This is a genomic window from Azospirillum sp. FG154 (assembly GCF_057809575.1).
In genome coordinates this window covers 168,088-270,227 of sequence record NZ_JBMDKF010000006.1, presented here as the reverse complement: position 1 = coordinate 270,227, position 102,140 = coordinate 168,088, and the positions used below count along the sequence as shown (strand labels likewise).

The following is a 102,140-nucleotide window of genomic DNA, read 5'->3' as shown; positions in this document are numbered from 1 at the left end:
CGCCTATGACGCGGTGATCGAACGCTTCGCCGACGACAAAGAACCAGCCATGCGCGCACAGGTCGCCATGGCCATGGTCAACAAGGGGTACACGCTCGGCGCAATGGGCGACCCAGCGGGAGAAATCGCCGCCTATGACGCGGTGATCGAACGCTTCGCCGACGACACCGAACCAGCCATGCGCGAACAGGTCGCCATGGCCATGGTCAACAAGGGGATCACGCTCGGCGAAATGGGCGATCCGGCGGGGGCCACCGCCGCCTATGACGCGCTGATCGAACGCTTCGCCGACGACAAAGAATCAGCCATGCGCGAACGGGTCGCCAAGGCCAATGGCAATCTGGCCTGGTTGCGGCTGCTGACCGGACGGACGGCGGAGGCGGAAGAGCTGCGCGCGGGGCTGGAGGGGATACACCCCTCCGGTCTGGCGCTGCTGGACGCGGCCATCGAACTGGCCCAGGACAATTTCGGGACCGCCACCACCCATCTGACCGCCGCGCTCGACGGCGAGTTGAAGCATGGGGACATGGATTTTTCCGATGACCTGGAACGTCTGCTGCGCTTGGCCGAACAGACCGGCTATGGCGAGCGTTTGCTTGGCTGGTTCGAGGCCAGCGGGGCCGCCGACCGGGTGGCCCCGGTCTACGCCGCCTTCAAGGCCTATGTCCGTGGTGAAGCCATGCTGCTGGACGTCAACCCTGAGGTGGGGCGACCGGCCCGCGTGATCTATGACCGGCTGGACGCGCCGCGCCGCCATCAGCGCGCCGCCGCCCCGCCGTCCAAACCCAAACGCCCGCGCGGGCGTCCGCGCAAAGCCTGACCCGCGCCCCAGAAACGAAAAGGCCCTTCCCCCGCGCAGAGGGAAGGGCCTTGTTCATCGTCAACGCTCCAAGCGGCGACGCGCCGGAAAAGCGCTCAGCGCTTCACGCCGCAGGCCTGGTTGATCGCGTCGTAAGCCTGGGTGACGCCGTCCAGGCTGTAGGTGTCGGTGGTCTTGGTGCCGCGCCCCGAGACGCCCTTGACGACCATCGGCTTGGCCTTGGCGTCGCGCAGGGCGGCGGTCATGGCCTTGTCGGTTTCGGTGTCGCGCGCCCAGGCGGTTTCACCGTCGGTGAACAGCTTGAACGGCTTGCCGCCGACATCGGCCATCATCTCGCTGCCCTTTTTGAGGGGGTAGCCGACGATGACGCTGACCACGTCCAGGCTTTTTTCCGCCGGGCGGTGCGTGACCAGAACATAGACGTCGCCACGCTTGGCCGCCTTTGGTTCCATTTTCTTGGGCTGGCTGGAGATGTAGCAAACCTTCTTGCCGCTCTCCTCGAACGCGAAGGCGCTCCAGTCCTTGAAGGTGCCAAGAAGACGCGGATCGGCGGCGCTGGCCGAGGTCGTGGCGACCGCCGACAGCGACGCGGCGAGAACCAGGACGGCCCCAAGGGGGCGGCGGATGGCGCGGATGGGCAACATCGTGTGCGACTGCTCGTTGGTGTTCGGTGTGTCGGGCGGACACTACCGCAAATCGCCGTGCTTTTCCAAGGGTGGCGGGCGCCGCAAAACGCGCTGATGCGCGATTCCGCCGCGTTGGAGATTTTTTGCGTCCGCCCTATTTGAAAAGTGATCCGCACGCGCATGCGCCGCGTACCAACGGTGAGACTGCGGAAACGGGGTGAGACGCGACGCTGAAACCGGGAAAAGGCCGGTAAATTCTGCGCGAGGCGGCGGATGCTGGCGATCCCCATCTTGTGCGGGCTTGGTTGTTCGCCTTGAATGGGGGGATGCAAGACACGCACACCCCCATGGCCGACCCGGCCCCCAGCCTGGAAGATCTGCTCGTCGCCGTTGGCCGCCAGCAGGATCGTCTGGCGTTCGGGGCGCTGTTCGGCCACTTTGCTCCGCGTCTGAAGACCTATCTGCGCCGGTTGGGATGCGACTCCGGCGCAGCCGAAGAGCTTGTGCAGGAGGTCATGCTGTTGGTCTGGCGCCGCGCTGAAACCTACGACCCGCTTCAGGCGTCGGCCAGCACCTGGATGTTCACCATCGCCCGCAACAAACGGGTCGATTCCCTGCGGCGCGAACAGCGGCCGGAAATCGACCCGAACGATCCGGCCCTGATCCCCGACCCGGTCGAGGCCGCCGATCACCGGGTGGAGGCGCGCGAAGGCAACGCCCGACTGCGCGCCGCCTTGAAGGAGTTGCCGCCTGAACAGGCGGAGTTGCTGCGGATGGCCTATTTCGAGGACAAACCGCACAGCCTGATTTCCGCCGAGCATGGCATCCCGCTTGGCACGGTGAAGTCACGCTTGCGGTTGGCTATGGACCGCCTTCGCCGGGCGCTGCGTGACGACGCGTGAGGGGATGTTGCTTGAGGATCGTCGCATGAGGATTGTTGCATGAGTCTGCCCAGCCATCATCCGGGCGACACCCTGCTGATCGACTATTCCGGCGGCGCCCTGTGCGAAGGGGCGTCTTTGGTCGTCGCCACCCACCTCGCCTTTTGCCCATGCTGCCGTCGTCTGGTCACGGACATGGAGGCCGTCGGCGGCGCTCTGCTGGAGGATCTGGAGCCGGAACCGCTTGATTGCGGCTGCCTGGACGCTTTGCTCGCCCGCATCGACCGCGAGGAAAGCGCCCTCCCCCCCTGCCGCCCCGCCGCGCGCCCAGCCTCAATGACGGCGCCGACGGTGGCGGAACCGGCCAACAGCGCGTGCCGACGGTTGCCCGAACCCCTGCGCGGCTATCTGTGCGGATCGCTCGACCAGCAGCCCTGGCGTTTCCTGCAACCGGGCATGAGCTTCGTCGATCTCGACGCGGGACCGTCGGCGACCACCCGGTTGATCCGCATGAAGGGCGGGATCAGCGTGCCGCGCCACACCCACGGCGGCATTGAATTGACCGTGGTGCTGGAAGGCGGTTTTTCCGATGAATTCGGCGCGTTCCAACCCGGCGACATCGCCGTTGGCGATCCATCCATCGAACACAGCCCCGTGTCCGACCGGGAAGGCTGCCTGTGCGTGACCGCCACCGTCGGCGGCCTGACCCTGACCGGCCCGCTGGGCCGTTTCCTCAACCGCTTCATTCGCTTCTGAGCGCGTTGAACGTCCAAATCGCGGCGGCGCGTGGTTCGCCGCCCGCCGCCGCGACAGGATGATCGTCGCTCAGCCGAACGGCGCCCTAAAAAGCCTCCTCCCAACTCCGGCTGAGGCGCATGGCGGAGTTGATGAGTCCCACCATCGAATAGGTTTGCGGGAAGTTGCCCCAAAGCTCGCCGGTTTGGCTGTCGATGTCCTCCGACAGAAGGCCAAGCGGGTTGCGGCGGGCGAGCATGGCTTCAAACAAACGGCGCGCCTCCTCACGCTGACCAAGCGCCGCCAGCGCGTCGATGTACCAGAACACGCAGATGACGAAGGCCGTCTCCGGTTGGCCGAAATCATCCTCGCCAATGTAACGGTACAGAACATCGCCGTGGCGCAAGGTTCGGCCAATGGCGTCCACCGTGGCGGCGAAGCGCGGGTCGTTGGCCTCCAGAAAATCAAACTCGTGCAAGAGAAGAAGCGTCGCGTCCAGCTCGCTCCCGTCAAACGTGGAAACGAAGGATCCCAACGTCGGATTCCAGGCGCGCGCGGAGATCTCCGCGTGCAGGCGATCCGCTTCCCGGCGCCAATGGACCGAGCGTTCGCTCCGCCCGATCGTCGTGGCGATCTTGGACAGACGGTTGCACGCCGCCCAGCACATCACGGCGGAAAAGGTGTGGATCTGCGCCTTCGTCCGCAATTCCCACGGACCGGCGTCCGGCTGGTCGAAGGCGAGGACCGCCTTGTTCCCCAGCGTTTCAAGCTGCTCGAACAATTCATCATTGCCCGACCGCACCAGACGCGTGTCGAAAAAGGCGTGGGTGGAGGCCAGAACGATGCTGCCATACACGTCGTTCTGGATCTGGTGGTAGGCTTGGTTGCCGATCCGCACCGGGCCGACGCCGCGATAGCCGGAAAGATCGGTCGCGGTGCGCTCCTCGATGTCGGCGCCTCGGGTGATGCCATAGACCGGGTGCAGGTCCCGTTCCGCCGTGTCGTCCACGATGTTGGTGATGAACTTCAGATAATCTTCCATGGTGCGCGTCACGCCCAGCCGGTTCAGGGCGTGGATGACGAAATAGGCGTCGCGCAACCAACAGAAACGGTAATCCCAGGTGCGCTGGGTTTTGGGCGCCTCGGGGATCGAGGTGGTCAGGGCGGCGACGATGGCCCCGGTTTCCTCAAAATTGCAAAGCTTCAGGGTGATCGCGGCGCGGATCACCGCCTCTTGCCATTCAAAGGGAATCGACAGCGAGCGCACCCAGGTCAGCCAGAAATCGAGCGTCCGCTCGTAAAATTCGCGCGCCGTGGATTCAATCCCGCCTTGAATGCGCTCGTCCGACCCAAGAAGGAAACTGATCGGACGATCAACCAGAAATGGCCGCTCCTCCAGAACATAGGCGATCGGGGCGTCGGTCGTCAGCCGCAAGGTCTGCGAACCGGACACATAGCGGATGTGATGGCTCGCCCGCGTGATCTGCGGCGCCTCGCCGCCATGCCCGAAGCGCGGACGGACGCGGACCTGCAAGCGCGGACGCCCGCCCAACGGACGGATGCGGCGGATCAGCATCGGCGGTCGGAACATGCGCTCCAGATTGGTGAAACGCGGAGCGAAGTCGATGATTTCCACCGAACCGCCCAGGACGTCGGTCAGCACCGTCCGCAAGATCGCGGTGTTCGGCAGATACGTCTGTTCCGCCCGAACCTGCTGAACAAGAGTCAGGTCGAACAGCCCTTGATCGCTGAGCTTGGGTTGCGCCTCGCGCCCGCCGTCCAGCAGCGCGCAAAAAACCGGATCGCCGTCGAGGCGCGGCATGCAGAACCAAACGATGGCGCCGCCGCCATCGATCAGAGCGGCGACAGAACCATTGCCGATGACGCCGAGATTGAGCGTGTTCATGGTTGTGTGATCTCCTGGTCGGGAGGTAGGCCCGTCTCCGTCAGACAAAGATCGGAGAGCCAGGCGCGCAGAGCGGCGGGGGTCGGCAGCGAGAAGCGGGCCTCGGTGGCGACGGATTCCCCGATGCGGATGGACAGGCCCCCCGCGCTGTTGACGGCGGCGAAGCCATGCTCGTCGGTCACGTCGTCCCCGACAAAGATGGGGCGACGGCCAAGAAACGGCGGGCAGGCCAGGAAACGCGCGATGGCCGTTCCCTTGTCGGCGGTGGCGGGCGCGACCTCGAAAACATCCTTGCCCGGCAGGATGCGGTAGCCGTCCCCCAACCGCGCCAACGCCGTTTGCGCGAGGTCAAGGGCAAGGCGGCGCCCATTCGGTCGCCCTCGGAAATGAAGGGCCAGCGAGCGGGATTTGCGCTCGATCCATGGGCCGTCGTCGTCGCCGATCCGCCGGTCGAGATCGTCGGCCAATCCTCTGAGTTCGAGGGTGTCGCCGCCCTTCGACCAATTGTCGTTCCCCGAACAGCGAAGCTCGACGCCATGGCTTCCGGCGGCGGGATAACGGCGCGGCGCCATGATGCGGTCGATGTCGGTCAAGTCGCGTCCGCTCACCAACGCCATCGCGCCATCGAGCCGCGACGCGGCCTGATCGAGCAGGGAGAGCAACGCGTCGTCCGCCCGAACGGATTTAGGGTCGTCGACCAAATCCAGCAGGGTGCCGTCAATGTCGAGGAACAAGGCCCACGGGTCGGCGGGAAAACCGTCCGGATGATCGCCCATCAGGGCGGGCGGGCATGGTTTGGGTCCTGCGCCGCTCATGGCGCGTCGTCCTCTGTGGCGACCGCCCCGACCAGATCGGCGATGCGGTTGCGCTTGCGCAGGCGCGCCGCGTCCAGCAGCATCCGCCCGGCCCACCGGAACACATTGTTTTCTCGAACCATGCCGCGCATCAACGCCATGCGCTCGCGCTGGTCTTCAAGCGGCATGTGAAGCGCCTGATTCAGCGCCTGCGCCATTCCCTTGGTGTCGTAAGGGTTGACGATGAGCGCCTCCAGAAGTTCGCGCGACGCCCCCGCGAAGGTGCTGAGAACCAGAACGCCAGCCTCGTCGTCGCGCGAGGCGACGAACTCCTTGGCGACAAGGTTCATGCCGTCGTGCAGGCTGCTGACGACGCAGACGTCGGCGGCGCGGAACAATTCAAAAATCTCGCCCGGCTCATGGTGGCGGGCGATCAGAAGAATGGGCGGTTGCCCGGCCTCGGGGAAGCGGGCGGCGAAGCGAGCGTTGATCGCCTTGGCCATCGCCGTGGTTTCCTCCTGAATGGCCTGATAGGCGGGAAGCTTGCCACGGGACGGCGCCGCCACCTGAAGATAGGTGAAGCGGCCGACCCATTCGGGGTGTTCGTCCAGAAACAGTTCCACGGCGGCGAAACGGTCGGGGATGCCTTTGGTGAAATCCAACCGCTCGACCCCAACCGCCAGCATGGAGTCCGGCTTCAGGCCATGGCGCGCCCGAACGGCGGCCCGGCAATCCGGCGGCGGCGCCTGTCCCTCCAATGGCGTGGGCGGCCATTCGATGGAAATCGGATAGGGCCGGACCAGGGAGGCGTGGCCGCCGACCGATATGGTCGCGTGCTCCCGGTCGATGCGACACTCAAGGAAACGGTCCACGGTTTCGGTGAAGTTGCTGCAATGGAACCGTGTGTGGAACCCGATGATCGAACTGCCGAGAAGCCCGTCAAGCAAAGCTTTCCGCCAGGGAAAAATGCTGAACAGTTCGGCGTTGGGCCAGGGGATGTGCCAAAAGGTGATGATGATCGCGTTGGGCAGCCGTTCACGCACCATGCGCGGCAGCAGCGCCAGATGATAATCCTGGACCAGAACGACCGGGTTGTCGGTTTTCGCTTCGGCGATCACCGTGTCGGCGAATTTGCGGTTGACCGCGACATACTGCGCCCAATCGGCGTCCCGCAGGATTGGCCGGACGAAGGACACATGGCAGAGCGGCCAAAGCCCTTCGTTGGCAAGTCCGTAATAATAGCCATTCTCCTCCTCCTCGCTCAACCAAACGCGGCGCAGCGTGTAGGCTGGCGCGTCGGGCGGCACGGCGATGTGGTCATGTTCGTCCACCGTCTGCCGGTCGGCGCCGCCGCTGCCATGGGCGATCCAGGTGCCGGCGCAGGCCCGGGTGATCGGCTCCAGCGCCGTCACCACGCCGCTGGCCGGGCGCTGCATCGTGATCGCGCCGTCCGGCCCTTGGTTGTGGATGTAAGGTTCGCGGTTCGACACCACGATCACCTCGGCGTCGGGCAGGTCATTGTCGAGAATGCGGCGCAGCGTGTCCGGCGACCAATCGATCCGCACCCCGTCCGCCGTGCTGCGCGACACGTCCAGATCCCGGAGAAGCTGGCGGATCTCGGCGGCGACCGGCGCCATCTCCGGCATTGATCGGGCCGACGGTTCGCCGAGCGCTGGCGGGTGCAGCATCTCCTGGACCGAGCGAACCCAGCGCCGAAGGGTGAAGCGCGCGACCAGCACCGTCACCCCCGCCGCCACCACGCCGACGAAAGCGAGCAGACCGGCCAGGAAAAGCTGAATGTCCGTTCCCCGTCGATCAATGAAGCTGAGGTCATGCAGAATCATGACCGTCGCCGGCGTCTCCACCCCGACGGCGAGCGGAAACGAGGAGAGCAACGCCGCGCCGCCAGGCAATTGATAGCTGTGATAAACCGGCGCCGCCGTCGCCGGGTTTTCCGCGCTGACCGGCTCTCTGGCCGGACAGCCGATCACCGTCGGCCAATTGCCGGAGATCGCCCCCAACTGATCGCCCACGCAGAGGCCCATGGCGAGCACGCGCTCATCCTCCGAGACTCGCCGGAACAGCGCTTCAATCTCCTGACGTTTGCCGTCATGGGCCAAGGCGGCGACCGTCTCGCGAACCGTGTTGAAGATGAGTTGCGAACGCAACTCGACGTCACGCTCGAACCACCGCCCGACAAGATGATCGGCCAAGGGAGAAAGCGCATAGCCGACGACGCCCAGCGCCAGCAGCAGCGGCAGAGTGAACCGGAAGAGCAAAGCCATGACGTCAGCCCCTCTCTCGGCGGCCCACGAGACCAGCGGACGCGCAAGCGCGACGTGGGACGGCGCCGCCCGTCGCCCTCCGATCATCCGCCGAACCGCGTTGAGCGCCGTTCAACGCGGCGGCGATGGCCTGCGACGCCTCCCCGCTTGCATGGTTGGTCAACATTGGCAGCCCCTCTGTCGTTCCGTAATGAACAGTGGTTTGGGTGCAAAGACGCCACACCTCAAATCATTCTCGGCGAAGAATTATGTCAGAATTAAGGTGGACATAATCAGCAATCACCAGAAAGAACAATTCACGATCAATTCGATAGGAATTTCACTCTTTCATTCACGGAAATACAGATTGCAGACAGATGGACGCGACCGATCGCAACGCTCGACTTCAGCAGACATCCGGTAAACTTCAAAATCAGGAAAATTACCTTGAATTCAGAAAAACAGAGGCAAACCCAAAAGCGCCGCTCCCTCATCGCATGGCCGAAGGCTCTCCACTTTTCCAGGGCGACTCCAAACCACCCTACGAAGGCTCGCGAGCCTCTGGCAAATCGGGCGAGGGCGGGCGTGGATCGTATACGCCGCCGCTTTAAGCCACGCGCCTCACTGCGGGAATCATCTTTCGCGATAGTTATTCTCAATAATATGCTGTAAAATTGCAAAATATGCCGCGCGCATTCTTTTGAGGCGTGTGCGTTTGACGCCTGTCTTGGCGGCGCCTTGGTTCCGCCGTTCATTACCTTTCACCCTTTTGGAACCTGGCGTTGCGAGGATCAACCGGCCCATGAGCAGTGATGATGGTTTGGAGGGCGCGCTGTTGGCGCGCGTGGTGGCATGCAATTTCGACAACAGCGTTTTCGACACCAACGACCTCAGCACCATCCGGGGCGGCAGCCTGATTTTGCTGCACTTTCCCGAACAGGTTGAGCAGCGCCTGCAAAAGGAGCGTCCCGACCTTCAGGTCGCCGCCATCGCGACGGGCGCTTCGGAGCTGTTGTTCCGCTTCGCCCCATCGCCAGGGGGGACGAAGGCTGTTGAGGAACTTTTGCAGACCATGCTGCGCGACAGCGCCCCGCGCGCTGAAGAGCCTTGGTCGCTGTTCACCTATGTATGGGCGTTGGAAACGCCGGAGGATCGCAATGGACGCGGGTTTCTCCAGCGCCTGACCCGTCTGGTCGCCCGCTGCAACACGCGGCAGTTTCAGCAACCGACCATCATCACTCCGCCGTTCTACAGCGATAAGACGCGCAAGGACGCTGGTAAAAAATCCGACACGACCAGCGTGGTGTGCGGTCTGGATGGAGTGCGCCCGACTGAGCCTGGGGTGGTGCGGAAAGACAAGCCGGTGTCCCACAGCGTGCGTTGTCGGCGCGACTTTGGGGCGCAGGCCAAACAGAAATTCTACGACCAGGAACTGACAGGCCTCCCACCCCTAGAACTCTGCTTCGCCAGTGATTTTTCCGAACTGGCGCCGACCTCCGATGAACAGCGGACGTATGGCATCCCGGAGGCGTTGACGGGCAAAATGGCCCTGATCTATCTGGACGGAAACAGCTTTGGCAAAAAGCGGGGGGAATTGGGCAAAACGGCGAAGGATCTGAAGATTTTTTCCGAAGAGGTCAAGGCCAAGCGGAAAAACCTGCTGCACAAGGTCCTGACCGATTTGGCTAAACTTCCCGGCATGACCTTTCAGAAGGATGGCGAGACATTCCCGCGCCTGCGTTTTGAAACCCTGCTGTGGGGTGGGGATGAGGTGATGTGGGCGCTTCCCGCCTGGCGCGCCTGGGCGGTGATGGGCGTGATTCAGGCTCATTTGAACGACCGGGACCGCTGGGGTGAGCTGACCCACGCCGCCGGGATGCTGATCGCCCCCTACAAGGCGCCGATCAAGGATTTGACCACGCTGGTCAAGGATTTGGGCGAGACGGCCAAACAGGGCGAGGGCCGGTTGATGAACGGGGTGCAGATCGGCGTCGTCACCGGCTTTGATCTGCCTGGGCTGGATGCCGATGCGCTGCGGCGACCGCTGTTCGATCTTGATGGAAAGGTTGGCGACGTTCCACACGGGGTCTTTCGCTGCGACGGCGCCGAATGGGGCGCCATTAAAGATGCCATGGCGACGATCAAGGATCCGAAAGGCGGTCTGCCGCGCTCCACCCTGCATCGGATCCATTACGAGGCGATGGCGAAGGGCCTGTTCGCCACCGGCCAAGCAGAGCGCGCGCGCGCCCATCTTGACGACCACGTCGAACAGATCGGGCGGATCCATGAGGGCGCGGTCAACCACGAGGCCCTCGACACCCTGCGCAAGGGGTTTCCCGGCGCCGAGGGCGCGGACGACCATCCGCTGATTCCGCTCCACCAGATCCTCAGCCTGTGGAACATCGCCCAATGACCGCCCCCGCCCGCTGGACCCTGTCCATTGATCTGCGCAGCCCCTTCCTCATTCCCGGTCCATCGGTCAACGCCACGCTCGCCGACGCCAAACCGGCGCGCAACGCCGATAACGCCCCGATCATTCCTGGCAGCCTGATCCGGGGGCTGTTCCGCGACGCGCTGAAAACGGCGGGGTTCGACGACGCCCTGAAAGCCTTCGGCGACAAATCCAGGACGGGGGACGCCAAGCCTGAGGACGCGCCCGACACGGCGGAAACCCGCGCCGTGAACAACATCCCGAACCGGCGGACGCTGGACATCCCCGATCTGGTCGCCCCCGATCTGGCGGCCCCCGCTCTGGTGGAAAAGGACAAAGCGCAGAAAGGCGGCGCCGCGCTCTTCACCCGCGTGGCGATCGACAGCGACGGAACCGGCGCCGCCCGCGACGGGCATTTGCAAATCATCGAACTGGCGGCCCCGCCGGGTTGCGTCGTCCGTTTCACCGGCATCGTCACCGGCCCTGCGGATGTTCTGGAGGCCATGAGCAAGGTCCGCCGCCTGATCCGCGCCGTCGGGTCCAACAAATCCTCGGGCTTTGGCGAGGTGGTGGAAATCGCGCTGTCGGACGCCGCCGCTCCCGATGCTGTCGCCGCCCAACCCTGCGCCCATCACATCGACGTCGCCTTTGCCTTCGACCGGCCTTTTGTCGTCGATTCCGAGCGTTCCACCGCCAACCAGTTCAAAAGCGCGGAGATCATTCCCGGCGCGGTGCTGAAGGGCGCGTTGGCGGGTTGGATCGACGAGCTTGGCGTCACCTCCGACCAGTTGGCCTGCACCCACGTCGGCCATGCCTTTCCCTCACCGAAGGGGGGAAAGCCGGTCGCCGTTCCGCCGCTGTCGTTGGCGCTGTGCAAAGATGGGAAGCGGCTGTGCGTGCTCGACCGGCTGCTGGCCGATGATCTCGACAGCCTGCCGCCCGGCGGCTGGGGGCCGCCCTTTTTCGCCACCGATTGGAAGCGGGATGATCGCGCCAAAATCCTGGACGCCCTCAAGCTTGTCGGCCCCGACCTCCGCCGAGACAGCCGCACGCGAACCGCCATCAACGACAAGACCGGCGCCCCCGCCTACGATCACGAGACCGAAACCGGCGCGCTGTTTTCCTACAGCGCCGTGCGTCCCGAAGGGCATCATTGGGTCAGCCGTTGGCTGATCCCGGGCTGTGTGGATCCGGCGACGTTGGCGCGTCTGATCGCGCATCTGGCGCAGGGGCTTCCCGGCATCGGCAAGACCCGCGCCGTCGCCAAGGCGGCCTTGGTCACGCCGGTCGATGCTCCGCCGCCTGAATCCCTGCCGGGCGGTCTGTGGGCCTTGACCCTGCAAACCGACGCGGCGCTCGGCGATGGGGACGTCCTCGACTATCAGGCTTATTGGCGGAGGCTGGGCTTCACCCTGATCCGCCATTTCGCCGATCAACGGCTGGTCGGCGGCTATCAGGCGCTGCGCTACCCGGCGCGCATGGACGGTTACGCGCCCTATGTGCTGACCCGCGCCGGGTCGGTGTTTTTGCTGAAGCATCAGGGCGAGGGGAACGGCGCGGATCGGGTGGCCGACCTGCTGCGCCACGGGCTGCCGCCCGCGCCACCCTTTGACCAGCGCGATTGGACACGCTTCCCCTTCGGACGGGAAAACGGGTTCGGGGCGGTGCGTTTGAACGTCGTCGATCACGCGGCGTTGTTGATCGGCCAGGAACTGACGGACAAGGACGGCGCCCATGCATAAGCATCATGTGGAGTTGACGGGCAGCCTGACCGTCCTGTCGCTCCTGCATCTGGGCAACGGTCAACGCACCCCCCACGACGACTTGACCCGCGTCGAACAGGGGAAGGCGGAGCCGGTCCCGGTCCTGCTGAGCGAGATTCAGCGTGACGGCGCGGGCTTTCCCTATCTTCCCGGCGCCTCGCTGAAGGGCGCGCTCCGCGCCCGGCTGGCGGGTGATTTGGCCAAGGAACTGTTCGGGCGGGTGAACGACAACGACCACGAAGGCGGCGACATGGGCCGCCTGTGGATCTACGGCGCCATCCATCAAGTCACCGGCCCCGCCGCCGGGCCGAAGCACAGCGTCGTCGCCGCCCGCACCCGCATCGACCGGGCCAGCGGAACCGCCGACGACCACAAGCTGTTTCACGCCGACATGATCCCGCCCGGCACGATCTTCGCCTTTCACGCCCGCTGGCTGACCAACGAGACGGGGGCGGCGCTGGACGACGAGCTGCGGAAGGTCGCCACCGCCCTGGCCCCGCTGACCGACGCGGACGGCGTGGCGCTGGGGCGCGGCGGACGACAGGGACAGGGCCGGGTCCACCTGACCGAGGTCAAAGCGACGCTGGTTCCCTGGGATGGAGAGCCGGAGGCGATCACCCTGCCCGCCGTTTCCTGGCAGCCGCCCGGCGAGCGCCGCCGCCTGCGTCTGCGGCTGACCGGCGACGGGCCTTACATGATCCTCGATTCCGCCCGCCGCCCGGCCAAGACCGACGGCGCGGCGGAGGACGCGAATGTTCTGCATCCGCTGCTGGACGGCGCCGGTCATCCGGCGCTTCCCGGCTCCAGCCTGCTGGGGGCGTTGCGGGCGCGGGCGGCGTGGCTGGACGGCGGGGCGGACGACCGCGACCGGGTCCACACACCGCAAGAGGCGTTGACCGCCACCGAACAACTGTTCGGCGTCACCGGCTGGCGCGGGCTGCTGGGGGTGGACTCCATCCGCGTCGTCGATCCCGGCGTGAAGCAAACCTTCACCTCGGTCAAGCTCGACCGTTTTTCCGCCGCCCCCATCGACGGCGGGCTGTTCGCGGTGGAGGCCTTCGTCGATCCGGTGTTCGAGGCGACGCTGAGCCTGACCCCGCGCGGCGACGGAACGATCCCCAAAGACGCGGAAGACCTGTTCGACCGGCTGTTGCGGGACGTGCAGGACATGGGCCTGACGCTGGGCCATGGCGCGGCGCGGGGGTTTGGTTGGTTTGGGGTGACGCTGGCCGACCACCCAACCGCCGCCGTCCAACGGTCGAACCCGCCCGCGCCAACGCCGCAGACCATTGTCTACACCAGCATTCCGGCGCCGGAGCCGTCGGAAAACACCTCCAACCCGCCGCGCAGCGCCCCTTACCGTTTTGTGCCGCTGAATCAGACCGTGGTGGCCAGTGACGTGCCGGTGATTGAGCAATGCCCCGACAAGGGTTTGGCGACGTCCAAATCCCCCTTGTTCGCGCGCGCCGACAACCGGCGCAGCGGTCGGATCACCGTTGATTGGACGGCGGAAACGCCGTTTCTGTTCGGTCAACCGGGCGCGCAGACCTATCGGGCGGACAAACCAGGCGCGCCGACCGAAACCATTCTGGAGCCGGTGCGTCTGGGCGACCGCTACGCGATCCCCGGCGCCAGCCTGCGCGGCGCGTTGCGCTCGCTGGTGGAGATCATCGGTTTTTCCCGGCTGCGCGGCGACACGATCAACGGTCGGCACCGCTTCGCCTTGCGGGATTTCAAGCATCCCGAATTCAAGCCGCTGCTGACACCGGGGACCGTGAAGGCCGGATGGCTGCGGCGGGTCGGCGAAGCTTGGCAGCTTGAGGAGGTGAACTGGTGGCAGGTATCGATCGAGTCCGTTCTGAAACATCTTGAACCGGCTGATGATGAATGGGCCGATGAGCCGACGGAAGCGGCCCGCATCCCAAGTGACGAGGCGTGGCGCGGCTTTGGCGTCGATCAGAAATACACGCATTTCCCCGAAACCCTCCGTAAGGTGAAATTCGCGCCCGTGACCACCACCGAACGGAACGCGCAGGGGCGGTCCTTCAGAAAGACGGTGGCGCAGCTTCTCCCTTCGGGGCAATTGGGCGGCGTCCTGGTGTTTTCCGGCCCGGAAACCGAACAGCGGAAGCGCAATGAATATGTTCTGGAGGATTACCGGAAAAAAATCCGCACCATAGCCTTGACGCCGCCGGAGATCGAAGCGTTCCAGGCCGCCCATTGCAAGCCGGAAGGCGGAAAGAACTGGGAGCCGGTCGGTTCCTGGGCCTATTGGGAACCACAGTTTCGCGACGGAAAGCGGGTGCCGGTCTTTTTCATCGCCGATGACACGGCGCAAGACATTGCCGGCGCCACGCCCCCGGACAGAGTCCGCAAGCCCCTGCGGATCGGCCTGACCCGCCTGTTCAAACTGCCCCACCGCTATGACGTCGCCGACGTGTTGCGCCGGACGGAGGCGCATCGGGACCGCCCGACCGACGCCGATGGCGTGAAGCTCGACATCGCTGAGGCGTTGTTCGGCTTTGTCGATGAGGAGGTCGATGGCGTCGCCGGGCGGGGGTTTAAAAGCCGGGTGTCGGTCGGCTTCGCCCGCAGCGCGCAACCCGCCGCCGCGATCCGTCCCAATCTGGCCCGGCGGGTGACGCTGCTGGCGCCGCGCCCGTCCTTCAGCCCTTATTATCTGACTTGGGCGGACGGCGCGTCGCGTCCCGGCACGCCAATGGATTGGAGCCACAGCGACACAAGGTTGAACGGGCGCAAACGCTATCCCGCGCGCAACGTGGCGGTGGAATCCCTGGACTGCTTCAACGAGACAAAGGGGGAAAAGACCTCGGTCGAAAGCGTCTTGCGCTTTCTTCCGGCGGGCGTCCGCTTCACCGGCGACATCCTTTACCGCAATCTGACGCCGGTGGAGCTTGGCGCGTTGTTGTGGGCGGTCAGCTTCGGCCATCCGGGCGGCGCGTTCCGTCACACGCTGGGGCACGCCCGCAGCTTGGGCTATGGCCAGTTCAAGGCCGACATCGTCAAGGCGGAGGGGGTGGATGTTCCGGCCTGCCTGAAGCACTTTGAAACGCACATGGCGGCGGCGCTGGGGAAACCGTTCGCCGATTGCGACGAAATCCGGGCGCTGTTGCGCATGGCCGATCCGCGTCTGGGGGAAAGCCGCAACCAGTCCCCGCAGCCGATGCTGAAAATTCCCGGCGGGCCAAAGATCTATCAGAAGTTGCGCGCCGACAGCGTTAGGAGCGGGCGGAACATTCTGGATCCATACACCACCGTCGCGCCCCCCGCCCAGCCGTCGCGAGACCCTGTGGAAAACAGGCAACCTTATGATAAAAAAGGAAAAAATAGGCGATGACGAGGTTTTTGCAACCACGGGCTTGACAGAATGCGGCGTTGGCACGCTCACCCTATGGAACAGGGCGGGAATATTGCCGTTGCGGCAAGGGGTTGTGGAGAGTAAGTTTGGGACGGTTCCGCTATGGGAAGCGGATTGAAACCCAACGAGTACAGCCGCTGCACAATTTCGCGTTGTTTGGGACGGTTCCGCTATGGGAAGCGGATTGAAACTCGAATGTTCCAATCAACCAGGTGCATCTAGTTTGGGACGGTTCCGCTATGGGAAGCGGATTGAAACGTCGAAGGTCAGTTCAAAACCGACCTGCTGCGTGCCGAGGTGTTTGGGACGGTTCCGCTATGGGAAGCGGATTGAAACTGTGCGGCGCCCGGGGATCAGTCAGCGGCGACGTTTGGGACGGTTCCGCCATGGAAAGCGGATTGAAACCCAAGGCCTATGGCGACGGCGGGCAGCGAGGTTTGAAACGCCGCCGCTATGGAAACCAAACGGGCGGCGTTGTCGCTTGCCTCATCCCGCTCAGACCGCCAGCGGTTCCAGCGTGTAGCGGCCCAGGCCTTGGGCGGCGTGGCTGCCGGCGTGGGTGATGGCGCCCAGGGTCAGCAGGGGCCACAGGGGGGCGAGGTCGCCGGATAGGGCGATGGGGCCGCGCAGGCCCTCCATGGGGATGGGGGCGTCGCCTTGGCGGGCGGAGTGACGGCGCCACGTCACGGGGCGCAGGGGGGCGGCGTCGATGGTCAGGGCGGCGGCGTGGTCCTTCAGGCCGCGCCAGTCGGCGGCGAGCGTCGAATCCTGCCAGCGGGACAGGCCGGACAGCCGGTTGCCCAGGCTGGCGAACAGAGAAGCCATTTCGCCATGCGTCGTCCCGCCCCGGCGCAGACACAGCGGCGTGACGAAGCGCAGAAGGACGGCGGCGGGCGGCGGGGGTGGGATCAGGCCCTCGTGAATCGTGACGCGGCGGTCCAGCGGCTCCAGCGCCGCGTGCAGGCCGTTGGGCATGCCGACTCCGCCGCGCAGCGCCAGAACCCAGGCGTCGGCGGCGCTTTCCAGCCAATCAGTGGCGAAGCCGAACAGGGTCAGGCGCAGCGCCATTCGGTCGGGGTCGTCGGGCGCGGGATCGGCGGCGATGACATAGGGTTTGGGCGTTTCCAACCCCTTCAGGGCCGGGCGTTCGCGGAACAGCGGGTCATAGGCGCAGGGCGGCGACCAAGGACAGGGGCCGCCCTGCCGCGCCGCCGCCGACGCGGTGGTCAGCAACTGCCGTCCCCACGCCCCGCGCAGCCGTCCGGGAAAGGCGGGGTCGTTGACCAGATCGCCGACGCTCCACCCGCGCGGCGGTCGGCAATGGGCGACGATGTCGGCGTGAAACCACCGTTCCGGCAGATCGTCCAGCCCAACCACCGCCGCCGACGCCGCCAACCGGGCGCTGATCGGATCGCCCCCGTCGATCACCGAGTCGTCCCCTTCCCGCATCCCGCGATCCTCATCCCGCCACCACCCGCGCCCCGCGCATTTCCGCCGACCATGCCACACCCCCGACGCCCCCGACCATGACGAAATCGCCGCGCGGGGCGACGCGAACCCTGTGGAAATCAGTCAATCTATTGATTTTGTTCTGATATTCCTGATAAAGTGAGAGCCTTTCGTCGGACCCCTTGACAAATTTCCGGCGTTGATCGTGCGGCCTGTGGAAATAACCCAAAATCACCATCGTTGCGTCAAGGACTTGCAGAGGGTAAGTTCAGCGCTGTTCCGCTATGGGAAGCGGATTGAAACCACGGCGCTGAACGCCCAGTCGGAAGGGCTGAGTTCAGCGCTGTTCCGCTATGGGAAGCGGATTGAAACTTCTCCTGGTAGGCCTTCATCGCACTGGACAGGTGTTCAGCGCTGTTCCGCTATGGGAAGCGGATTGAAACTGCAGCATCGGTGTCCGTGCCGAAGGCTTCCAGTTCAGCGCTGTTCCGCTATGGGAAGCGGATTGAAACTTTGTAGGGCTTGGCATTGGGATGAAGAGTTTCTTGCGTTCAGCGCTGTTCCGCTATGGGAAGCGGATTGAAACTCCAAAATTTTCCAAGCGTTCTCTTCTCGAGTTCAGCGCTGTTCCGCTATGGGAAGCGGATTGAAACGGTCACGATGACCACCATCAGCGGAGACTTCGTTCAGCGCTGTTCCGCTATGGGAAGCGGATTGAAACCTGTGCATATCCTGGCCGTCCGAGATGATGAAGTTCAGCGCTGTTCCGCTATGGGAAGCGGATTGAAACCGCAGAGCGTCGGGATACTCAAACTTGCGGGTCGGTTCAGCGCTGTTCCGCTATGGGAAGCGGATTGAAACGTGACGGCGGTGACGCCACCGAAGAGGCCGGGCGCGTTCAGCCCTGTTCCGCTATGGGAAGCGGGTTGAATTCATCGGCGAAGGGGTTGGCGCCGCGCGTGACGCTCCTTCCCAACCCCGTTGCGCCCCGGACCGCTACAGCAAATAAAAATCCTGCGCCTCGGCCAACGGGGCGCCGCCGTAGCTGCGGGAGCGGGTTTGGCCGTGGGCGCCGATGGCGTAGACGCGCAGGCTGTCGCCCGGGGCCAGATGGGCGGCCACCGTCGTGGCCAGACGGTTGGCGGCGCGTTCGGTCATGCGGGCTTCAAAGACGCTTTTCTGCACGCGCACGGCGGCGTCCTCCAACGCCTGGGCGACGCGGCGGCGGCGTTTGTCGTCGGTCACGTCGTAACAGAACACCATCAGCATCTCCGCCGTCGGCATGGCCGTTCCCCCCTCCGCGCGCGTTCAATAATCCAGGGTGAAGGGCTGATAGGGCGCCTCGCCCAGCGCGTGGCGGGCGTAGGCGACGACCTGCGCCTGCATCACCCGGCGCCACAGCATCTTTTGCCCCGACGGCCCCTTGACCGCGCGGTCCAGCCAGCCCTCGTACCCCCGGATCAGCCGGTCGCGGCCCGCCGCTTGAATCCGGCAGACGGCGCCGCCCTCGTCGGCCCCCGGCTCCCCAGCCGGGGTGGTCAGGAAATCGGCGCGGGACAGGATGCGGTTGTTGAACAGATACACCGCCAGGCCTTCGACCAGCGGCGCCCGGAACTCCTCGATCAGGTCGGACACGCAGGCTTGCGCGCCGTCGCGCGCGCTGTGCAGGGCGCCAAAACCGGGATGCAGCCCATGACGGACGACGAAGGCGGCCAGATCGCGGTGCAGCATGGCCGACAGATAGGAAATCGCCAGATTGACCGGATCGGGCGGCGGACGGCGGCGGCGACGGTCCAACCGCCAACCCTGTTCCAGGCAACGGCCCAGCGCCGGCCAATAGGCCGCCGCCGCCGCGCCCTCCAGCCCCATCAGGGCCGGAACGTCGCCAGCGGCGGGCAGTTTGCGGATCAGCCGGTTCAGCGCCAGCGCGGCGTCGGTCACGCCGCTGTCGGCCCGTTTGCGGTTCAGCCGCCGCAGCAGGGCGCGTTGGTTGCGCAACCGGCCATCGACGATCCGCCGCGCCAGATCCAGCCGGGCGTCGGGGTCGATGGCCAGCCGGGCCTGGGCCAGATGCAGCCTGGCGCGCGGGCCGATCGGACGTTCCAGCGTTCCCACGCTGTCGCCCCAGCCATCGACCAGCGCCACATCGACGCCATGGGCCAGGGCGTGGCGCAACACGTCGTCGTCGGCCTCGCAGCCCGGCCCCAATTCGATGCGGTCGACGCGGGCGGGGGGAATCGCCAACAGCTCCGCCCCGTCCTCCGTCACCGCGAAGGCCTGGTTGCGGCGGGTCAGGGTCCGGCCCCGGCGGGTGACGTACAGCACGCGCAGGCCGGGGGCGCGATCCTCCGCGTCCGGCTCCGGGGCGGAATCGGCGGCGTCCGGCGCGGCGGCGGCGGGGTGGCGGGCCAGCAGCAGCGCCTCGTCCGGGGTGAGATCGGCGGCGGACTCCTCATCCACCGGGCGGACCACCAGGGAACGGACGAACAGATGCCCCAGAAAGCGAAAGCCCTGCTCGAACGGCACGATGCGGGTCTTGTCGGGGTGCAGGCGCAGCCCGTGGTCGGCCAGCAGCGCCGCCATGCGGTCGCGCGCGCCCTCCGCCGCCGCTTCGCTCCGGCACATCAGCAGGAAATCATCGGCGAAGCGGACCAGCCGGACGCCGCGCGCGGCGATCTGGTCGTCAACGCCGTCCAGATACAGGTTGGCGAGCAGCGGGCTGAGCGGCGCGCCCTGCGGCAGGCCCAACCCCAGTTCGGAAAAGCTTTCCAACCACAGTTCGATCAGGTCGAGCAAAGGCTGATCGTCGATCACGCGGGCCAGGCAGGCCATCATCCGGTCGTGGGGAACCCGTTCAAAATACCGTTCGATGTCGCCGTCCACCACCCAGCCAAAGCCCTGGCGCCGGTGTTCGGCCACCCGCGCCACCGCCATCGCCACCGACCGGCCCGGACGGTAGGCGAAGCTGCCCTCGTGCATCTGCGGGTCGAGCAACGGCGTCAACACCTGGGCGACGGCGGTTTGCGCCACCCGGTCCACCACCGGCGGAATCGCCAGCGGTCGGGTTCCGCCATCCTCCTTGGCCACGTCGATGCGGCGCAGCCGACCAGGGCGGTAGGTTCCGTGCGCCAGCCCCAATTGCAGCCGCACCAGCCGGGTCGGCAGATCGATGGAAAACTCCTCCACCGTCATCCCATCGCCGCCCGCCCCGCCATGGTTGGCCAACACCTTTTCCCACGCCGCTTCCAACCGATCCAACCGGGTGATGTGGGCGAACAAACCAAGTCCGTCGGCGGGGTCGGGCATGGCGGGAACCCTGTGGAAATGCGATTATCCGTTGATTGTAAAGGGGGTGGGATGGATTTCGTGAGTCTTTTCGGCGTGGGCCTTGACAAAATGCGGGGTTGATTTGGGCAGCCTGTGGAAACGGGTGGAAAACATGGCTGTTGCGTCAAGGGGTTGCGGAGGGTAAGTTTGGAGGCGTTCCGCTATTGGAAGCGGATTGAAACGTCGTAGGAGACGCGCAGATGGATCGCGTCATGTTTGGAGGCGTTCCGCTATTGGAAGCGGATTGAAACATAAAAGTGGGATCAGTCTGATTCGGGACGCGGTGTTTGAAGGCGTTCCGCTATTGGAAGCGGATTGAAACTTCGGTCATGGGAGAGCCGTCGAGATCCGTGGTTTGGAGGCGTTCCGCTATTGGAAGCGGATTGAAACTTAAGTGACGATATTTTTCCGTCATCAACACAGTTTGGAGACGCTCCCAGGGCAATCGGGTGAAGGGTTATAAACCTGTATAGAGGATTTTCCGTCATCCCCGCGAAGGCGGGGATCCAGGCTTTTCGGTCAGATTCTCTCTGCGAACTCTGGATCCCCGCCTTCGCGGGGATGACGAATTTCCTAATGAAGGAATTTCAAGCCTTCACCCGATTGCCCTGGAGACGTTCCGCTATTGGAAGCGGATTGAAACACCGATGTGGTCGATGTGCGCCATCACATCGTGTTTGAAGGCGTTCCGCTATTGGAAGCGGATTGAAACAGATCGATGATCCCGTTCTCATGCCCCTGACCGATGTTCAGAGACGTTCCACCGTTGGAAGCAAAATGACCGAGGGCGGGAGGTTTTCGTTCGGCGCGTTTCGCCGCCGTCACGCCGCGCCCAGCCCCTCGGCTGCCGCGCGCAGCAGGGCGGGTTCGTCCGGCAGCGGGGCGGCGTGTCCCCAAAAGCCATAGGCGGGCAAGGCGCCGCCGCGCCAGCCGCCGGGAAAGGCGCGGTCCAGCGCCGCGATCACCGCGCCGGGGCCATAGACGTTGATTTCTCCCGGCGACAGCACGATCAGCGGGCGCTGGTCGTCGGGGTCCAGGCGATCCGTCACCACCGCGCAGACGGCGTGCGGCAGCCGGGCCAGACGGGCGCGGCCATCCAAAACGGATTCCAGCGCGGCGACGGCGCGTTCCCCCGCCGCCTCCATGTCCGCCGTCACGCCTTGGGCGGCGCGGTCGTCGCGGCGGATGGCGGCGATCTCCGCCGCCGTGGCCCCGATGGCGCGCATTTCCCGGATGTGGCCCCGGTCGTTGGCCGCCACCAGCGCCATCCGCCGGGTCCAGGCGGCGGCGGGCAAACCCAGCAGCGCGAAAATCTGATGCAGAGAGGTCGGACGCTCCGCCCCCGCCGCGTCGCCATGGTGATCGACGATCACCGCCCCCGTCGGCAGGGGCATGTCCACCGCCAACTCCACCAGCACCGGACAGCGGCCCGACGCGGCGGCGGTCTGGATCGCGTCAGCGTAATCCGACGCCTTGGCCCCCCAGGCGAGACCCGCGTCAAACAACGGCGCGTCGGGCGCGTGATCGCGGATCAACCGGGCGATCTCCACCATCTCCAGATCGCGACCGCCCAGGAAGAAGGCCAAACTTGTCATCGCCATCGCTGCTCCAACCGCCGCGCCCACTTAAACACCCCGGCCAACAGCCAAGCAAGCGCGGCCAACCCCAGAACCGTTGCAAACGCGGCACCCAACACCTGCCACGCCAAACTCCAGCTTTCCAATGGCCAGTCTTCGAGCTTGCCATCCTTGAACGAAATCAAATTGATGCCGAGAAAGCCGGTGGCCAGCGACGGAACCGCCACCAGCAGCGCGGCGATGGTCAACCGTGTGGTGGCCTCGGCGGCGCGGCGGTTTTCGGTGGCGTCTTGATAATCGGCGGCGGCGCGCGCCTCCTCCCGCACTTGGCGATGCAGCGCCTCGGTGTTGAGGTGGGCGCGCCACAGGGCGTACATCTCGCGCGCCTGAAGCTGATTGGACACATCGACGAACCAGTATTTTTGGGTGAAATCCAGAACGCGCTTCAGCGCCCGTTCCACATCCGCCGCGCCCTCCGCCTCGGCCAACCGCTGGGATTCGGCCAGCAACGCCGCGTGCTCGAACTGGGCCAGCAGGGCCAATTGGAAATAATGGCGGCGGACATGGGTTGGCAGGATGTTTTTGAAAAACCAATTGGACTCGCCGCCAACGGCGACGAAGCCATAGCCGGAAAACAGATAGCGCGACGCGGCGGCGACGTTCAGGCTGCCGTAGCCGTTCTTGATCCAATGGCGGTCGTAACAATGCCGCTGCTCAAAATCGACCAGGAAATCCTCGGCGTAGGGCAGCGGCAGATCCCCGGCCTCGTCGCACATCGCCAGCCGCACCCAGTCGCCGCGCGCGATGGCCGCCGGATCGTCCACGCGCAGATACAGCATTTGCGGAATGCGGTCGTCCACCACCTGGCGAATGCGGATTCCGTCGGGGGACAGCAGCGGTTTCAGCAGCACCGCCCAATGCCCGGCAAGCGGCGGCTCGCCGGTGTTTGCTGTCGGGCCGACCATGTCGACCTGTGACAGAGGCAGGTGTTCGGGGCTGCATTGGCCGTCCTTGCGCCGCCAGCGCACCGACGTCGCCATATACCCGGCCTTTCCAGTCTCGCGATTCCAAAAAGGCGGGTAGGCGCGGCGCAGCCGTTCCTGAATGATCTGGGCGTGTTTCAGCCGCATCGTTTCATGGCGACACGCAACGATGATGTCGCCGCCCTCTGCGCCGCCATTGACGATTTCCAGCGCCAGAACGGCGATGCCCGCGTCGAACAGATACAGATTGGCGCGCTCGACCCGGAATTCGACGGTGAAGCCATCGGCGTCAAGGTCGAACGTCGCGTCCAGCCCGACATAGTCCGAACAACGGAACAGGCGGATTTCTTTGGATTTCCTGTCGGATTTTTCCCTTTTTCCGAACAGGAAATCACGGACGAAGGGGTGGAAATACACATATTCCTGATATTCGGCCTGCCCGCCGTCCGCCGTGTCGAGATGGCGCAGAAGATGGTCGATCTCCGTCCAACCGCTCTGTCGCAACGCCTCGGCGGCCTCATCCCGCAACCCAAGCGGGGTGGCGGCCCGCCCACCCACCAGCCGGAAGGGCCAAACGAGAATCTGGCGGAACTCATGAACGCAAACGCTCTGCGACGGAGTCATAGGGTGGCTCATCCCGGTTGGACGTTCATCCAACTATAGCCCGCCCAACGGCGCTCCACGCAAAAAAGGAGAATGTTGGAGCGATCTTTCCCCAAAATGATGGCCTCCGATTTCTGCGGCGTGAAGCACGGCCTGCTCAGACCTTCCAAAACCCCGCCTGTTGGGTCGCGCCGCTGGGCAAGCGCTGATTCGGTTGTTCCGAAGGCGCCCTCCGTTGCCCCATGATTCCAACAAATGCCCTCACGGACACGTTTTCCCCCAGTGGCTTGACCAAGTGAACACTCCAGACGAAGGAGTGACAGATCTTGCGCCTTTCCACGACAGCAGGACCGTCGGCGTCCAGCCGATGGCCTCCGCCATTTTCGGGGCATGGGCCGATCGTTTTCGTCACCACGGAAAGGGACGATAACGCGCAACCAAGCTTACGTTCAGAGTACGCTCTCACATCCCGGACAATCTGATCACTTTCGTGCAGTGCCCCCAGTTGCATACATGGACCATGGGGTTTCAATCCACGCCCCCCGTGAAGGGGGCGACCGCCGCGCCATGCTGACCGATGCCGGACTCCGGCAGTTTCAATCCACGCCCCCGTGAAGCAGGGCAATCGCTTGAACCATCGAAGACAGAATAAGCCCCTCTCCCCTCGCGGGAGAGGGGTTGGGGTGAGGGGGAAAAGGAACCTTCCCAGCCCCGTTGGGCTGGGCCGCACCCCTCATCCCAACCCTTCTCCCACAAGGGGAGAAGGGCTTTCTTCAATGCACAACCGTTCAAGCGATTGCCCTGCCCCGTGAAGGGGGCGACGTACCAGTTGGCCGTCTTCAGAACCGGGTCCTTGATGTTTCAATCCACGCCCCCGTGAAGGGGGCGACACGCGAAAATAGTCATCCGTGGGCGCGCTGACCTCGTTTCAATCCACGCCCCCGTGAAGGGGGCGACCCTCCATCTCGTAAAGCAGACCCGGTAAGATGACGTTTCAATCCACGCCCCCGTGAAGGGGGCGACCATTGATCTTGCGCCAATCATCAGTGTTCCTGCTGGTTTCAATCCACGCCCCCGTGAAGGGGGCGACCTTATGCCGCTGTTCTGAGGAGCCAGATATGACAGTTTCAATCCACGCCCCCGTGAAGGGGGCGACTTACTCCGACGTTCGGCGGTGTCGGATCGGACGTGTTTCAATCCACGCCCCCGTGAAGGGGGCGACACGCCCGGCCTGGATTAGTCGCTTTTGTATCACAGTTTCAATCCACGCCCCCGTGAAGGGGGCGACAGGTCGTCGCTCATCATCACTCCGCCAAGGCGCTGTTTCAATCCACGCCCCCGTGAAGGGGGCGACACGCAAGGAGGGGCAAGCGCTTCCACGAACCGCTTGTTTCAATCCACGCCCCCGTGAAGGGGGCGACCTTCGTCGTCAAGGAGCGCGGCAATGGATAAGAAGTTTCAATCCACGCCCCCGTGAAGGGGGCGACACTTTCTGTTCTGCTTGGCGGTCAACCACTGGCTGTTTCAATCCACGCCCCCGTGAAGGGGGCGACGCTCCGACCGACGCGCCATTTTGCGGCGCAGGAGGTTTCAATCCACGCCCCCGTGAAGGGGGCGACCGACCCGAACCTCAGCGGCAAGCGTGGGGCAGGGGTTTCAATCCACGCCCCCGTGAAGGGGGCGACGCGGACCACGAGCGATATGCTGAATATTGCACGGCTTTGTTTCAATCCACGCCCCCGTGAAGGGGGCGACTTGGAAAACCTCCAGCGGCACGACGTCAACGCGATGGTTTCAATCCACGCCCCCGTGAAGGGGGCGACGACAGGTTTAGCGCCGCCAGCCAACCCGGCAGGTGGTTTCAATCCACGCCCCCGTGAAGGGGGCGACCGACGCCCGTCTGGACGCCGACCTGCGCCAATTGTTTCAATCCACGCCCCCGTGAAGGGGGCGACAAGAAAATCCGCATTGCGCGGGTTGTTACGGATGTTTCAATCCACGCCCCCGTGAAGGGGGCGACGCTAATCTGCCATACTGCATAGCGAGCAAGGGCAGTTTCAATCCACGCCCCCGTGAAGGGGGCGACCGTTGTAGAGGTTCGTCGCGTCGTCGATCAGGCGGTTTCAATCCACGCCCCCGTGAAGGGGGCGACGCCAACAAAGCCGCGCGTCAATCAAATAAAAAACCGTTTCAATCCACGCCCCCGTGAAGGGGGCGACAGCTCGTACCTTACGGATGCTGTGATACAGCTCACCGTTTCAATCCACGCCCCCGTGAAGGGGGCGACCCAACCGCAACTTGATGGCTTTCGGGATGCTATGGGGTTTCAATCCACGCCCCCGTGAAGGGGGCGACACGCGGATCGCAACGGACTCTTCTGACCGCCATTGGTTTCAATCCACGCCCCCGTGAAGGGGGCGACGCGACGCACAGGATCAACGAGGACGAGTTTGCCCAAGGTTTCAATCCACGCCCCCGTGAAGGGGGCGACTGGACAGGTTATCGCCCTGTTCCCGCGTGATCCCGGTTTCAATCCACGCCCCCGTGAAGGGGGCGACTAAAGGCTGCCAAATGGATAAACTGGACTTGCGCCGGTTTCAATCCACGCCCCCGTGAAGGGGGCGACAAGCGTTGGCTAAGTATCCGCCGCTTGACGGAAGTTTCAATCCACGCCCCCGTGAAGGGGGCGACGGCTGCTGGGGCGGATCGTAAGGCAGGAATTGGGGGTTTCAATCCACGCCCCCGTGAAGGGGGCGACGACAGGGTGGAGCGGAGAACGCCGAAATCAATTGTGTTTCAATCCACGCCCCCGTGAAGGGGGCGACCTTTCGCCATGGTCGAAAAGAATACGGACGCGCCACAGTTTCAATCCACGCCCCCGTGAAGGGGGCGACCCTCCGATCTTCGAGGCGCGATCTTGATGCAGACGTTTCAATCCACGCCCCCGTGAAGGGGGCGACCACCGACGCCGTCGTTCCCGGCGGCACGGCGCCGGAGTTTCAATCCACGCCCCCGTGAAGGGGGCGACTGCCAATCAATATCCACTTGTTTAAGAACCCACAATCCCAGACCGAGCGCGAATCACCCGAACGCACCCATTCTGCCGGGTTTTGGTCGCGCCGCCAACGCCGCCAACCCATTGACTATGTTCCCGCGCGAACCCCCTGGGCATTTTCTGTTCGCTTGGGGTTCGCGCGCGTTCAGAAGACCAGGGTTCCGTCGAGATCCAAGGTCGGCTTCGCGCCGACATGTTCGATGCGGCGGTTGGCGTTGGCGCCAAGACGGTAGAAGCGCAGGCTGTCGGCGGTCGGGTCGATTTCACCGATCAGGCGGGCGCGCAGCGCGGTCCATTGCGCGGGATCAACCTCGCACTCGAACACGGAGCATTGAACACGCTGGCCGAAATCCAGGCAAGCTTTCGCAACCCGGCGCAAACGGCGGCGCCCCGCCGAGTCCTGGGTGCTGACGTCATAGGTAATCAGCATCAGCATGGTTGGTCATTTCCAGATGAATGGCGGATAGCCATCCAGATCGCCGCGCAAATGGCGGGCCAGCAACTGCGCCTGGATGTGGGGAACCAGCCCCAAGCTGAGTTTTTCGTTCAGGAACGGGTGGGTGATCTCGTCCTTTTTGCGCTCCTGGTAGGCCGCCAGAACCGTCTTGCGGGCGTCATCGCGCAGCAGAACGGCGCCGCCCTCCATATGAGTGAAATCCTTCGGTCCGATTTGCTGACGGTTGATGAGGGTGAGGGCGACGCGGTCGGCCAACACCGGGCGGAACTCCTCCATCAGATCAAGCGCCAGACCGGCGCGTCCGGGTCGGTCGCGGTGCAGGAAACCGACCTGCGGATCCAGCCCGACGGACTCCAACGCCGAACGGCAGTCATGGCCGACCATGGCGTACAGAAACGACAGCAAGGCGTTGCAGGCGTCCAACGGCGGGCGGCGGCTGCGGCCACGGAAACGAAACGCGTCGTCGTCGCGGCGGATCAGATGATCGAACACGCCGAAATAGGCGCTCGCGGCATCCCCCTCGTGACCGCGCGCGGCGTCGATGCTGGCCGCCTCCATCACCCGGCGGGCGGCGTCGCCCAGCCGACGCTGCGCATCGTCCAACGCCGCGCGGTTGTCCTCCGCCATCGACGCCCCATGGTCCCGCAACGCGCGCCGCAACACCGCGCGCTGATTCGCCGCCTTCGCCGCCACGATGGCGCGGACGATGGCGAGACCGGCGTCGGGATCGTCCGCCACCCGATATTGGCGCCGACGCAACAGAACATTTCCACGGCACGGTCCTTCCACCCGCGCCAGGAACTTGCCGTGCTCGGTCAGGAAGGACACCGCCACCCCGGCCTCGGCGCAGGCCCCCATCAGCGGCGGCGACATGCCGACCCGACCGAAACAGACGACGCCGCCCATCATGTGCATGGGAACGCGGCCGATCTCCCGCCGTTCCACCTCCACAACGATGTTGGCCCCGTCCTTGACCAGCCACGCGCCTTCGGTCGTGACGAACATCGTGTTCAAATGCTGGCGCATGGGATCAGGAGGCTCCTTCGTTGGCGTTTCCAGGGTCGGCGGGCGGCGTTGGGGCGTCCTCGTCGTCCAACTGCCGGGCGAGCCAGTCGGCCACCGGGGGCGGGCGAGCCAGCCGACGCGGGCGGCAAAGTTCGAGCATCGAACAATTCCGGCATTTGGCCAGCTCGTACACCGGCGGCGGGGTGTCGCCGGATTCGATCATGACGCGGACGGCGGTCGCCGTTCGCTCCGTCAACGCCCGCAATTCATCGTCGAGGGGAATCACGACGCGCCGCCGGTTCTCCCCGTAAAAGAGAGCGCCCTCGGCGATGTCCGTGCGGAACATCTCCTCCAGACACATGGCCTGGGCGCAAAGCTGCACCTCGTCGGCCCGGTGGGCTTTCGGACGACCGCGTTTGTATTCGACCGGGTAAGGCCGCTGGCCGGGGCCGTGCAACTCGACCAGATCGGCGACGCCGGCAAGGCCGAGCCGCCGCGACCGCAACGGCATCGAGCGCACCGTGCGAACGGCTCCCCGCCGATCCCGACCGCCCGCGTCCACAAAATCGTGCAGCAAGCGCCCCTCGACGGTGAAGGCGTTCTCCCGCCATTGCCGCTCGACATGGATCAGGGCGCATTGGCGCGGGCAAAACAGATGATGCTGCAAGGCCGACAGGGGGAGCAGATCGTCATCGTCGTCCATGATCCTCCGCCCCTCCCATGCCGTTTCCGCTGGCGCGCCGCCCAGCCCGATCAGAACCGCTCGATCATCGTCACCCCGGCGGGCACATGGTCCGCGTCCAGGGCGATGCGGTAATCCGAAAAGCGCCGAGCGGGCGGCAGATTGCCGACGCCGGGGCTGTCCAGCTCGTAATCCTCGCCCTGGAAACGCCGGGTCACGGTGACAAGGTCGAACAGGCGATGGGCGGGGGCGTTGCCGAGCGCGCAGTCGTGGCGGAACAGGACCAGCTTGCGGCCCGCCATCTCGCCACGGGCGGCGGAGCGGTCATGGTCGAACATGCCCTCCAGCGCGGTCCACAGCAGATCCAGATCGTCGTCGTCGAAGCCGGTTCCCTCCGCCAGCTTGGCGGAGATGTAGCCATGGCAACGATACAGGCCATACGGGACGATGTGCTTGCGCCCCATGGTGCGGTTGTCGCGGCGCCCATCATCCACCGGGTCGCCGTCCTTGCGCTCCTTCGCCTCCTTTTCCGAGGTGGCGGCCATGCGGGTGATCGAAATCTCCAGCGGCAGGACCGGCTCCACCGAATGGGCGAAGGACAGTTGGACCGGCCCGCGCACCTGCCCGCAATTGATGCTGGTGCTCATCACCGCGCCGAAGCTGCGGACGTCGAAGAAGTTGTCGCACATGAATTGGCGGACGGCCTTTTCCTCCGTCTCCTTGGGCGACAGCTTTTTCGCGCCCTCGACCTCCTTGTCGTCCGGGCGGATGGCGCGGTAGGCGGCCCGGTGCTTTTCGTTCAGGATCGCCCCTTCCTGGACATAGATGCCATAGCGCGGATCGCCGTCGCGGCTGAGCGCGGCGAAGTTGCGGATCTTCCGCTTCAGGCAAACGTCCGTCACCAGCCCCTTGTTGGTTTCCGGGTCCAGGCGCGGCAGGTTGCCCGCGTCGGGGTCGCCGTTCGGGTTGCCGTTGGTGACGTCGAACAGATAGACGAATTCATAGCGGTTCTGAATCACGGGCATGGATCAATCCTCGGACACGGTCTGTTCGGTGGCGGCGGCGGCTTTGCCGGAATAGCGCTGATGGTAGTAGCCGATGGCGAATCGCCCCTGCTCCTCCAGGCGCAGCGAACGCGGGAACCCGCTGTCCAGGCCGCCCAGAATCTGGCCGATTTCCCCCTCGAACCAGCCGCCCAGGCGGGGCTTGTCGCCCTTGCGCAGCACCGCGAGATGATGGTTGCTGTTGCGCAGCAGCATGGGGAAGACGCTGGCCGGGGTGGCCGACGCGGCGCCGAAATAACGGTCGCGGATGCTGGCGTTCACATCCCCCAGGGCCGCCCGCTGGGCGCCCTCCAGCACGGCGAACAGACGGCCCATCCGGTAGGCCGCGTTCGCCTCGTCTCGGTTCAGGCTCACGGGTGTCTCCTCCTTGGTCTTCGCTCCCAGGCGGGAGTCGCGGTTCAGGCAGGCCCGGCAGATCGCGGCCTTGACGCCGTTCACCGGGTCGCCCGCACGCATGCGGGTGATGACCGCCGCCAACAGGCTGCGGGGGTAACGGCCGCCGGTCAGGATGGCGCGCATCACCTCCCCGGCCAGTTGCGGCGCGATGTTTTCGGTCTTGTTCAGCGCGGCGGTTTCGCGCAGCAGCATCCAGACCGCTGGCGCGCTGCGCCAGGGCGACGGCTCGATCCGCAGATCCCGCCAATGGAGGCCGACGCGTTCGGCGATGGCCGCGAAGCTGTCCTCCAGCCAGAAGCGCACCGACAGCCGGGCGATGTTCGGCGACAGGCCCAACACGCAAAACCGCGTCCGCTCGTCCAGTTCCGGCGCGATCTCCCGGACCGGGCGCCCCTCGCTGACCGGAAGCAGGGCGTTGCGGATCGCCTGCGCCTCGTCGGCGTCCTCGGCGGACGGCGGACTGAGCATGTGGTGGAACAGCGACTCCGCCTTGCGGGCGGACGATTCGCCGCCGGAGGCGTCGGCCCAGAACACCGTGGTGGCGTCGCCAATGGTCAGCCGGTTGCCGCTGCCGCGCGCCAGCAGCGCGTTCAGGGCCGCGCCATACCCGAAGGCCGCCGCCTCCGACACCGGCGCGTTCAGCCCCTGCTCCTTGCCGTAGGAGGTGAAGGCGTCGTTGTTGAAGGAGACGATGGAGGCGCCGGAACTCTGGGCGTCCATCACCCCCTTGATCGCCGGGTGCAGGCGGGCGATCGGCTGGCGCGTTCCCGTCACCAGACAAAGCCCCTCCACCCCGGCCCCCTCGGCCACCGCGCGCTCCCAAATCCGCCGGGCGGCGGGACGGTCGTGCAGGAAACGCGGCTGCCCGGCGTCGGTCGTGTCGCCAGCGAGCATGAACATGAAGTTCTGCTCCAGCATCGCGTCGGTGAAGCCGCAGGCGTCGAAGCGGTCCGCCGACCAGACGTCGAGAAAGCGCAGCAGGGCGAGAAGCCCAGCGTCCTCCGTTCCGGCCAGCAGGCGGCGGTGCAGCTCCTGGAACGCCGCGTGGTTGGCGGCATGGGGCACCCGCTGTCGGGTCGCCTTGTCCACCCCAAGGCCAAGCACGAACTTGCCGTTGTCCCACAGGAAGAAGGAGCGCGGCGTGGTCCCCGGACGTTTGAAGGATTGCGGCGCCGCCGTGGGGCGCGGTTCCGGCTTTTTCCCCGACAGGCTTTGCCAGGGCAGGATTTCCTGCGGCTCGCCATCGGGGGCCAGCACGATGACGTGGGCGATCCGTTCGGTCGAATAGCCGAAGGGCGGCGCCTCGCCACGGTCGGCGAGCCGCTCGTAATAGCTGTTCAGCGCGGCGAGGACGGTCATGACCGCACCTCCACCGAATCCCGTGGCGGCGGCGCCATCACGCCGTCGCGCAACGCCGCCCGGAAGAAGAGCGGCGTCATGTCGTTCGCGTGGTCGATGTCGAGCAGCATCCAGCCGAGATCGCGGTCGCGCTGGTCGGCGGGCAAGTCCGACGCTGGCGCGGCGCCGTCCTCCAGCAGGGCGAAATGCGCCGGAAACTCCCGCACCCCAAGACAGGGCTGTTGGAAACACTGGCCAGCCGCCGCGCGGCGGTTGAACATCGACTGATGTTTCGCCTCGTTGTCGCCCGGTCCAGCGCGATCCGTCAGCGCGAAATGCGCGTGGATGACATAGGCGACGTCAATCAGGAATGTCGCCGCGCGCTGCTGCCGGTTCTCCTCCGCCACCATGCGCAACTCCTGAACCGCGTCGGCCTTCATCGCCTTGCGCACGGCGGCGGCGGGCACGCGCGCCCCGACCTCGTTGCGGCGGATCGACTGGAAGCGGATCGGCTTCAGCACCTCGATGGCGTCGATGGTCCAGCGGATCGCCGGTTTCCAATGAATCGCCTCCAGGATGCCGCGCGCCGCCGACGGCGTCATGACGTCGTAAGACACCCGCTCGACCTTCATTTCCGGCCGGGTGAAGCAAGCGCGGTCGCCCCACACGTGAAGTTTCACGCCGTAGGCCATGACTCTCCCTCAAAAAATGTTGGTTTCAAACCGCCGGAAGGTTGGATCCTCCCAATCCAGCCCGACGTCGGGCTGGTAGAGGTCGGTGTTGACCAGGGCGACGAACTGGTCGCCGAACTCGCCGCTGCGGACGCACTCCGCCGCCCCGGCCTTCAGCAGGGTGGCGCGGGCCGAGCGGGGAATCTGGACCAGATAGGGTTGCAGGGCGCGGGCGATGCCCCCGGTCTTCTCCGCTGGCGCATGGCGCAGGGCGTCGAGCAGACGGGGAACAGCGTCCGCTTCTCCGACCGGTCGGTAGGGAACGATCACCGGGACCAGCGGCGATTCGATGATCCGAAAGGCCTTGGCGATGTCGGCGAAGGGGAAGTCGTGCTTGCGTCGATGAAGATGCAGGGCGTTCAGGATGCCACGGATCGCGCCCGCCCCCTCCCCCACCAGGGCGGCGTCCAAATCCTCGTCGCCGCGCAGCCAATACACCCGCTGGAAGTAGGCGCGCAGCGTGTCGAGCGCCAGCGGGTCGTCGTGGGCGCGCAGCACGCTGGCGGCGGTTTGGGCGAACAGGGCCAATTCCGCCGGTGGCCGGTGGCCTTCCTCGTCCGGGCTGTTGAAGACGAAAACGCGGCCCAACTCCGGCAACTCGCCGTTCCGGTTGCAGCGGCCCGCCGCCTGGGCGATGGAATCGAGGCCCGCCATCGCCCGGTAGACGGCGGGAAAGCTGAAATCCACCCCAGCCTCGACCAGGGAGGTCGACACCAGCCGGACGATCTTGCCATCTTTGACGTCCTGACGGATGGCCGCCAGTTCCGCGCGCCGGTGTTTGGCGCACAGGCAGGTGGACAGGTGCCTGGCCTTGTCATCGGCCTCCTTGATTCGCCGGTGCAGATCGCGCGCGTGTCGGCGGCTGTTGACGATGCATAAGACCTGTCGTTCCGCCAGCAGCCGGTCGGCCAGCGCCGCGTCGGACAATGGTTCGGCGATGGCGCTGACCGTCACCCGTTTCAAGCGGCGGTACAAGTCCGGCGGGTTGGGGGCCAGTTCCCGCACCTTGTCCAACCCGTTCTTGAAGCCGGCCTCCACCGTCACCGCCGGTTGGGTCGCCGTGCACAGCACCACCGAACTGCGGTAGCCGCGCGCCAATTCGCGCAGCGTCTCCAGGCAGGGCCGCAGCATCGGCAGCGGCAGGGTTTGCGCCTCGTCCAGGATCACCACCGATCCGGCGATGGCGTGCAGCTTCCGGCAGGCCGACGGGCGGTTGGAGAACAGACTCTCGAAGAACTGCACGGCGGTGGTGACGACCACCGGCCGGTCCCAGTTTTCGGCGGCGAGCCGCAGCTTGCGGGCGCCGTCCAGGCCCTCATCGTCGGGCGCGCCGCCTGTCGCCGCTCCAAAATCAAAACCGCTGTGGTGTTCCAGAACGGCGTCGTCGCTGCCCAACGCCTCGCGGAACACCGCCGCCGTCTGTTCGACGACGGAGGTGAAGGGGATCACATAGATGACCCGGCGCAACCCATGCCGAACCGCGTGATCCAAGGCGAAGGCCAGCGACGACAGGGTCTTGCCGCCGCCGGTCGGGACCGTCAGCGAGAACAGCCCCGGCTCGTCGCCCGCCCTCGCCCGCACCGCCGCCAGCACCTCCGCCCGCAACGCGTCAACCGCCCCGCTTCGCCCGTCGAATTGGCCCAGATGCGCGTTCAGCCGGTCGCGCAGATCGGCGACGGTGAGCGCGCACCCCCGCTCAACCGTCTCGCCGCGTCGTTCGGCGTAGAATTCCTCCGTCGCCAGCCGGTCGGCGTCAATGAGACAGGAAAAAAGCATCCGCATGAGGAAGGGGACGGAAAATTCATGCGTGAACCCGTCGGACAACACCGGCCCGGCTAGGGCGACCGCCAACGGCGCGATGTCGAGGTCGGGCGTCAGACAGCGCGCTGGCAGGGGGTTGGCCGCCCCGGCGGCCAGCCGATCCTTCAGCGACGACAAGCCGCCGCCCGCGACGGCGCCGTTGGCCAACCCGGCGTGATGGCCCGCGATCCCATAGGCCATCATCCGCCCGAACGGCGCCGGGTATCGCCCCACCGCAAGCACGGCCCCGGCGGTGGAATGATCCACGCTCGGCCCCTGCCCACGGATGTAGGCCTGGAACGCCTCCACAGCCTTGCCGATGTCGTGCAACGCGCCCATGGCCCACGCCAACTCCCGCCCGCCGAACGGCTCGGCAAACCCGCCCGCCCGCTCCGCCACGTTTCCCAGGTGAATCGGCAGCGGCTCCCAAACGGTTTCGTCCTGCCCAGGGACAGAGTGCGCGTAGACTGTTGTTTTCGCTGGAACGCTCATCGCCTACCCACGAGGTCTGTCGTCAGAACAAGACGCATCGGAGCCGCCCGTTTCCGAAAATCAAACTCGCCATTATCAATCAGAGATTGATAAAACAGAGCGAAGGCGCCGTCAAGGACGTTGACGCGCAAAGGGCGGGCCTGTGGCAACCGGGAGGCGCGGCGTGTCCGACGCGACCCTCGCGACAGCGGTTTGTTCGCACTTCACGCTTCCACTGATAGCGTCTGCGGTCGTGGTGGAAATTCGCTGAACGCCTCATCATCTATCTGATGCTGGCGGCGGGCACGACGGCCCGTCCGAACGCGCTCCTGAAGCTGACCACCGAGCCGATCGACACGCGCCGCCGCACGATCCGCTTGCAGCCCATCGGGACGCGGCAGGCCAAAAAACGAAACCCAACGCTTCCCCTGTGCGACACGCTGTTGACCACGCTGGACGGGCCGCCACCCGGCCCAGCGGTGAGTTCCTTCGGTCGGCCTGTGCAGGGGGCATCGGGCGCGCCTTCAACCGGGCGCGGGACAAAGCCGGATTGGGCAAGGACGTCACGCCCTACACGATCCGTCACACGACGGCGACGAAGCTTCGCATTCGGGGCGTGCCGGTTTGGGAAGTTGCCGGTTGGCTTGGGCGCAGCAGCGGGTACAGAACAACCGAACAGTGCGCAAAAGAAAACCCGGAGGCGCTGGCGGGCGCGCTCCGGGCTACTGAAACGTACTTCGTGGACTTGGCGGCGCGCGTGACGCTGTTCCCGCCAAATCCTATCATCAACCACGGCGCGCGCTAGCTGCGCGCCACCGGGTCAGCCAAAAGGGGCTACGCGCTAACGTAACCCCTTGAGGATGTTGGTGGAGCCAAGGAGGATCGAACTCCTGACCTCTACAATGCCATCGTTATAAGATTGTAGTTATTTCAATTACTTATGTAGACTTCACAACCTCAAAATGGACAGCCAAACCCAAGGGAATCCTGGGTTTGGATGGGTGTCGCGTATCCCGTGCGTGTCCAAGAGCCACTACCAAGGCGCAGCATTACCGCCGCATCACTAACCGCTCTGGTTGAGACTTGCTGAGTTCCGAGTTTCATAAAGGGAACCTCTCCATTCACTGAGAGGTTCCATGAACACCCCGCTCATCATCGGCCTGAACGGCAAGGCCGGGGCCGGCAAGGACACCGCCGCCAACCATCTCGTCTCCCAATACGGCTTCGTCAAGATCGGGTTCGCCGACCCGCTCCGGCAGGTTTGCAAGACAGTCTTCGGGCTGACCGACGCCGAGATGTCCGACCGGGCGCTGAAGGAAACAATCCTCGACCGCTACCCGCACTTCACCCCGCGCAAGATCATGCAGGTGGTCGGCACCGAGGCGTTCCGCAACAACTTCGATGGCGTCTGGATTGAAGCCTTCCTCCAGCAGGCCCGCAAACACCAACGGGTGGTCGCCTCGGACTGCCGCTTCCCGGACGAAGGCGCCACCGTCCAGGCTCTGGGCGGCAAGCTGGTCCGGGTGGTGGCAATCGACAGCCCGTTCGAGACCCCGGACAGCGGCCACGCCAGCGAGGCGGTGGTCAACACGGTCAACGCCGACCACGAAGTCACCAACGTCTTCAACGACCCCAACGGCGTCCACCTTCTGAAATACCAGATGGACGCCATCATGCTGGGCCTGGGGATTTGCCGCTGCGTCCAGCCGGGGTGTGACCGCGATTACATCCCGCCCGCCATTCGGGACTGACATGGGCGCCCGGTACAACCTCGCCACGCTGAAGATGATGTGGGAGACGGGCGCCCCGGTCGAGGACATCGCGAAGATCTTCGACCGCTCCCCCGCGAACATCCGCACGGCCTGTTGCCGCCACAAATTCCGCCGCCCGGACGCCTTCAAAACCCAGCAGGGGAAGAAGGCCCGCGCCGTCCGCGCCGCCAAGGAACAATCCCAATGAACCTGACCGACTACCGCGCTTCCGCGCTGCGCTTCGAGTGGTCCGAAATCCGCAGCGTCGTGGATGTCCGCCTCCAGCACGGCATCATCGGCCTCGCTTCGGAACTGGGCGAGTTGCTGGAGGTGTCCTTCGCTCCCGAGTTCGACCAGGACCGCTTCCTGGACGAGGCGGGCGACCAGCTTTGGTACATGACCCTGATCGCCGACGCTCTCGGCGACAACCTCGACACCTATATCGTCACCCCGCTTGAGCGCCCGGTCGTGGAGGAGGTGCTGGCCGAGTACGCCTTGCACGTCTCCAGGCTGTCGGACGTGCTGAAGAAGGCGCTGTTCTACCGCGACCGCGCCGTCTGCCCGAGCAAGGTTCGCCTGCATCTGGGCGGCGCGCTGTCGTGCCTGAACACGCTGGTCGTCTCGGTTGGATCGTCCCTCCAGGGGGTTGCCGACCAGAACATCCTCAAGCTGGAAGCCCGCCACAGCGCCAAGGCGGGTGCGTGATGGGCACCCCTGCCGTCTACCTCGCCGGCCCGATGAAGGGCCTGACCTTCGAGGCGTGCAATCGGTGGCGGATTGAGGCCGCCTTCCGCCTCGGCGAACGCGGCATCGCCACCATCAACCCGGTCGAGACCGAACTGATCGCCCACCAGGGCGCGCTGTCCTGCTCGGGCAACGGGGTGATGACCAGCCCGAAAGCCATCGTCGCAAAGGATCGGCATTACGTGCTGAACCGCGCCACGGCGATGCTGGTCAACTTCACCGACGCCCCGGCGGTCAGCATCGGGACCTGTGTGGAGTTCGGCTGGGCCGACGCCGCCCGCATCCCGGTCGTCACGGTCTTGCCCGACGACAACCCGCACCACCACGCCTTCATCCGCGAACTGTCCGGCTGGGTCGTCGCCGACCTGAACGATGCCATCGGCATCCTGGCCGCCCTCCACAAGGAGTGACCCGATGACCTTGAACGATGCCTTCGAGACGCTGGAGACGGTCGCCGCCACCAGCTCGCGCACCGAAAAGCAGACGCTCCTGGCCGTGGCCCTGAAGAACCCGATCTTCCGCGCGGTCTGCATCTACGCCTACGATCCGTTCATCACCTTCGGCATCGCCCCGTCGCTGGAGCGCCAGGGGCAATCCACCTGGGGCGAGCCGGACACCACGCAAATCTTCTCCTATCTGGATCGCCTTGCCCGTCGCGAGTACACCGGCAAGACGGCGGAACGCTGCGTCGAGGAGATGCTGCACCAACTCCCGGTCGGCGCCGGACAGCTTCTGGTCCGCATCCTGAACAAGGATCTTCGGGCCGGCTTCACCGCCACCACCTTGAACAAGGTGGTGAAACGGCTGGTGCCCGAATATGAGCCGATGGCCGCCCACCCTTTCGAGGTCAAGTGCATCAAGGGCTGGCCGGTCGCGGGCGAGCCGAAGCTGGACGGCCTGCGGCTCCAGGTCTGGGTGGATTATGAGAACGGCGAGGCCGAGGCCCGCAGCCGCAACGGCCTGCCGATGCCGGCCCTCAAGCCATTGGCCGAGGCGTTCCTGGCGCTGTCCTGCCCCTACGCCAAGGCCGTGTTCGACGGCGAGGTGGCGACCGGCGCGTTCAACGACAGCGTGGGCCGGACCCGCCGCAAATCCACCCCGGTGGACGCAGCCTCCATGTTCGTCTTCGACCTGCTGACGCAGGAGGAGTTCACCTCCGGCAGCCTGCGCCCGTACCTCACCCGCCGCTCCACCCTGGAGGATGTCCTGGGCGAGCCGGTCGAGGGCACCCTGGCCCTTCGGGTGATGCCGCAGCGCCTGCTGCGCTCGGTCGCCGAAGTCATGGCCTATTACGAGGAGGTCCGGGCCATGACCGTGGGCCAGTTCCTCGACCTGTCCTGCGACAAACCGATGGAGGGCGTCATCGTCAAGACGCTGACCGGCGGCTACGAGAACAAACGGTCGCACCATTGGCTGAAGGTGAAGGCCGAGGAGACCGAAGACCTCCGCGTCATCGGCGCCTATCAGGGCGAACCGGGCACCAAATACGCGGGCAAACTCGGCGGCGTGATCGTGGACCGCAACGGGGTCGAGGTCCGGGTTGGCGGCGGCTTTTCCGACGCGCTGCGGGACGAGCCGCTGGACGGCTTCATCGGTCGCCTGATCGAGGTCGAGTATCACGAGGTGACGCCGGACGGCAGCCTTCGCCACCCGCGCTTCGTGCGTTTCCGCGACGACAAGGACAAGGGGGTCGCGTGATGACGGATGTGGGCGGCATCGCCGCTGATCGGCTGCGAAGCGTCGTTGATCGGATCGAGGCGCTGGCCGCCGAGAAGAAGGGCCTCGCGGAGGACATCAAGGAAGTCTTCGCCGAAGCGAAGGCGACCGGCTTCGAGGCCGACATCATCCGCCAGCTCCTGCGTCTGCGCCGCATGGACAAGGCCGACCGACAGGAACAGGAGGCCCTGCTCGACCTCTACAAGGAGGCCCTGGGCATGGTCGATGACGACGCCCTGGGCATGATCGGCCACAACTCGACCGCCGGAAGTGTGGCCGCCGACCGGCTGAAAGCCTTCGTGGATCGCATCGAGCGGTTGGAGGAGGAGAAGCGCGGCCTCCAGGAGGACATCAAGGACCTGTTCACCGAGGCCAAGGGGGTGGGGTTCGACGGCGCGATCATCCGCATCTGCCTGCGGCTGCGGAAGATGGACAAGGCCGACCGGCAGGAGAAGGAGGCCAAGTTGAAGCTCTACAAAACCGCCATGGGGATGACGGACTGAGCCGCCCGCAAACCCTGGCGCGGAAACTGCGCCAGGGTTTTCTCTTTGAAACGTATAACCTCGGCGACCCATAGCATCCAGAGGTAGGCATGGCAGAGGCGGCTGTAAAACCAAACCTGAGAGAAGCCGTCGCCCTCTTTGAGGCAGGACGACTCAGGGAAGCTGAACGTCTCTGCAAATTATTGCTAAAAGACAATTCAGGAAATGTTGGAGCCAACCATTTATTGGGTGTTTCTCTGTGCAGCCGTGGACAATATAAAGAAGGCGGTATCTTTCTTGAGAATGTTGTTGAACTTCAACCATTGAATTTTAACGCGCTTCGCAGTTTGGGTGACTCGTATCAATGTCAGCGACGGCATGAGGATGCCGTGCGCGTCTACAGACGGTGCCTCGCAGATAAGGGCGATTTGCTTTCAACCTGCATCAAAATATCCATCTGCTTAAATGAGTTGGGCCGGCATGACGCGGCAATCAGAGCATGCAAAGCGGCGATTGCCCTTAGCCCTTCGACTTTTGAAGCTTACTTTGGTCTTGGGAGTTTGCTTCAGGATCAATACGAAACAGACGATGCCCTGATCGCCAACGGTCGCTCGGCTGCACTGGCCCCAGACAGGCCAGAGCCAATAACGAATATAGGGCTTCTTCTTAAAGAAAGCGGGAGCATTGATGCAGCCATTGCTGTTCATCGCCACGCCATCTCGATTTCCCCAAACTACGCCTACGCCCATATCAATTTGGCCGCAGGACTTCTCGCCAGTGGGCAGTGGGATGAGGGTTGGAACGAGTATGAGTGGCGGTGGCAGGCTCAGGATCTCGGGTTCAAGCGCCCCACGTCGGACAAGCCGGAATGGACCGGGCAGGATCTCACCGGCCAGACGCTGCTGATCTGCGAAGAACAGGGCTTCGGCGACACCCTCCAATTCATCCGTCTTGCCGCGCTGGTTCGACCGCTCTGCGCGAGGGTGGTGGTCCAATGCCGGGCGCCGCTCGCCCGGATCATCGCCAGCGCGGCGGGGGTGGACGCGGTGGTGACGGAGTTTCCCGACCGCTCCGGCTATGATTGCTGGGTGTCGCTGATGTCGTTGATGGCGCGTCTGGGCGTCACCCTGGACAGCGTCCCGGCGACCACGCCCTATCTGTTCACCCCCGCCGATGCCCGGCGGTCGTGGACCTCGGTCGTCCCGACCTCCGGGACGCTGAAGGTTGGTCTGGTGTGGGCGGGCGACCCCAAGCTAGGCAACGCGGCGGCCCGCAAGATGGATTCGCGGCGCAGCATGGCTTTGAGCCAGTTCGCCCCGCTGGCCCAAATCCCCCATGTGACCTGGGTCAGCCTGCAAAAAGGGCCTGCGTCCCATCAGACGGACGGCCTCGCCCTCATCGACCCGATGGAGGATGTTCAGGATTACGCGGACACCGCCGCGATCATCGAACAACTCGACCGGTGGATACCTCGGTCATCCATCTGGCCGGGGCGTTGGGCAAGCCGGTGTGGGCGCTGTCCCGTTTTGACGGCTGCTGGCGTTGGCTGTTGGACTGCGACGACAGCCCCTGGTACCCGACGCTACGGCTGTTCCGCCAGGAACGGTCGGGCGATTGGGGGCCGGTGGTTGAACGGGTGAGGCAAGAGCTAACCCTAGTGGTTGAAGGGGAACGACACCATCTTGTGCCGCTTTGATATACGCAATATATGGAAAGTCTTCAGATCAATTTATGGTGTAAAAACTGTATAACCTTTCCTCAATGTGGCACTCGCGCCACTACACGTCCAAGGAACGTCGCTTATCATTAAACCACCATCCGACTATCAACTCTTTTTTCTGCAATTCAGGAGATAGTTTCTCGGCAGTGATAATAATTTGATGCCTTGCCTTAAGGGCACGGCTACGTTCAAATATAATTTTCTGGAAATGGTGTACACGCTCTACCTCCATTCCCTTATCTTCGATTCCATCAAGAAAAAGAATTCTAGGAAACAAAAATCTTTCATCTCTAGCAGATGCTTCCAATATAGCATACATTAGTGCGTTCTTGAGGTAAACAGTGGAACTGGCCGAGAATCGGCTAATCCCATCAACTGAAATTGAATCTTTTGAGAACGAAAAACCAACGTGTCTAGCAGCACGGAAGGTGTCTTGCCGTTCCAAATCTGCATTGAGGATTTGGCGAGCGACATCAGATATCTCTGTGGCTGCCTTGGCCCGTTGCTCGAACATCTGGTTTTTAAACGATTCCCGGCGATCATTTAGAATTGATATTTCCTCACGATATTTTGCTTTTTTGTTAGATAGATCAGTGACTTTTGTAGCAAGCATGAGTTTTCCATTAATGTCTTCTATTGTTCTCTCAATATATCCTCGTCTCTCATAGAGTTTTTTCAGCCGATATTCAGATACATTATCGGTGCTCATGGATATTCGGCTGTATTCTCTTCTATTTTTACTTAAGACTTTCTCCAAAGCCGATAACCTCTCTTCGATGTTACCCAGCTCCACCTCTCGGTCTTTTAGTATCTTGCTTGACTCTGCCAACTGCATTTCCAACTCCCTGCGCATACGCAGGCGGTGGCTCTGTCGGCCACTCTCATCAATAGGATTTTTGCATAGACAACACGAGCCTTTTGGATGCTCCGGTGAAAGCGGGGCAAGACAAGCTGGACAGTATAAAAATGAAATAGACCCAATCTCCTTCAATGTTTCATCGGAACAAATAAGAGAGTCATAGTTAGATTGAATGCTTCCTATAAAACTCTTCATATCATTAACGTCAAATTTAAGAAATTCACGGCGAGACTCTAGCTCAACTCGGATTAATACATCCTTTTCGATAGATTTCTTTAGCTTTTTTCCTTCAGACGCCCTATCATCATTCGCTGGAGTTTGCCGTTCGGAAGATTCTAATCGGATGATTTTTTCAGACAGTGAATTCAGTTCTTCCGAAAATTTCCCAAGCTCATCCTGAACAGATGTTACATTAACACCCTGTTTCACATGTCCTAGAGCGGAAAAAATATTCTTAAGTTCTTCTGACACCTCTTGATAATCAGATTCTAATTTTCGTATGCGCAACTCTGTTCGATAGTTTTCTGGTATAAAGACACCGCACACAATTTCCCCGACAGCTTCCTTCGTGGCGTGTCGATCAAAAGATTCTTGTCTAAATACCACATCTGGTGGCGTCATTTGGTCTGAAAACACCAAACGAAGCAATTGGTGAAACGTCAGATTGCTACCGTCATCAAGTGGAAGGTCTGGAATACCTAGAGCGCGAAAAAGAACTTGTGAATAGCTATCCTTTTCACGTGACCGGCTATAGGGATATAGCTGCCATTTTGACGGATCAGAGCGCTCCGCCTCTTCCAGTGGCCCCCAATATATTGCTATAGGTGGACGCTCCGTGTGCTTCTTAGCGATCACTCTTTTCAGTACAATGGGTTCGCCATTGAGTTCAATAGAACACAAAACCTCATCACATTCCATTGCTTCTGGCTGCCAACTTGGAGTATCGCCGCCTATACCGTAAAACAAAAACTCTAGAACAGTGGACTTTCCACTTGAGTTTTGCCCGTAAAGTATATTAAGACCCGCATGAAATGGCAGGTTTAGAACCGTTTTTCCGCCCTTATATATTTTCAATCGAGATATATACAAACTAGGATCATTCCGCATCGTATTTGTACTCCATCAATTCAGTGCGGCGTTTGAGGCCATCTTTTCCGGCAAGCGGCATGTGAGCTAAGTCACGAATCAAGAATGCAAAAATTCTGTTATGATGATTTACATAGTCAGCGATCCTGATGCTTAAATCTTTAGATAACTTAACTGCGAAAGTTGGACGCACATAACCTTCTAAAAGCCGTTGCCTACTTATTAATCCAAGTCCAACCATATGACGTATTGATACGCGCTGTACAGGTTCTAAGCGGCTGAATAGTGCACGCGAATTTGGTAAATCTTGATAAGGTAGATTGATTTTATGAATATCCATTTGATTTAACCTGTCCCTCAGATCCTTCGTCAATTCAATTGATTTTATAAGAAACGGATTGAGAAGATAAAAATCAATTATTCTGAGCCGATCATCTTCAAAGTCCAACTCTCCAGAAAAATGGAAAAGGCATAAAAGCCTGAAGATGCAGTGATGAGGATCATAAAGTGGGTGGTACGTTAGTCCAATCACTTTTTCCACTCCACAAAGCAGTTTCCAGTCAAAAAATAAAGCATGCCATATATTGTTTCATGCGTTATCAGTGGTTCACTGGCTGGTATCTGCATACTTATTCGCTCCACGACACATTCAAGAATTAATTCGTCAATCTCTTGGTCATTTATTGTGCCAAGCTTGTGATAAACAGACGTATTGAAATATGACTTCGCAAGTCCGAGCAAAAAAACGAATATTAGTTGCGCAGTATGGGAGTGCCTATACCGCTCTATTTTTCTTCTAAATAACTGCTTCTGCCTCTTCGCGCCTTCCAGATAACCCGCTCTATTGCCCTCATTGAGCTTCTCAGATAAATCTCTCAGGGCTTTACGAGTATCATCGTGAACGAAATAATCTGATAGCTCCTCAACTATCCCCCTGGCTTGCTCGATAAGACTAGAGTCTCCCTCATATTTTTTATATAATGAAGCCAAAATCGGGTTGCATTTGTCATTTTGGGAAGAGAAATAATTATTATTTTCAGTTTTGTTATAGTTTCCCCCAATAACATGCCCATCAGCATGAATGTTTTCTTGCGTAACGCCCGATATAAGAGGCATGGTAAAGCACCAGTATAGATTTATCTTGACTTGTTGCCGCCAACCACATCGCCCTTTGTTTTGATATTGCGCTGGTTGACGAAGTTAATTGAACGCGAATTGCTGATGCGACTTACAGTTATCTTTACCACCAATGTCACGACTACACCAACTATGCAGCCAGTTGTAAAGCTTGGCAGATCTAATGTCGTTATGAAACTCATATCCATGCCCAGTCGTTCCCGCACACAGGTTGTACATGTATGATTTCATATACCCAATCCCGCCGGGATGCAATGACACGTGCCACAAGATCATCCTCCGATCCTTAGGTAACTCCACCCCACAAGTATAACCAATATACAGCAGGCCAGCGCCCTGATCCGACGTGGGGGCGAGGGGGGTTTTCCACAGTTCTCCAGTCACGCTGATAGCGACGCCCCAGCCTCCCAGGGCCTCAGCCGCCTCTTGGATCGTGTCCAGGCGGCAGTCGAGGCCAGGGCTTCATCGGCCTGCGCAGGCGCAATCATCCGCGCCACTTCGTCATGGCCGCCGACATCGCGGCGGTCTTCCTCTCGGAGCCATGCGAGGAGCCGAAGAAGTAGCTGACCACCTGATCGGCTTTCGCCGACACATAGCCCACGACCGTGCCGACCAGCACGCCCTGCTCGCCGGTCAGACCGACGCGGCCCGACAGGACGTAGCCGACCGTGGCGAAGAAGCCGACGATCACGATGCCGGCCAGGATGTTGATCGCCGTGCTGCCGACCGCCTTCTCGCGGTCGCGCGCCGAGGCGCGGTCGTCGGCGGCGATCCGTTCCAGGTCCACGTCGAGCTTGGCAAGCGTGGCCTGGAAATCCTGTTCGGCCTGCTTCAGCTTCAGCAGGGTCTCCGGGTCCGCCTTCTGGACGGCGGCCACGATTTCCTTGGCCGGGGTCGTGGCGTCGAGGCCGAGCGCGCCCGTGATGGCGCTGACCGCCGTACCGGCGAGCGGGCCGCCGAGAGCGGTGGCGATGGTCGGGGCCACGGTGGATATCAGGCTGGTCACGCCGGTCCAGATGTCATCGAAGATGCTCGCCATCAGCGGAGTCCCCCTTCCCAGAGGCAGGCTTCTTTCTCACGTCGGTCGCGCAGCCCCGCGACGGTGGGCCATAGGCGCTTCATCTTGCGGAACTGGTCGGGCACCTCGGCCAACTTGCCAGCCCGGATCAGGTCGCGGATCGCGGCCATCTCGGCCCGGCGGTCCCCCTTGAGGGAAGCGCCCCGGTTGTAGACGAGGCTGACCAGGGCGCCGAAGCACAGCGGCGGCAGCGTCTCGCAGCCGGGGAAGGCGCCGACCGTCTGGTCCACATAGCGCGGCAGCGTGGCGGTGCGGAAGCTCTCGCCCGCAGCGGCCCACGGAATGGCGATGTCCCGCAAGGTCGGCAGCGCGGCCTGGGCCTTGGCGCCCGTCAGCCCGGTCACGGTCGTCAACCGGCTGCGGCTGTCCTTGGGCAGCATCGGCCAATCGCGGTCCAGCCCCTCGCCGGTCTCGTAGCCGAGGTCGAACCCGATCCCGATGGTGACGCCGCTGTCGCCCCCCGGCCAAGTGGGGCGGGCGTATTTCTTCTCGTAGACGGCTTGGCTCGTCACCTCGAAAAGGATGATGAGGTCCAGCGCTTCCTGGCAGACGTTCATGGCGAAACCCCCTGCGGAATGAACGGCGGGTGAATGTGGGAGAGCACGCATTCCGCACAAGCGTTGGCCTTCACCTGGGTTTGAACCTGCTCCCAGACGGTGGCCCATTCCTCCATGGCTTGACGGGTCATGTGCAGCTCGACCTGGATCGTGCCCAGCTCCTTCCGGGCCGCCATTTCGGCCTCCTGCTGCCGCCGGAGTTCGGCGTACAGGCCCTGAATCTCTTTCTGGAGCTGGGAAATCGTGGTGGCTTGGTCGGTGATCTGCCGTTTCAGGGCGGCGTAAGCCTTGCTGTGAACGGCGGTGAGGGTCACATCCTCTTCCGTCCGCTGCTTCCGGCTGCGCAGATAAAGGCAGCCGACAATCCCGGCGCCGCCGAGCGCGGCTTTCACCCACCATGGGGCCGCCGTATCGGCGGCAAGGCCGATAAGATTTTGCAGAATGTGATCCACGGCTTCATTCCCCCGCCCACGGCACGGGGACATGAAAGCACCGTGGGAGAAGAAGGGAATCCGTAGCTGTGTTTGGGCTGGATCGCTAACCGCTATGCGGGCGAGGTCAGGCTGTATGTCTTGGCGAAGCCGGTGATCCGGTCCCGCAACACGACCCAGACCGCCGATCCACCGAGCGAACACAGGTCGGCGGCCGTCAGGTCGGCCTCCGGGCCGGGGGTCAGGTCGAGGATGGTTGATTTCAGCAGGACCGGGTTTCCCGTGTGGAGGTTCCTGAAGAAGAAGACGGCGTACTGGAAGCCCTCGGCGGCGTACAAATCCACCAGGATGGCGCTCCGGTTGGTGGAGATCGGGACCATGCGCAACACCCGACCGGACGGCACGCCCGCCAGAACCATCGGGTCCAGGGTCACGGTGAAGCTGCGCCCGTCCGCCGACAGCTTGGTCAGGGCCAGGGCGATCCGTCCGTCCGCCAACTCTCCGGCGATGCCGAAGATCGCCCTGGTCCCGTTGAGCCAGCACCCGCCGCTGGTCATGAACCGGAGCGTCGTGTTGAGGTGATCGTAGGCGACGCGATCCGCCATGTAGTTTTGATCGCTCGACAATTTGGCCGTCATCCAGTGGGTGTTCTGGAAGGTGAGCGGGAGTTCCTTCGGCACGAAACCGGACTGGGCCGCCTTGTAGGTGTAGCTGGTCGTCGTCCGCCCCTGGGTGTTCTCCCCCGGATAGACGTAGCGGGTGGTGGCCGCACGGATGGTGACGAGGGTCTTGCCGGTCAGGGTCTCCCCCTCGACCGGCCATCGGTCCTGGGTCTTCGTGCCGCTGACCGTGGAGACGCGGGCGTAACGGTTCAAATCCTCCCCGTCCTTGAGGTCGCGCCAACCCAGGGCGTAGGTTCCCGACGCCACCCGATAGCTGCCGGTGAAGTAGCCGCGCGGAACGCCGCCCTTGCTCAGGTCCTGGAAACTCCAGCCGCTGCTCCAGATCACATGCTTGCCCTGGCTGGCGTACTGGTCGTTGATCGACGCGATGTAGGCGTGCAGGGTCTTGTTGGCGGTCGCCGCCGCGTCCGGCCCGATGTAGATCCTCGTCAGGTTGATGAGGGACTTCGCCAACTCCGGGGTCGTGTCGCTGATCGTCTGAACCCGGACCTTCGGCACCGTCTCCCGCATCTGATAGACGGCGGCTTCGGACACCCGCTGGGCGACCTGGGCCGGCAGCAGGCCCGTGACCTCATCCGCCGTGGTGGTCGGATCGAAGGAGCTGGAATGGAAATGGCCGAGGCTCATCAATACCGCTCCCCATCGGGTTCATACTCATAGGCGCTGATCGTCTGGGGGTAGAGGTTGCCGTCTTGCTCGGCGCCGTACAGATCGTTCTCGGCGACCGGGTAGAACCCGCCATTGATCTCGGCGTCGGCCAACCCTTCGTAGTCCCCTCCGTACAACTCATGGCTGTAGGTCGTCTCGCCGATTGGATAGAACCCTCCGTCGAAGTCAAAGACGTAATCATCGGCGGCAAGGACCGCGTACCAGCCGCCATCGGCCAGCGCGCTGTCCACCAGATCGGCGCCGTTGTTGAGGAAGGTGGCGGCCAGGGTGATGGGCTTCAGGAGTTCGTCGGTCTTCAGCGTGCCCTTGCCCTCATCGTAGCGGATCACGTAGCTGCCCTGGTCGATGGACATCATCATGGCGCCCGCGTTGACCAGCGCGTAGACCGGCATGGTGAAGCCCTGGAGGCGCAAGGTCCGACGCCAGTCGGTCCCCTCCGTTCCGTCCGGTTGGGCGGTGAGGGTCGCCCCTTCCCACCGCGACCAGAAGGGGGAGACGATTTCGCGCGACGGCAGGGTCTGAAGCTCGGCCGAGGTCTTCGGCAGCCGCCATCCGGCGGGCGGCGTGTTGACCCTGGTGGCGAGCGCCCGCGCCGTGTTCATGGTGGTCTCGACCGCCCAGTGCGCGTCCTGGACCAGTTCCCGCGTCCAGGAGGCGTCATAGCCCCCGGTGTCCGGCAACCACACCGCCGCCGTGGTGGCGACATGCTTGATCGCGCTGGTGCTGGCGGGCGCGGCGTCGGCGTAGACCACCCCGGAATACACCCATTTCCCGGCGGCGCTCAGGGTGTAGCGCACCGCCGATGTACTGACCGGCGTGGCGCAGGACGTGATGGTCTCGACGTAATCCCAGCCCGAGGCCAGGGAAAGGGTCCATTTGTATCCGCTGCCGTCCGCCGGTTGGGTGTCCGTGACCATGGTCTCGGTCGTGGTGGACCAGTAGCCGAGCGAGGACAGCACCCAGCGGGTGGTCGCGGTCTCGGCCGGCTGGATGGCGAAGCGCCCCGTCGTCCCCGTGTTCGTCCAGTACCCATCCTTGGCGCAGGTGTTGACCGTGTACTGGCGGTAGGTGAGCTTCCAATAATTGGTGCTGTATTTCGTGACGCTGACCAGCTCGCGCCGGAACATGTAGGTGGTGCAGGTCTTGTCCGCCGAGTACGGGTCGATGTAAAGGGAGGCGCCGTAGGCCGTCGCCACCGAGACATCGGTCGTCGCCTTGACGAAGTAGAGGGTGTAGGTCCCGGTCAGGGTCTCGGCGTAGGCGGTCGGGGCGACCCAGCTCTGTTCCTTGTAAAGGGCGTCGTACCAGACCTGCTTGACCCAGGTCGCCGGGTGGTAGGTCTCCCGCTTGTAGGTCGCGCAGGCCCAGATGTATTGGAAGTAGCCGACCGGCCGGCGGACGAGATTCCACGCGGGTTCCAGCACCTCGTTTTGAGGCTCGGGCTGGACATACACCTCATAGGACGCGGCGGTGTATGTCTCGTGGTTGTAGAGATCGGGGATCGTCAGGTTGGACGAAACGCCGTAGACATCCGCCCCAAAATTTCCGAGCGACACGGCGGATGCCGAGTAGGTGGAAGACAGCAGCTTTTCCTGCAATTGCTTCTTGGCGCCCGACAGGTAGCCGCCGGAATAGACAGTCCTCCAGGTCGCCAGCTTCACCGATTGATCGGGCTGGGCGAAGACGGTCATGACGCCGTAAAAGCTGTAACCGCTGACCGCCCGGCAATAATCCATGGACGAGATGTCGAAGGCTTTCGCCGTGATCCCGGCGACGTAAAGGGCCTCCTCCTCCTTGAACGGCTTTCCGCTCTCGAAGATGTAGAGCGTGTCGCCGTTGCCCAGCGCGACCATGGGCATCGTGCTGCGCGTGTAGGAGGCCATCCGCACCTTGTCGATGGGAAAGTTGATCTCCTCGACCGGGGTGACGACCTCGAAGTTGGTGACGGTGACGGCGCTGCCGTCGATGTCCAGGCGGCCGACGCCGACCATGCGGTCCACGAGGATGTCGTCGTCCTGGAGCCAGAAGGCCCAGAAGTTGATGGTCATCCGAACCTCGCCCCGCCTTCGGCGCCCAGCCAGCCGACGCTCCCGCCCATGTCGAACAGCAGGTGCATCGCCAGATCGCTGGTGATCGGCGGCAGCTTGGCGTTCCGCCACCGGACGGGGTTGGCGTAGCTCGCCTGATGCTCCCCCTCGGGCCGGGTGAAGATGATGGTCACGGGCTTGCCGTCGCCACATCCGCCCAGCACCGCGATCTCCACATCCCCCACCAAGTTGATGATGAAGGTGTTGCTTTCCTTGATGTTCAGCTCCACCAAGCCGGACTGGCTGCCGAGGTCGAGGATGTGCTCGTTGTATCCTTGGAGGATCGGGTTCTTCAGGGTGGCGCAGTTGTAGGTGATGGTCTGGGTGCTGTCGTAGCTCTCGTCGGTCGCGTCCGGTCGGTTGGTGCCGGTGACGGTGGCCGGGTCGCCCAGGTTTCCGCACTCATCCCGGAAGCGGATCTCAAAGGTGAAGCCTCGGGCGTCCGAAGGGGCGCCGTCCTGGATTTGCATCGCGGCGGTGTAGCGGAAGTACGGCGTCTCGATGTCCGCCGTGTGGTAGGCCGCGCCGGTCTCGATGTCACGGCACACGACCTGATAACTGGCGACGTAAACGCCGCCGGCCGTCCAGTCGATCATGTAGCCGTAGCGGCCACCGTTGCCGTCCCAGGATACGGCGACGTTGACGTCCTGCGGCGTGCCCAGAACCTCGGCGGGCGGGCATTGCGGGACCGCGTAAAGACAAGTGGGCGCGCTGCTGAAGTCCGCCGCCACGCCATAGATGTTGTAGGGAAGAACCTTGAACTCGTAGGCGCCAGCCGGGTGGTTCAGGATCGCGTTGGCCGAGGTGGACCGCTGGGTCCAGGCGTCGGTCGTCCCCTGCAAACGGGAGAAGACCTTGTACTCGCCGTTGTAGCGCGTGTAGGTGTCGTCCAATCCATTGGGTGAGATGAGGATCCGCCGACCGTCGTCGCTCCAGTCGATGGAGAAATCCGGGCAGCTCATCCCCGGCGGGACATCTTCGGTGGTCGGGGTCGTGCCTGGCTTGAACACCCCGTCCAGGATCGGGCCGGGCGTGTAGTCGGCAACCCCCTCCCGGTTCTCCTCGTAATCATCAAAGCACCAGTCGATGACGGCCTCGATCACCACCTTGTCGGGTGAGCCTTCGGATTCCTGGATGTCGAGGACGCGCCACATCTTCTCCTTCGCGGGTTTCTCGGAGATGATGTTGAACGGGAAGTACAGCTCCGGGTAATCGCCTTCCAAGGGGTTCCGCAAGACGATGGTGGTCAGGTCGGCGCCCGTGCTGGCAATCGCGAACGCCTTGGACCCGCCGCCTGGAACCTGCGGGATGAAGTATGACCCGATCTCGGCGACCACGGTTTCGGTCATCCGGGTGTTCCACAGCTCGGTGGCGGCGGCTGTGAGGATCTTGGCGGCGAAGCTGTAGGGGTTGGTCGAGGGGCTGCTGGTCAGGTTCCCGTTCGCGACCACGAGCTTCAGGGTGTGGGACCCCGCCGTGGCCTCGAACGCCACGTCGGCGTAGCCGATCCCGTTGGCCGTCGTGACGCTCAGGTTGATCTGACCGATCAGCGCATCGTCCAGATAAGCCGTGATGCTGTCGTCCGCCCAGAGACGGATGATGTAGGTCCCCGTCGCCGGCAGGGTGACGGTGTAGCCGACCGACTTTTCGGCGTCGTAATAGAACACGCCGGTAGCGCCATCCTCGCTCATGCGAACACCGATGGCGTTCATCTCGTCGGCGATAGGCCCGGCGCTGTCGAGGGCCTGATAGTCGAAAGGGGCAACCGCGTTGAAGTCGAACCCGGTGGCGGCGGTCACGCTGACCGGCTCGTGCAGGTCGATGGTTTTCAGATCGTCATGCACCCGCTTCACGCGCCCAGACTGCTTGCCGTCCGCGTGCCGGTCGGCGATGCGGATGCGGTCGTAGGGACGGACCCAGCAGCTCTGACGGTTGGTGGTGAACGTCACCATCTTCGTCTGGCCGGTGGCGATCTGGTAGCGGTAGTAACCCCGGCGGATCGCCTCGCTCTCATAGATGCAGGCGATGGCGATGAAGTCGGTGGGCAGTCGGCCATATTTGGCGATGTGATCCGGGTCGAAGATGCGCAGGCGGTCTTCGACCCACAGAAGGTCCGGGTTGACGAAGGAGATGGTCCAGTCGTTGTAGCGGGTGGTCAGGTCGGTCAGGCTGTACTCGAAGACCCCGTTCTCGACATTCTCCTGGTTGAAGATCGCGGTCGGCGGCTGGGCGTCCGGCACGCACAAGCGAATGCTGCCGTCCAGATCGTCATAGAGGACGCCATGGAACGCCCCCGCCATGTAGCGGACCTGTTCCATCGACAGCCGCGCGTCGCTCAGGACGCCGTTGAAGGTGAAGCGCGGCTCCCAAACCTTGTCCTCGGGGTTGGTCTTCTCGCAACGGTCGTTCTTGTAGGTCCACCCCTCGGGACACAGCGGCTCCGTGACCAAGGTCTCGGTCATCCGGCTGTTCCACAGCAGGTTCCCGTCCGGCAGATAGATCGCAGCGGACAGGGCGTAGGGGTTGGTGGAGGGGTCAGCCGCGAAGCTCTGGTTCACCACCAGGAATTTGACGATGTGCGCGGCCGCCGTCATCGGGACGGCCACGTCGGTCTGCCCGCCCGTGGTGTTGGTGATGGGCAGCGAGGTCATGCCGATCTGGACGCCATCGACGGAGACATAGACGGTGTCGTCGGCCCAAAACCGGAACGTGTAAGTCCCATCGGTGGGGAGAGTCACCCGATAGCCAACCGATTTCTCCGCGCCCGCGAAGTAGGAGACGTTGGTCCCATCCTCACTGAACTGCACAAGGTAGCTGACCATCGGGTCCGAGATCAGCCACTGGTACCAGCGGTTGACCCCGGTAACGTTGATCGGAATAACGCTGTAGAAGTCGAACCGGGTGGCGTCCTGGGTGAGGGCCGCCGCCGGGATGTCCACCGGCAGGCCCGCGTCACTCAGCATCTTCGCCGGGACGAACCTGTTGCAGAATTTCGAGGCCCGATAGGCGTCCCATTTGTTCAGGGTGATGGGACCATAGGCGTTCAGACCGTAGCGGTCGTTCATCACCAAGTCGTAGAGGCACCACGCCGGGTCGTCGGTCCAGGCCGTCACGAAGGACCCGTCCCAGATGCCGGTGTAGGTGCGGGTCGTCGGGTTGAAGTTCGACGGGACCCGGACCCGCATGCATTTGTAGACGCCGCTGATTTCGGGCAGCGCTGAAATCTGATTGGTCGCCTTGCACCAGAAATGCAGGACTGCGGTGTTCTCGAAGCCCCGCTCGGGATAGCGCTGGACCTCCTGAAAGCTTTCCCAGGTGGCCTGGGCCACGAAGTTCCCCGACGACTGGGTGAGGAGCGTCACCCGGATGTCGTAGCGGTTGTTCGTCGTCTCATCGGGAGAGACGGGGATGCGCACTTCGCGAACGAAGGAGCTGGAGGTGGTTTTGCCGGTGACGGTGACGGTTTTGGATGTCCACCGGGTCAGCGCCGTCAGCTTCCACTCGATCTTGAACGAGCAGGAAAGGCTGCCCTCCCAATAGCTGTCGTTGTCGTAGAGGGCGTTGATGACCAGCCGGACATCCAGGAAATTGATGTCGGTTCCGCCCATGGAGGTGCGGGTGACGGGCACCGCGTAGGCCAGACTGACCCCGACCGAACGGCTGCGGGCCAATCCGCCGAGGGCCGGCTGGATCGGCCCCTGGTCCGCCGTCCCGTTGTAGAGGTGGACGGTGCTGTCATCGAAGTTCAAGCTGCCGTCGAGATTGCGGAACGAGGTGTCGTTCAGCATCAAGCTGTCGAGGCCGTCGTACCCGTCCGTGGCGCTGTAGAACCCCTCGATCTCGCCCTCGCAAAGGCCGAGGACACATTCCATCTGGTCTTCGGAGCGGAGGTTGTCCGGCGCGGCCTTCTTTGCCCCACCCTTGCCATGCACCTCATAGTCCATGCTCATTCCCCAGCGACAGGGACGCCGATCACATTCACATCGTAGGAGAGGAACTGGCCGTACAGCCGGTTGACGCCATAGGCGATGATGATGCGCGTGCCCATTGCCACGGTGTTCTTCGGCGCCCCCAGATATTTCGAGGCGTCGGGGTTGCCGTCCTTGTTCGGTGACGGCGCCAGCAGTTGGAGGATGCCGCCCATGATGAGGGCGACGCCCGCGTTGATGAGGAAGGCGTTGCCAGTGTAGGCGCCGACCGCGACCAGGATGGCGCCGATCCCGATCTGTATCCACGAGCCGGCTTTGCCGGCCACCGTGTAGTCGGGCATGACGTGGATTTCCTCCACGTCGCTGCGCCGCATCAGGGCCTGGGGGGTGCGGAACCCGACGACCCGACACGGATAGCCTTGGCCGCCACGGACGATTTGCAGAGCGGGGATCTGGGATACCAGCGCGGTTAGCGCCTCATACGGGCTGTCCACCTTCATGTCGTGGACGACGGGGCACAGCTTCTGAAGATGACCGTGGAAGATCACGCGCATCGGATCACCTCGCCGCGATCCACCACATATTCGGCGATCCCGTCCTGGCCCACGATGTAATGGGTGTGATCGGGGAAGGCTTTGAAGGACCGCATGTCCTGGACGGTGAGGTTCGACGGCTTGCCAGGGTGGGTGTGCCAAAGGCCGGAGGAATGGGGCAGCCATTCCAACAGGTCTTCCGGCGCGATGCTGGCCCCTTCCAGGGGGTTCTCGTAGACGTTCACCACTTCGGCGATGGTTCCGTCCTTAAAGACGAACCCAATGCGCTCGGGTCCCTCGTCGGCGTAAAACTCGGTCAGGCGCTCGGGCACAGCAGCCTCCGTTTGATGAAGTCCGGGGCGCGTTCAATCAAATTGACCGGCTCGCCCAAGTCTTCCTTTACCACCACGTCGCCATGCCTCAAGCAAGCGCACAGGGTGTTACGGATGAGGCCCTTAACGGGATCGACCGAGGGGCGCCCCCGCCGGGCGGGTTGCCGCTCACTCGGAGGGAGGTGGTGAACCACCCGGCCATCCCCCAGATAGACCGCCGCGTGGGCTGGGACCTTGGTCATGATGGCGCACACGAACACGTCGCCCGGCTGCATCCCGAAGGGGTCGTAGTCCACGATCTTGAACCCCTCCCGTTCCTGGAACTGGATGTAGAGGTTGAAGCCGTGCTCCCAGAACGCGGTGGGGCGGGCGTAGTTGGTGATGGCGATGCCGAAGCTGTCCCGATAGATGTCCCGCACCAGCGTCAGGCAATCGGTCTTGCCGAAGACGAACTCGCGGTCCATCAGGTGTTGATACCGCAGGGTCATTGCAGGCTCACCATCGGGAAATCCGGGAGAAGATACATGCGGGCCGGGATGTTGGCGTTGAACCGATCACTGTAGCCGCGCAGCTCGAAGGTCACGCTGCGCTTCGTCAGCGAGGTCGCCCGCGCGATGAAGTATTTCTCCTCGTAGGGGGAGCCGGTGTCGCCGTCCAACTCGGTGCGGAGAAGTTGACGGCGCACGACCTTGCCGAAGTCGAACAGCTCGTCCAGGACGTACTGGCTCAGAACCCCTTCCGGGTTCACCAGCGTCAGCGACGGACGCGGTGTTTCCTCCTTCGAGGTGCGCCGGGAACCCCCGAACTGAAGGGCGACCCCCTCATAGGTGACGCTGTTGTACGTCACCGTGTCGTTGTTCTTCAGGAAGAAGGTCATGCCATCCAGGCAGACGATCTCGAAGAGATCGACCTTTCCGTCGCCCGTCAGCTTCACGGCGTCCCATTGATGGTCGGTCGGTGGCAGGCTCATCGTACCTCCTGGAGAACAACCTCAAAGTTTTCGGTCCAGCCGTAGCCGTCCACAATGCCGTCGGGTATTTCGAGGGGTTCTTTGAAGCGGCAGTGAATATAGCCGTAGCCGGGTGTGGCGATCTTGAACGTCTTGTGTCGGAGGTGCCGGGTATAGAACGCTTCCAACAGCCACATGTTGGTTGCCGGACTCCTCTCCTTGTTGGGAACGAGGTATTCCCCGGCGGCGTCCCAGTCCGAATAGTAGCAAAGGCTCTCATACTGGAGGGTGAGCTGCTTCAGCGCCGGGGCTTCCGGGGCCGCCACGAACTCCCAGTTCATCCCGAATTGCATGCTCGGGTTCACGTCGCCGTATTTCACGGAGCATCGGAAGGCGCTCCAGATGTACTCTTCGATGTCGGCCATCACATCCTCCCGGCGACAACGGACTTGATGAGCTGCTTGACGGAACCGCCGGTCGCGATGTCGTTGCTGATTGTGGCGACCACATCGCTCGGCCCCATCTGCGGGGCGCGATCCGGCGACACGACGTAGACGTTCGTCTTGACCGGGGCCGGTTGGGTGGGCTTCGGCATGGTCGGCATCTGGCTCGGCAGAGCCGCCGCGCCGCGTGCGTTCAAGTCGGCCAGGAAATCCTCCCCCACCGCGTCGGTCGCCGACTTGTTCATGACGAACTCGCCGGGACGCAGGATCGCGTCCACGCTGTCGCGCCCGACATCCACCCCCGACACACTGCCGGTGGAAAGGCGCAGCCGGGTGCCGCTGGCGTTGCGCACCGGGCCGCCCGTGTAGAACAGGGAGCTGACCCAGCTCCCCAGCGAGGAGATGATGCCGCTGGACGCGCCGCTGGCGGCCCCGCTGGTCCCTGAATTGCCGGTGGCCGCGTTGCCGAACAGCGCCCCCATGACGGACGCGGCGGCCTGCTGCGACGCCATGTTCAGGAGAGCCGTGGCGAAGGACCGGGCCATGTCGCGGAAGGCTTCGCCCGCCGTCTTGGCGCCCGACGCGAGATCGGAGATGAAGGTCGAGAGGCCGCTCATCCCCTCGGTGATGGCCGTCTGCCCCAGGGCGATGGTCGCGTCCTGGAAGGTCTTGAACGCCCCCGCCGTCTCCAGCGTCTTCTGGGTGTTGGCCTTCCAGGCTTTCGTCCAGTTGCCGGACAGGTCTTCGTTCTTCGCCCGAACCTTCTCTTGCTGCTCCTCGACCTGACGAAGGGCGTCCTTGTGCGCAATCGTCAAGGAAGTCACTTCGTTCAGGGTGGTTTTGTGCTCGCTGACGGTCTCGTTGTAGTCCTTCTGGGCTTCCTTGCGCGCGTTCAGCCCCCTGGTCGCATCCTCGGACGCGGCCTTCAGTTCCTCCATCTTCCTGATTTCGGCGTCGGAAGCCTCCGTGGCTTTCCGCATCAGTTCGGCGATGTCGTCCGCCCGCCGCTTGTAGAGGCCGACCATGGTCTCTTCGAGCTTGTCCTGGTCGTCGCGCTGGTCCATGTCCAGGGCAACGATGTCGGTTTCGTTCGCGAGACCACGCGAGACCATCTCCTTCTTGGCGTTGATCGTGACCGACCGCATCCGGGTCGGGGTCGCGGCCTCGAAGGTCGATTGCTCCAGCGTCTCCTTGCTCTCCTTGTCCAGCCGCTTCAGGGCGGCCATGGCGCTCTCGGTCTTCAGCGTGAGCGACTTTTCCATGCCGTCATACAGGCGACCGAGACCTTCGACGGAGGCGTCGATCTTTTCCTGGATCGCCATCTTCCGCTCGTTCAGCGCGGCTTCGATCTCCTCCGGGTTGCCGGCCAAATCCTTGTCGCCCTCAAGCTGGGTGCGCAAGGCCGACAGCTCGGCGTCCATCAGCTCGGCGCCGACCGATTTCACCTGGGTGATCCGGCTCTCGACATCGCCCTGGTTCGGGTCCTCGCCCTTGCGGAAGCGGCCAAGCCGGGTGAGCTGGGCTTCGAGCCGCTTGGCCCGCTCCTGCTTCACCCGTTTTTCGGCCTTGTCTAGGCTGTCGGCGATGTCGTCGCCCATGCCTTCGACCACATGCTCGACCTCGTTCATGGTCGAACCCATCAGCTTGTCGAAGACCTTCTGCTGATCCCCCGCCAAACCGCCCCGCGCGGACGTGAGCGCGGACTTCGCCGCCTCCAACTTGGGCTGGTTCTCCTTCAGGACCTTGTCCTTTTCGCGGGCCGAACCGGCGGCATCGACCTGTCGCTTCACGCTGTCGGTGAGCGATTTGTACTCGCGAACCTGCTGCTCCAGCGCGGGGCCGACCGTCTCCATGAACTTGGCGGCGGGAAGCTGGTTGTCCTTGATGTCCTTCTGCTTCTGTTCATCGGCACGGATGTTGACCAGTCCGGTGCTCAACTTCTCCAGGGTGTCCTTCAGCTTCTCAAGCCCGGAGGTGTCCTGGCCCGAGCGCCGGGTCTCGATGATCCGGCGCTCGATGTCCCCAATGCTGCGGTTGACGTCGTTGACGTTGGCGTTCGGGCCTTGCTGAAGGTGGCTGGTGATCTGCTTCCCGAGGTCGGTCTTCAGCGCCGACGTGTTCAGCCCGGTGATGCTGTCGGGCCGGAGCTGGGCCAGGGTCGCCTTGTCGTTGAACAAGGCCGCCATGTCCGCCTTGAACCGCTGAACGGGGTTCGTGACGATGTCCATGACACCCTCGTAGGTGTCGTTGACGAAGTTCCCCGTCCGGGCCTTCTTCGGGACGGCTGTCCGCTCCACGGTCAGGGCGTCGCTCTCGCCGATCCCCGCCAACAGCGGGCCGATCTGGTTCAGGTCGCCAAAGCTTTGAAGTTGGAGCTGGGTGGTCCTGACCTTGTTGCCCAGGGCGTCGAGTTGGGCTTCAAGGTTGCCGGTGAAATCCTCGGCCAGCTTGCCTTGCAGGTTCTGCAAGGCCCGCATCATGGTGTCGAAGGTCGGCTCCAACCCGTCCATGGTGAAACCGAGCTTCCCGAATTTCTGTTCGGCTTCCAGGACGGCCACGCTCAATTCGTCCTGGTGCGACTTCAGGCGCTCCGACCGATCCTGGTAGATGTCCATCTGCTTGGAGACGGACTGCATGGCTTCCTGTTGCTGCTGCACCCGACCGTTCAGCTCATCGACCCTCGCCTTCGCTTGGTCGATGGCCGAGGTGTAGCGATCCGCTTCTCGGGCGCCGGAGATGAAGCTCTCGGCGATCAGAAAGATCGCGGCGGGCACAATGAAACGGGACAGGACGGCGACCAAGCCGGTCATGGCGGTGCTGAAGGCCGCCGTGGCTCCCTGGGCCGTCAGCAGCCCGCCGCGCAAGCTGGCGAGGCTGGCGGTGAACGCCGCCGAGACGCCGCCAGCCGTCTTCACAGCGGTCGCCATGGAGACCGCCGTCGCCGCCGTGGCGGTCATGGCGGCGCCCACGCCGCCGATCAGGGCGCGCACCGGGGTCAGGTTCTTGATGAGGTTCAGCGCCGCCATCGCCATGGCGGTGAAGGCGGCGGCGATGCCGGCGTCCCCGATGGCGCCGATGGCGGACATCCTGGACATGGCCGAAACGACGTCCGAGACGCCGGCCACGAGGTCGCGCAGCGCCAGGAGCGCCCCCCGCCCGATCTGATCGGCGAAGGTTCCGAACACCGACGTGAACTGCTTCCAGGTGTTCTCGAAGGATTTCATCTGGATGTCGTTCGCCTCGACCGCCGCGTTCGACAGGAGGATTTGCCGCTGCATCTCGGCCATGCCGTCCGTGAACTTGGCCGCCGCCGAGTAGGCCGCCGCCGACCGCACCTCCAAGGTCTGGATCGCGTCGGCGGTCGTGAAACCGGAATCCTTCAGGGTCTGGAGCACCCCGATCAACCCCTTCGAGCGCACGTCCACGTCGGCCATGGTCAGGCCAACCTTCGCCAGCCCCGAAATCAGCTTCTCGGTCGGGTTCTGAAGGTCGATCATCAACTGCCGGATGCCGGTGCCCAGCGTCGAACCGTTCTTGATGCCGGCGTTCGACATCGCCCCCATCACCGTGACCAACTCCGTGAAGCTCACGTTGTTGTCCGCCGCGATGTTGCCGGCGTACTGGATGCCGGTCGCCAGCTTCTCCATGGTCAGCTTCGAGAGGTTCAGGGCCGAGGTGACTTGGTTCGCCACCTGTCCCATCTCCTCGGCGCGGACGTTGAACACGCCCACGATGGAGGTCGCCACGTCCACGGACTGGGCAAGGTCGGACCCGGTGGCGGTCGCCAGCAGGGTGACGCCCTTGATGGCGCCCTGGATTTGGTCGGTCGAGAACCCGGCCTGCGACATGGTGGTGGCGGCCTTCGTCACCTCCACCGCCGTGAACTTGGTGTCCTCGGACACGCCGATCAGCGTCTGCCGCAGACCCTGCATGGCGGTGTCCGTGGTGTTGCTGATCGCCTGGAGGTTCCGCATCTCGGCGTCCAGTTCCTTGACGAACTGGGCGCCGAAGCTGAAGGACGACAAGGCGGCGTTGATGGCCTGATAGTTCACCAGCAGGCGGGCCTGCATCTCCAGCAGCTTGGCCCCGCCGCCCGCGTTGACGCGGGCGAACGTCATGTCCCAGGAGGCGTCGGCCTTTTCCTGGGTGGACTTGACCGGCGTTGCCGAGGCCGTTTTCCGGCGCGACAGCTCGGCCGTGATCTGGGTTTCCAGGGTCGCGGTGCGTTCCAGCTCCCGGTTCTTCTGGGCGATGGCCGAGGCGCTGGACTGCTGGGCCTTCAGGCTCTCCAGCTCGCCGCGCGTGGTCTCGCGCACGCGGGCCGCCGCCTTTTCGGCCAGCTTCAGTTGCTGATCCGACAGGTCGCCGATCCCGCCCCGCTTGACCGTGGAGAGGGCGTCCCCCTCATAGGCGCGGGCGCCGAGGGTCTGCTTCTTCCGGTCGGACTGCATCACGACCGAGGCAAGCTCGGCGCCGAGGTCGCGAACCTGCTTGCGCGCGTCGGCAACGGTCGCCGTGATCGGGTCGGCGACCTGCTTCAGTTTGGTCTGGGCCTGGGACAGCGCGCCGCCCAGATTTTCCAGGACGGAGCTGCCCTCCCGCTTCCGGCCGAGATTGTCGTAGAAGCTGTTGTAGAGGGAGGTCAGGTCGCCGATCTGCCGCTTCAGGCCAGCGGTCGAATTCGCCGCCTTGAACTTCCCGCCCAGCACGTCGTTCAGCAGGCCGTCCTGGTTGAGAGACCGGGCGCCCTGGTTCAGCGTGTTCTGGAAGCGGTTCAGCGACGCTTTGGCTTCGAGGCTGGCGGTGTCGCCGAACTTCCGCAGCTCGACCTTCGCCTTGTCGGTCATGCCCTTGATGACGCCCTCGAACGCCGCGTTCGAGCGCGAGGCGTTGACATCCCCCACTTTCAGCAGGGAAAACTCAGTCTTTAGTGCATTGAGAGTGGCTTTTACGTCCTTTATCTTAAGATCTTGTCCGCCGATTGCTTTCAAGGCGGCGTCAAATCGGATGGCTTCCTGAGCGACGCGACGCAGCAGGCCCTCAAGATTCTTGAGAGCTTGCTCGGCTGATGTCGTATTGACCGAGGCGGAAAACTCGTAGTCCGATGTCGCCATGTTCATCCACCCTTTGACGCCCGCATGAGAGCGGACCAAGCCATCTGTGCTTCGCGGGCGTTCTTCACGGGGCGGGCGGCGGCGCCTCCATTCGGGCCGGGCTTGCCGCCGAATATCTTCGAGGCGACGAAGATCAGGGAGACGACGCCTTGGTTGGATTTTGCCTGTTCGTTCCCAAGCTTGAGGCGGACTTGGGTGCGCAAATCATCCCAGGAAATGGACCAATAGAGTTCGCAGAGGCGGCTTGGCAGCGTGTCGAACGCCCAGCAGATCGCCTCGTCGAACGTCAGGCTGCGGTACCATTCGGTGAGGAGGTCAGGGACTTCACCCGTTCCATGTTCGCGACGAAGACCGACTTCACGGCTTCGCCGGACTGAATGAAAAAATCGACCACCCATTCCCCAACCCAGGCGAGGATCTTCGGAACGTCCTGCGGGTCCATGTCGATCTCCGACAGGTCGGCCTCGGTCACGATCTTTCCGGCCTTCGTGCGTTCGGAGAGGACCGCCTTCAGGATGACGGTGCGCAGCTCGTGATTGATCGGCAGTTCGGTCAGCCGGTCCACGTCGCCGAGGAGGGAGGCCAGTTCGTTCAGCAGACCGAACGACATGAAGAGGTCGCGGCTCTTGCCGTTGATCTCAAGGGTCAGGGTGCGGTTGAGGGGGATGGTCATCATGTCCTCGCGGGGGGATGGGGAACCCTTCCGGCCCAAACCGGAGGGGTCATCTCGGTCAGTTGCCGGTCAGCATCATCGCCACGCCCACATCCTTGAAGATGCTGTGGTGGGCGTCGCCGGGAACCGTGTCGAACGGCGTGAACTCGTAGGGCATGTTCGAGTAGTTGTCGGTCGTGAAGGCCAGCGTGAAGCCCTTCTGGATGCGCATCTTCGGGATGATGATCGTGACCGGCTCGTTGCCCTCCGGCAGGATGCCGACGATCTTGGCGCCGAGGAACGGCTGCTCATCCTTCTTGCCGACCGGGACCATGTTCATCTTGCGGATGCGGGCGGCGGCGGTGAAGCCCATGCTGTCGGGGATGTCCGCGCTCTGCTGCCCGGCGAACACGAGGTCGCGCCCCTCGGTGTTTTCCTGACAGACGTACCAGCCGGTGGCGGTCGGGAAGACGGTCGGCACCGTGCCGGTGGTCGAGGCCGCCGTGGTGTCCAGGCCGGTGCCGTCGAGGCCCAGGCCGTACATCAGGTTCTTCGAGGTGAACTCGAAAACCTCCATCGTCGCCTTGATCGGGAAGGAGGTCATCACGGAATAGACGATGGTGTTGCGGACGCCGTGCGTCAGGTCGAGGTAGGAGGGATCGCCGCTGAGGGTGAAGTTCTTCACCAGCCCAATGGAATGTTCCTCGGGGGTCAGCTCGAACACATCCGCACGCGGGCCGATCATCACGGTCGCCGTGCCGAGCACGAAGCTGGTGGATTTCGCCTCACCGGCCATGGGTCACTCCTGTGGATAAGCAGTGCTCCAATGGATGACCAACGGGGGAATCTGGCGCCACAGCATAGCGATTAGCAACGCGGCGCTAATGCCGGATCAGAGCTGGTAGGTCAGGCTGGTCACGAAGCTGGCGACGATGAACTGAAGCGGTCGGCTTTCGGTGCGCTCCATGCCGCGCACCGTCGTCCCATTGGTGACTTTCATCCAGCCGAGCGTGTCGCCCGTGTCCGCATGGAAGACAGGATGGGTCGCCATCGGCTTCAGCTTATCGACCAGACGATCCATGATCGTGATGTGCCGGAGGAGCTGCCGGTCCTGGTAGGGCGAGACGCCGAAGGCGCAGGTCATGTCGATGAGATGGTCGTCGAACGTGATGGAGAACTGGGCCATGCCGATCAGGTCCAGGTTGGGCCATTCGGCGATCTCGGCCATGTCGTCCATGTTCATGAACTGGGCGTCGGCGATGCCCGCGTCCTTCACCTCCTGGATCGTGTCGGTCACGACGCGGACGGTGGACTTGAAAAGGTGCAGGAAATGAGAGGACATGATGGTTCCTATTCGATGGCCCCACCGATGGTGCGGCCCAGCGTGTTGGCCTCACGCGAGGAGTTGGAACGACCCAGCGTGCGCAGTATCACCTTCTGGAGGCGCAGGTTCCACGTCACCAGGAAGGGCTGGAGCAAGGGCCGCTTGATGATGGGCTTGCCCTTGCCGCCGGCTGGCCGCGCGTAGAACTTCTTTCCGACTCCGCTGGCGGCGAATTTCGGGTGCTTCTCCAACCCGGCGAACTGGGGATACCGGCGGCTGAGAGCGGGGAAGAGGCGGATGGTCCAGGTGTATTTGGCGTCGTTCTTCAGGCGCTTGCCCCGGTAATAATCCGGGGTTCCGAACAGGTCGAAGGGCGACATCGCCATCAACTGTTCGGCAAGGCTGCCCGTGTTCATGAAGAACCGATCCCGGTGGGCTGGGTTCTTCTCCTTGCGCCAGCCATCGGACAGAGTCTCCCAGGGGACGCGCCCACCCTTCACGGGACCAAGGGCCGCCCCGAAATCCACATTGGCTGGCGTGTTCAGCGTGCCGATGGTCTGGGTCGCCAGGATGGTGAAGAACTTGGACTGCTCGCGCCGGACGTTGCGGACCACCGTCTGGATGCGGCGCTCCATCTCCTGGTCGGTGCGCTCCTCGAACGCGACCCGGACGTTGCGAAGGATGAGGTCGGGATCGAACCTCTTCCCCGCCATCACTGGGCGTCCGCGACGATAACCCCGGCGACCTTCTCGACGCGGACGATCAGGTAGTCCCCAACCTTGTCGTCAATCTGGAGCGCGGCGTTGGTGTAGAGCTTGAACTTCTCGTAGCTGCTGGCGACTTTCGAGGAGCGCTCCAGCCGCTCGTCGCGGGGATCGACGTTGCACCAGATCAGCCCCAGGTCGGCGACGGCGTCGTCGATCTCGACCTTCATCACCGGGTCGATCTTCGCGGTGCGCCGCGTCCATGGAAGGTGATGGTCCAGTTCGATGCAGCGGAAGGTCCGCTTCACCACCTCCTGCCGATAAACGCCCGCCGGTCCTTCCGCCAGCAGATAGCGGGTGCCGGGGAGATCGAGGAGGATGTCGCCCGGACGCAGGATCGTGTTGGCCGGTGTGCGGAAGAGGCGCTTCTGGGGGACGACCTGGGTTGGGTTGCTCTCCGGCACGGCGACGAAGCGGCCCGTCACCCGTCGCCCCCGGCTGTCCCGGTAGGTCGTGTCGTAACGCGCGCCCAGGCGGGACATCTCGGGCATGGTCAATCATCCCACGGGTTGAGCGGATCGGGAGCGACGGAGAGCATGAACAGCGGGGCGCCCGTACCCGTCGCCGAGCTGGAGGTCGAGGACGCCGCCTCGTCCTTCAGGGCGGTTTCCAGGGCGTCCCAGTCGATGTCGAAGCGGGTGAAGCTCTCGTCGCCCGACTTCTCGGCCTGGGCCGCCTTCAGGCGCAGGGAGGGCAGCAGGGACAGGGCGGCGGTCAGGACGATGGCGCGGTTGGCCCGCAGCATGTCCGTGGTCCCCGAGGCCAGCCGGTCGGCCAGCGCCGTCCCGCCGAGGGTGTCGGCCAGGGTGTGGTAGGCGCCCAACAGGTCGATCTCGGCGTCGGCCAGTTCAGCGCGGGAGACCCCCAACCGCTCGCGCACCATGTCCGGGGTGGCGTCCATCGCCACGTAATCGGCCAGGACATAGGTCACGGTGCGGCTGGCCGGACGCCCGTTGGCGGTCCAGCGGTAGGTGATCGTCCGGCGCTCGAACGCGCGGGTCTTCTCGTTCAGATGGGCGGCGACGCTGAACAGAAACTCGGTCGCGTCCTCGGACAGGGAGAGCGTGTCGGCGTAGACGATGGCGCCGAGGTGGTCGCGCAGCGTGATGGCGACGGTCCCGTCATCGGCGGTCGTGCCGTCGCCGTCGATGAGGAGGGGAAGGACGAGCGTCACATCCTCCCCGGCGATCTCATACCGGATCGCCATCGGTCTTCGCCTTGGCGGGCGGCAAGGTCTCCGGCATGAACGACGCTTCGTCCTCGTCGGGCGTGGCCGTCAGGGCGGCGAGCGTCAGCAGGTAGGTCTCGACCCCCTCATCCACGCCATGCTCCTTGATGCACGCCGCCAATTCCTTGTCGTCGGCGATGTCCGGGAGGTTGGCGTGGATCACCTCAAGCTGACCGATGCCGAGGCGGGCCTGAAAGAAGTTCGTCACCTCGACCACCGCCGGGCGATGATAGGGAACCTCCTGGCCCGACGACGGGTCCAGCAGCAGGAAGTTGCCCTTGGTGTTCAGGATGGCTTTCATCGGGGTCCCCCAAAGTCAGAAGGGGCGGCGTTGGCCGACGCCCCGTCACGGCCCACGATCAGGCGGTCGTGTAGTCGTAGATTTCGCGGGTGTCGCCGAAGGCCAGCTTGTAGCCCGAACTCTGGGTCTTCACGTAGGTGATGACTTGGTTGCGGATCGACTGCTCGCTCTCGGAGATCATCGAGTTCGCCTCGACCAGTTCCTCCAGCGTTTCCGCTTTGGTGTAGCCCAGCAGCTTGCCGTCCCCCATGGTCGAGGACAGGGCGAAGCCGACGTTGAAATTCAGCACCGGCAGGCTGGCCTGGAGGCCGACGCCCACGGACGCCAGCCGCTCGGCCGCCGTCTTGGTGTCCAGCCCTTCGCCGGAGGCGACCTTCGCGATGGCCGGCGCCATGAACAGCATCAGCCACTCGACGTAGGCGTCCCAGTTGCCCATCACCATGTCCACCGGCACGCCCGCCTTGGCGCGCGAAACCAGCCATTTCAGCAGCGGCTTGTACTCGATCCGGCCGGACTGGGTGCCGCCGAACGCCGTCTGCTTGACCACGCCCGCCGCCGGATGCACGCCGTCGCCGTTCAGCATGACGGTCGTCGCCACACCGACCTTCGACCGTTCCAGCTCGCGCTGAACGCGGGCCGCGAACGGGGTCAGCATGTCGAGCGAGGCCCGGCGGCTGAACTCGTAGGTCGTCTGGTAGCCCGAACCGTGCTTCCAGATTTTGACCGAATTCTCGGTCATGCGGATCGTGCGAACCGGAATGCGGCCACCTTCCGACACCACGGAGGTGCGGTAGTTGTCCTTGTCGTTGTCCGGGTCCAGGATCACGGCGGTGATGAGTTCCGGGCCGGAGATGGTGCGGCTGTTGGAGACCAGCGGCTCGACCGTCTCCAGGGTGTCCTGGCGGTAGGCCCACCGCATCATGTCGTCCACCACCTCCGGGAACATCGCCCGGCTGCCTTCCCAGGTCTGGAAGGTCTGGGACGCCGCCTGAAGGGTGATGCCGTTGGCGAAGTCGTTGCGCACCGGCATGTTGAGGAAGGCCAGCGAGGCTTCGTAGCCGTTCAGCCCGTCAAAGCGGGCCGGCGTCTCGGACAGGCGCGGGTCGATGGACAGCAGCAGGTAATCGCGGACGCCGATGCCGAAGCTGTTGGCGTCACGCAGCAGGCGCAGCCCGGCGTCGCGGGACTGGCCTTCGGTGGTGAGACCGGCGAGCACCGCTTCGGGCGACCGGCGCTGGATCTCATTGAGGGAACGAACTTCGGGCATAGGATTGAGACCCCTGTTGAAGCCGACGCGGGCTTACTGGAAGACGACGACGACGTAGCCGGTCAGAACCTCGGCCACGAAATTGTTGGGTTGCGCGGTGGTCGCCGCCTTGACGGTCCCGTCCCCGGCGCCGACGACCGACTGGCCGACGTTGATGGTGGCGCCGCTCTTGACCGGCAGCTTGTAGCCGCCCTTGGTCTGCATGGTGCCGACCAGGATGCCTTCCTGGCTGCGGTCCTCGACGGTGAAGAGGACGCCCCGGACGATGTCGCCATCGGCGGCGGGCTTCATCGTGTTGGCCGTGCTGTCCGCCGACAGCGCGCAGCCGACATGGGCCTTGCCGGTGCCCGAGGCGAGATAGACGGTGTAGCCGAACTCCGGGTGGTCGAGACCCAGCAGCGTCACACCCATGCCAATGCCGTTGTAGGCCATGGAACCTGCTCCTTAATTGCGCGACTTGAAGGCGGCGTTGGTGAAGCCGGCGCCCTTGGCGGCGTCGGAGACCGCGCCGTTGGCGACCCCGCCGACCGGGATCAGCGACGAGAGCTTGGCTTGCGCCGCCGTGATGCCGGCGATCAGCTCCGTCGCCGTCTTGGGCGCGGTCGCGTTCTTCTGGCCGAGGGCGACGTGCAGCTTGGTGAACTGGTCCGCCAGGAAGGAGAGCGTCGGATCGGTGTCGATCTTGACCGGCTCGACCGTCTCGGCCTCGGCCAGCTTCGCCGCGAGTTCGGTGATCTGGGTGTTGAGGCCGTCGATCTTGGCGGTCAGGCTGGCGACCTCGCCGCCCTTGGCGTCGAGGTCTTTCTTGGCGGTGGCGAGGTCCGCCTGGGCGGTCGCCAACTGGGACGCGAAGCCCGTCAGTTCGGACAGGTTCACGGTCACGGGATCGGGCATGGTGGGTTCTTTCGATGCCGTCAGTTGAAGGAGGAGGGCCTTGCCCGTCGTGCCGCTGGCGGTCAGGGCGGTGCCCTGCGCGTCGGCCTGGGACAGAATCTTCGCCCCGTTCGCGGCCCCCTTGCCGACCAGGGACATCTCGTGCCAAGCGCTGAGACCATCGACGTGCGTGTGGACGCTGTCCTTGCCGATGGCGTGGCCGTTCTCACAGGTCAGGGAGAGGACGTTCATGAAGTCCGCGTCCGGGCCGAGATAGTCGAACCCGCACTTGGAACAGGTGATCGCCTTGGCCTGGAACCCCACCGACACTTCATCGACTGTGGCGTTCTCGATCTTGTTGATGAGATCGGTCTCGGTGTTCGGGATGTAGAACTGGACCGGAAGCTGCGGGCGGTTGGAGCGGTCGCGCGTGATCTCGGCCCAGAACGCCTTGCCGACCGGGAGCACCTTGGTGTCGTGCATCACCTGGATCGGCACGCCCTCGCCCCGCTGGAGCAGGACGGCCATCTCGGTCATCGTGCGTTCGGAAACCACGGCGCCGTCGAAGATCGACCCCTTCTGCCGGATCGGCAGGGTGTTCAACGCCAGGGCCTCGTAGACCACGAGTTTGTCGAGATTGACGTCGTTGCCGGCCGTTTTCCTGATCCGGCTGGCAATGACGTCGGTGACTTGGACCCGCTTGCCCATGCCGTCATCCAAGTAAAGGGGTGAGGTCTGGGCAAGTTGACCGAATGGGTTCGGCTGCTTCAACGTGATAGGGATTACTGATCCAGCCCTAACTCTTCTTGACCATTTTGCTGTCCGCCACGGCGCCGCCCTCCGGGGTCAGGCTGCGGTCCAGGGCGTTGCCGCTCTCCTCGGCGCCGGTGTCGGTGGCGGTCGAACTGACCGTCATGAAGCCGGTGCCGGCCAGGGCGGGCGCATCGTCCGGCCGGTGGCGACCGAACATTTCCATGTGGAACTCGTCGTCGTTGATGAGGCCCAGAGACAGCAGCGACAGCAGACGGGACTGGCGCATCGTCATGTGGTTTTCCAGCTCCAGCGAAGGCCGGAGTTCCGCCTTGCGGAAGCGGACCACCGCGTAGTTGGCGCGGCCCTGCATCATCAGCGCGAAGGTGAAGAGGCGGGACAGATTGTCAGCCACCGGCTCGTTGATCTCGTCCGCGTTCATGGAAAAGATGCGGGCCTCGACCGACGCCGTGTTCACGCCGCTCTCTCCCCGGCCGATGATCGTGGACATCACCTTCAGGGCCGCCTGGTTCTGGGCGTTCAGAACGTCGATGACCTTCGAGATGTCGATGCCCACGCCGGGGTTGTCGTCGTTGATGATGGAGGCTTCCACGCTGTCCCAATGGATGAACGCCTGATCCACCCGCAGCGAGCCGAAGGACTTGGCGATCTCCTGCAACTTGCTCCGCGCCCAATTCGCCATCTTGTCGGCGTCCGCCTGAACGTCGGCGGGCGCGGACTGGCGAACCACATCCTCCAGCACCTTGATGTCGATGCGCGGGAAGCCGGTGACGTACATGATCCGGTACAGATCGTTGATGACCTGCTGACGCGCGGCGATGGTGTTGATCGCCGAGACGAAATGGCTGTTCGTGTAGATCGAGGTCGGGTCGCGGCGGAAGAAGCTGACGAAGAAGGTCGGGATGTCGAGCGGGACTTCCCCCACCCCCCGCGCCGGGATTTGCACCGGCTTGTACTGGCCGGGCTTCGGCTCCTTCCAGCGCACCGTGGCGAGGTCCACCTGCCGGATTTCGTTGGGGGCCAGGGTGCGGTCGAACACCAGCTCGTTCGCCACGCCGCCGCGCAGCAGAATCATGTAGCGCATCTCGGCGGCCAGCAGCCGGAGAGAGGGTTTGAGCTGGAAGGCCGAGAAGTCGGACTGCACCGTCAGGCGCCGGATGATCTGCTGAAGGACGGCGTACCCCTCGCGGTCCAGGTTCCCCAGCTCATCATGCACGCTGACCAGCATGTCGGTGTTCGAGACGGTCAGATAGGCGTTGACGGCGGCGCTCACGTCCGGGTCGCCCTGGAACGCCTCCTTCATGATGGAGCGGCTGTCCTTGCGGAACCTGTCCTTGAACAGGTCGCGCATGTGTTCCTGGTACATCGGGACGGAGAGCAGCCCGCCCGGCGTCTGACCGTTGAAGGTGTTGGTGATCGAGGCGCCGCCACGATTGGCCCGGCGCTTGAAGCCCCCGAGCTTGAACAGGTCCATCACCATGATAGCAGCCCCTGGCTGTGGCGCGACGGAACCAGGAGACCCACGTCGTCGGGCACCCAGTCCGCGCCGATGGTTTCGTAGAGGGTTCGCGTCTCGGCCTTGCGCAGCGGCTGAAGCGCCTGCCAGAGGCGGACGCTGAACAGCATGAAACCGAGGGCGTGGAAGTAATGGTCGTCGCCCTTCAGCTTCACCCAGCGGGCCGGACTTTCCGGCTTCTCGTCGCGCACGTTGTCGCGGAAGTGGGTGATGATCGTTTCCTTCTGGTGGCCGTAGCCACAGAGGGTGATCCTCTTCGAGCGGACGGACTTGGCCGCCACGTCGAGGAGCGAGGTGCGGTCGGCCTGCGCGTAGGCCGGGTTCTTGAACTCGTCGAAGACGATGTTGATCTCGGCCGACCCTCGGTACTCGACGGGGAACACCCTCTTTCCGCTGGCCTCGAAGATGTCGTGGGCGGTCGGGGTGTAGGGGTGACGGTCAACCGCCCCGGCCACGATGTTGACCTGACCGCACAGGCCCTTCACCCGGTCCACAATGTCGTTGGCCGGGATCGTCTCGAACAGCAGCGCGTCGCAGTCCTCCGGCGTGCCGACGCCCAGGATCAGATGGCAGACCGCGCCCATGTCGATGCCCAGGAAATGCGGGCGGGTCGGGTCCACCTCATCCGGCCGGGTCGGGACCGGGGCGATGCACGCCTCGATGTCGGCGCGCTCCAGGCGGATGTTGCCGTCGATGTAGGGCTTGCCCAGCACCGTGTTTGACCAGCCGCGCAGGTAGTCGCGGCGCTTGTATTCCAGAAGCTGGCCGATGATGTAGGGGATGCCGATGCGGCCGGTGGACAGCGGGCGGACCCGATAGCCCCGCGCGTGCTGGATGTCGGGCCGCTGGGCGACCCAGCGGCGATCCTCATCATCCAGATCGAGCGGGCCTTGGTGGCAGCGCTCGCACATGACGTGGGCGCCGAGAAGGTCCAGCTTGGGCATCAGGCTTTCGGTGATGTGCCCCAGGTCTTCGATGTCGTCGGGCAGGCCGGGGATCACCACGAAGTCGCGGGTGAAGTCCGGGATCTGGACGTGTCGGCAATAGGGACAGCGGATGACCCACTCGCGCTGGTCCGTCACCTCATAGTCGCCGTCAATCCCGAAGCCGAAGAAGGTCGGGGTCGAGAAGCGGTGCTTGATCCGCCATTCGGAATTCTGGAGACGCGACTGGAACAGGGACAGCATTCCCTGATCGGTCAGGTCCACCTCGTCGTGGACGAGGTAATCGGCGGGCGTCGAGGTGGCGGCGCCCTCCGTCGCGTTGGTCATCAGCAGAAAGCTCGTGCCGAACTGCATCGTGGACATCGAGCGGACCATTTTCTCCCCGCTCTCCGGTTGGAAGACGGCGTTCTCTTCGATGCAGGGTTTCACCCGCATCTGGCTGACCTTCTTGAACATCGCCTCGTCGGGCAACGTGTAGATCGCGTTGACCCCTTTGTTGCGCTTCACGAAGGCGAGGATTTTGCGGACCTGAACCTCGGTCAAACCAACCTGGGCGCATTTGATGACCGACAAATTCTCGTGCATGTCATCGGCGATGGCCTGTTGAAACGGGTACTTCGCCATCGAGAATGGCCGCCCCCGCAGCAATGTGTTCTGCGTGATCCAGTCGCCGTAGCTCGCCGCCTGATCGACATCGAAGCGGGCGCGGGCGCGCGACAGGAAGTCTTGGATTGGACGGGTCATTGGGCGACGGTAGTCGGGCGACGACTTGGCGCACAGCGAAAGGACGTTAGCAAATCCTCGCTAACGTCTCTGGCGTTGCGCCCAGGGGGCGTTGTCGCGAACGATCTGGGCCTCCCCCCACTCCAGGCCGCCCATGCGCTTCTACCCTGATCTCAGTCAGAAGACGTTGGCCCCGCTCCAGGTGGTGCAGGAACAGCTCCGGCTGGACCCGGCCTATCTGGACGCGGATGACTGCCCCTACGACGCCAAGGTCAAAGAGCTGTTGAAGCTCCTGGCTCCGGGTTCCGGCGACAGCCCCCAGGCTTTTCTGCGCCGCGCCGGATCGAAGCAACAAATCCTCGAAGACGAAACCCAAGCCCTCTACCTGGAAATCCGCGACTTCGGCCAGAAGCTGAAGGCCGACGACGTGTCCGAGCGGATGTCCTACTACCGGACCCGCACCGCCCTGCTGGAAAAGCTCATCTCCTTGACGGAGCGGGCCAGCAGCATGAAGGCGGTTGGTCAGTTCCAGGACATCGTGCTGGGCATTTTCGAGGACATGCTGACGCCCGACCAGCGGGCCGAAGCCATGGAACGCCTGGGCGCCGCCCTCGAAACCCAGGACGACCATGGCTGACCTCTTCGCCGCGCACGCCCCAGCCTTCTGGGCGCGCGGCATTCCCGCGATCCCGCTCGTCAAGGGCCAGAAACGCCCCGCCATCGACGCTTGGCAGATGTTCAGCGACAGCCTGCCGACCGAAGACCAGAAGGCCCGATGGCTGTCGGAGTTCGCCCACGGGAACATCGGCGTCGCGCTCGGCCCCCAGTCCGGCATCGAGATGCTGGACGTGGACACCGACGACCCCAAGGTTCACCAGTTCATCGACACCGTGCTGCCGCGCAGCCCGTGGCGGCGTCTCGGACGCAAGGGCTTCGCTCTGGCCTTCCGCTGGTCGGGGCACCGCACCTTCCGCATCAAGCAGGCGGACGACGCGACCATCATGGAACTGCTGTCCACCAAGACGCAGCTCGTGATCCCGCCGTCGATCCACCCGGACACCGGGCTTCCCTACCGGGCGAACGTCGATCTGCTGGAGGTCTACGACGAGCTTCCGCCTCTCCCGCGCGATGTGGAGATCATCCTTCGCGAGGGGCTGAAGGAACTCGGCTACGAGCTGTCGGCGAACGGCTTCACCAAGCTGACGGAATGGGTGGCGCCGGGCGCCCGCGACAACCGGATGATCCAGGTCGCCGGTCTCTACGCCAACACCATCCTGCGGGGCGAGGTCACGTTCCTCGAAGCCGTCGCCCAGATGCGCGGCTGGCACGACGCCCGCGTGGAAAAGGTGGCGGGCGACGACGTTGACATCAACAAGGGCATCGTCCGCATGGCGGAGTTCCTGGTCTCGGACGTGACCGGGGACAAGCGCCGCATGCTGCCGGTCGGTTGGGACGCCAACCTGTCGGAGGCGATGAAGTCCGGGCTGGGCCTGAACGTCATCACCGACGAGAATCAGGAATGGACGCCCGAACAGGTGCGGACCCACCTGGACCGGCGCTCGGCGCGCTTCCTCCCGAGGATCTTCGCCGCGTCGATGAGGTGAACAAGGCGCTGGACCGGATCGCCCGCCAGCGGTTCGACGCCTTGCACGAGGAGCAAATCCTCCGCTGGATCGCCGAGACCTCGATGACCGGCATCTCCTTCACGTCGCTGAAGCGGCGGCTGCGGGAGCTGCGCCAGGGCGAGGTGGTCGGCACCGACCACAGCGAGATCGCCGAACAGGTGCTGGCCGACCTGCGCCGCTTCGGCGAGGTGCGCTTCGCCTTCAACAAATTCTGGTCCTGGACCGGCTCGCACTGGGAACGGAAGATCGACGAGGACATCTACCGCCTGATCTCGAACGACTACGGTGATCTTCCGGCCGCCCGCAAGGCGGCGGATCACAGCGGCATCCTCAAGGTGATGGGCCGCAAGGTCTCCCGCCCGCTGGTCGATAGCGCCCTCGTCGGCATCAACTTCGCCAACGGCTACCTTTCCCAGGATGGCCGGATGCTGCCGCACGATCCGGCCTATGGGGCGACCTACTGTCTGCCCTACCGCTGCATGCCCGAACTGGCCGACCGTTGCCCCCGCTGGCTGGCGTTTCTGAACGAGCGCTGGGCCAAGGACGCCGACCGCCCGGAGAAGATCACGGCCCTTCAGGAGGCCATGTGCGCCACGCTCATGGGCATGGCGCCGCGCCTCCAGCGCGCGGTCCTGCTGGTCGGCGTGGCCCGCTCCGGCAAGTCCCAGGTGCTGAAGGTGATGCGCGGCCTGCTGCCCGAGGAGGCGGTGAGCAACATCCCGCCGAACACCTGGGGCGACAAGTTCATGCCGGTCGGCTTCGTCGGCAAGCTGCTGAACGTGGCGGGCGAGCTGTCCGAAAGCAAATACATCCAGGGCGACATCTTCAAGCAGGTGGTCGAGGGCGAGAGCATCCCGGTCCAGTACAAGGGGAAGGACTCCTTTGACATCCGACCGATGTGCGCCCACTGGTTCGGGTCGAACCATCTGCCGAAGACCAGGGACACGTCGGAAGGTTTCAACCGCCGCTGGCTGGTTCTAACCTTCAACCAGCCGGTCCCGCTGGAGGACGTGCAGCTCGACTTCGCGGACATCCTGATCGCCGAGGAGCGCGAGGCGATCACCGCCTGGGCGATCCAGGCGATGCCGCGCCTGATCCGCCAGCACAGCTACACCATCCCGGCGTCTCACGCCCAGGCCGTGGAGGCAATGGCGGACGCCAATGACAGCGTGCGTTTTTTTATGAAGCAGAAGGGCGTGGGCGTCCTATGCCTGAATTCCGCCCCCACCTCATCGACACAACTCTACACCGAATACTATCGCTTCTGCGCCGAGGCGGGGGATGCCCGGCCTGTTACCTTGAGGAGCTTCTTGGGTCGGATGGAGAATTTGGCGAACGTCTTCGGCTTCACGCCCATCTCGCAGAAGGACAAGGATGGAAACACCCAAGTGTTGTACGTGAACGGCACGTCTGCGACGCCCGCCGAGGCCGCGTAATCGAAATCACCCGGCCCGATCTGATCGAGCTGTTCTACTGGCAGAACGTGGCAAGCGCGCGGATCCGGTTCAGATAGGCAGCCACGGCAAAGAGGGGGAGATTAGAAGTTAATAGAAATTGTGAATCGCATCAATGCAATTAAAACCACAACACATAAAATGTAAATTTCTTGTCGTTGCATATATTATTATGAGATTATATGCGAATCTATCGTAATTTTATTTATCTTGAAATATTTTTTATTATTAATTTCTCAATTAATTCTACTATTTTCATTATCGATTCTGTTTGATGGCAAGATTATGACAAAACGCCATGTTCTGATTTTCTATCTTCCAACACACAAAGATTTTAGATACGATTTCCTAAATTACAAGGTGATCATTCAATGGAAAAGCACTCATCAGAAGCACTGTCAACAACTGAAAATGGTAATATGTTTCGTGATCGCGTGTGCTCACTACTATCAGTGGCCGGTTTTCATAATATTATTCCAGAAATGAGAGTTGGCTCTAAGAAAGTTGATGGTTATAGTGAATGGACAAAGACATCTATATTTGGATGCCAGCGATTAATAATAGAAACAAAAAACCACAAAACGACTTTACAGAAGTCATCTTGTATTGAATTCATAACGGAGTACCGTGCAAAAATAGAGAAAAATTATGCCGATCATGCATGGCTAATCTCAAAAGGACCAATTTCTCCGGATGGGCGAGAGTTAATAAATGAGCACAGAGGACTGAAGTGCTTTACTTACAAAGAGCTTCAAAGAAATTTATTTAACGTTGATGGATATTTATCTAGCCTTATTGATAGTTATATAGATGATAGAGTCTCAGAATATTATATACCACCTCACGCAAGCACTAATGAGGATCTTGAACTGTGCGTTCAGAATTGGCTTTGCACTCCCAATTCACGGCCTCTAGCAATTTTAGGAAGTTATGGAAGGGGAAAATCCACCTTTGCTAGAAATTTAGCTGTAACTATGGCGAAGGAAGCTTTGATCGATCCGACGAAACGCGCTCCAATTCTTATTCCACTAGGCGATATTGTTGATGAGCAGTCCGTTGATGGATTGTTGGGTAAAATTCTCGCTGGTCAATACAGAGTTCATAATTATCATTATTCTCTATTTTGTTCGTTAAATAATTCTGGATGTTTTCTTGTCATATTTGATGGAATTGATGAAATGAAGCATGGAATGACTTTTCCCCGCTTCCAGCAAAATATGAATCGCCTTCTTGAACTTGATCGGGGTGAAGCGCGAATTTTGTTTCTAGGAAGGGATACGGTTTTTCGTGATGAAGTTGAGTTCCGCTCAATTATTCAAGGAAGAGATACAACGGCAATTGGACAGGACGTGCCAGACTATAGCCGACGGTCAATCAAACACTTAAATATTCGCGATTTTAGCATTAATGAGGCAAAAGCTTTCATAGCAAAATATTTTTTAGTTGCGATGGAAAAGTACCGTAATGACAATGAAATTGCAGTTGATAAAATTTGGGTTGAAAATAGACTTGGGAAATTACTCGATGGTAGTTTTGATGATCTTATTGTTCGCCCAGTTCATGCGCAAATGTTGTGTGATATTTCCACAGATCCTGCGGCCAGTTTAGATAAGGTTGATATATTTTCATTGTATGATCGATTTATTCATCATCTAATTTGGCGTGAAGTTAGAAAAATCGGTCGCTATCCAGGATTTGGTATATCGGTTCGACGACATTTCAATGCAGCGGTGGCTTGGTGGCTCTGGGAACGAGGACAAGCATCAACAACAACTTTTTCTGATATTCCAACATTCATTTGCAAAAAAGTTACATTTGATATAGCGCATGATTTTGATGATATCGGTTTGGCACGTGAACTAACCAGCGGCTGCCTTGTGCAAAAATCAGAAAATACAATTTATTTTGGCCATCGTTCTATTCAGGAGTTTCTAGTTGCAGAATACATATATAAAGCTGACGATATAATGTCTGACTCTAAATTTAGAGACGATCTTTCATCATTATGGATGCAGTTAAATCCAGTAATTGTTGAATTTATATTCTCCCATATTGATAGAGACCCATATGGCGAAAAAAAAGCTGAGGATTGGCTAAACAAATTAGCGAAATGGACTGGATCTGAAAATTATAACAATTCAGCTACAAATCTTTTCGCGAAATTATTCGCTATATCAAAAAACATCAAAAGAAATATGTTTAATTCCCCTTGGTATATATTTCTTGCGTTCTTCTCCGAAAACGGCGCTGTAGAATACAAAGCTACTGATGAAGGAATTAAATTTTCTATTAGAATATTAAATCTATCCAGAGCAATATATAGAAGGCAAGTAAGCTCCACTGAAAGTTCTGCAAAATATAACGCAACCATGATACAAGCAACCACTGTTTTTATTTCATTTCTTGTTTTGGGTTGTAATAGTGATATAACAGATGAAATGAAGGGGCGCTTCATGTCAAGTTTTTTTCCCGTGGAAGATATAATTAAAAAAATGCAAAACAAGAAATCTTCTATGTTTTCTCACTCATGGATTTCTCCTGAAGATGACCTCATGTTTTGGTGTTATCTTATTTCTGCCGTAGATACTGAACAAGATAGAGAAGAAAATAGAAACACATCTATAACAATTAATCTTTCGGCTGCACTTGAAAAATTATCACCATTTATACGAATAGGTCTTTCAAAAAAGTTCTCTATTAGTTCAAAATACTTTTCCGTCACAATTTCTTCTATTATCAAGAACATTAATTCTACTAGGGAGAAAAATAAAATTAGCGATGAAGATTTGAAATATCTTTCGCAATTTTTTGAGAAAAGCCATTTAAGATTAGAATTATTTAGCGTTGGCGACGCCTCTATTGCAGACAAATCTTCAAGGAGGTAGTATCAATAAAATTATATTTAAGAGTTTCTCTGCAAATCTGCAAATCTGCACTCAAAACGAATCTTTGGCAATTGAATGGATATTACAGATGTCTGGTCGCCTCATTTTCCACTAAATGATGATTGCTCTTGGCGTATGCATCCTTTCAAATGGCGAGTGCGAAAATCCCACATACAGTGGGTGTCTGTCTTAACCGGGTAGGAACGGCCGCAAGTAACAAGCCCCGCCGATGAAGCGGGGCTTTCCTTTACAGCGACCCTCGCGGGTCCCACCGGAAATCGTTGACGCTCAGGCCCGTGTCAAAGCCCGCATAATAGGCGGACAGAGAGGCGTCGTAGTAATTGAATTGCTTCGTCATGCCCGAGGTTTGGGATATGCGGCCCAGGAGATACCGTCCTTGCGGAGAGGCCGCCACCAGCGTGCCCCCTCCGGTCCAGGTCACGGCGTTGTAGTTGGTTGCGGTCGAGGCTGTCGGTTGGCCGCTCACCGCAGTCCAATTCGTGACGCGGAAGGCGGTGTTCGCCACGGACCCATTCACGATGCCCGCAAGCTTGCTTGATGTGGAAACAAGATTGTTCAGCAAGCCGACGCTTGTCATTAGGCTTAAGGTTATCATCTTCGATGTTGATATGTTTAGATACGCGCCATAAAGGTTGTTGCTCAGGACATAGTAAACAAATATTGCGGTTCCTTCTCGCCCCTTCGCCACCGTCAGCGAGGTTATAGCGGCCGAGACCGTGAGCTGGTTGGAGAAAGCGGTCATGGTCGCCCAGGCGATGACCTGGAAGGATGGGCTTGAGGCGCTGCCGGATGCGAAGCCCAGAACGATGTAGGCCCCGTCAGGGGACCATTCCCCCGCGTTCACCGCCGTGGAACGGCTGTAGGTGCCAGACACCAGGGTCCAGGTCGCGGCGTCATAGAACTTCACGTAGCCACTGGAATCGGTGACGGCCAACACATCGTTGGTAGTCGGCCGCCACCCAATGATCTTCGTAAAGGTCCCGTCGATCTCGGCGATCAGTTCCTGGGTGTCCGAGTTGAAGATCACCAGCTTGTTGACATCGCCGGTCAGGATCGCCGCGAGACGCCCATCGCTGGACGGGCACACCTGCTTGCAACTCGGCCCTTGGCTGGCGTAGGTCGAGAATGTCCGGCTGTCCCACCGGGCTTTCTGGAAGTTCCAGGTCGAAATGTATTTGGCGCCGTCGAAGCTGTGACCGAAATAGATGACCGGATCGGTCGGCAAGATGACGGCCTTTGCGCTGGCCGCCTTTGCGAGGCAGGCCGAATGGTACGCGGTCAGGTACTCCAGCATCAGAACCCCACCACGGCAAAGGCGCGGACCACCGATCCATCGACCGACCGGCGAAGATGAATCTCGTCCGTCCCGGACGAGGACAGGGAGGGGACTTCGCCACCCAGCCAGACGATCCCGCTCGGCCATGTCGGGGTGAACGCCCCGCCGTTGGTCAGGCGCAGGATGTAGACGGCCTCGCCGCTGGTCGGCGCTCCCGACAGGATGAGGGTGTAGGCCGCCGTCGCGGTGTGGCTGAACAGCACGCCTGTCGCGTGGTCCAGCGTGACGTTGGCCCCGGACACCGTGACGGCGCCAACCTTCAGGGAGGGGTTGCTGATCGCGGTGGCGTCGGCCTTCGCGTCCAGCGCGGTCTGGAGACCCGTGACGGTGGCGATGGCGTGGGTGTGGCTCGTCGCCGCCTTGCTGTCCAAACTGGTCTGGAGGTTCGTCACGTCCGAGATCGCGTGGGTGTGGGCGCTCGGGGTGAAGCTGTCCGGCTTCCCCGTCACCCCCGTCCATGGAACCGAGGCCGCCGTGCCAGCGCTGAACGCGGTGTAGCCCGCCTCCACGGCCAACTGCGTCTGGTCGGTGACGATGTAGACGTTGCCGGTGTCGGCTTCCTTCACAAAGTCGCCGAGTTGAACGGTGGTCGTGGTCAGTGCCAGCCGGGCCGCCGTGTTCGCCACCCCGACCATCCGCTCCAGCGCGGCGGCTGGGATGCGGGCGATGTCGAACACCCCGCTCGTGATCGTGGAGGCGTCCTGCGTGTGGACGACCTCGGCCTTGCCGTCCAGCTTGGTCTGGAGATCGGTCACGCTGGCGATGGTGTGGATGTGGGAGTTCGCGGCCTTGGCGTCCAGAGCTGCCTGGAGACCCGGAACATCGTCGATGCCGTCGATGCTCGACCCGCCGACCTTGACGATGCTTCCGTCCGTCTTGCGGACATAGATCGAGTCCACGTCGTCGAAGGCGATCTCGCGCAGGGCAAGATCGCTGGTCGAGGGGACAGCCCCCGCCGTGCGGGCGGTCTTCAACAGGATGCGCGAATAGCTCATGAATATTCCCCACCATCCAGGGTGAAGTTCGGGTTGTCGAACGCCGAGAGGGGGAAGACGGTGATGTTGCCCTTCTGATCGACAGAGGGGACGACGCTTTGGGTGACAGGATCACGAGTCTCACCAACGCCGAAAATCCCGCCGTCCGCTTCCGCGACCGGGACCTCAAGGCCGGGAAACCGTCCCCCGTCCGTGTCGGAACCCCAGCCGGTGTAGACCCTGTAGGTCACGCGGTCTGGGTCTTCATCCCCGTCCAACCCCATGAGCCAGCGGGCAGTTCCTCGGGCCATGCGGATCAAGGGGGCATCCGCGTTGACGAGACCTGCCATCGCTCCCCTCCGCGCAAAGAAGACAGGGGCGGCGCGAGCGCGCCACCCCTCCTCGTGTTGGCTTACGCCAGGGCGATGTAGGTGACGCGCAGCTTGTCGGTCGCCGCCAGGGCGGCCACCGGCAGGATGTTCGCCCCATCCATGGTGTAGTCGTCCACCACGTCCACCAGCAGGCCGTTGACGTAGACCTGTTCGGTGCCGGCGACCGGGGTTGCGGCCAGGGTGAAGGAGGTGAAGCCGCCATTCGCCACCGCCGCCTCGCGGACCACGAAGGTCGCGGCCACTGCCGTGCCGTCCGCGTTGCCGACGAAGATGCGGCCCGCCGCCAGGGCGGCGTTCAGCTTGGTCGGCAACGCGCCTTCGACCGCCGTCACCCGGTCGGTCAGCGCGCTGTCGGTCGCCTGAAGGGTGTCGATCTCACCTTCGGTCGCGGTGACGCGGGCGTTCAGCGTGGCCGTGTCGGCCTCCGCGTTGGTGACGCGGCCTTCCAGCGCGTCGATGTCGCCCTCGGCGGTCGTGACGCGGTCGGTGAGCACCGTCACGTCGCCATCGACCTCGACCAGCGCGCCCTGCACGTCGATGGCCTGGAGACTGCCCGCCGGGGTGAAAGCCACCTGCACAGCCGAATAATCGCCCGCTTCGGCCAGGATCGGACCCGAGCGGCCAAAGACCGAAACCACCTTGTCGGTGTTGTCGATCTTCTCCCAGGTGGCGCCGTTCGAGACCACCCAGTCGCGCTGTTCCCAATCGGCCACGCCGTCGATGGCGGTCGTGCCGGCGACGGACACGACGTAATAGTAGCCCTTGTTGTCGGCGCTCGCGGCGGGCAGGACCGGCAGGTTCTGGGTGGCGTCCCAGATACCCTTGTAGGTCATCGCGCCCGCGACCTTCGAGATCTCGGTGTCCACGTAGGACTTGCGGGTCACGTCGTTGGCCGCGACCGGGGCACCCAGGTTCGACACGATGAAGCCGCCGAAGTCGAAGTTCTCGGTGGCCTGAACCTGCTTCAGCTTCAGCAAAGTCTTTGCCATGGTGGCAATGCTCCCTTCTGGTAAATGTTAGGTGGAGGTCATGTAGTAAACGGCGACCGTATCGCTGCTATCCAGCGAGTAGCCGACGACACCCATGTCGATCTTGACCACGTAGGGACCGGCTCCATCGAGCGAGACCGCCGTAAGGTCGATGCCCATGCCGTTGATGGTCACGATCAGACCATCCTTGGTCCCGCCCTGAAGACCATCCGGCAGGGTGGTGTTGAGGGTGTGGATGCCGGTCGTCGCAACCGCCGGACCAGCCTCGGTGAAGCTGCGGCGCTCGAAGACGATGCCGCCCTGGGAGGGCATCCACACCGGGGCGCCGCCTTCCATGGTCAGGACGTAGCCGTCGTCGCCCGGCGCCAGCGACGCGCCCCGGCCATCGGCGTCGCCAAGCGCGAGGTTGTAGGCCGGGATGGCAATCTGTTTGAGGCGTTGCGTGCTCGCCATGGTCGGACTCTCAGGTTTGGGTTGCTGCGGGCAGCGCCGAGTAGACGATCAGAAGTTCGTCCGTGGTTTCGAGCCGGTACGGAAGATTGAGGATGGTCAGCGTCGGCGCCGAATAGGTGAAGCTCTCGGGCGACAGCCCCTGGCCGTTGATCTGGACTTGCTCGACCTCGTAAACGTCGCCCGGCATCGTGAAGACGGTCTGACCGTCCTGGTCGATAGCGACCTTGAGGGAGCGAATGTCCGATCCTGTAAACCCGGCGCGCAGGAGGTCGCTGATCTTGAGTCGGCGCGTCACCCCGTTCTGGACGATGGGTAGCCATTCATCCCCGGTCAGGGGGAGCGCCAGATCGAGTTGTGAGATTGTCCGTCCGCTCATCGGCCTTCGGAAGCGTGAAGGCCGGGACGCCCCAGTCCCGGCCCTCTTCCCCCGCCCCAGGAGAACCCGCCACGAGTGCGAGCAACACCCAGACCCTACCAGCCCCGTGGCCGCCGTCATTCAGCAGACGGGTAATGGCTGCGGCCCTAACCCAGCTCCGTGACCACAAGAAGACCAGCGGTGGCGGTTGGGCCGGGGCGCGCGTCCAGCTTGGTGTATTGGCGGGTGTCGTAGACGAAGTAGCCCCCGCCGCGCAGATACACTTCCGGGCCGCCCTCGTAGAAGCGGATGACGGTGTCGTATTCCGGCTGAAGCTCGACAGCCAGAACCTCCTCCACCTTGAACGGGGCGGTGGAGGTCCACTCCCCGGCGGTCAGGGCCATCGGGTGGCAGCCAACCGGGTGCAGGGCCTGGACCGGCTGCCGGTTGTCATCCATCGGAAGCGGCATCGTAGAAATCTCCGTCATAGTCTTCGTTGAAATCGGGGAAGACCCCGTTGCCGTATTCGCCGCAGTCGATGATTTCGTAGACATCCTCAACCGGATAAAGGTAGCCGTCGGCCACAGGCCGGGTGGCGTTCGGATCGAACACGGCGCCCATGGCGAAGAGATCGCCGTAGGCGTCGAGGTCGGCACGGCCCTGGTGGAAGGCGGTTGCCACGGAGAGGGTCGAGGCGCCGACAAGCGGGACGACCATCGGCGGCGCGAAGGTCAGCGTTCCATCGCCCACCAGCGTGGCGGCGCCGGTCATCAGCGTGAAAGAGACCGGGTTGGCCGTCAGGGTGGAGGTCTCGCCGACGCTCCAGAGCTTGGCCTTGTAGGTCTGCTGGTGGGAGGTCTCCCCGACAACCAGGCTTGCGACCCCCGGCATGATGATGCCGATGTCGTCAACGGCGGCATCCTTGACGGCCAGCGTGCCCCTGCCCAGGAATCGGGCGGTCGGAACGGCGAGGGTCGCCCCCTTCGCCACCAGCTTGCCCTTGGCGAGGAGCGTTGCGGCGCCGACGCTGTGGGCGCTCTGGAGGGCCTTCAGCGTGGCCTTGCCCTGGACCTGGGCGCCGGCCACCCAATTGACCTTGGCCGTGATCGGGTTGCGAAACCGACCGAACCCCTTTAGCTCGACCACCTGCTTGCGGTGAATCGCGCCGATGGCGGCGAGGCGGCCCCGACCGCGAAGGCGGTTGTGGGGCACATCCACGAACAGGTCGCCGATCAGGTCGGCCTCGCCGATCATCGGTTCGGCGTAGGCGGTGTGGGTCGTGACCTCGGTCGGGGCGCAGACCGCCAGCAGTATCTGGGTTCCGTCCTCGCAGAGGAGCGGCACGCCGTCCTGACACAGCAGGACGGGACAGGCGGTCTCGCACGTCAGCAGCAGGATCGGCTCACCGTCCTCGCACAGCAGATACAGCCCATCCTCGCACAGCAGGAACACATCCCCCTCGCAGGGTGAGGAGGTCGCCCGCCTCACCCATCGGCGTTCGGAAAGGAGGCGGGTGAGCTGCATGACTTATTGGTTGCTGGCCTGGATCGACCCGATGGGAAACTCCATGCGGCCCCCGGCGGCCACCGTGTTGGCGGGCGTGACCGCGCCATAGTAGAGGAGCTGGCCCCCGCTCTGGGCGGACATCACGCCGACATGGGAGATCATCCCCCAGGCGGCGGTCGCGACGGGGAAGGTCAGCAGATTCTCGTTGGCGCTCACGCCGTCGCTCGGGTCCGAGAAGGTGATGAGCTGGCGGACGTAGCTGCCGCCCGTGACCTCGGCGCCAGAATTGTCGTCGTTCGGGTTCGAGGTGTAGAGCGCGAGGTAAACCGCACCGGGCGGGGTCGTGTTGTTCGGGTTGCCCCGAAGAAAGAAGTTGATGATCTCGTTTTCCATGTAGTCAGAGAACGCGGACATGGAGCTGGCTCCCAAACAAGTGAATCGTTGGATCGGGCCAAGGTACGGGATCGGGGCGACCGGCGCCGTTCAGGACTGGGTTCACGGCGCGGCAGTAACTCAGGTCCGAGTTGAAGTAATAAAATTACAGTTCCGAATTTCTGGAAATTTCATCGGTCGAGATGAAGGGGGGACCCCCACCCAATACCCTTCAACCCCTTGTAAATAAAGGGTGTACCCTTCGCCCCGGCCCTGCGCCTATGGCAAGTCACGGCCTACCCCCGTGCTATGCTGTGTCTACGGTGATGAACAAATCACTCACCCATCGAAGGAGAAGGCAAGGGCGTCGATAGGAGAAGTCTGTCTAAATCCGTCCCTTGTCCAAATGTTGGATAGCAAGGACGAAGACAGGACAGGTGCGCCCACTTCCCGGACCCATCCAAATTTTGAACGGGGGTATCGAACATGACGACGCAAGTAACCTACACGTCCGCCATGAAGTTGACGGCGGCGGCTTTCGACGGGGTGTCGGATCGCCTCATCCATTTGGCGGCTTCCACGGCGCTGACCTACCTTGCGGGCGTCAACGGGTGGAACACCGATAAGAAGGTTCCCGCCGAGACTGTCCGCGAACAGTTGACCGACACGTTCCAGACCAGCGGAAACAAGCGGACCACGGCTTACACCTTCGCACAAACGGGGTGGAAACTCGCCGCTCGCCTGTCCAAGGGAGACAAGGCGTTCCGTGAGACCTTGAAGGCGAGCGACCTTTCCGAAGCGGTCAATCTGATTGTCGCGCAGATCAAGGCGGATTTGCAGGCTGGCAACCTGCCCCGAACCATGGATGGTTTGAAAGCCCTGTTGGAAGGACCGAAGAAAGACGCCAAGCCCGCGAAAGGCGCGGCGCAAAAGATCCTCACCTTGCTCAATGCGGACGACAGCGAGTTCAGTGACCAAGAGCTTGAGGACATTCTCGCCGCTGTTCGGGGGCTGGTCACGGCCCGTGCCCAGCACGCCGTCCCTCTTCAGCAAGCCGCCTGATACGCAACCCGGCGGGGGGAGTTTCCCCCCGCCAGCGCCCGGCGCTTATGAAGGCCCATTCTTGGAGTGGGCCGTCATAAGCCTCGAACGAACCCTGCGCCATGTGCTGGCGCGGGGCGTTTGTCGTGCCCGCAACCCGGTCTCGTTCAAAATTTGGACGGGCCGCTGTAGGAGAGCTGTGTCCGATGCGCTCCCAAATCCAAAATTTGGACCGGCACCCGATGTTTGGGTTCCTGGTCCAAGCGGCGAAAGACCGGGCCGGCGGGTGGATCGAAGACCGGGCCGCGTTCGACGCCCTGGTCCTGGCCGAGTATGAGGCCCTGAGCCGGATGCTCCCCAAGGCCGAGGTCCCGGACGGCCCCGAACGCGACAGCCTGGACAGCCCAACCGCCGAATGGTCCACGCGCATGGCCCGTCCCGCCGCGTGGCGCCCCTCGTTGCCCGAGCGGGTCTTCCCGGATTTCCCCGACGCCCCGCCCATGCGGGACGAGGACATCCCCGACGACGGCCTGGGCGCGTTCCGGGACATGCTCGATTTTCCTGAGCCGGTCGTGCCCCAGCGCGTGCATCGCATCCTGGCCGACACCGACCGCCGCGCTCAAATCGCTGCCCAGGCCCAGGCCGACAAGCGGGCCGCCCGCAAGCCGGGCAAGGCCAAGCAGGTGTTCGAGCCGCCCGTGCCCAAGGGCATGGGTCCGAAAAAGCGCTGGGCGCTGTCCTGATACAGAGTGTCATCGTTTCCAGCGCCAATACCGGCTGACCGCCGGGCGCCGCTGACGCCCCGGCCCTGGCCCAGAGTGGATAGGAGAACCGCGTCCTGATCTGGCCGCCGTCCAAAAGTTGGACGGCGGATCGAGGCTGGGGCGGGGGCCGGGTCGGCGTCAGGGTCAGAGCCAGGGCGGGGGCGCACCCATCATTATGCTCAATACGAGCACAACGATGGTCTCGCGGAAAATGAACTTCCGTACCGGCCCTGGTCCTGGACCAAGCCCCCATCAAGACCAGTCGCAGGTTGGTTCCCCAAAATCAGGGAGGGAACAGTGATCGCTCGTATTCCTGGCGGAAAAACCAAAATCGGCTTTGCGAAAGAGGCTCTTGACCTGCTCGAAGCCGGACAAATCCGACGCTGGCAAGTCATCAACCGGCTGATCCATGTCGGCATTTCATCGGTCGAGGCGAATCTCATCGCCGACCGTGGAACTCTTCCCCACCACACTCTCAAAAGACTTCTGGAGGCATAACATGACCCGCAAAGACCGGACCTTCGAGGTTGTCTACAAGGGCGGAAAGCGCCGTCCAAAGCTGGAACTCTCCACCCTTGCCGCTCTGGCCCTGGCCGAGAATGGAACTCCCCGGCGACAGAAGCCGGTGGAAGGCCAGATCGGGACTATTCGCTTTTTTCGGGGGTGATGACCAAGAGGTGGGGACGGGGCGACAAGCCCCGACCCAGACCAGACCAAACCAGATCTCCTTATTAGCTGACTTTAAGATCCAATTTTGCGAATAAATTCAGTCAGTTACCTCTTTTTCTAGTCCCTCTTTTTTCTTACTTTTAGTGCTCTCGGACAAATCTGTCTGAATCAGGCTGCATCAATAATAAGAATAGTTTTTCTATAGAAGAGAACTCGTGAAAATCTCCTCCAATAGACAATTGGGAAAATCCTTGGAAATCCTCAATGCCTCCAGAAATAGCCTCGACTATATCCAAAATCAGCGCCGATCTGACGGGTGACGCCCAGACCATGGCCCGGCTCGTGGGTCAGCCGCTCGTCGCCTATCCTGGCAACTGTTGGCTCTCCCCAGCCGCCCAGGTCCGGGTTCTGGGCGAGCGCGTCAATCTGCGCTACTGGCTGTACGAGACCCTGACCCAGACCCCGGTCGGCCCCGGCTTCTCGCTGCGCGCCCTCGCCACCTGCGTGTCGCCGGACTGTGTGAACCCGGCGCATCAGGCCCGGAAGCACCGCCAAAAGCCCGGTCGGAAACCGGGGCAAGCGCCCATGCAGCGAAGCCGCTCGGCCGTGGATGTGGCATGGCCCGATCCGGCCACCATTCTTATGCTCATGGTGCTGGAACCGAACGCATGGCCGGACGAGTGCCGCACCCGCTGCTGGGAATGGACTGGCCCCGTGCAAACGGTGGGCATCCACCGTATGCCGAGGCTGAAGGACCAGTCCGCCCACCGGGCGGTGTGGGAATTCTTCAACCGAACCAAGCTCCAAGGCATCCGCAAGATCAAAAAGGCTTGCCGCAATGACATGTGCGTGAACCCCACGCACCTCATCATCCCGGCCCAAACCCATGCCCCGGTCCAGGTCCAGCCTGTTCACGCACCGTCAATGGCGCCCGCAGCCCAGGAGATGGACGAAACGCTGTCGGACCTGGAAGAGGACCTGACCTACATGCTGGGCATGATCCACCGGCAGGAAGACTTGCTCGCTCCCTTCACGCGGTGGCTGTTGAACCGCCGACCGGACATGCACGACATGATCCGTCGCCCATCAAGAGGCTTGGCTGCGGAAGCTGCTGGTGGAGGACATTCGGTGGACCTTCCTCTGATCCACAGCGACGACGGGCGGGTTGGCGTCCCGGCCTATGTGGTCCGATCCCACATTCCAAAGGCCAAATCCTGGCCCACCCCCACGGACAAACGGACCTTCACCGACCCAGGTCATGGCCTTTGCCTACAGGCCGAGTATCTGGGGCGCATGTACAACCGTACGAAGAATCCCGAAATCAAGGCGCAGATCGGTGCCGTGCTCCATGCGTTGCTTCAACCTCGGAGGAGCGTCCGATGAAGTATCACGTCCACTTTGAAGCAAGCGCCGCTGTCGGCGTCGCCTTCGAGGTCGAGGCTTCCTCTGCGGAAGAAGCGGAGCGCATCGCAACGGCCAAATTTGATCCTCAAAAGGTCGTCGATGACCTGCTGGAAATCAACGAACACACCCTGGCCGGATACGGTCAGAGCGTGAGCCACGTCGTCGTGTCGGTGGACGACGGTGGGTTCGAGGTCGTGGACGCTTATCAGAATTGACGCCCTGATTCTGGACCGCCCTCACAAGCGACAGCCGCCGACAATCCAACGCAGTTCACGACCAAGTTACCAAAGCATTCCTAACCCAGTCCCGACAAGCGCCGCCCCTCCGGGCGGCGTTATCGTTTTGGCATGAACTGGAGCACCCCAACATGAACGCTCAGGTTTCCCGCCAGGAACTCACCGAGTTCCACGACGCCTGCAACCCCCCGAAGGACATCACGGCCGCCACCTTGGTCGAGGCTTACCACATCGCGAAGGGCCAGATGACCATCAAGATGGTGGCCGACCGCCTCGACGCGGCCACCGCCCAGATCGGCCAGGGGCATTTCACCATCACCTTCTCCACCAACTCCGGCCCTTACAGCACTCCGATCTTCCTCTCGCATTGGTTCCGTGACGCGGGCGCCAAGTACGAGGAGTGCCACACGGTGGGGCGGGGCAAGACCGTCGCCGAAGCGCTGAAGGCGCTGGACGACTATGTCGGCAGCTTCCACCGCACGAATTTCACCCCCGAGGAAGTCGCCGCAACCATCGGCCTCTGACCCAAACCAGGAGATCAACCCGTGCAATTCGTCAACATGAAGAAGGCGGCGGCTTGACATGCGCAGCAACACCGACCGGGCGAATGACGCGCTCAATGCCGTCCACACCTACGCCCGCAGCCTCCATCAGTTGGACGAGCCGGTCGAGGACAATCTGACCGACCTGCTGACCGACCTCCGGCATCTCGCCGTCCGCGAAGGCATCGACTTCGACCATGCGGTCTTCATGTCCGAGCTTCATTTCGAGGGGGAAGACATCTGATGCTCCACGGATACGCGACCCTCGCCATTCAGGACCGGACCACGGGCGAGACCCGTGAGGTGATCGTCCGGGCCAACACCGTGGTCGATGCCGAGCGCATCGCCAACGATTACGCCAACGACCGCAATTACCGGCGAGCCGATCAGCCGACCGAGGTCAAGGTCGTCCGGCGCTTCTAACCAACAAACATCTGAGGCTGGGCGCCTCGTGTCTAATGGCACCGTCATTGCGACCTGCCAAACACTTCCCTGCTGACCCTCTCACCCCCTAATAGGTGCCGTTATGCAATTGAGCATTCCGAACAGCGTAACCCGTGGAGATGGCTTTTACATCAGTTACAACAATGTTGATTACGATATCTATGGCAGTGACACCACCGCTCTGGTCATCGGGCAGATGGAACGTTTCTACATTCTGAATGGCGATCACAGAAAGCAGTATCGCGATTTGATCCCGTCAGGGCTGGCTGCATGTCTTGCGTATTTCAAAAGTATGCAGGCGAGCCTCAATAAGCGTAGCGACGTGTCTCCAGGCTGAATCTCTCTCAACCGCCCGCTGCCTGGAGGAGTGAACCCATCAAGGCACTGAAGTAACCCTGCTCCGTCATTTTTGACGAGCCGGTTATCTATAACTTTCAAAGTCGAGGGAATTGCCATGCTTGACTTCCTCAAGCGTGAACACTGGAACCATGACTCCATCGAAACCCGTTCGGTGGATGTCGAGGATTGGGACGATCTGCGTGGCGAAGAAGGCGAAGGCGTCCGGGTCGTCCTTCCGCCCATCACCACAGCCCTGCTTGATGAGTATGACGCGGCGCCGGACGAGTTCGACGCCGAAGACTGGTTGCGCGACAACCTCATCAGCCACACGACCACGGATCAGGACCGGCGGGCCGCCGACATCGCCAACACCTACGCCCAGGACCCGGACGACTGGCTGTTCGAGAACTGGCGCACCCTGCTGACCGCCGAACAGATCGCGGGAGTCGAGGCCGACATGGCCGAGGCCAAGGAGGAGCACGACACCGACGCCATCGAACAAGCGCGGGACAACTTCAAGGACAGCGACTCCTACTACGAGTGGAAAGACGGCTTCGAGCCGGCCATGAATTTCTATTGGCCGGTGAGCCTCGCTTATGAGCTGGACGAGGAAACGGCGGCCGAACGGATCGACAAGCACGCCGGCGCCACCTCTTTGGTCTGGATTGAGCGCATTCAGTCCCACGCCATCGTCCTGACCGGCGGCGGCATGGACCTGAGCTGGGACATCTGCGCCGCCTACATCTGCTGCGGCTGCGTACCGCCCGCTCGCCTGCTGCTGGGCCTGCCGCGCTTTGCGGGCGGCGGCTACGCCAAGTTCGGCGAATTGATCGTCAGCACCCTGATCCCGCTCCTGGTGAAGCACCGGGAGTGGCAGGCGGAACGTGCCCGTGACGAAGCCAAGCGGCTCGCCGAACACCTGACGCTCAATTAAGCGCGCCATCAATCGCTGCGGGAGCGGTGGAACCTGCACCTCTGTACTTCAAGGTGGAGATGACCGCGTGCCCCGTCCCCAACGCCCGACAGGTTCACCAGCCCCCACAAAAGGCCGAAAGCTCACCGGCCGAAAGCACCGGGAGCCGGACCTGGATGTCGCCCACTGGCAGCACTGGGTCAAATCCCAGCTCCAGGAACACGGCTACATGCAAGGCGAACTCGCCGGGCGACTGCGGCTTTCCACTTCCGGCCTCACCCACCGCCTGAACCTGCGCGCCGAGTGGCATCCCCATGATCTTCGCGACCTCGCCGAGATGATCGGCCAGTCGATGGACGAGGTGATGCGCCACTACCCCGACATTCGATACAAAAATTGGGAGGGCGATGATGCCCAGATATGACCCGGTGCGGGAATACATCGCCGGCCAGATGCCGGACGCCATCAAGCGCCTGATCTCCCTGGCGACCTTGGACCTGAACGAAGGCCCGGTCTTCCTCGACGCCGAGGGCGAGCGTTGCGGCCCGTTCGATGACGGCGCCAAGCGGTTCGCCTTTGAGGCCGCCTGCCAGGAGATCGGCACCTTCTTCGAGGACATCGGCTGCCTCTACGTCGATGAGGACGGCGGCCTGCACTGCTCCGAACCGGAGGCCACGGTCGAGGTGGAAGAGAACCCCGACCACGACCCCGACGATCCCGACAGCGAGGAGGAGGTCGAGGTCCGCTACGGCCCGACTCCCTACTGGGAAATCCCCCGCACCCAGATCGTCGGCTTGGTCGTCGGCCCCCTCGCCCAATATCTCTGAACTCGGACGCCATTCCATGCTGCACATCGAGACCAACACCATCCCGGTTCACGGCTTCCCGCCCGATGGGCTGGGCGCTTTCGTCGGCGTGATCCACACGGACACCGCCCAGTGCGACGGCTTCGTCCACATCGTGGAGGAACTGGACGACCGGCCCTACAATTTCATGCTGGTGACGTCCGCCAACGAGTTGGACGCGCTGACCCTGACCATCCCCGAGATCATCGACCTGCTGAAGGCCGACGATCCGGGCGCACACACCGGCAGCCCGCATGGGGAGGAATTCAAGACCCTCGCCCTGAAGGCGTGCGAAGCGGGCGACGTGGACCTGGAAACCCACTACCGCGCCGCCCTGGAGGCGGGCTTCAACTGGGACGCCATCGTCGCCGACGCCAAGGCCAACAGCGAGGAGGAAGAGGGCGGCCTGATCGGTCGCCACTTCCTCGGCTCGGTCTTCGCGCTGACCCCGAGCGGTAAGGTTTACGCCACCTGGACCTCGAACCAGAACGAAGCGGACGTGATCCTCGACGAGGCGTGGCGCGACGCGCTGGAGGCCATCGCCGAGGAAAAGGGCGGCTTCATCGACAGCGGCGAGGGATCGGGAAGCGACCTCTTCTTCGCCATCCCGCTCGACGCGCCGGACGAGGACGACAACATTTATGATCGGGTCTGCGTCTCCTGCCACGAGGTGATCGGGCACGAGGGCGATGACTGTCCCCACTGCGGGGCCGAACAGGTCCTGGACGCGGACGACACGGCCTGATCCTCGGCATGTCCTTGTCTCGCCAAGAGATCAGCCGCCGCCTGTTCGACTTGATCGAACGCGGCCCGATCCTCCCCGACACTCCACCCACCGAACCGGACGGCAACCTGTGGCCGACTGGAGATCCGATGTACCGCGCACCAACGATACGGCGTCTCCTGGCGCATTTTCCGCACCTGGATGAAGCCCAAGCCCAACAAATCCGCGACCTCCTTCATGGAACGCTGAAGCCGACGACGTTCGAGACGGTGAAGGCGTATGCCGCCCGCTGCTACAGCACGCCGCCCGAGCATGACCTGATCCTGGAAGCCCTGAACGAGATCATCGAAGGGCACGGCACCGAACCCATCGGCGTCGAGGGGGTGAGGATCGACCATTACTTCGGCAACACCGCTGCGGTCTACGTCAACACGGGCGACACCTACTCGGCGACCATCGTCTACGACACCGAACAGGACCGCTTCGAGCTGTCCACCTGGGGCGACTACTACGAGCTTTTGTGCCGCAGACACCGGGTCCGGGACGCGGCGTGATCCTGAAACACGGAGGAATCATGAGCAACCAAACCATCGCGGCGTTGAACGATCAACTCCGCGCCCTCATTCCGCTTGTGCCGAAGACGCTCGGCGCCTGCACCGTCACCCAGGGCGTGCTTGCCCTGTCGGCGACCACTATCGCCCAGGTCTACACCAGGGTGCGGACCTTCTCCAAGTTCACGGAGGACAACGACCCTTACGGAGAGCACGACTTCGGTTCGTTCGAGATCGACGACCAGACGTTCTTCTGGAAGATCGACTACTACGATCTGAACCTGGAGTTCGCCTCTGAAGATCCGCGCGACCCGGACAAGACGATCCGCGTCCTCACCATCATGCTGGCCGAGGAATATTGAGACGCCGCAAAAATCAGCAGGGGAGAGAAGCCCATGCTTGACACCCTCGCCATTGCCACCGACCTTAAGATCTCTGGGTTCTCCAAAGATCAGGCGGAAGGCATGGCCCGCACCCTGAACACGCTGTCCGGCGATCTGGCGACCAAGCAGGACTTGGACACGACCAAGCGCGACCTGCTGCGTGACCTGAAGCTGTGGATCGGCGGCGCCCTTGTCGCCACGATCACCGTTCTGGGCGCCCTCATCGCCTTGATCGTCAACCTGTCCAAGCTGGCGGGTTAGAGAGCAATCAATAACTCTCTTCGCCGAGACTTCGGCATTTCCCTAATGCAAATTCACCTGACTCCAAGAACACGGTGACTGTTCACAGTCATCGTTTGCCTTTCTCTTTCAAACCCCAACGCCAGGGAACCCAGAATCATGTCCACCGCCAAGAAGTTTCTGATCTCCTTCGACCCGGCCAACATTCTGAAGGGCGTCACCTACGCCTCCATCGACCGCGAGGCCCGCAAGCGGACCTACGTCAAGATCGAGAATGCCGGCGAGTATGCGGGCATCCAGGGCAGCCCGGCCGGTGAGGGCTTCTACGTCAACCCCGAGAACATCCTGAAGGCCGACGCCTCGTTCGAGGATTTCAACGCCGCTCGCCGCAGCTTCAAGGGGCTGGTCGAGAACCTGAACGACCTGACGGCGGCGACCGAGGAAAAGCACAAGGACATCGAAGCCGACTACAAGGCGCAGCGCGCGGCGCTGATCGAGGGGTTCAAGTCCAGCCTGCTGCCGGCCCCGGTTCCGGTCGAACCGGAGGCCGAGCCGGTCCCGGCGGAAAACGCCGCCGCCTGATCGGCGCGCCGGTCGGGAGCGTCACGTCAGGATTAACGAAGCTCCCCAAACCCCACCGCGTCTGGAAGCCCGCCCCCCGGCGGGCTTTTCTTTTGCCTGTCCACAACAGGAGCAACCCCACCCATGCATGACTGGGTGCAAGCCTTCACGGACGGCTCCAGCTTTCCCAAAGGACCGGGTGGGTGGGCGGTGGTCTGGCTCTATGGCGGCCAGACCTACGAGCAGTCCGGGGCCGCACCCCAGGGCGACAGCTACCGCATGGAGTTGACCGCCACCCTGGTGGCGCTGTCCACCCTGCCGGACGGCGCCAAGCTGGTCATCACCACCGATTGCCGGCCGGTCCTGAACCACGCCCTGTCCCGCGTTCAGCGCCGCCGCGACGCCGATCTCTGGCAGGCCGTCGATTACCACGCCCGGCGCATGACCGACGTGCGCTGGGTCTGGACCAAGGGCCATGCGGGAAACCCCTTCAACGAGCGCGCCGACCAACTGGCCCGCGCCGCCGCCGAAAGCCTCAGACCATGAGCCTGACCACCCATGTTTCCAGCCCGCCGGGGCCGCCTCCGGCGAAGGAGACCACCGCCGAGGTGCTTGTCTCCATGCTCACCGAGAACACCGGCCGCCATTTCCTGGACAGCGGCGGCGCCTATGGCCGGAACTGGGAACGCAACCACAACAAGGGCCTCGCCGAGTTCGAGGCCGAACCTGCGGCCAAGACGGAGTTCTACCTGCGGGAGGGCGAGACCACGGGAGAGGTGTCCATCACCATCGACGTCTTCCACTGGCTGAAGGACCGGCTCGACATCAACCACGAACTCGACGCTTTCTTCTTCGCGTGGGTCGAGACGCAGAACGCGGCGCGGTCCTGGTTCGATCTGGTCGATCGCTTCGTGGTGAACGAAGACGACGAACTGAAGGCGTTCATCGAAAGTCGGCGCCGGGACGGGGAATTCCAGACCCGGATCGAAGAGATCCTGTATGAGGCGCTGGAGGAACACGAGCATCTCCCCGATCCGCTCGACCACAGCCGGGCGGGCTTCACCCACAACACCTACAACGGCGAAGACGCCCTTTCCCAGACCATCCAATACACGATGTTCAGCCTGGGCTATGGGGATGTCTGCTGCTTCCTGTTCATCCATGGCGGGTGCGACGTGCGCGGCGGCTACACCCGGCCCCGTGCTTTCGATGTCGGCAACGGCAACGGATGGGAAAGCATCTTCGACAACGCCCGCGTCACGCTCGGCCCGAATCCCAACAAGGAGGAGCGGGACGAGTATCTGTCCGACCACGGCGAGCCTGAACTGCCCGGCATTCCGGCCAAGACGCTGATCGACCCGTGGAACATCACCTGGGACAGCGACAACAGCGGCTCCTCCCTCTACCCGTGCGGCAACGAGCACCCGGCCAAGCTGCTGGCCTTCGATGAGTATGATTGGTCGGAAGACCCCGAGGATCGGGGCAAGGGCGTCGTCTATTTCGACCGCGAAACCTCCACCGCCCATTGTCCGGTCACGGGATTCCCGCTTGTCGGCTCCTGGTATTGAGGAGAACTCCATGCTTTCCGAATATTTCAGGCGTGAACTCGAAGCGGTCGGTTACGAGCCGACCGATGTCACTTGGTCGCTGGGCTACAGCCAGGGCGACGGCATGGCCTTCGAGGCGCGGGTCGATCTGGAAAAGGTCGCCGGTCGTCTGCTGGCCGGACCGCAGAAGGCGGCCATCACGCGGGTCATCAAGAAGACCGGGCCGTCGATCCGCATCCGGCACTCCGGTCGTTATTCCCATTGGAATTCCATGAGCGTGGACGCCGAGGATGTCCCGGTCGAGAGCGACGGCTCGGCGTTCGAGCGCAAGGCGTGGTCCGATCTGGTCGATGCCATTGATGAGGATGTGAAAACGATCAGCCGCCGGTTGGAAACGGACGGTTACAGCCTCCTCGAAAACTGCAACCCCGCTTGGTTCGTGACGGACAAGGAGGGACAGTTCGGCGACCCCAGCCACGTCGTGTGGCGGACCTTCGAGATTGGGCGCTTCCGTGTCGTCCAGACGCTGGTCGAAGACAACCACTTCGACGGCTATCGGTTCGGTGATGACCTTGTGAAGGCCATCGTCAAAGGGGAGACCCTGGTCTGCGGCGTCGAGGCCACGGTTTTCGACGCCGAGCGCGACATCGAACTCGGCAGCGCCAGCCTTTGGGGCATCACCGACGCCCCAAACTTCACCTATGTCCGGCAATGCCTGCGGGATATCACCCGCGCGGCCATCGCTGACGCTCGCGAAACCATCAACAGGTTTACGGGGAGGGCGGCATGACCATCGTCTGCACCTACCAGCGTCAGGACGGCGACAGCGTTGTCCTGGTCCAGCATGGCCGGATCGAGACGGGGCACGCGCTGTGCCCGGCGGTCTACCCGGTGGATCAGTCGCTCCAACCGGGACTGACCGTGGTTCCCCCGAGTTTGACAGCGAACCAGAACGTCCGGCGCGCCGCGCCGCGCTGACCGCACAAGGTTTCTGATTTCTTAACGGAGCGCGAGAGGGAGTCTTGCGGATGGTTCTGGATATGATAGCCCTTGCTCCGGCGCCCTGTGCTCGTTGTGGGCTGGGCGTCACTCCCTGTCCGACAAACGGAGAGGTCTTTGTCCGGCCTCCGTTGTGCGAGGAAACCCTCTATGCTTCATCTCATTCAGTCTAAATTTCTCAGCAACACATCAAAACGTCCAAGTTCCATTCAGATTAGCGATGCCGGACAGATCGGATTGGAATTGAATATCTGTGAGTTCCTGGATAAACGGTGCTCACGATCCCCGGATCTGCAAACACTTGTCGATGATTATTGGAAGACAACGCAAGAGTTGAACATGGGAGCCTACGGGTTTCTCGCCTCCTGGATCAACGATCTCCCTGCCCACCTAAAGGTAAACCACCAGCTTCCTTTCGCCGCAGAGTTGCTTTCCGAGGTTGAAACCCATGGGTTTCTCCGGGGAGCGGGGAATGACGGGGAGGCGGTTCTCCACAACAGCCAAGCAGACCGCCACAACCTGCTTGATGTCCCGCTGCTGCATCTGGTGTTCGGCGTGGGAAGCCGCTGGTTTGCGCTTCTGGTGTTCAAGGACGGCGACAACCTGCTCGAACCGTTCGCGGTCGAGGTCGATGACGAGACCCGGTTGTTCGAGAACGAGAACGCCCTCGTCCTCCCGGAGGGGAAGTTCAATCACCGATTCGAGTTCCATCAAGGGGCGTGGTTCGGCGTCGGCGCCGGCACCCGCCCGCTGGACCAGTATCCGGTCTCCCGGACCCCGGCGGATCGGGGACAGGGGAAACTCTATTGGGATGGCGCGCGAGCCTACTGCCCGATCTCGGGCGCTCCGCTCCTGGTCCAGTCGCTCGACAAGAGCACGAAGTCACCCGGCTTGGGGGCTACGGCCTAAATTCACCACGCTCCGTATGTTCGCCCCCTCAAGCAAACGCAAGTTTCTGTCGAAGGGAGATAACATTATGTCAAGACCCGATCTCATCCCCGTTCAATCGTCGAACCTCACGGCTGTGGGTTATGACGATGGCGAGAACAAGCTGTATGTCGCCTTTAAAGCGAACACACTTTATGTCTATCATGATGTTCCACCGGAGATTTATCAGGAACTCATGACGTCCGACAGCAAAGGCAAGTTCCTGAACCAGAACATAAAGGCCGTCCATCGGTCTGAAAAAGTGGCATGACTGGCTCAACGGTCATCAAGATCTGACTTTCAAATCCTGCGTCAAAAGTAAAAAAGATTTCAACCGAGGCTTACCCCGGCCACAGTTGACAGAACTTCGGGCGCGGACATAGTTTCCGAAGCCTTCTTAACTCTATAGCGTTAGGGGTACTTCAAGAACTTTAGGAAGATGGGGAAACAAAGCCCCGCCATCGTTGAACCGGACCCTCTAAAGAGAGGGTCCGGTATCACGGTAAGGAGTAGTTATGTCCCGCCCACTTGACGAGAACAAGCCTCACCGTGACCAGCAACTTGTGGACATGATCCTCTCCGGCAAGACGAAGCCGGAGATCATGCGAACCTGGGGGTGTGGGCCGGGCGTTGTCGAACGCGCCGATCAGCTCATCGTCCAGATCCAAGAGCGGCTGGATCGGGGGGTGTCCAAACAAGACATTTCCCGAGAACTGAATTGCACCCCGAACACCGTCGATATGGTGAAGGCCGCATCGGCGGCGGTGATCTCCACCCTCAAATCCAAGCAAAGGAAACCGCACGCGGAACTCCCGCCCATCGACCCGCATCACACCCGTCTCGGCCAGACCATCCGCTGGCTCTACGACAGCACCGTGAGCCAGTCGGACTTCGCCATCCTGGCCCGCATCACTGACGCCCGGCTCCGGCAGATCATCGCCGGAACCCACAGTCCCACCCTTCACGAGTTGGAACGCATCGCCCAGGCCCTTGGCCTGGGGACGGTGGCGGAACGCATGACGAAGGACGCCCAGAAAGCCCTCTCCGTCAAACTCCGGGTGCCGGTTGACCGCCTGAAAGAAGAGGTCTCCGACGTCATTCTGACCAAGATGCTGGTCTCCCCCGAGGAAGTGTTGCGGTGTCACGTCCGCGACAAAAGCGGGGCGCTCAACATCGAAATCAGAAAGGTGGTGACGGATCACCTTCACCGGGAGAAGGAGGGAATGCTTGGACAGCGTGTGTAAAGTGGCCGAGAAATTCTGGTTGTTTGTCAAGACCTTGAACTTGCGCCGCGACAAACTTGGCCGGGACACCTTCGACACCTACGTGCTGATGGAAAAGAACCCGACCATTCTGAAGCACATCACCCGAAGGTATCCGTCACGATGACGGAGGTCGTTTCTCATTGGGGGGTCCACAATGCCAGCGGCATTTGGTTCCTTGAACAGACCGAAGGCGCGTCCAACGCTCTCGGCCTGTCCTTGGTCTCTCCCTTCACGGTTCGCCCGATCAGGAAGTGTGGGTGCAATCACACGATAAAGCTGATCGGGCCGACCGGCGCAAGGGAAATCCAGCATACTGGGATATGCAACGACCCTCTGATCCAGGAGATGGCGCCACGCCCGAAGCCGGGGGTGGCCGTCACCTATTTCGTGGACGACGGTCGGATCATTCCGGCCGTTTCCCTCCTGGCGCGGCTGACCAGCCCGGTCTCCGGCTTCATCAAACCCTTCTGGGCCAGGAAGCCCAGCGAGTGGTTGCCGGAGCTGGAGACCACCAACATCCAGCCCCTGGTGCTGACCGGCATCGAACCCCGGCACACTCCCTATGTGCAGCGGTTGGTCAGCGCCTCCACCCCCCTGCCGCGACGGCTCGTCCTTGTCGGTCAAATCATCGCCAGTATGCCGCTCGTCAACCGTGTCACTTTTTCCCCACCCGAGTACCCGGACCTTCCGTGGGAAGAGGTCGGGGGCTGGTTGCTCGGCCGATGGATGCGAGGAGAGGATGTTACGTGATTACCAAGTCCAGGATGTCGCCTTCCACATCACACAGAAGCGGTCGCTGAACCTGTCGGACCCCGGCACGGGGAAGACCCCGACCGCCTGCGTCTTCACCTACTGGTGCTGGCACGAACAGCAGCAGCAATCCGTGTGGGTTCAGCCTCTCTCGCTGATGGAAAAGAACCGGGAGGAGTTGCTGCGCTTCTCCAACTTCAAGCCCGACGACATCGTGATGGTCGAAGGCGCCCCGGCCAAGCGCCAGAAACAGTACCAGCGGGACGCCAAGGTCTGGCTCATGGGGGCGGACATGTGGGGCCGGGAGTGGCCGATCCTGAAGGAGCACCAACCCCGTCTCCAGTCCATGGTCGCCGACGAAATCCACATGTACTGGAAGACCGCCGACAGCGCCCGCACGGCTGGCTGGCTGGTTTAAGTCCATGAAGAAGATGGACCGCTTCCTGGGCTTGACCGGCACCCTGATCGACGGCGCCTACTCGTCGGCGTACCCCGCCATCCATGTGGTCGAGCCGCGCTATTACGGCACGCTCCAGGGCTTCATGAATTGGCACGCCATTCATGACGACTTCGGCGCGCTCACCGGCTGGAAGAACCCGGATCGGCTGTCGGCCATTCTGAACAAGCATTCCCGGCGGCACAGCTTCGCCGAGGTCTACGGCCAGGAGGCCAAGATCATCCAGACCCAGCTCGTCGCCATGGCTCCCGGTCAGGCCGCTCTCTACAAGGAGCTGCACGACAAGGCGATGATCGAGCTGGAGGATCGTTACGTCGATGCCGGACACCCGCCCGTGTTCGCGCTTCGCGCCCGGCAAGTTCTCGCCGCTCCAGAAATCTTCGCGTGCAAGGACAAGAAGACCGGGAAGGACGAGGCCCTGGAAACCCACATGGCCGAGGGCGGGTCCCTCGCCGTGTTCGCCACCTTCGTCCCGGAACAGGAGCGCATCGCCAAGCTGGCCGAATCCTGCGGGCGGAAGGTCGCGGTCATGAACGGCCATGTTTCAGGGCCGGAGCGCGACCGGATCGACCGGGCGTTTCGAGCCGGGGCGCTGGACATGGTGGTGTGCTCGCCGAAGGTCGCCGCCGTTGGCTTCAACTGGAGCCATCTGGACAAGATGACCTTCACCAGCATGGACTACCAGGACAGCAGCTTCTTCCAAGCCTACCGTCGTGGGCTTCGGGGGAAGCGCGACAAGCCGCTGCTGATCCGGGTGCTCCAGTACAAGGACAGCATCGACAGCCGCATCTTCAAGATCATAGAGCGGAAGTCCAGGGAAGCCCAGGCGGTTGACCCCACCCGTGAGGTCTACAGCCTGTCAGGCTGAATTACTGACGATTGTCTAAATATGGTTGAGATGGAGCCGCCCGGTGGGCGGCTTTATTTTTGGCTCATCACCAATCCCATGAGGATGCCATGACTGCCCTTGATCCCGTCGCCGCCGCATTGGCCTCCGTCAATCAGGCCGCCGCCCAGATCGGCGAACAGGCGACCGCCCAGGCCGCCGCCGCGCAAGCCGCCGCCGCCACGGCGGTGCCGGCCGTCGCCAACACCCACGCCCTCGCCCCGGTCCAGCCGGGCAAGCGCCTCTCCATGGACGACGCCCTGGAGATGACCGGCATGGCGGTTGAGGCGTATCTGAACCTCACCGAAAGCGCCATCCAGGTCGGCAAGGTCGGTTTCCACGAGAAGCTGGTCGTCGGCATCGACATCACCGAGGTCCAGCCGTTCTACGGCGTGTCGTGGGGCAACCCGGCCAAATATGGCCGCTCCTACGACCGCGTGCTCACGGTCGGCGGCGGCTCCTGGGCGCAGACGCTTCAGATCGCCGCCGCCGATCCGGCCAAGGCGGGGTCGGAGTACATCTCCTACGAAATCCCGATGACCGTGGTCGAGTCGGCCGAGGACCACAAGAAGAACGTGGTCGAGGCCGGCACCGTCATCGGCTTCAGCCCGAGCGTGACCAATGCCAAGGACTTCAAGGCGCTGGTCCAGCAGGCCAAGGCCCAGGGCCTGACCCGCATCAAGGTCGAGCTGACCCACAAGCTGAAGACCAACACCAAGGGCAAGTGGGGCAGCCTGATCTACAAGCTGGCCGGCGAGTGGGAAGAGGACGGCGAGTAAGGGCGGAACCGGGCGGGGTCGCAAGGCCCCGCCTCAACGGTGGAGTTGCCGATGATCTCCTCTCACTTCTGGCACTCGTTCCTTGCCCATCCCCTCATGGCCGTTCTGCACCTCATAGGCGCTCGGCAAACAGGGGACTGGGTTCACGATCACCTCATCCGGGAGCCGTAAGATGATCCGCATCTACGACGGCAACCTCGTCGTCCGCCAGCGCCTGGAAACCGACACCACCGGGTTCTGCCTGCGCAACCTGTATCTGGAAGCGGCCAACCCCCACGGCGTCCTGGACATCTGGGTGTTCGACCACCCGGCGGGCAACGCCAAGCGCCGGGACATCTATCCCGACTACAAGGCCAACCGCGAACCGCCGACCGAGGACGTGCAGGCGTTCATGCGTCTCTGGCAGGAGATGGTGAGGCTGACCCCGGCCTTCTCCTGCATCGTTCCCGGCTATGAGGGGGACGACGTGATGGCCCACCTCGCGATCCGCTACGCGGTCCAGCACCAGCAGACGGTGGAGGTGGTGACGCGGGACGCCGACATCCGGCAGCTCGAACAAATCCCCCGCATCACCGTCACCGCCCAATCCCTGAAGGATGTGCAGCCGAACCTGATCCGCCTCTACAAGGCGACGGTCGGCGACCCTTCGGACAACATCAAGGGCGTGCCTGGTTTCGGGGTGAAGACCTGGGAGGGCTGCGACAAGGCGGCGTTGCGCGACTGGTTCGAGGCCCCCTTCGACGCCGCGCCGCCGGTCGATCTGCCGCCCAAATGCAAGAATGCCATGGCCGCCAACCCGGCCCATTTCCAGGCCCTCTACCGGCTGGTCGGCTTCCTGCCCATCGAAACCGAGCTGGTCAACCAGCACCTTGTCGCCGGGCGGCACGACCCGGACGCCGTGGACACCATGCTCGCCCAGTATCTCATGTGAGGCCCCGATGTCCCGCATCAAGCGATTGAACGCGAAGCGGACCGGCGACCACAGCACCATCCAGAAGGGAATGCGGCAACCCCTGAACCGCCTCCTCGACATGGATGAGGTCAGGAAGGTGGCCTTCGGCGTCACCCGCGCCTGTTCGCGCCGTCACACAGTCGGCTCAGTCCGCGCCCATGGCACGATCAACGGCGGGGTGCTGCTCCGTTTCTACCACGACCGAGGGTTCACCGAGGTCTTCTGCTACACGGACAACCCGCTCGTGGTTGTGGAGGCCATGAATGCCGCTTGATGGATCCATCACCCCCTGCAAGACGGTCCTGGTGGACCGCAAGAACATCCATGTCCTGAAGCCGGTCATCATCGACCTCGTGTCGA

The 102,140-nt window shown here is 62.7% G+C and carries 105 protein-coding genes and 3 CRISPR repeat arrays (1 of these 108 running past the window's edge); of the genes, 52 read left to right on the top strand and 53 right to left on the bottom strand.

Going from position 1 to position 102,140, the window contains the following annotated elements:
• On the top strand, positions 1–820 hold an 820-nt coding region (locus tag ACODS4_RS09935), incomplete at its 5' end, for a tetratricopeptide repeat protein (RefSeq protein ID WP_488863154.1).
• Between the two features lie 95 nt (positions 821–915).
• Here the strand turns inward: ACODS4_RS09935 and ACODS4_RS09930 are convergent.
• Complete coding sequence (locus ACODS4_RS09930; protein WP_488863152.1) at positions 916–1,464, bottom strand: invasion associated locus B family protein; 549 nt, start codon at positions 1,462–1,464, stop codon at positions 916–918.
• A gap of 308 nt (positions 1,465–1,772) precedes the next feature.
• On the opposite strand from ACODS4_RS09930, the gene ACODS4_RS09925 reads away from it, so the two are divergent.
• Both ACODS4_RS09925 and ACODS4_RS09920 read left to right on the top strand, forming a co-directional pair.
• Positions 1,773–2,348, top strand: coding sequence for a sigma-70 family RNA polymerase sigma factor (locus ACODS4_RS09925; RefSeq protein ID WP_488863150.1), 576 nt, complete (start codon positions 1,773–1,775; stop codon positions 2,346–2,348).
• A gap of 39 nt (positions 2,349–2,387) precedes the next feature.
• Positions 2,388–3,083 carry a ChrR family anti-sigma-E factor gene (locus tag ACODS4_RS09920; RefSeq protein ID WP_488863148.1) on the top strand — a complete coding sequence of 232 codons (696 nt, stop codon included), beginning with the start codon at positions 2,388–2,390 and terminating at the stop codon, positions 3,081–3,083.
• Between the two features lie 85 nt (positions 3,084–3,168).
• Here the strand turns inward: ACODS4_RS09920 and ACODS4_RS09915 are convergent, their stop codons facing one another.
• From ACODS4_RS09915 to ACODS4_RS09905, 3 genes are read right to left on the bottom strand one after another with little or no spacing between them, the layout of a single operon-like run.
• Positions 3,169–4,968 (bottom strand): glycoside hydrolase family 15 protein, encoded by a 1,800-nt coding sequence (locus ACODS4_RS09915; protein WP_488863146.1) that lies wholly within the window; start codon positions 4,966–4,968, stop codon positions 3,169–3,171.
• Positions 4,965–5,783, bottom strand: coding sequence for a trehalose-phosphatase (gene otsB, locus ACODS4_RS09910; protein WP_488863144.1), 819 nt, complete (start codon positions 5,781–5,783; stop codon positions 4,965–4,967). Before otsB ends, ACODS4_RS09915 begins: the two co-directional genes overlap by 4 nt.
• Positions 5,780–8,047, bottom strand: a complete 2,268-nt coding sequence (locus ACODS4_RS09905; protein ID WP_488863142.1) for an alpha,alpha-trehalose-phosphate synthase (UDP-forming) — start codon at positions 8,045–8,047, stop codon at positions 5,780–5,782. Before ACODS4_RS09905 ends, otsB begins: the two co-directional genes overlap by 4 nt.
• Positions 8,048–8,403: 356 nt before the next feature.
• Here ACODS4_RS09905 and ACODS4_RS09900 point away from each other — a divergent pair, with 356 nt between their 5' ends.
• From ACODS4_RS09900 to ACODS4_RS09885, 4 genes are all read left to right on the top strand, one after another.
• Complete coding sequence (locus ACODS4_RS09900; RefSeq protein WP_488863140.1) at positions 8,404–8,637, top strand: hypothetical protein; 234 nt, start codon at positions 8,404–8,406, stop codon at positions 8,635–8,637.
• A gap of 191 nt (positions 8,638–8,828) precedes the next feature.
• Positions 8,829–10,439, top strand: coding sequence for a hypothetical protein (locus ACODS4_RS09895; RefSeq protein WP_488863138.1), 1,611 nt, complete (start codon positions 8,829–8,831; stop codon positions 10,437–10,439).
• The gene (locus tag ACODS4_RS09890; protein WP_488863136.1) at positions 10,436–12,199 is read left to right on the top strand and encodes a hypothetical protein; all 1,764 of its coding nucleotides are present in this window, start codon (positions 10,436–10,438) and stop codon (positions 12,197–12,199) included. The genes ACODS4_RS09895 and ACODS4_RS09890 overlap by 4 nt, the downstream gene beginning before the upstream one ends.
• Positions 12,192–15,578, top strand: a complete 3,387-nt coding sequence (locus ACODS4_RS09885) for a TIGR03986 family type III CRISPR-associated RAMP protein (RefSeq protein WP_488863134.1) — start codon at positions 12,192–12,194, stop codon at positions 15,576–15,578. Before ACODS4_RS09890 ends, ACODS4_RS09885 begins: the two co-directional genes overlap by 8 nt.
• 105 nt (positions 15,579–15,683) lie before the next feature.
• Positions 15,684–16,004: direct repeats of the CRISPR family, unit length 37 nt.
• A 90-nt stretch (positions 16,005–16,094) separates the two neighbouring features.
• Here ACODS4_RS09885 and cas6 read toward each other — a convergent pair.
• The 13 genes from cas6 to ACODS4_RS09820 all read right to left on the bottom strand — a co-directional run bounded on the left by cas6 (position 16,095) and on the right by ACODS4_RS09820 (position 34,558).
• The gene (gene cas6 / locus ACODS4_RS09880) at positions 16,095–17,048 is read right to left on the bottom strand and encodes a CRISPR system precrRNA processing endoribonuclease RAMP protein Cas6 (RefSeq protein WP_488863132.1); all 954 of its coding nucleotides are present in this window, start codon (positions 17,046–17,048) and stop codon (positions 16,095–16,097) included.
• A 10-nt stretch (positions 17,049–17,058) separates the two neighbouring features.
• Positions 17,059–17,286 carry a hypothetical protein gene (locus tag ACODS4_RS09875; protein WP_488863130.1) on the bottom strand — a complete coding sequence of 76 codons (228 nt, stop codon included), beginning with the start codon at positions 17,284–17,286 and terminating at the stop codon, positions 17,059–17,061.
• 27 nt (positions 17,287–17,313) lie between these two features.
• Positions 17,314–17,981: direct repeats of the CRISPR family, unit length 37 nt; unit sequence GTTCAGCGCTGTTCCGCTATGGGAAGCGGATTGAAAC.
• 63 nt (positions 17,982–18,044) lie between these two features.
• Entirely contained in the window at positions 18,045–18,332 is a 288-nt protein-coding gene (gene cas2 / locus ACODS4_RS09870; protein ID WP_488863128.1) for a CRISPR-associated endonuclease Cas2, read from the bottom strand.
• A 24-nt stretch (positions 18,333–18,356) separates the two neighbouring features.
• Positions 18,357–20,354, bottom strand: coding sequence for a CRISPR-associated endonuclease Cas1 (gene cas1, locus ACODS4_RS09865; protein WP_488863126.1), 1,998 nt, complete (start codon positions 20,352–20,354; stop codon positions 18,357–18,359).
• A gap of 842 nt (positions 20,355–21,196) precedes the next feature.
• Entirely contained in the window at positions 21,197–21,976 is a 780-nt protein-coding gene (locus tag ACODS4_RS09860) for a hypothetical protein (protein WP_488863124.1), read from the bottom strand.
• A complete protein-coding gene (locus tag ACODS4_RS09855; protein WP_488863122.1) occupies positions 21,967–23,559 on the bottom strand; it encodes a hypothetical protein in 1,593 nt (530 codons plus the stop codon). Before ACODS4_RS09855 ends, ACODS4_RS09860 begins: the two co-directional genes overlap by 10 nt.
• An 837-nt stretch (positions 23,560–24,396) precedes the next feature.
• A CRISPR array of direct repeats spans positions 24,397–26,566; the repeat unit is 32 nt; unit sequence GTTTCAATCCACGCCCCCGTGAAGGGGGCGAC.
• A 172-nt stretch (positions 26,567–26,738) separates the two neighbouring features.
• A complete protein-coding gene (gene cas2, locus ACODS4_RS09850) occupies positions 26,739–27,029 on the bottom strand; it encodes a CRISPR-associated endonuclease Cas2 (RefSeq protein WP_488863120.1) in 291 nt (96 codons plus the stop codon).
• 6 nt (positions 27,030–27,035) lie between these two features.
• Positions 27,036–28,076 carry a type I-C CRISPR-associated endonuclease Cas1c gene (gene cas1c / locus ACODS4_RS09845; protein WP_488863118.1) on the bottom strand — a complete coding sequence of 347 codons (1,041 nt, stop codon included), beginning with the start codon at positions 28,074–28,076 and terminating at the stop codon, positions 27,036–27,038.
• 4 nt (positions 28,077–28,080) lie between these two features.
• A complete protein-coding gene (gene cas4, locus ACODS4_RS09840; protein ID WP_488863116.1) occupies positions 28,081–28,758 on the bottom strand; it encodes a CRISPR-associated protein Cas4 in 678 nt (225 codons plus the stop codon).
• A gap of 50 nt (positions 28,759–28,808) precedes the next feature.
• Complete coding sequence (gene cas7c / locus ACODS4_RS09835) at positions 28,809–29,762, bottom strand: type I-C CRISPR-associated protein Cas7/Csd2 (RefSeq protein ID WP_488863114.1); 954 nt, start codon at positions 29,760–29,762, stop codon at positions 28,809–28,811.
• A 3-nt stretch (positions 29,763–29,765) separates the two neighbouring features.
• A complete protein-coding gene (gene cas8c, locus ACODS4_RS09830; protein ID WP_488863112.1) occupies positions 29,766–31,556 on the bottom strand; it encodes a type I-C CRISPR-associated protein Cas8c/Csd1 in 1,791 nt (596 codons plus the stop codon).
• Positions 31,553–32,215, bottom strand: a complete 663-nt coding sequence (gene cas5c / locus ACODS4_RS09825) for a type I-C CRISPR-associated protein Cas5c (protein ID WP_488863110.1) — start codon at positions 32,213–32,215, stop codon at positions 31,553–31,555. The genes cas8c and cas5c overlap by 4 nt, the downstream gene beginning before the upstream one ends.
• Before the next feature lie 21 nt (positions 32,216–32,236).
• Positions 32,237–34,558: a CRISPR-associated endonuclease Cas3'' gene (locus tag ACODS4_RS09820; RefSeq protein WP_488863108.1), complete on the bottom strand. Its 2,322-nt coding sequence runs from the start codon at positions 34,556–34,558 to the stop codon at positions 32,237–32,239.
• A 529-nt stretch (positions 34,559–35,087) separates the two neighbouring features.
• On the opposite strand from ACODS4_RS09820, the gene ACODS4_RS09815 reads away from it, so the two are divergent.
• The 8 genes from ACODS4_RS09815 (at position 35,088) to ACODS4_RS09780 (ending at position 40,870) form a co-directional block, all read left to right on the top strand.
• Positions 35,088–35,342, top strand: coding sequence for a hypothetical protein (locus ACODS4_RS09815; protein ID WP_488863106.1), 255 nt, complete (start codon positions 35,088–35,090; stop codon positions 35,340–35,342).
• A 331-nt stretch (positions 35,343–35,673) separates the two neighbouring features.
• Positions 35,674–36,288, top strand: a complete 615-nt coding sequence (locus ACODS4_RS09810; protein WP_488863104.1) for a deoxynucleotide monophosphate kinase family protein — start codon at positions 35,674–35,676, stop codon at positions 36,286–36,288.
• A gap of 1 nt (position 36,289) precedes the next feature.
• Positions 36,290–36,496: a hypothetical protein gene (locus ACODS4_RS09805; RefSeq protein WP_488863102.1), complete on the top strand. Its 207-nt coding sequence runs from the start codon at positions 36,290–36,292 to the stop codon at positions 36,494–36,496.
• The gene (locus ACODS4_RS09800; protein ID WP_488863100.1) at positions 36,493–36,993 is read left to right on the top strand and encodes a nucleoside triphosphate pyrophosphohydrolase family protein; all 501 of its coding nucleotides are present in this window, start codon (positions 36,493–36,495) and stop codon (positions 36,991–36,993) included. The genes ACODS4_RS09805 and ACODS4_RS09800 overlap by 4 nt, the downstream gene beginning before the upstream one ends.
• The gene (locus ACODS4_RS09795; protein WP_488863098.1) at positions 36,993–37,442 is read left to right on the top strand and encodes a hypothetical protein; all 450 of its coding nucleotides are present in this window, start codon (positions 36,993–36,995) and stop codon (positions 37,440–37,442) included. Before ACODS4_RS09800 ends, ACODS4_RS09795 begins: the two co-directional genes overlap by 1 nt.
• Positions 37,443–37,446: 4 nt before the next feature.
• Positions 37,447–38,730 (top strand): ATP-dependent DNA ligase, encoded by a 1,284-nt coding sequence (locus ACODS4_RS09790; RefSeq protein ID WP_488863096.1) that lies wholly within the window; start codon positions 37,447–37,449, stop codon positions 38,728–38,730.
• A complete protein-coding gene (locus ACODS4_RS09785; RefSeq protein ID WP_488863094.1) occupies positions 38,730–39,251 on the top strand; it encodes a DUF2312 domain-containing protein in 522 nt (173 codons plus the stop codon). Before ACODS4_RS09790 ends, ACODS4_RS09785 begins: the two co-directional genes overlap by 1 nt.
• An 89-nt stretch (positions 39,252–39,340) precedes the next feature.
• Positions 39,341–40,870, top strand: a complete 1,530-nt coding sequence (locus ACODS4_RS09780) for a tetratricopeptide repeat protein (RefSeq protein ID WP_488863092.1) — start codon at positions 39,341–39,343, stop codon at positions 40,868–40,870.
• A 138-nt stretch (positions 40,871–41,008) separates the two neighbouring features.
• Here the strand turns inward: ACODS4_RS09780 and ACODS4_RS09775 are convergent, their stop codons facing one another.
• The 27 genes from ACODS4_RS09775 to ACODS4_RS09645 form a co-directional block, all read right to left on the bottom strand.
• Positions 41,009–42,916, bottom strand: a complete 1,908-nt coding sequence (locus ACODS4_RS09775; protein ID WP_488863090.1) for a hypothetical protein — start codon at positions 42,914–42,916, stop codon at positions 41,009–41,011.
• The gene (locus tag ACODS4_RS09770; RefSeq protein WP_488863088.1) at positions 42,906–43,427 is read right to left on the bottom strand and encodes an ABC-three component system middle component 5; all 522 of its coding nucleotides are present in this window, start codon (positions 43,425–43,427) and stop codon (positions 42,906–42,908) included. The genes ACODS4_RS09775 and ACODS4_RS09770 overlap by 11 nt, the downstream gene beginning before the upstream one ends.
• Positions 43,424–44,011 (bottom strand): ABC-three component system protein, encoded by a 588-nt coding sequence (locus ACODS4_RS09765; RefSeq protein WP_488863086.1) that lies wholly within the window; start codon positions 44,009–44,011, stop codon positions 43,424–43,426. Before ACODS4_RS09765 ends, ACODS4_RS09770 begins: the two co-directional genes overlap by 4 nt.
• A gap of 505 nt (positions 44,012–44,516) precedes the next feature.
• Positions 44,517–45,071: a hypothetical protein gene (locus tag ACODS4_RS09760; RefSeq protein ID WP_488863085.1), complete on the bottom strand. Its 555-nt coding sequence runs from the start codon at positions 45,069–45,071 to the stop codon at positions 44,517–44,519.
• The gene (locus ACODS4_RS09755; RefSeq protein WP_488863083.1) at positions 45,071–45,667 is read right to left on the bottom strand and encodes a glycoside hydrolase family protein; all 597 of its coding nucleotides are present in this window, start codon (positions 45,665–45,667) and stop codon (positions 45,071–45,073) included. The genes ACODS4_RS09760 and ACODS4_RS09755 overlap by 1 nt, the downstream gene beginning before the upstream one ends.
• A complete protein-coding gene (locus ACODS4_RS09750) occupies positions 45,664–46,119 on the bottom strand; it encodes a hypothetical protein (protein WP_488863082.1) in 456 nt (151 codons plus the stop codon). The genes ACODS4_RS09755 and ACODS4_RS09750 overlap by 4 nt, the downstream gene beginning before the upstream one ends.
• A 92-nt stretch (positions 46,120–46,211) precedes the next feature.
• Entirely contained in the window at positions 46,212–47,408 is a 1,197-nt protein-coding gene (locus ACODS4_RS09745; protein WP_488863081.1) for a hypothetical protein, read from the bottom strand.
• Positions 47,408–49,498, bottom strand: coding sequence for a hypothetical protein (locus ACODS4_RS09740; protein ID WP_488863080.1), 2,091 nt, complete (start codon positions 49,496–49,498; stop codon positions 47,408–47,410). Before ACODS4_RS09740 ends, ACODS4_RS09745 begins: the two co-directional genes overlap by 1 nt.
• Positions 49,495–53,481 carry a TipJ family phage tail tip protein gene (gpJ, locus tag ACODS4_RS09735; protein WP_488863079.1) on the bottom strand — a complete coding sequence of 1,329 codons (3,987 nt, stop codon included), beginning with the start codon at positions 53,479–53,481 and terminating at the stop codon, positions 49,495–49,497. Before gpJ ends, ACODS4_RS09740 begins: the two co-directional genes overlap by 4 nt.
• Before the next feature lie 2 nt (positions 53,482–53,483).
• Positions 53,484–54,020, bottom strand: a complete 537-nt coding sequence (locus ACODS4_RS09730; RefSeq protein WP_488863078.1) for a tail assembly protein — start codon at positions 54,018–54,020, stop codon at positions 53,484–53,486.
• Positions 54,011–54,331 carry a hypothetical protein gene (locus ACODS4_RS09725; protein ID WP_488863076.1) on the bottom strand — a complete coding sequence of 107 codons (321 nt, stop codon included), beginning with the start codon at positions 54,329–54,331 and terminating at the stop codon, positions 54,011–54,013. The genes ACODS4_RS09730 and ACODS4_RS09725 overlap by 10 nt, the downstream gene beginning before the upstream one ends.
• Positions 54,316–54,819, bottom strand: a complete 504-nt coding sequence (locus tag ACODS4_RS09720; protein WP_488863074.1) for an NlpC/P60 family protein — start codon at positions 54,817–54,819, stop codon at positions 54,316–54,318. The genes ACODS4_RS09725 and ACODS4_RS09720 overlap by 16 nt, the downstream gene beginning before the upstream one ends.
• The gene (locus ACODS4_RS09715) at positions 54,816–55,301 is read right to left on the bottom strand and encodes a phage minor tail protein L (protein ID WP_488863072.1); all 486 of its coding nucleotides are present in this window, start codon (positions 55,299–55,301) and stop codon (positions 54,816–54,818) included. The genes ACODS4_RS09720 and ACODS4_RS09715 overlap by 4 nt, the downstream gene beginning before the upstream one ends.
• Positions 55,298–55,705: a hypothetical protein gene (locus ACODS4_RS09710; RefSeq protein ID WP_488863070.1), complete on the bottom strand. Its 408-nt coding sequence runs from the start codon at positions 55,703–55,705 to the stop codon at positions 55,298–55,300. The genes ACODS4_RS09715 and ACODS4_RS09710 overlap by 4 nt, the downstream gene beginning before the upstream one ends.
• Positions 55,705–60,570 (bottom strand): phage tail tape measure protein, encoded by a 4,866-nt coding sequence (locus ACODS4_RS09705; protein WP_488863068.1) that lies wholly within the window; start codon positions 60,568–60,570, stop codon positions 55,705–55,707. The genes ACODS4_RS09710 and ACODS4_RS09705 overlap by 1 nt, the downstream gene beginning before the upstream one ends.
• Positions 60,571–61,123: 553 nt before the next feature.
• On the bottom strand, positions 61,124–61,513 hold the full coding sequence (locus tag ACODS4_RS09700; RefSeq protein ID WP_488863066.1) for a hypothetical protein: 390 nt from the start codon (positions 61,511–61,513) through the stop codon (positions 61,124–61,126).
• 55 nt (positions 61,514–61,568) lie between these two features.
• Positions 61,569–62,285, bottom strand: coding sequence for a hypothetical protein (locus ACODS4_RS09695; RefSeq protein WP_488863065.1), 717 nt, complete (start codon positions 62,283–62,285; stop codon positions 61,569–61,571).
• Between the two features lie 96 nt (positions 62,286–62,381).
• Entirely contained in the window at positions 62,382–62,831 is a 450-nt protein-coding gene (locus tag ACODS4_RS09690; RefSeq protein WP_488863063.1) for a hypothetical protein, read from the bottom strand.
• 8 nt (positions 62,832–62,839) lie between these two features.
• Positions 62,840–63,526 (bottom strand): hypothetical protein, encoded by a 687-nt coding sequence (locus ACODS4_RS09685; protein ID WP_119833224.1) that lies wholly within the window; start codon positions 63,524–63,526, stop codon positions 62,840–62,842.
• Positions 63,526–64,068 carry a hypothetical protein gene (locus tag ACODS4_RS09680; RefSeq protein ID WP_488863061.1) on the bottom strand — a complete coding sequence of 181 codons (543 nt, stop codon included), beginning with the start codon at positions 64,066–64,068 and terminating at the stop codon, positions 63,526–63,528. Before ACODS4_RS09680 ends, ACODS4_RS09685 begins: the two co-directional genes overlap by 1 nt.
• A 2-nt stretch (positions 64,069–64,070) precedes the next feature.
• Positions 64,071–64,784, bottom strand: coding sequence for a hypothetical protein (locus tag ACODS4_RS09675; protein WP_488863059.1), 714 nt, complete (start codon positions 64,782–64,784; stop codon positions 64,071–64,073).
• Positions 64,768–65,106, bottom strand: coding sequence for a hypothetical protein (locus ACODS4_RS09670; RefSeq protein WP_119833227.1), 339 nt, complete (start codon positions 65,104–65,106; stop codon positions 64,768–64,770). The genes ACODS4_RS09675 and ACODS4_RS09670 overlap by 17 nt, the downstream gene beginning before the upstream one ends.
• A 58-nt stretch (positions 65,107–65,164) precedes the next feature.
• A complete protein-coding gene (locus ACODS4_RS09665) occupies positions 65,165–66,373 on the bottom strand; it encodes a hypothetical protein (RefSeq protein ID WP_119833228.1) in 1,209 nt (402 codons plus the stop codon).
• A gap of 33 nt (positions 66,374–66,406) precedes the next feature.
• Positions 66,407–66,805, bottom strand: a complete 399-nt coding sequence (locus ACODS4_RS09660; RefSeq protein WP_488863057.1) for a hypothetical protein — start codon at positions 66,803–66,805, stop codon at positions 66,407–66,409.
• 12 nt (positions 66,806–66,817) lie between these two features.
• A complete protein-coding gene (locus ACODS4_RS09655) occupies positions 66,818–67,954 on the bottom strand; it encodes a hypothetical protein (RefSeq protein WP_488863055.1) in 1,137 nt (378 codons plus the stop codon).
• Between the two features lie 88 nt (positions 67,955–68,042).
• Entirely contained in the window at positions 68,043–69,497 is a 1,455-nt protein-coding gene (locus tag ACODS4_RS09650; RefSeq protein WP_488863054.1) for a hypothetical protein, read from the bottom strand.
• Positions 69,491–71,221, bottom strand: coding sequence for a phage terminase large subunit family protein (locus tag ACODS4_RS09645; protein WP_488863052.1), 1,731 nt, complete (start codon positions 71,219–71,221; stop codon positions 69,491–69,493). The genes ACODS4_RS09650 and ACODS4_RS09645 overlap by 7 nt, the downstream gene beginning before the upstream one ends.
• A 133-nt stretch (positions 71,222–71,354) precedes the next feature.
• On the opposite strand from ACODS4_RS09645, the gene ACODS4_RS09640 reads away from it, so the two are divergent.
• The 4 genes from ACODS4_RS09640 (at position 71,355) to ACODS4_RS09625 (ending at position 77,164) form a co-directional block, all read left to right on the top strand.
• A complete protein-coding gene (locus ACODS4_RS09640; protein WP_488863050.1) occupies positions 71,355–71,837 on the top strand; it encodes a hypothetical protein in 483 nt (160 codons plus the stop codon).
• On the top strand, positions 71,830–72,804 hold the full coding sequence (locus tag ACODS4_RS09635; RefSeq protein WP_488863048.1) for a bifunctional DNA primase/polymerase: 975 nt from the start codon (positions 71,830–71,832) through the stop codon (positions 72,802–72,804). The genes ACODS4_RS09640 and ACODS4_RS09635 overlap by 8 nt, the downstream gene beginning before the upstream one ends.
• Complete coding sequence (locus ACODS4_RS09630; protein WP_488863046.1) at positions 72,720–74,261, top strand: DNA primase family protein; 1,542 nt, start codon at positions 72,720–72,722, stop codon at positions 74,259–74,261. The genes ACODS4_RS09635 and ACODS4_RS09630 overlap by 85 nt, the downstream gene beginning before the upstream one ends.
• A 389-nt stretch (positions 74,262–74,650) precedes the next feature.
• On the top strand, positions 74,651–77,164 hold the full coding sequence (locus ACODS4_RS09625; protein WP_488863044.1) for an NACHT domain-containing protein: 2,514 nt from the start codon (positions 74,651–74,653) through the stop codon (positions 77,162–77,164).
• 247 nt (positions 77,165–77,411) lie between these two features.
• Here ACODS4_RS09625 and ACODS4_RS09620 read toward each other — a convergent pair whose 3' ends face one another.
• The 9 genes from ACODS4_RS09620 to ACODS4_RS09580 form a co-directional block, all read right to left on the bottom strand.
• A complete protein-coding gene (locus ACODS4_RS09620; protein ID WP_488863042.1) occupies positions 77,412–78,479 on the bottom strand; it encodes a hypothetical protein in 1,068 nt (355 codons plus the stop codon).
• On the bottom strand, positions 78,479–79,516 hold the full coding sequence (locus tag ACODS4_RS09615; RefSeq protein WP_488863040.1) for a phage tail fiber repeat family protein: 1,038 nt from the start codon (positions 79,514–79,516) through the stop codon (positions 78,479–78,481). Before ACODS4_RS09615 ends, ACODS4_RS09620 begins: the two co-directional genes overlap by 1 nt.
• Entirely contained in the window at positions 79,513–79,845 is a 333-nt protein-coding gene (locus ACODS4_RS09610; RefSeq protein ID WP_488863038.1) for a hypothetical protein, read from the bottom strand. Before ACODS4_RS09610 ends, ACODS4_RS09615 begins: the two co-directional genes overlap by 4 nt.
• Before the next feature lie 62 nt (positions 79,846–79,907).
• Positions 79,908–80,876: a hypothetical protein gene (locus ACODS4_RS09605; protein ID WP_488863036.1), complete on the bottom strand. Its 969-nt coding sequence runs from the start codon at positions 80,874–80,876 to the stop codon at positions 79,908–79,910.
• Between the two features lie 27 nt (positions 80,877–80,903).
• Positions 80,904–81,329: a hypothetical protein gene (locus tag ACODS4_RS09600; protein ID WP_488863034.1), complete on the bottom strand. Its 426-nt coding sequence runs from the start codon at positions 81,327–81,329 to the stop codon at positions 80,904–80,906.
• A 10-nt stretch (positions 81,330–81,339) separates the two neighbouring features.
• On the bottom strand, positions 81,340–81,705 hold the full coding sequence (locus ACODS4_RS09595; RefSeq protein WP_488863032.1) for a hypothetical protein: 366 nt from the start codon (positions 81,703–81,705) through the stop codon (positions 81,340–81,342).
• Between the two features lie 146 nt (positions 81,706–81,851).
• On the bottom strand, positions 81,852–82,154 hold the full coding sequence (locus ACODS4_RS09590) for a hypothetical protein (RefSeq protein WP_488863031.1): 303 nt from the start codon (positions 82,152–82,154) through the stop codon (positions 81,852–81,854).
• Positions 82,135–83,208, bottom strand: coding sequence for a hypothetical protein (locus ACODS4_RS09585; protein ID WP_488863029.1), 1,074 nt, complete (start codon positions 83,206–83,208; stop codon positions 82,135–82,137). The genes ACODS4_RS09590 and ACODS4_RS09585 overlap by 20 nt, the downstream gene beginning before the upstream one ends.
• Before the next feature lie 3 nt (positions 83,209–83,211).
• Positions 83,212–83,604 carry a phage tail fiber protein gene (locus tag ACODS4_RS09580; RefSeq protein ID WP_488863027.1) on the bottom strand — a complete coding sequence of 131 codons (393 nt, stop codon included), beginning with the start codon at positions 83,602–83,604 and terminating at the stop codon, positions 83,212–83,214.
• 474 nt (positions 83,605–84,078) lie between these two features.
• On the opposite strand from ACODS4_RS09580, the gene ACODS4_RS09575 reads away from it, so the two are divergent.
• The 33 genes from ACODS4_RS09575 to ACODS4_RS09415 all read left to right on the top strand — a co-directional run.
• Positions 84,079–84,624: a hypothetical protein gene (locus ACODS4_RS09575; protein WP_488863025.1), complete on the top strand. Its 546-nt coding sequence runs from the start codon at positions 84,079–84,081 to the stop codon at positions 84,622–84,624.
• Positions 84,625–84,845: 221 nt separating this feature from the next.
• Complete coding sequence (locus ACODS4_RS09570; protein WP_488863023.1) at positions 84,846–85,346, top strand: hypothetical protein; 501 nt, start codon at positions 84,846–84,848, stop codon at positions 85,344–85,346.
• Positions 85,347–85,664: 318 nt separating this feature from the next.
• The gene (locus ACODS4_RS09565) at positions 85,665–85,865 is read left to right on the top strand and encodes a hypothetical protein (protein WP_488863021.1); all 201 of its coding nucleotides are present in this window, start codon (positions 85,665–85,667) and stop codon (positions 85,863–85,865) included.
• A gap of 1 nt (position 85,866) precedes the next feature.
• Positions 85,867–86,034 carry a hypothetical protein gene (locus ACODS4_RS09560; RefSeq protein ID WP_488863019.1) on the top strand — a complete coding sequence of 56 codons (168 nt, stop codon included), beginning with the start codon at positions 85,867–85,869 and terminating at the stop codon, positions 86,032–86,034.
• Positions 86,035–86,300: 266 nt separating this feature from the next.
• Positions 86,301–87,419 carry a hypothetical protein gene (locus ACODS4_RS09555; protein ID WP_488863017.1) on the top strand — a complete coding sequence of 373 codons (1,119 nt, stop codon included), beginning with the start codon at positions 86,301–86,303 and terminating at the stop codon, positions 87,417–87,419.
• Positions 87,416–87,655 (top strand): hypothetical protein, encoded by a 240-nt coding sequence (locus tag ACODS4_RS09550; RefSeq protein ID WP_488863015.1) that lies wholly within the window; start codon positions 87,416–87,418, stop codon positions 87,653–87,655. The genes ACODS4_RS09555 and ACODS4_RS09550 overlap by 4 nt, the downstream gene beginning before the upstream one ends.
• Before the next feature lie 152 nt (positions 87,656–87,807).
• Positions 87,808–88,200 (top strand): hypothetical protein, encoded by a 393-nt coding sequence (locus ACODS4_RS09545; protein ID WP_488863014.1) that lies wholly within the window; start codon positions 87,808–87,810, stop codon positions 88,198–88,200.
• Between the two features lie 58 nt (positions 88,201–88,258).
• Positions 88,259–88,462, top strand: coding sequence for a hypothetical protein (locus ACODS4_RS09540; RefSeq protein WP_488863012.1), 204 nt, complete (start codon positions 88,259–88,261; stop codon positions 88,460–88,462).
• Entirely contained in the window at positions 88,462–88,641 is a 180-nt protein-coding gene (locus ACODS4_RS09535) for a hypothetical protein (RefSeq protein ID WP_488863010.1), read from the top strand. The genes ACODS4_RS09540 and ACODS4_RS09535 overlap by 1 nt, the downstream gene beginning before the upstream one ends.
• 103 nt (positions 88,642–88,744) lie before the next feature.
• Entirely contained in the window at positions 88,745–88,999 is a 255-nt protein-coding gene (locus ACODS4_RS09530; RefSeq protein WP_488863008.1) for a hypothetical protein, read from the top strand.
• Positions 89,000–89,116: 117 nt separating this feature from the next.
• Positions 89,117–89,935, top strand: coding sequence for a hypothetical protein (locus tag ACODS4_RS09525; protein ID WP_488863006.1), 819 nt, complete (start codon positions 89,117–89,119; stop codon positions 89,933–89,935).
• A gap of 208 nt (positions 89,936–90,143) precedes the next feature.
• On the top strand, positions 90,144–90,338 hold the full coding sequence (locus ACODS4_RS09520; RefSeq protein ID WP_488863004.1) for a hypothetical protein: 195 nt from the start codon (positions 90,144–90,146) through the stop codon (positions 90,336–90,338).
• The gene (locus ACODS4_RS09515) at positions 90,322–90,741 is read left to right on the top strand and encodes a hypothetical protein (protein WP_488863002.1); all 420 of its coding nucleotides are present in this window, start codon (positions 90,322–90,324) and stop codon (positions 90,739–90,741) included. Before ACODS4_RS09520 ends, ACODS4_RS09515 begins: the two co-directional genes overlap by 17 nt.
• 16 nt (positions 90,742–90,757) lie before the next feature.
• On the top strand, positions 90,758–91,504 hold the full coding sequence (locus tag ACODS4_RS09510; RefSeq protein ID WP_488863000.1) for a hypothetical protein: 747 nt from the start codon (positions 90,758–90,760) through the stop codon (positions 91,502–91,504).
• A gap of 8 nt (positions 91,505–91,512) precedes the next feature.
• On the top strand, positions 91,513–92,037 hold the full coding sequence (locus ACODS4_RS09505) for a hypothetical protein (protein WP_488862998.1): 525 nt from the start codon (positions 91,513–91,515) through the stop codon (positions 92,035–92,037).
• A 20-nt stretch (positions 92,038–92,057) separates the two neighbouring features.
• Complete coding sequence (locus ACODS4_RS09500) at positions 92,058–92,396, top strand: DUF3768 domain-containing protein (RefSeq protein ID WP_488862996.1); 339 nt, start codon at positions 92,058–92,060, stop codon at positions 92,394–92,396.
• A 33-nt stretch (positions 92,397–92,429) separates the two neighbouring features.
• On the top strand, positions 92,430–92,678 hold the full coding sequence (locus tag ACODS4_RS09495) for a hypothetical protein (RefSeq protein ID WP_488862994.1): 249 nt from the start codon (positions 92,430–92,432) through the stop codon (positions 92,676–92,678).
• Between the two features lie 138 nt (positions 92,679–92,816).
• The gene (locus tag ACODS4_RS09490) at positions 92,817–93,239 is read left to right on the top strand and encodes a hypothetical protein (RefSeq protein ID WP_488862992.1); all 423 of its coding nucleotides are present in this window, start codon (positions 92,817–92,819) and stop codon (positions 93,237–93,239) included.
• Between the two features lie 123 nt (positions 93,240–93,362).
• Positions 93,363–93,764, top strand: coding sequence for a ribonuclease H family protein (locus tag ACODS4_RS09485; protein ID WP_488862990.1), 402 nt, complete (start codon positions 93,363–93,365; stop codon positions 93,762–93,764).
• Positions 93,761–94,786, top strand: a complete 1,026-nt coding sequence (locus ACODS4_RS09480) for a hypothetical protein (protein ID WP_488862988.1) — start codon at positions 93,761–93,763, stop codon at positions 94,784–94,786. The genes ACODS4_RS09485 and ACODS4_RS09480 overlap by 4 nt, the downstream gene beginning before the upstream one ends.
• 10 nt (positions 94,787–94,796) lie before the next feature.
• On the top strand, positions 94,797–95,555 hold the full coding sequence (locus ACODS4_RS09475; protein ID WP_488862986.1) for a hypothetical protein: 759 nt from the start codon (positions 94,797–94,799) through the stop codon (positions 95,553–95,555).
• Positions 95,552–95,743: a hypothetical protein gene (locus ACODS4_RS09470; RefSeq protein WP_488862984.1), complete on the top strand. Its 192-nt coding sequence runs from the start codon at positions 95,552–95,554 to the stop codon at positions 95,741–95,743. Before ACODS4_RS09475 ends, ACODS4_RS09470 begins: the two co-directional genes overlap by 4 nt.
• A 171-nt stretch (positions 95,744–95,914) precedes the next feature.
• Positions 95,915–96,673 (top strand): hypothetical protein, encoded by a 759-nt coding sequence (locus ACODS4_RS09465; protein WP_488862982.1) that lies wholly within the window; start codon positions 95,915–95,917, stop codon positions 96,671–96,673.
• Positions 96,674–96,740: 67 nt separating this feature from the next.
• A complete protein-coding gene (locus ACODS4_RS09460; RefSeq protein WP_488862980.1) occupies positions 96,741–96,962 on the top strand; it encodes a KTSC domain-containing protein in 222 nt (73 codons plus the stop codon).
• A gap of 244 nt (positions 96,963–97,206) precedes the next feature.
• Positions 97,207–97,935 carry a helix-turn-helix domain-containing protein gene (locus ACODS4_RS09455; protein WP_488862978.1) on the top strand — a complete coding sequence of 243 codons (729 nt, stop codon included), beginning with the start codon at positions 97,207–97,209 and terminating at the stop codon, positions 97,933–97,935.
• Positions 97,919–98,080, top strand: coding sequence for a hypothetical protein (locus ACODS4_RS09450; RefSeq protein ID WP_488862976.1), 162 nt, complete (start codon positions 97,919–97,921; stop codon positions 98,078–98,080). Before ACODS4_RS09455 ends, ACODS4_RS09450 begins: the two co-directional genes overlap by 17 nt.
• Entirely contained in the window at positions 98,077–98,706 is a 630-nt protein-coding gene (locus tag ACODS4_RS09445; RefSeq protein ID WP_488862974.1) for a hypothetical protein, read from the top strand. The genes ACODS4_RS09450 and ACODS4_RS09445 overlap by 4 nt, the downstream gene beginning before the upstream one ends.
• A complete protein-coding gene (locus ACODS4_RS09440; protein ID WP_488862972.1) occupies positions 98,696–99,124 on the top strand; it encodes a DEAD/DEAH box helicase family protein in 429 nt (142 codons plus the stop codon). Before ACODS4_RS09445 ends, ACODS4_RS09440 begins: the two co-directional genes overlap by 11 nt.
• A 4-nt stretch (positions 99,125–99,128) precedes the next feature.
• A complete protein-coding gene (locus ACODS4_RS09435) occupies positions 99,129–100,031 on the top strand; it encodes a helicase-related protein (protein WP_488862970.1) in 903 nt (300 codons plus the stop codon).
• Positions 100,032–100,120: 89 nt separating this feature from the next.
• Entirely contained in the window at positions 100,121–100,828 is a 708-nt protein-coding gene (locus ACODS4_RS09430; protein WP_488862968.1) for a hypothetical protein, read from the top strand.
• A 172-nt stretch (positions 100,829–101,000) separates the two neighbouring features.
• Positions 101,001–101,759, top strand: coding sequence for a hypothetical protein (locus tag ACODS4_RS09425; RefSeq protein ID WP_488862966.1), 759 nt, complete (start codon positions 101,001–101,003; stop codon positions 101,757–101,759).
• Positions 101,760–101,766: 7 nt separating this feature from the next.
• Positions 101,767–102,054: a hypothetical protein gene (locus ACODS4_RS09420; RefSeq protein ID WP_488862964.1), complete on the top strand. Its 288-nt coding sequence runs from the start codon at positions 101,767–101,769 to the stop codon at positions 102,052–102,054.
• Positions 102,044–102,140 carry the 5' portion of a DNA polymerase gene (locus ACODS4_RS09415; RefSeq protein WP_488862962.1) on the top strand. The gene runs 2,567 nt beyond the window's last position, so 97 of the gene's 2,664 nt are visible here — the first part of the coding sequence; it begins with the start codon at positions 102,044–102,046; its stop codon lies beyond the right edge, outside the window. Before ACODS4_RS09420 ends, ACODS4_RS09415 begins: the two co-directional genes overlap by 11 nt.

Bases quoted from the DNA above. Each gene is read 5' to 3' on its own strand.
- ACODS4_RS09930 (WP_488863152.1), bottom strand. From the start codon at position 1,464: ATGTTGCCCATCCGCGCCATCCGCCGCCCCCTTGGGGCCGTCCTGGTT.
- ACODS4_RS09925 (WP_488863150.1), top strand. From the start codon at position 1,773: ATGCAAGACACGCACACCCCCATGGCCGACCCGGCCCCCAGCCTGGAA.
- ACODS4_RS09920 (WP_488863148.1), top strand. From the start codon at position 2,388: ATGAGTCTGCCCAGCCATCATCCGGGCGACACCCTGCTGATCGACTAT.
- ACODS4_RS09915 (WP_488863146.1), bottom strand. From the start codon at position 4,968: ATGAACACGCTCAATCTCGGCGTCATCGGCAATGGTTCTGTCGCCGCT.
- otsB (WP_488863144.1), bottom strand. From the start codon at position 5,783: ATGAGCGGCGCAGGACCCAAACCATGCCCGCCCGCCCTGATGGGCGAT.
- ACODS4_RS09905 (WP_488863142.1), bottom strand. From the start codon at position 8,047: ATGGCTTTGCTCTTCCGGTTCACTCTGCCGCTGCTGCTGGCGCTGGGC.
- ACODS4_RS09900 (WP_488863140.1), top strand. From the start codon at position 8,404: ATGGACGCGACCGATCGCAACGCTCGACTTCAGCAGACATCCGGTAAA.
- ACODS4_RS09895 (WP_488863138.1), top strand. From the start codon at position 8,829: ATGAGCAGTGATGATGGTTTGGAGGGCGCGCTGTTGGCGCGCGTGGTG.
- ACODS4_RS09890 (WP_488863136.1), top strand. From the start codon at position 10,436: ATGACCGCCCCCGCCCGCTGGACCCTGTCCATTGATCTGCGCAGCCCC.
- ACODS4_RS09885 (WP_488863134.1), top strand. From the start codon at position 12,192: ATGCATAAGCATCATGTGGAGTTGACGGGCAGCCTGACCGTCCTGTCG.
- cas6 (WP_488863132.1), bottom strand. From the start codon at position 17,048: ATGCGGGAAGGGGACGACTCGGTGATCGACGGGGGCGATCCGATCAGC.
- ACODS4_RS09875 (WP_488863130.1), bottom strand. From the start codon at position 17,286: ATGGTGATTTTGGGTTATTTCCACAGGCCGCACGATCAACGCCGGAAA.
- cas2 (WP_488863128.1), bottom strand. From the start codon at position 18,332: ATGCCGACGGCGGAGATGCTGATGGTGTTCTGTTACGACGTGACCGAC.
- cas1 (WP_488863126.1), bottom strand. From the start codon at position 20,354: ATGCCCGACCCCGCCGACGGACTTGGTTTGTTCGCCCACATCACCCGG.
- ACODS4_RS09860 (WP_488863124.1), bottom strand. From the start codon at position 21,976: ATGGCGATGACAAGTTTGGCCTTCTTCCTGGGCGGTCGCGATCTGGAG.
- ACODS4_RS09855 (WP_488863122.1), bottom strand. From the start codon at position 23,559: ATGACTCCGTCGCAGAGCGTTTGCGTTCATGAGTTCCGCCAGATTCTC.
- cas2 (WP_488863120.1), bottom strand. From the start codon at position 27,029: ATGCTGATGCTGATTACCTATGACGTCAGCACCCAGGACTCGGCGGGG.
- cas1c (WP_488863118.1), bottom strand. From the start codon at position 28,076: ATGCGCCAGCATTTGAACACGATGTTCGTCACGACCGAAGGCGCGTGG.
- cas4 (WP_488863116.1), bottom strand. From the start codon at position 28,758: ATGGACGACGATGACGATCTGCTCCCCCTGTCGGCCTTGCAGCATCAT.
- cas7c (WP_488863114.1), bottom strand. From the start codon at position 29,762: ATGCCCGTGATTCAGAACCGCTATGAATTCGTCTATCTGTTCGACGTC.
- cas8c (WP_488863112.1), bottom strand. From the start codon at position 31,556: ATGACCGTCCTCGCCGCGCTGAACAGCTATTACGAGCGGCTCGCCGAC.
- ACODS4_RS09820 (WP_488863108.1), bottom strand. From the start codon at position 34,558: ATGAGCGTTCCAGCGAAAACAACAGTCTACGCGCACTCTGTCCCTGGG.
- ACODS4_RS09810 (WP_488863104.1), top strand. From the start codon at position 35,674: ATGAACACCCCGCTCATCATCGGCCTGAACGGCAAGGCCGGGGCCGGC.
- ACODS4_RS09805 (WP_488863102.1), top strand. From the start codon at position 36,290: ATGGGCGCCCGGTACAACCTCGCCACGCTGAAGATGATGTGGGAGACG.
- ACODS4_RS09800 (WP_488863100.1), top strand. From the start codon at position 36,493: ATGAACCTGACCGACTACCGCGCTTCCGCGCTGCGCTTCGAGTGGTCC.
- ACODS4_RS09795 (WP_488863098.1), top strand. From the start codon at position 36,993: ATGGGCACCCCTGCCGTCTACCTCGCCGGCCCGATGAAGGGCCTGACC.
- ACODS4_RS09790 (WP_488863096.1), top strand. From the start codon at position 37,447: ATGACCTTGAACGATGCCTTCGAGACGCTGGAGACGGTCGCCGCCACC.
- ACODS4_RS09785 (WP_488863094.1), top strand. From the start codon at position 38,730: ATGACGGATGTGGGCGGCATCGCCGCTGATCGGCTGCGAAGCGTCGTT.
- ACODS4_RS09780 (WP_488863092.1), top strand. From the start codon at position 39,341: ATGGCAGAGGCGGCTGTAAAACCAAACCTGAGAGAAGCCGTCGCCCTC.
- ACODS4_RS09775 (WP_488863090.1), bottom strand. From the start codon at position 42,916: ATGCGGAATGATCCTAGTTTGTATATATCTCGATTGAAAATATATAAG.
- ACODS4_RS09765 (WP_488863086.1), bottom strand. From the start codon at position 44,011: ATGCCTCTTATATCGGGCGTTACGCAAGAAAACATTCATGCTGATGGG.
- ACODS4_RS09760 (WP_488863085.1), bottom strand. From the start codon at position 45,071: ATGGCGAGCATCTTCGATGACATCTGGACCGGCGTGACCAGCCTGATA.
- ACODS4_RS09755 (WP_488863083.1), bottom strand. From the start codon at position 45,667: ATGAACGTCTGCCAGGAAGCGCTGGACCTCATCATCCTTTTCGAGGTG.
- ACODS4_RS09745 (WP_488863081.1), bottom strand. From the start codon at position 47,408: ATGAGCCTCGGCCATTTCCATTCCAGCTCCTTCGATCCGACCACCACG.
- ACODS4_RS09740 (WP_488863080.1), bottom strand. From the start codon at position 49,498: ATGACCATCAACTTCTGGGCCTTCTGGCTCCAGGACGACGACATCCTC.
- gpJ (WP_488863079.1), bottom strand. From the start codon at position 53,481: ATGGACTATGAGGTGCATGGCAAGGGTGGGGCAAAGAAGGCCGCGCCG.
- ACODS4_RS09730 (WP_488863078.1), bottom strand. From the start codon at position 54,020: ATGCGCGTGATCTTCCACGGTCATCTTCAGAAGCTGTGCCCCGTCGTC.
- ACODS4_RS09720 (WP_488863074.1), bottom strand. From the start codon at position 54,819: ATGACCCTGCGGTATCAACACCTGATGGACCGCGAGTTCGTCTTCGGC.
- ACODS4_RS09715 (WP_488863072.1), bottom strand. From the start codon at position 55,301: ATGAGCCTGCCACCGACCGACCATCAATGGGACGCCGTGAAGCTGACG.
- ACODS4_RS09710 (WP_488863070.1), bottom strand. From the start codon at position 55,705: ATGGCCGACATCGAAGAGTACATCTGGAGCGCCTTCCGATGCTCCGTG.
- ACODS4_RS09705 (WP_488863068.1), bottom strand. From the start codon at position 60,570: ATGACCGACAAGGCGAAGGTCGAGCTGCGGAAGTTCGGCGACACCGCC.
- ACODS4_RS09700 (WP_488863066.1), bottom strand. From the start codon at position 61,513: ATGATGACCATCCCCCTCAACCGCACCCTGACCCTTGAGATCAACGGC.
- ACODS4_RS09695 (WP_488863065.1), bottom strand. From the start codon at position 62,285: ATGGCCGGTGAGGCGAAATCCACCAGCTTCGTGCTCGGCACGGCGACC.
- ACODS4_RS09690 (WP_488863063.1), bottom strand. From the start codon at position 62,831: ATGTCCTCTCATTTCCTGCACCTTTTCAAGTCCACCGTCCGCGTCGTG.
- ACODS4_RS09685 (WP_119833224.1), bottom strand. From the start codon at position 63,526: ATGGCGGGGAAGAGGTTCGATCCCGACCTCATCCTTCGCAACGTCCGG.
- ACODS4_RS09680 (WP_488863061.1), bottom strand. From the start codon at position 64,068: ATGCCCGAGATGTCCCGCCTGGGCGCGCGTTACGACACGACCTACCGG.
- ACODS4_RS09675 (WP_488863059.1), bottom strand. From the start codon at position 64,784: ATGGCGATCCGGTATGAGATCGCCGGGGAGGATGTGACGCTCGTCCTT.
- ACODS4_RS09670 (WP_119833227.1), bottom strand. From the start codon at position 65,106: ATGAAAGCCATCCTGAACACCAAGGGCAACTTCCTGCTGCTGGACCCG.
- ACODS4_RS09665 (WP_119833228.1), bottom strand. From the start codon at position 66,373: ATGCCCGAAGTTCGTTCCCTCAATGAGATCCAGCGCCGGTCGCCCGAA.
- ACODS4_RS09660 (WP_488863057.1), bottom strand. From the start codon at position 66,805: ATGGCCTACAACGGCATTGGCATGGGTGTGACGCTGCTGGGTCTCGAC.
- ACODS4_RS09655 (WP_488863055.1), bottom strand. From the start codon at position 67,954: ATGGGCAAGCGGGTCCAAGTCACCGACGTCATTGCCAGCCGGATCAGG.
- ACODS4_RS09650 (WP_488863054.1), bottom strand. From the start codon at position 69,497: ATGGTGATGGACCTGTTCAAGCTCGGGGGCTTCAAGCGCCGGGCCAAT.
- ACODS4_RS09645 (WP_488863052.1), bottom strand. From the start codon at position 71,221: ATGACCCGTCCAATCCAAGACTTCCTGTCGCGCGCCCGCGCCCGCTTC.
- ACODS4_RS09640 (WP_488863050.1), top strand. From the start codon at position 71,355: ATGCGCTTCTACCCTGATCTCAGTCAGAAGACGTTGGCCCCGCTCCAG.
- ACODS4_RS09635 (WP_488863048.1), top strand. From the start codon at position 71,830: ATGGCTGACCTCTTCGCCGCGCACGCCCCAGCCTTCTGGGCGCGCGGC.
- ACODS4_RS09630 (WP_488863046.1), top strand. From the start codon at position 72,720: ATGGACGCCCGAACAGGTGCGGACCCACCTGGACCGGCGCTCGGCGCG.
- ACODS4_RS09625 (WP_488863044.1), top strand. From the start codon at position 74,651: ATGGAAAAGCACTCATCAGAAGCACTGTCAACAACTGAAAATGGTAAT.
- ACODS4_RS09620 (WP_488863042.1), bottom strand. From the start codon at position 78,479: ATGCTGGAGTACCTGACCGCGTACCATTCGGCCTGCCTCGCAAAGGCG.
- ACODS4_RS09615 (WP_488863040.1), bottom strand. From the start codon at position 79,516: ATGAGCTATTCGCGCATCCTGTTGAAGACCGCCCGCACGGCGGGGGCT.
- ACODS4_RS09610 (WP_488863038.1), bottom strand. From the start codon at position 79,845: ATGGCAGGTCTCGTCAACGCGGATGCCCCCTTGATCCGCATGGCCCGA.
- ACODS4_RS09605 (WP_488863036.1), bottom strand. From the start codon at position 80,876: ATGGCAAAGACTTTGCTGAAGCTGAAGCAGGTTCAGGCCACCGAGAAC.
- ACODS4_RS09600 (WP_488863034.1), bottom strand. From the start codon at position 81,329: ATGGCGAGCACGCAACGCCTCAAACAGATTGCCATCCCGGCCTACAAC.
- ACODS4_RS09595 (WP_488863032.1), bottom strand. From the start codon at position 81,705: ATGAGCGGACGGACAATCTCACAACTCGATCTGGCGCTCCCCCTGACC.
- ACODS4_RS09590 (WP_488863031.1), bottom strand. From the start codon at position 82,154: ATGCCGCTTCCGATGGATGACAACCGGCAGCCGGTCCAGGCCCTGCAC.
- ACODS4_RS09585 (WP_488863029.1), bottom strand. From the start codon at position 83,208: ATGCAGCTCACCCGCCTCCTTTCCGAACGCCGATGGGTGAGGCGGGCG.
- ACODS4_RS09580 (WP_488863027.1), bottom strand. From the start codon at position 83,604: ATGTCCGCGTTCTCTGACTACATGGAAAACGAGATCATCAACTTCTTT.
- ACODS4_RS09575 (WP_488863025.1), top strand. From the start codon at position 84,079: ATGAAGTTGACGGCGGCGGCTTTCGACGGGGTGTCGGATCGCCTCATC.
- ACODS4_RS09570 (WP_488863023.1), top strand. From the start codon at position 84,846: ATGTTTGGGTTCCTGGTCCAAGCGGCGAAAGACCGGGCCGGCGGGTGG.
- ACODS4_RS09560 (WP_488863019.1), top strand. From the start codon at position 85,867: ATGACCCGCAAAGACCGGACCTTCGAGGTTGTCTACAAGGGCGGAAAG.
- ACODS4_RS09555 (WP_488863017.1), top strand. From the start codon at position 86,301: ATGCCTCCAGAAATAGCCTCGACTATATCCAAAATCAGCGCCGATCTG.
- ACODS4_RS09550 (WP_488863015.1), top strand. From the start codon at position 87,416: ATGAAGTATCACGTCCACTTTGAAGCAAGCGCCGCTGTCGGCGTCGCC.
- ACODS4_RS09545 (WP_488863014.1), top strand. From the start codon at position 87,808: ATGAACGCTCAGGTTTCCCGCCAGGAACTCACCGAGTTCCACGACGCC.
- ACODS4_RS09540 (WP_488863012.1), top strand. From the start codon at position 88,259: ATGCGCAGCAACACCGACCGGGCGAATGACGCGCTCAATGCCGTCCAC.
- ACODS4_RS09535 (WP_488863010.1), top strand. From the start codon at position 88,462: ATGCTCCACGGATACGCGACCCTCGCCATTCAGGACCGGACCACGGGC.
- ACODS4_RS09530 (WP_488863008.1), top strand. From the start codon at position 88,745: ATGCAATTGAGCATTCCGAACAGCGTAACCCGTGGAGATGGCTTTTAC.
- ACODS4_RS09525 (WP_488863006.1), top strand. From the start codon at position 89,117: ATGCTTGACTTCCTCAAGCGTGAACACTGGAACCATGACTCCATCGAA.
- ACODS4_RS09520 (WP_488863004.1), top strand. From the start codon at position 90,144: ATGCAAGGCGAACTCGCCGGGCGACTGCGGCTTTCCACTTCCGGCCTC.
- ACODS4_RS09515 (WP_488863002.1), top strand. From the start codon at position 90,322: ATGATGCCCAGATATGACCCGGTGCGGGAATACATCGCCGGCCAGATG.
- ACODS4_RS09510 (WP_488863000.1), top strand. From the start codon at position 90,758: ATGCTGCACATCGAGACCAACACCATCCCGGTTCACGGCTTCCCGCCC.
- ACODS4_RS09505 (WP_488862998.1), top strand. From the start codon at position 91,513: ATGTCCTTGTCTCGCCAAGAGATCAGCCGCCGCCTGTTCGACTTGATC.
- ACODS4_RS09500 (WP_488862996.1), top strand. From the start codon at position 92,058: ATGAGCAACCAAACCATCGCGGCGTTGAACGATCAACTCCGCGCCCTC.
- ACODS4_RS09495 (WP_488862994.1), top strand. From the start codon at position 92,430: ATGCTTGACACCCTCGCCATTGCCACCGACCTTAAGATCTCTGGGTTC.
- ACODS4_RS09490 (WP_488862992.1), top strand. From the start codon at position 92,817: ATGTCCACCGCCAAGAAGTTTCTGATCTCCTTCGACCCGGCCAACATT.
- ACODS4_RS09485 (WP_488862990.1), top strand. From the start codon at position 93,363: ATGCATGACTGGGTGCAAGCCTTCACGGACGGCTCCAGCTTTCCCAAA.
- ACODS4_RS09480 (WP_488862988.1), top strand. From the start codon at position 93,761: ATGAGCCTGACCACCCATGTTTCCAGCCCGCCGGGGCCGCCTCCGGCG.
- ACODS4_RS09475 (WP_488862986.1), top strand. From the start codon at position 94,797: ATGCTTTCCGAATATTTCAGGCGTGAACTCGAAGCGGTCGGTTACGAG.
- ACODS4_RS09470 (WP_488862984.1), top strand. From the start codon at position 95,552: ATGACCATCGTCTGCACCTACCAGCGTCAGGACGGCGACAGCGTTGTC.
- ACODS4_RS09465 (WP_488862982.1), top strand. From the start codon at position 95,915: ATGCTTCATCTCATTCAGTCTAAATTTCTCAGCAACACATCAAAACGT.
- ACODS4_RS09460 (WP_488862980.1), top strand. From the start codon at position 96,741: ATGTCAAGACCCGATCTCATCCCCGTTCAATCGTCGAACCTCACGGCT.
- ACODS4_RS09455 (WP_488862978.1), top strand. From the start codon at position 97,207: ATGTCCCGCCCACTTGACGAGAACAAGCCTCACCGTGACCAGCAACTT.
- ACODS4_RS09445 (WP_488862974.1), top strand. From the start codon at position 98,077: ATGACGGAGGTCGTTTCTCATTGGGGGGTCCACAATGCCAGCGGCATT.
- ACODS4_RS09440 (WP_488862972.1), top strand. From the start codon at position 98,696: ATGTTACGTGATTACCAAGTCCAGGATGTCGCCTTCCACATCACACAG.
- ACODS4_RS09435 (WP_488862970.1), top strand. From the start codon at position 99,129: ATGAAGAAGATGGACCGCTTCCTGGGCTTGACCGGCACCCTGATCGAC.
- ACODS4_RS09430 (WP_488862968.1), top strand. From the start codon at position 100,121: ATGACTGCCCTTGATCCCGTCGCCGCCGCATTGGCCTCCGTCAATCAG.
- ACODS4_RS09425 (WP_488862966.1), top strand. From the start codon at position 101,001: ATGATCCGCATCTACGACGGCAACCTCGTCGTCCGCCAGCGCCTGGAA.
- ACODS4_RS09420 (WP_488862964.1), top strand. From the start codon at position 101,767: ATGTCCCGCATCAAGCGATTGAACGCGAAGCGGACCGGCGACCACAGC.